Here is a 114,073-nt window from a genome sequence, read left to right as displayed (position 1 = left end):
CCCGGGACCGCGCCCGCGCCCTGCTGCCCGCCGCCCTCGCCGACGCGGGCGCCGAACAACTGGCCGAACTGGAGCGAGGGCTCCGACAGGAAATCGGTGGACTGGACGCCGCGAAGCGCGCCGAGCGGCGCAGCGCGGAGATCGACGCCGAACGGGCCGGACTGGAGCGACAGGCCCGGGCGGACGACGAACTGATCCAGGAGGCGAGGGGCTGGCTGGCCGACTGGGAGACGACCCGGCACGATCTGAGGGCCCGCGTCGAGGAGGCCCAGGAGGCGGCGACCCTCGCGGAACAGCTCGCGGGACGGCTGGAACCCGCCCGGGCCCGGTGGGAGGCGGCCCGGCGACGCGACGCGCTCGCCCTGGAGGTGTCGGCCGCCGCCGAGCGGCTCGCCCTGGTCCGTGAGCGTGCCGTCGGCGCCCATGAGTCGTGGCTGGAGCTGCGCGAACGGCGCCTGCGCGGCATCGCGGCGGAACTGGCCGCGGAACTGGTGGACGGCGAGCACTGCGCGGTGTGCGGCTCGACCGAGCACCCCGCCCCCGCCCGCGCGAGCGACGGTCATGTCGACCGGGCCGCCGAGGAACGGGCTCTGGACACCTACCGGCGGGCCGAGGAGGCGCGCACCCGGGCCGATGGGGAGCTGGGGATCCTGCGCGAGAAGCACTTGACGGCCCGGGCCGCGGCGCGGTCGGCCGTGCCACAGCCGAGGGGCGGCGCGGACACCGGCGAACGGGCGGGTGCGGGCCGTGTCGCCGGGGCCGCGGGCGCCGGGGCGACCACAGCAGCGGCCGGCGTGGGCGCAGGCACCACGCAACGGGCCACGCCGGCTCCCACGGACCGCGCCACCGAACCCGTCGCCGCGGATCCGCATGCCGTCGATCCCACTGTCGCCGAACTCGCCGCACTCGTCGAGGGGCTGACGCGCCGACACGCGGACGCGCGCCGCACGGCAGCCGGGACGCACGCGGCGCGCGAGGCACTGGCGGCCGCCGAGAGGGAACAGTCCGAGCGGCTGGAAGGACTGCGGTCGGCCGAGCGCCGGGTCGCGGCCCGCACCTCCCTGCGGGAGGGCCTGGACCGGGAAAAGGCGTCGCTGGAAGCCGAGTTGACGGCAGCCCGGGGCGAGCGCGCCAGTGTCGCCGAGCACGCGGAACTGCTGGAACGAAGGGCCGTGCTGCTCGCCGAGGCCGCCGCGGCGGTACGCGAGGAGGAGGCGGCAGCACAGCGTCGCAAGGAGGCCGACGGCCGCCTCGCCGACGCAGCGTTCCGGGCAGGGTTCGACACCCCGCAGGACGCCGCCGCGAGCCTGCTGACCGACGACGAACAGCGGGAACTCCAGCGCCTGACCGATGCCTGGCAGTCGGAGTCCGCCGCCGTCGCCGACCGGCTCGCCGAGACCGCGGCCCGTGCCGCGGCCGACGGACCGCCTGCCGCGGTGGACGCCGCGCAGACCGCGTACGACGCCGCCGAGCGGCTGCTGCGGGAGGCGTCGGCGGCGCTGTCCGCCGCACGGGAGCGCTGCGCCGAACTGGCCCGGCTGTCGCGCGGCGCCACGAACGAGGTGCGGGCTCTCGGCCCGCTGCGCGAGGAGTACGACCGGGTGGCACGGCTGGCCGCGCTCACCGCCGGCACCTCCGCGGACAACGAGCGCAAGATGCGACTGGAGTCCTACGTACTGGCCGCACGGCTCGAACAGGTCGCAGCCGCGGCCACCGCGCGGCTGGAACGCATGTCCTCGGGCCGCTACACGCTGGTCCACTCCGACGCCCGGACCGGAAGCCGCAGGTCCGGTCTCGGCCTGCACGTGGTCGACGCCTGGACCGGCCGTGAACGCGACACGGCGACGCTCTCGGGAGGCGAGACGTTCTTCGCCTCGCTGGCTCTCGCGCTCGGCCTCGCCGACGTCGTCACCGACGAGGCGGGCGGCGTACGGCTGGACACGCTCTTCATCGACGAGGGCTTCGGAAGCCTGGACGACCAGACCCTCGACGAGGTGCTCGACGTCCTGGACTCGCTGCGGGAGCGGGACCGCAGCGTCGGCATCGTCAGCCATGTCGCCGATCTGCGCCGCCGCATCCCCGCCCAGCTCGAGGTGGTCAAGGAGCGGACAGGGTCGGTCGTGCGGCAGAAGGGGGTCGGTGCCTGACCCGCCGGTGCGAGGCTTCGACCTGGTCGGCGCCGGCATGAAGAAGCTGGATTCCGGCCATGGGAAGGGCGAGGCGGCCAACGCCTCCCGGGAGAAGTTCCAGATCCTGCCGGCCGACTGGCTGCACGCGGCGCACGCGATGGAGAACGCGGCCGAGGCGCTGGAGACGTACACGCAGGCGATCGTGAGCGCGCAGGGCAAGGCCCGCGGTGGCCACCGGACCGAGCCCTGAGGAACGCCTGGGACGCGGCCAAGGGCGACCCGTCGGAGTACCTCGGCCGACTGGTACCGGAACTGCTCGGAACGAAGGGTGGCGGGGTCGTCAAGGGCGGCCTGCGCGTCGGCCTGGGCGCCGCCAAGCACCTGCCGGAGAGACCCGGGACGGGCGCGCGCGACGCGACGCCGACCCGCTCACCACGCCGGCCGCCTCCGACGACTGCGGCTGCTGACAGGCGGGGCCGGACGAGTGCCCCTCCCTCCCGCTGCTCCCGCCGAGGCGCCCCGAGGGGAGTGCCGGAGGCGGGTAGGGAGCGGAGGGAAGGAGGGGCGACAAACGGCTCAGAGCTTGGACAGCTCGTCGAGGAGGTCGTCGAGCCCGAGCGGCCCCTGCGAGAGCGCGGCCATGTGCCACGCCTTCGCGTCGAACGCGTCGCCGTGCGCCGCGCGGGCGTTCTCCCGGCCGAGCAGCCACGCACGTTCGCCCAGCTTGTAGCCGATGGCCTGCCCCGGCATCGAGAGGTAGCGGGTGAGTTCGCTCTCCACGAAGTCGGCCGGACGGCCGCTGTGGTTGCCGAAGAACTCCTGGGCCAGGTCGGGAGTCCACCGCTCACGGGGGTGGAACGGCGAGTCCGCGGGGATCTCCATCTCCGCGTGCATGCCGATGTCCACGATGACCCGGCAGGCGCGCATCATCTGCGCGTCCAGGTAGCCGAGGCGGCGTTCGGGGTCGGGCAGGAAGCCCAACTCGTCCATGAGCCGTTCCGCGTACAGCGCCCAGCCCTCGCAGTTGGCGCTGACCCCGCCGATCGACGCCTGGTAGCGGGAGAGGCTGTCGGCGACGTGCGTCCACTGGGCGATCTGCAGGTGGTGGCCGGGCACACCCTCGTGGTACCAGGTCGAGACCAGATCGTAGACCGGGAAGCGGGTCTCGCCCATGGTGGGGAGCCAGGTGCGGCCGGGGCGCGAGAAGTCCTCGGACGGGCCCGTGTAGTACGGAGCCGCGGCGCCGCCGGGCGGGGCGATGTGGGACTCCACCTTCCGCACCCGCTCGGCGAGTTCGAAATGAGTCCCGTCGAGCGCCTCGATGGCCTCGTCCATGAGGTCCTGGAGCCAGGTCCGGACCTCCTCGACGCCCTCGATGTGCTTGCCGTGGACGTCGAGGTGGGCCAGTGCCTCCCACGGCCCCGCGCCCGGCAGGATCTTCTCGGCCTCCGTCCTCATCTCGGCGAGCAGCCGGTGGTACTCGGACCAGCCGTACGCGTACGCCTCGTCGAGGTCCAGGTCCGTGCCGTTGAAGTAGCGCGACCAGCGCGCGTACCGCTCACGGCCCACGATGTCCGGCGAGCCCTCGACCGCGGGGGCGTACACCTCGCGCATCCAGTCCCGCAGCTGTGCGACCGACTTCGTCGCCCGCGCGGCGGCCTCGTCCAGTTCGGCGCGCAGGGACGGCGGGCCGGCGGCGGCGAACTCCTCGAAGAAGCCGTTCCCGCCGTCACCGGCCCACTCGTCGAGCTGGCCGATGAACGTCGCGGCGGCGCGAGGCCCGCCGTGCAGCCCGCGCTCCAGGCCGAGCGCCAGCGACTCGCGGTACCCCTCCAGCGCGGCGGGCACCGCCCGCAGCCGGTCCACGACCGCCGCCCAGTCCTCATCGGTCTCGGTCGGCGTCACCGTGAACACCTCACGGACGCTGTGCGCCGGCGAGTGGATGTTGGAGACCGTGCGCAGCCCCTCGTCGGCCTCGTGCACGGCGAGTTCGGCCGTGAGGCGCTCGCGGAGCAGACGGCCGCAGCGGCGCTCGGCGTCGGTGTCCGCGCCGGGCAGCCGTTCGGCCGCGTCGAGCCTCGCGAGCGTGGTGCGGGCGAGCTCCGCGCGGGCCTCCTGCCCGGCGGGGGAGAAATCGGGGAGGTGTCGCGAACTCGCCGCGACACCCAGGTACGTGCCGGAGATCGGGTCGAGTTCGATGTATGCGTCGACGTAGGCGTCGGCGACCTGGCGGGGCAGTGCGCTGCCGGCAGTTTCTGACATGCGGACATCCTCGTACGGTGAGGGCCTTCGCGTCATCAGCATTCGGACGCAGTGGCCTGTTCCGCGCGAACTCAGGGACTCGTTCCCCGCGCTCCGGCCGCCGGTGGCAGCAGCGGGCCGCACTCCCACTGCTGGAAGATCAGCCGGGTCTCGACCCGGGCCACCTCGCGCCGCGACGTGAACTCGTCCAGCACCAGACGCTGGAGATCCGCGGTGTCGGCGACCGCGACATGGACCAGGTAGTCGTCGGGCCCGGTGAGATGGAAGAGCGCGCGGGACTCCGGCAGCGCCCTGATCCGTTCGACGAACGGGCCGATCAGCTCCCTGCGGTGCGGGCGCACCTGTACGGAGAGCAGGGCCTCCAGCCCCCGGCCGATCCGCGCCGGGTCGAGGCGAAGTCGGTGGCCGAGAATGATCCCGGAACGACGCAACCTGGCCACCCGGTCCAGGCAGGTCGACGGGGCGACGCCGACCTCGGCGGCCAGTTCACGGTAGGTGGTCCGGGCATCGTTCTGCAGCAGCCGCAGAATGTGCAGGTCCACCGGGTCGAGAACGACGGATTCGGACATCTGCCGAACGTAGCACGGGACGTTCCCGGAGGGACCCGGGCGATGTTCAGAGTGATGTCATGGACACCGACTCCTTCATGGCGCCCCCGGCGACCCCCCGCTCCCGGGCGCTCGCCACCGAAGCCGTGCACGCGGGCCGTGACGATCTCGCGGCCCTCGGTCTGCACACTCCACCGATCGACCTGTCCACCACCTACCCCTCGTACGACTCCAGGGGCGAGGCCCGCCGGATCGACGCCTTCGCCGCGAACGGCGCCAGGCTCGACGGCCCGCCCGTCTACGCACGCCTGGACAATCCGACGACAGCCCGGTTCGAGGACGCGCTCGCCCGGCTCGAAGGAGCCCAGAGCGCCGTGTCGTTCGCCAGCGGAATGGCGGCGCTCACCGCCGTGCTGCTGGTCCGGGCGAGCATGGGGCTGCGTCACGTGGTCGCCGTCCGCCCGCTCTACGGCTGCAGCGACCACCTCCTCGGCGCCGGTCTGCTGGGCACCGAGGTGACCTGGACCGATCCGGCGGGCATCGCCGAGGCGATCCGGCCGGACACCGGTCTGGTCATGGTGGAGACGCCCGCCAACCCCACGCTCGCCGAGGTCGACATCCGGGCGATCGCGTACTCCTGCGGATCGGTGCCGCTGCTCGTCGACAACACCTTCGCCACTCCCGTGCTCCAGCGGCCGGTGGAGCACGGCGCCCGGATCGTGCTGCACAGCGCCACCAAGTACCTCGGAGGGCACGGCGACGTGATGGGCGGGGTCGTCGCCTGCGACGAGGAGTTCGCGGCGCGTCTGCGACAGGTGCGCTTCGCCACCGGCGGCGTGCTGCACCCGATGGCCGGATACCTGCTGCTGCGCGGCCTCGCCACGCTCCCGGTGCGGGTGCGGGCGGCCTCCGCGACCGCCTCGGAACTGTCGCGCAGGCTGGCGGGCGACCCGCGCGTGGCCAGGGTCCACTACCCGGCACTGGGCGGGGCGATGGTGTCGTTCGAGGTGCATGGCGATCCCCACCGGGTGATCTCGGCCGTACGGCTCATCACACCGGCGGTCAGCCTCGGCAGCGTCGACACCCTGATCCAGCACCCGGCGTCCATCAGCCACCGCATCGTGGAGGAGGGAGACCGGCAGGCGGCCGGCGTCGGGGACCGGCTTCTGCGCATGTCCGTCGGCCTGGAGGATGTCGAGGATCTGTGGGCCGACCTCTCCCGGGCGCTGGACTGCGACGGGTCGAACCCCGGTGAAGAGGAGCCGGTGTCCGAGTCGGACCGTGCGTCCGAGGCCGCCTCCGTCTCCGGAGCGGTCCAGGGCCCCGGAGCGGATCCGGCCTCGTAGGGAGGTGGGTCCGGCCTCGTCAGGGGGCGGACCGGCCTCATGGGGAAGGACGGGGGCGCGGGGACGGGTGTCCGCATGCCCCCGCCCGTCGAGTACGCGACGCGGGGTCCGTCGGTCGCTGAGCGTCGCGTCGGCCGTGAGTGACCTGTCGGCCGGTCAGCTGTCCGTCGGCCGGGACCGGCCCGCTCGTCGGTGACCGGCCTGCTCGTGCGGCGGCAGTGAACGGACCGGGGTCGCGTCCAGCCGGGCGGTGATGACCACCGTGCCCTCCTCGATCTGGTAGCCCAGCGGCAGGGCCAGCGCGCGCATGGCCGCGACCATGCCCGTGTGGGATGCCCGGGTGACCGCGTAGACGTTCTCGCAGCCCGCCTCGACGGCCAGCGCCACCAGTCGGCGAAGCAGCTCGGAACCGATCCCGCGCCGTTGCCACTCGTCCTCGACGAGCAGGGCGACCTCGGTCTCGTCGCCGTCCCAGAGGAGATGGCCCAGGGCGACCAGGCGTCCGGAGGCGGTCTGCGCGGCCAGGGAGCGACCGAAGCGTGGGCTCAGCAGATGGTCCAGGTAGCGGTCGGCGTCACGTACCGGGCCGTGATAGCGCAGGCGGAGCGTCCGGTCGGAGCAGCGGTCGTGCATGGCCCGGGCCGCCTCCAGGTCGCCCTGGTCCGCGCGGCGCACGGTGATCTCGTTTCCCTCGGGAAGCGCGAGCACATGTTCATCGGCGCGCGGTGCGATGGGGTCGAGCCGCCCGAACCGAAGCGGCCTTGGACCGATACGGCCAGGGGCGCGGTGCGCCGGAGCAGCACCCGCTGCTGACCGGGGCCGCGGGCGGGTGGCTCCTGTGGCCCCCGTTTCCTGGCCGGAGTCGGCCCGGGCGACTGCGCGGGAACCCCTCCGGTCCGGGGGAGCCCGCGCGCCCGGACCGGACCGGACCAGGTCCGGTCCGGGCGGTTCCCGGACACCCTCCGCGCCTGTGGGTCACACCGCGATGTTCGCGGCGGTCACGCCGGTCCTGCTTTCTGGTCCCAGGCGGTCTTCAGACGCACCGCCTGACGCACCAGCTGCGAGGAGCCGCCGCGGGCCGCCGTCTCGGCGAGCCCGGGTATCGGCTCGACCCGCACCGCGCCGCAGTGTTCCGCGCATTCGGCGGCCACGGCGAGCAGATCACTCAGCCCACGCGGAGCCTTCCGGCGGGCCAGCAGCCCGGGCAGGACCGCGGCCAGCACGGAGAGGGTCGTCCGGTACGCGCCGGTGGTGGCGGCGGTACGGGCGGATTCCGCGAACCGGTTCGGCTTCGCCGGCCCGAGTTCCAGGAGGACCGCCAGTTGCTCGCCCAGCAGCGCCGCGTCCAACCGGTGGCGCGCGGCGAGTATCAGCAGGGCGTCCACCGCCAGGAGGCGGTCTTCATGGTGGCGGCACGCCAGGCCGTACGCGACTGCCAGATGGACCGCCTCGCCCGCGGGCGCGTCGAGCTCGGCGAGCGCCGGCAGTGGCCGCATGGTGTCCCGTATCTCCTCGGCCATGCCGATCGAGATGTTGGGCAACATCCAGGCGGCCAGCGTCTCCGCGTCCTGCGGCAGGGACGAGGTCCAGCCCTCTGGCCGTTCGCCCCAGTGGTGGCACAGGTGATGCGTGGGAGTGTGCGGTTCTCCCAGCCAGTGGAAGGGGCGGGGGAGCTCCCGCTGGATGAACGGACGTTCCTCACTGGCCATGAGCACGCGGTGCGTCCAGGTGCCCGGCGTCGACACCAGGTCGCCGGCCGCGTGGGTCCGCCTCTTCAGGTCGAAGCGGTGCACACGGGCGAGCGGTTCGTCGGCGCGCAGCCACGCCGCGAGACGATCCCCCTCCGTCGTGCCGAGCGCCGCGGCTGCCGCCGCTGCCCCGTGGTGCGTCTCGCCGCGCGGCACGCGGAGCAGGGCCTGACCGAAATCGGCGTCACCGGGCTGCACGCCCAGCCGCTGGTACGCGCGCAGCCGGTCCACCAACACGGCCGGATCGAGGGAACCGGTGTGGGATGTGGGTACGGCCAGCAGGAACGGCACCTTGCCGTCCAGCACGGCATCGGCCGCCTCCCACAGGCGGGCCTTGCGGATCCCGTCAAGTGCCGCGTGGGCGCACCTCCAGTCGGGCTTCCGCGACGGACGGCCGGCTGCCACGGCCCGCGCCGACTCCCCACCGAGGAGCGTGGCCACGACGATCTCGATGCCCGAGTGCGAGATGAGCCACCGCCTGAGATGAGGGCTGGGCTCGCTGTCGATCCGCCACCGACCGGTCAGCGCTTCACGCAGCGCGTTGCCCAGTGCCGTCCGGTCGGTATGGGCGTGCCGTACCAGCCCGTCCAGTGTCCGCTCGAACGCCGACACGTCGAAGGGGGCACCGGAGCCGCCGAATCCGGACCGCAGATCACCCGTCAGGAGCGTCACCTCCTCGATGAGTTCGGGCAACGTGGCCGGGGCCGGCGCGACCGGACGTGGCGCGGGCGGGATCGGTAGCACTTCTTCGTACGGCTCCGCCGTCGGCCGCTCGCTCAGCAGGTCGCCGAACACCTCGCTCGCGGCTACCTGATGCACCGGGCTCAACTGCTCGGCCGACAATGCCAGTTCCTCCCGTGCCGCGTCACCGGCGGAGGGGAGATACCGCGTCACGAGTTTCAGCGCCCGTTCCTGAAGGCCGATGTCCTCGTGCCCGAAGACCTCCGCGACCACGGGCAGCAGCTCGTCGGCCGCCGACGGGTCGCGCCGCAGCGCCTTGCCGATCAGCACGAGCTGGGACCGGACCAGCTTCTTCTCGGTACGGAACAGCACCGAACCCGAGAACTCCGCCAGCGACCGCACCGGCAGCTCGCCGCGCTCGTGCATCCGGCCGAGCACCTCCTGCGCGTGACCGGCGACGGTGGAGATCCCGTCCGCCGCCATGGCGGCCCAGTCGGCGAGATGCCCGGCCTCCTCCCGCTCGGTCAGCTCCAGCCGCCGCACCAGCGCCAGGCACAAACGCTGTTCCGCGGGCTTGCCGCCCCGGAGCAGCCGCGCGATGCACATGTCCACGAGCGCCGTCCGCTCGATCAGGCCCTCCTCGACCAGAGCGGGCAGCGCCACCGGCCACTGGCACGGATTCATCGCCGTCTCCTCGATCCAGGTCATCTGCGGCGGCAGCTCCGGCAACTCGAAGACGCGCGGGAGGAGAACCGGCAGGTACGGATCCGCGCGCAGGATGTCGGTCAAGGGACGCGTCTTGCGCGTCTCCCAGGGCGCGGAGGAGACGTGCTCCGCCCAGCCGCGCACGAAGGCGTCCGTGGTGGGGACCGGACACCCTGCGAGCTTCACCAGGCCGACGATGAGTTCGTAAGTGGACTCCACCGCCGCGGGCCGTGCCGCGAGCCGATGGGCCACATCGGCGACCCAGGCGGGGTCACGATCCGCCAGCACCTCGATGACCCGCGTGACGCGGATGCGTCGCCACCCCATCAGATCCCGGCCGGCGAGCCAGGTGGCACAGGCCGCCGCCCCCGTGTGGCAGCCCGCCCCCGCCACGAACAGTGCGTCGCGTGACCTCTCCCGCTCGTTCCAGTGCCAGCCCCGTGCCTCCTTGCGTAGTTGCTTCAACTCCGCGAGGGCAGCCCGGAGCCCGGCCCGGTCCAGTCCGGCCAGCAGGCCCGGGACGTCCTTCACGTGCCCTTCCCGGACGGCGGTGAGCAGATCCTTCATCGCGCACCTCCGGCGACCGGCGCACCACGACGGACCATCCGCACGGCCAGGGCGTGCTTGCAGGGGCCCCGGCTGCCGCGATAGTCGATCCACCACTGGCAGGTACAGCCGAGCATTCCGTCCTTCTCCCTCACTTGGTAGCGACGCTCGCCCGATGACACGACCGCCACGTCCCCGTCGAGCACGACCGCTCCGGAACCGGCCAGCTCCCGGGCCGCGACCAGACGCGGGTTGTGCCGCTCGGCGCGGTCGGCGTCGTACGGCAGTTCGCGGTGGAAATAGGCCGCGTCCGCGAGGTCGTAACCGACCCGGCCCGCCGTCCCCAGTCGCGTGAGCGCGGCCCGGACCCGTTCCACCGTCAGGCCCGACTGCTCGGCCAGATCGGCAGGCTCGATACGTGGCTCCCAGGCCAGCAGCAGCGACACCAGTTCGGCGTCGGCCGCGGCGTCCTCCGTGGCCAGCGCCTCGAGAACCCCGCCCTCGCCGGAGAATCCGCGCGAGGCATCGGGCGACAGTGTCAGCGTGAGCCGCATGCCCGGCAGCACCGCCTCCCAGGCGCTCGCGGCCGCCGCCCCGTCGGCCACCGGCCCGTACACCCGCAGGGACGTCGCATGACGCAGCACCCGCTGAAACGCCATCAGTCGTTCGGGGCCCGGCAGGCACACCGCCCCCGCCACCGGGCGGGTCGTGGGCCTGAGCGTCTTCCCCGCCGGGATCACCCAGCGTGCACCGCGCGAGGCGTTACCCGACGTGCGCGGCAGCGACCGCAGGAACCGCACGGCCTCGGCGGCGGGCAACTCGGCCCGCACATCGAAACCGGCCGAGACCACCTGAGCCTCCGCGAAGCCGCGCAGCCACCGGTCGGGCAGCGGCACCTTCTTCTCCACGACCGGTCCGTCCAGCGTGGTGACGGCCAGTTCCTCCGGACCCACCCGCATGTGCAGCGGATCGTCGCCCGCTATCCGCGAAAGGGCTTCCCGCAACGGGTTGTTGACGTCCACGTTCGTCGTGCCGTGCCCCGTCTCCGCGCCGTCCAGTCCTTCCCGCAGCACGTCCAGGCGTGCGTACACGCCGCAACAGCCGGAGAACGACTCGAAACGCAACCGGTCGCCGTTGCCCGTCACCACGGGATCGAGCGAGGCCGGCAGCGTTCGCTGGTAGTAGCGCGCGGACGCCACGTCCGCCACGGCCAGCAGGCCGCGGGCGGCGATGCTCGGGGAGGTGAGGAATCCCGAGAAGAACCGGGGATGGGGTTCGGCACCCCGGGGGGTGAGTCCCCCTGACGTCTCCAGACCGAGCAGCCGCCCGGCCTCCGAGGACTCCACGGCGGACGGGCGTGCGTAGGCCAATGCCTGAACGGATCGGGTCATGGGAAAAACCGTAGGACCCACCACTGACAATCGGCCGCGGCCACCGCCCGGGGGCCGGTGGCCGCGGCCGTCTCACTGTCCGACGAGCCCCGGCCGCAGCACCTTGCTGAACAGCACGGAACCGCCCTGCGCGCGCAGTCGCACGGTCGACTCACCGTTGTGCCGTCGATGTCGACCTCGCCGAAGAACTGCGCGGACTCCATCGGCGACACGTTCGCGCGGTCCGGTGCCCGCACGAAGACCCGGTCGGGACCGAACGTCGCGTCGAGTGCTCTGGCCGGGTAGTGACCGGCCGCCAGAAAACCGCCACGAACTCCCACAACGGCGCGAAGTCCATGAACACGGCACGCTCGGGCACGTAGTGCCGGGCCGACGTGTAGCGCACGTCGGCCGTCAGCCGGACCGTGCCGGTGATCCGCCGGTGCTTGACGTCCCGGAGCAGTTCCGCGATCTGGAGTTCCCGGCCCAGCGGCTGATCGGGAGCACCCCTGGGCGACCGCATCGGAGTCGGGCGCCCCGTCGGGACCACCAGCACCAGAGGCACGTCGGCGGCGATCACCTTCCGCACCGCGCGGGAGCGCGACAGCTCGTGCTGGAGCCACGTGGACCGCTGGGTGAGGGCAAGTGCCGCCGCGTGGGCCACAGTTCGAGGGGCGGGCGGTCGGTACTGGACAGCGTGCCGCGCGTCGGCTGGGATGGACGGGTGACAGCCGACACCGCCACCGATGTGTTCGAAACCCACCGCCCCGTGCTCATCGCAGTGGCCTACCGCATGCTGGGGCGGATCGCCGACGCCGAGGACGTGGTGCAGGAGGCATGGCTGCGGTGGTCGTCCGCCTCCCGCGAGGACGTACGGGAACCGCGCGCCTACCTCGTCCGGATCACCACCCGTCTCGCCGTCGACCGGCTGCGTCAGGTGCGGTCGCAGCGCGAGGCGTACGTGGGGCCCTGGCTGCCGGAACCCCTCGTCACCGATTTCGGGCCGTCCGTACCCGATACGGCGGAGCGGGCGGTTCTCGCCGACTCGGTTTCGCTCGCCGTGCTCGTCGTCCTCGAATCCCTGTCGCCGCTGGAACGCGCCGTCTTCGTGCTGCGCGAGGCGTTCGGCTTCCCGTACACCGAGATCGCCACGGCCCTGGAACGGTCCGAGGCCGCCGTGCGTCAGCTCGCGGGACGTGCGCGGCGCCATGTGGAGGAGCGCAGGCCGCGCTACGACGTCGACCCGGCCCAGCGACGTGACCTCACGGAACGCTTCCTCGCGGCGGCTGCGGGCGGTGACATCGAGCGGCTGCTGGCGATGCTCGCCACCGATGTGCGGCTCGTCGGCGACAGCGGCGGAAAGGCCAAGGCGCCGCTGCGCGTCATCGAGGGCGCCGACAAGGTGGGCCGCTTCCTGTGCGCCACCGTCCACGGCCGGACCCAGGACTTCGACATACGGGCCGTGGAACTCAACGGTGGCCCCGGCCTGCTCGTGCTCTCGGGCGGAATGCCGGACTCCGCCGTCCAGATCGAGGTCAGGAACGGCCTGGTCCAGTGCGTGTACATCGTGCGCAACCCTGACAAACTCACCGGCGTGGTCGACCGGTGACCGGCTTTCCCGCGCCCTGACGCCCGTTCAGCGGGGCATGACGGCAGTCCGCCGTCGCGGGATCCTTGCTCCGAGCCGCACTCCCAGGCTCCCCGGCCCACACGGCCGCGGAGCCATTCTGCTTGCGGGCGGCTCGCGGCGCCCCGAACGTCCTGTGAACGCTCTGTGGCAGCGGTCATTTCGCTGTGCGACCGCGGGAGGATTGGTCTTGACCAAGGTGGTGTCCGGCCCTATGGTCTCACCGTTAAGACAGGAACCTTTAATAAATAGCGTCGCGAAAAAGCCGCTGGGCAATTGCGGAGGACAGGGTGGGGACCACGCAGCCGGAATCGGTGCAGGAGCCGAAGTACTGGCACCTCAAGACCGTGCTCAGTGAGGCACTCGATTCGGAGTTTGCGGTGGGAGAGATCCTGCCCAATGAGCGTGAGCTCGCTGCTCGGTTCGGAGTCGCCCGTGCCACGCTCCGGCAGGCACTGGAACAGCTCGAACTGGAAGGCAGACTGCAGCGTCGCCGAGGCGTCGGCACCACCGTCGCGCCGCCGCGCGTCGGGGTCGCGGTCTCCTCGGGGCGGCGCGAATGGTCGGGCGGCGGCGTCGGCGAGGCATGGCAGCCGGTGGGCTGCACGACCGCGGTCGCGCCGGCGTCGGTGGCGTCCGTGCTCGGAGTGGCCGGTGACGAGCCGGTCCACATCGTCCGCCGCATCCGCGTCGCCCAGGCGCAGACGATCGCGGCTGAGCTGCTCTACGTCCCGTCCTCGTCGGTGCCCGGACTTCCCGCGATCGACGCGTCGTCCGGCCCCGTGCGGGCCCGCGGCGTCCTGCGCGAACTGCACCGCCTCGGCCTCGACGGGCAGGACCGGTCGGTGGAACTCGGTTCGGCGCGCGCGGACGACGCGAAGGAACTCGACCGGCTCCCCGGCTCCCCCGTCCTCGTCGTCACCACCCGTTATCCGGGGGCGGGCGGTACCGCGGCACTCTCCGTCGCCACGTACCGCGCCGACACCTGCCGACTCACGTTCGGTGACTCGGGCGACCTGGAGATCAGCCACCACGGCCAGGAGCGGCAGGCGTCCTGAACCCGCCGTGAGCGGCAGGCGTCCCGGACGACATGGCTCGGGACGACTCGGACGGAACGCTCCCGAGCCCGTCCCACCCCGCCCCTCAAGTGCGTGAACGGACCGTCGAGACGTCTGCGGACCGGCCCGCGGGGGCCGTGAACGGTCCGTCGCGCTCAGCGGCGGGCCGTCACCGTTCCCTCCACCGCGAACACCTGCTCCTCGACGCGATCGAGCGCCAGCCGCAGGGCACCCATGGCCACCGCCGCCTCGCCCAGCGATGACAGCGTCACACGCGGCGGCCGGAGGCAGTAGCGGGCCAGCTCGCGGCGGAGCGGCTCCAGCACGCCGTCCAGTCCCGCGGCCCATCCGCCTACTACCACCAGTTCCGGGTCCAGGGCCAGCACCAGGGCCGCGACATCGTGCACCAGACGCTGGATGTACCGCTCGACCGCTGCCTGTGCCCGTGCGTCCCCACGCCGCGCCTCGGCGAACACGGCGGCGACAGCGGCCTCGTCCAACGGATCCAGGGGCGTGTCCGTCGTGGAGAGGAGCCGCTCAGGCGTGGCCTCGCGGCCCAGGAGGTGCAGGGCCCCGATCTCGCCCGCCGCACCACCGTAGCCGCGGTGCAGCCGCCCGCCGATCAGCGATCCGGCACCCGGGCTCAGGCCGGCCAGGACGAACACGATGTCGTCGGACTCGATCGCGGCCCCCTTCCAGTGCTCCGCGACCGCCGCCGCATTGGCGTCGTTCTCCACGAGCACGGGGCAGCGGAACGAGCGCCGTAGCCGCTCACCCAGCGCCAACCCCGTCCAGTCCGGCAGCGCCGTGCCCAGCCGCACCGTCCCGTCGGCCTCCACGATGCCCGGGCTGCCCACCCCGACGGCACGCAGACTGCTCCGCGCCACGCCCGTCCGCCGCAGGACATCGGCCACCACCACGCGGACCTTTTCGAGCCGGTCGTCTGCGCACGCCGTCGCCGGCACCTCACGTGAACCCGCCCCGATGACCCGGCCGTCCAGCTCGGCGAGCAGGGCGGAGACGCGGTGCGGACCGATCTCGATGCCGAGCAGATGACCGGCCTCGGCGCGGAATCTGAACCGCCGCGCCGGGCGCCCCTGCCGACGGGTCTCGCCCGCGTCGGGCATCGACTCGACGACCAGCCCGGCCTCCAGGAGCCCTTCCATGACGCCCTCGACCGTCGGCCTGGACAGGCCCGTGATCCGGGTCAGGTGCGTGAGCGTGGGCGAGTCTGCGCCCCGGAGGGCGTGCAACACCACTGCGGAATTGATCCGTCGCAACAGGGATGGATCACCACCGGTCAGCCGCCCCACGGTCTGTCCTCCCGCTCGTGCGCATGTCAGGCGGATGGTACTCGTTGCCCGGGTGCCGGGCGACCGAAGGCCCCGACGGGCATCCGGAGCCGGGTGGCTCAGCTCGGGGCGACGAACCCGGACTCGTACGCCGCGATTACCGCCTGGGTGCGGTCCCTCGCGCCCAACTTGGCGAGTACGGCGCTGACATGGGTCTTCACCGTCTCCACGCCCACCACGAGCTTGGCGGCGATCTCCGCGTTCGACAGCCCCCGGGCCATCAGCCGCAGGACCGCCGCCTCCCGCTCGGTGAGCGACGCCCGCTCCATGACCGCCCGCGCCTTGTTCGTGCCGTACTGCGCGGCGAGCTGCCGCACCGCCGCCGGGAACAGCAACGACTGGCCCTCCGCGACCAGACGCACCGCATGGACGATCTCGGTCGGCCGTGCCCGCTTGAGCAGAAAGCCGTCCGCCCCCGCGCGCAACGCCTCGTACACGTACTCGTCGTTCTCGAACGTGGTGACCACCAGGATCTTCGGCGGGTCCGGCACGGTGCGCAGCACCAGCCGTGTCGCCTCCATGCCGTCCATCAGGGGCATTCTGACGTCCATGGCCACCACGTCGGGTCGCAGCTGACGCAGCAGGGGGATCACGGCCGCGCCGTCGTCCGCCTCGCCCACCACTTCGATGTCGGGTTGCGCATCGAGGACCGCGCGCAGCCCCGTACGGACGAGGGGTTCGTCGTCGACCAGAAGAACGGTAACCGCCATCCGATCAGCCTAGGCCGTGGAACGGAAGGCTCGCGTACACCCTCCACTCGCCCTCGTGCGGACCCGTCCTGGCCTTTCCTCCCAGTAGCGCGGCCCTTTCGCGGATGCCTCGCAGCCCGCTCCCGCCACCCGCCGAACCCGTCGAATCACCCAAGGGGTTGGTCACGTTCAGCTCCAGCCGGCCGTTCGCGACGCTGATCCGCACCTGGACGGGAACGGCCCCGGAGTGACGGAGCACATTGGTGAGCGATTCCTGAAGGATGCGATAGCCCTCACGGGACACCGCCACGGGAACCTCCTCCAGCGGACCGGACACGTCCGCGTCGACCTTCGCCCCCGATCGGCGGGCGGAATCCAGAAGCCGGTCCGCCTCCACGAGCGTCGGTTGCCGTCCCGTCGGTGTCCCTGCTTCACGCAGCACCCGCAGGACCCGTTCCAGGTCGTCGAGCGCGTCCCTGCCGGTCTCCTCGATCGCGGTGAGTGCCCGCGCCGTGAACTCCGGATCGTTGGCCGCCCGGGCCGCACCCGCCTGTACGACGGCGACGGTCAACGCATGCCCGATGGAATCGTGCAGCTCCCGCGCGATGCGATTGCGCTCCAGCAGCTGTTCGGTGCGCTCCTCCAAGGCGGTGAGCCGCTGCACCGGTGACGGGCCGAGGAGGCCCCGGGCGGCCACAGTGATCAGCTCACCACTCGCCACGACCACGGCCAGCAGAACCAGGACGGGCAGGGGAGTGAGAAGGAGATGCCACCAGTGCGGCTGCAGCCCGGCTATCAGCGAACCCTGATTCACGTCGCCGCCGGTACCGCTGATGACAAGGTCCACGGTGGTCATCGGCAGCCAGAAAGTGATGACACCCACCACGAAGCCGAACACCAGCCGCAACTCCAGCCAGAGGACGGTGCGCCAGCGGTCCGCCCAGCCGGCCGCGGCCGTGGCCGAGATCGCCGCGTGAGGGTTGCCATGCTCCGCGGGCGTGAGCAGCAGCTGGGCCTGCACCCCTTCCGCCAGCCGCATACCCGGCAGCAACCCGACCGGTATGGCGAGGACCGCGAGCACCCACGGAGTATCCATGGAGACGAACATCCACACGCTGCAGATGGCCAGCGGGACGAGGAGGTGCAGCCACCGGGTGTAGGTGGCGGGGGTGGCCAGCGGCCGGATATGGCGGAGCATGCGGCCATCGTGCCAGTCCGCCCGGGCCGGGCGTCTCCCCCGAGAGAGGGAGAAGATCCCCTCCCGCGGGGGAGGCCGGTGCCCCTGCGGGACCGGCAAGCTGACGACATGACCAGCATCGATGTCCACGAACTCACCAAGGAATACGGCACGATCCGTGCCGTGGACCGGCTCACGTTCAGCGTGCGCCCGGGCCGGGTCACCGGCTTCCTCGGCCCCAACGGTGCCGGGAAGTCCACCACCATGCGACTCGTGCTCGGTCTGGACCGGCCCACCGCGGGTACGGCGACGGTCGGCGGGCAGTCCTACACCGCGCTCGACAATCCATTGCGGCGGATAGGAGTTCTGCTCGATGCCCAGGCCGCCCACGGCTCGCGCACCGCGCGGGATCATCTGCTCGCCCTCGCGGTGAGCAACGGCATAGCCGCCCGCAGAGTGGACGAGGTCCTGGACGAGGCGGGACTCGGCGCGGTCGGCGCCGCGCGCATCAAGACGTTCTCACTGGGCATGCGTCAGCGGCTGGGCATAGCGGCCGCCCTGCTCGGTGATCCGGAGATCGTGATGCTCGACGAGCCGTCGAACGGGCTCGACCCGGAAGGCATCATCTGGATTCGTGAGCTGATGAGGCGTCTCGCCCGGGAGGGACGTACGGTCCTGGTGTCCAGCCATCTGATGAACGAGACATCCTCTTTCGCTGATCATCTCGTGGTGCTCGGCCGCGGCCGACTCCTCGCGGACCTGCCGATGCGGGACTTCCTGGAGTCACGAAGCCGCCCCGTGGTGCGCGTGCGCACGACCGATCCCGCCCGGCTCCGGGAGGCACTGATCGGCAAGGGACACGAGTCCGTTCCGGGCGACGGCGGGTGCCTGAGCGTCGAAGGCGCACAGGCCGCCGAGATCGGTGCCGTGGCCGCCGCGCACGGCGTCACGATTCTCGAACTCGTCGACGAGCGCCCCACGCTGGAGCAGGCATACCTCGACCTCACGTCCGACGCCGTGGACTTCGCGTCCGCGCCGGCCCCGTCCACCAACCTTCAGGAGACCTGATCATGTCGACTGCGGCAGTGTTCCACTCCGAATGGATCAAGATCAGATCGGTGCGGTCCGTCTTCGGATCCCTCATAGCGGTGCTTCTCGTGACCCTCGTCGTCACCGTGCTCGTGTTCGCCACCGTCGGCCGGGCAGAGGCGGACAACGCGGATGCCGATCCGGTCTTCGGCGCCTTCTACGCCCTGAACTTCGGGCAGTTGGCGGCCATCGGCTTTGGCGCGACCGCGATCTCGTCCGAGTATGTCAACGGGGCCCTGCGGATCTCCCTGACCGCCGTGCCGCACCGCAACCTTTTCTACGCGGTGAAGGTGGCGCTCGTGGGTGGGCTCGCCCTGGTCGTCGGCCTCGCCACCAGCTTCAGTGCCTTCCTGGTGGGGCAGTTGTTCCTGGGGGAGTACGCGATCGATCTCGGGGAACCGGGAGCGTTGCGGGCCGCCTTCGGCGGCGGGATCTACCTGGCCCTGATGGCGTTGTTCGCCGCCGGCCTGGCGGTGCTGCTGCGCAGCGCCGTGGCCGTGCTCAGCCTGCTCATACCGTTCGTTCTCATCGTCTCCTTCGTGGTCGGCGACATCGCGGGTGGCGCCGCGCAGTACCTGCCCGACCGGGCAGGGCAGTTGGTGCTCCAGCAGAACCCCGAGGCCGGCCTCGGGCCGTGGGGCGGACTCGCCGTGACCGCAGCCTGGGCGGCGGCCGCGCTGCTGGCGGGCTGGTGGGCGATACGGCGCAGGGACGTGTAGTCCCGCCGCCGTATCGGTGGTCAGGTGCCGTGCCCCGTACACGCCCGCGCCCATGTCCACGTCCGTGCCGGACCCGGATACCTGCCACCGGCCGCTCGGAAGACGGAGGAGGGCGCGGAAAGGGCTGAGGGGTCTTCAAACGCCAGGGCCGCGGGTTCGAATGTCAGTGCTGGGCGGTTTACTGGCGACATGACCACCGCACATCACCTTCGCCTCATCGACGGGATGCGGACCCGGGCCTTTCCCGCGGAGCGCATCCGGTCAGGCTCGGGAGTCAGCGGGCCCGGCTATCACACGGCGTCCTTGCACGCGGACGTCGACCACTGGGACGACGACGAGGCGGCACGTCTCGAACACCGCGCGCAGTGCCTCGCGGAGCACGATGCGCTGCTGACCCTGCTCACGAGCCGTTGGGGCGAGCCGCAGGTGATCAGCCTGTGGAGTGCGCAGGAGCGGATGACGGCAGGCGAGGAGACCCCGGAGGCGTGGGCCGAGACGGTCGCGGGCTGCGAGTACCTCCAACTGTGGCGGATCGAGGACCGGTGGATCGCGCTGGGCCTTTACCTGGAGGAGGACGGGCCGGGCTGCGAGCTGAACGTCGTGGTCACGGAGATAGATCCGCCATGACGCGGGCGTGCCGGCACGCGCCGTGACCCGGGAACACGGCCACAGAGGTTTCACGGTCTGGGCCGGGGCGTGGAGAGACTGGCCGCTCCGCGCGGCCAGGGGCCTGCGGTGGCCGTGGGGCCGGGGGCGCGGCCGGTGAGTTCTCACGCTGTGGGGTTCTCGCGCGGCGGAGCTTCACGCGGAGGTGGGGCCGCCGTGCCCGACGGAGGCACGCAGGCGCCCGTACTCCTCCGCCAACGTCCGAGTCGTCCAGTGAGCGTTCAGACCGCTGGGTTGGGGAGGGCCCAGACCCGGGCGCCGCCGACCCTGTGGTCCTGCGGACCGATCCGGGCGGTCCGTCTGCCGAACGCGGTGCGGTACGCGGTGACCCCCACCATCGCCGGCCACTCCGGTCGGAGCCGTTCGACCTTGGCCGCAAGGATCCGTCCGCCCTCGCGGAACTCGTCGGCGGACAGTTCGTCCGCGCGTGCGGTGGCCCGGGCGACGACATTGGTGATGCCCAGGCCGTGCCGCAGCAGCTCGCTCTGCTCCGTCGGACTCAGCAGCCGGGGCGTGAAACCCGGCTGATGGAGCACGGGCCGGAAACGGTTGCCGGGATGGGCGAAGTGATGACCGGTCGCCCCCGTCGTCAGACTCGGGTTGATCCCGCAGAACAGCACACGCAGGCCGCCCGCGACCACATCGGGAACGGTGCGGTCGCGGGCGGCCCCGAGCTCCTCGGGTGTCATCGGCTGCGGCGGGCGCCGGTCAGAGGATGGAGCCCGGAGCGTACGCCGCGGCCTCGGGGTGCCGCTCGGTGATCTCCTCGATACGGGAGACCAGTGCGGTGACCTGGTCGCCCGCCGCGCCCGTGAAGGAAAGTTTGTCGGCCATCAGGGCGTCCAGCTGCGCGCGGTCCAGCGGGATGCGCTCGTCGGCGGCCAGCTTGTCGAGCAACTCGTTGCGCTCGGCGCCCTGTTCACGCATGGCCAGGGCCGAGGCGACCGCGTGCTCCTTGATCGCTTCGTGGGCGACCTCTCGGCCGACACCGGCACGGACCGCACCCATCAGGACCTTGGTGGTGGCGAGGAACGGCAGGTAACGGTCGAGCTCGCGGGCGACGACGGCCGGGAAGGCCCCGAACTCGTCGAGCACTGTCAGGAAGGTCTCCAGCAGCCCGTCCAAAGCGAAGAAGGCGTCGGGGAGGGCGACCCGGCGGACCACCGAGCAGGACACGTCGCCCTCGTTCCACTGGTCGCCCGCCAGTTCGCCGGTCATGGACGCGTAGCCACGCAGGATGACCATCAGGCCGTTGACGCGCTCGCAGGAGCGGGTGTTCATCTTGTGCGGCATCGCGGACGAGCCCACCTGGCCGGGCTTGAATCCCTCGGTCACCAGCTCGTGCCCGGCCATCAGGCGGATCGTCCTGGCGAGGGACGAAGGTGCCGCGGCCAACTGCACCAGCGCGGTCACGACGTCGTAGTCGAGCGAGCGGGGGTAGACCTGTCCGACGGAGGTGAAGGCGTGGGCGAAGCCGAGGTGCTCGGCGATGCGCCGCTCCAGGTCCGCGAGCTTCGCTGAGTCGCCGCCCAGAAGGTCGAGCATGTCCTGGGCCGTGCCCACGGGGCCCTTGATGCCTCGCAGCGGGTAGCGGCCCAACAGGTCCTCGAGCCGTCCGTAGGCCACCAGGAGCTCGTCCGCCGCGGTCGCGAACCGCTTGCCGAGCGTGGTCGCCTGCGCGGCGACATTGTGGGAGCGGCCGGCCAAGACCAGCTCGCGGTGCTCGGCCGCCAGCCTGCCCAGCCGGGCCAGGACCGCCACCGTGCGGTCGCGCATCAGTTCCAGGGAGAGCCGGATCTGGAGCTGCTCGACGTTCTCGGTGAGGTCCCGGGACGTCATGCCCTTGTGGACCTGTTCATGTCCGGCGAGGGCGTTGAACTCCTCGATGCGGGCCTTGACGTCGTGCCGGGTGACCTTCTCGCGCTCGGCGATCGAGGCCAGGTCGACCTGGTCGAGGACCCGTTCGTAATCGGCGAGGGCGGCGTCAGGCACCTCGATCCCGAGGTCCTTCTGCGCGCGCAGCACCGCCAGCCACAGCCGGCGCTCCAGCTTCACCTTCTGCTCGGGGGACCAGAGGACGGCCAGCTCCGTGGAGGCGTAGCGGCCGGCCAGGACATTGGGGATGCGAGGCTTCGCAGACACAGCAGTCACATGGCGAGATTCTACTGGCGGTTTGTGCAGGTCAGTGCCGTGGCCGGGTTTGTGGGTTGCTACGAGAGCGGGGTCACGTCCATCCTGCGCCACGTGGCCACCGGGCCGGGGTCGCCGTCCTGCCCGGGGGTGACCCAGAACGCCCGTCCCAGTTCGGCGCTGTACTGGGCACCCGTCCGCCCGTCCCCGGAGGAGCGGCCGGACAGACGGCGGCCGATCCACGGCAGCAGGTGCCGGCGGGCGAAGCGGAGGTCCGTGAGGCGTCGCGCCACCCACTTCGGGGGTACGCCGGCCGGGAGCGGCGCCCGCCAGTCGCTCTCCGGCGGCAGCCCGAGCGTCTGCCAGACCGCCTCCGCCACCCTGCGATGCCCGTCGGCCGTCAGATGCAGCCGGTCGACGTCCCACAGGCGGGGGTCGCCCAGGGCCGATGCCCCGTAGAGGTCGACGACGGACGCGCCGTGGCGGGCGGCCAGCTCGTCGACCAGGGAGAACAGTTCCTCCATGCGCGGACGGAAACGTTCCATCACCGGACCGTCGCGGCCAGGGCTGCGCATCAGCACGAGCTTCCCGCACGACGGAGCGAGGCGTTCGACGGCCTCTTCGAGCCGCCCACGGACCATGCCCATGTCGCATCTGGGCCGCAGCGCGTCGTTGAGCCCCCCGACGAGTGTCACGACATCCGCACGCAGGGCGGCGGCGGCCTCGACCTGCTCGTCGACGATCTGGCCGATCAGCTTGCCCCGTACCGCGAGGTTCGCGTAGCGGAATCCCGGTGTGCGGACCGCGAGCCGAGCGGCGAGAACATCGGCCCAGCCCCGGTACGTGCCGTCGGGCAGCAGGTCCGACATGCCCTCGGTGAACGAGTCGCCGACCGCGACCAGACTGGTGTACGAGGCATTCATCTCCATGGCGATGCGATCGTATCGCGGGGTGATCCGGCCCCTTCAGGACAGACTCGATCCGCCCGATCCGCCCGATCCGCCTGCCCCGCCCCGGAGCCTCGCCGGTCCGCGGCCGTCCGATCCGCCGCTCCGTCGACAGAGTCCCCGGCAGCCGGGGAAACGTGCCGCACGCTGCTGCACGGGGAGCGGTGGCACGGGCGGGCCCGTGCCACCGCCGGCGGACCGCGGTCGGACCTCCCGCGGCCCGGGGCGCGGGTCAGTGCGCCTGCGGCCGTCCCACCAGCTCACGCAGCACATCCTCCATCGTGACCATGCCCGCCAGGCGGCCGTGCTCGTCGAGCACCGCCGCCAGGTGCGTGCGGCTGCGCCGCAGCGCCGTGAGTACGTCGTCGAGCGGGGTCCCGGCGCGCACCCTGGCGATCGGCCGCATCGCCGTCACGGGGAACGGCAGGTCGCGCGGGGTGGCGTCCAGCGCGTCCTTCACATGGAGGTAGCCCAGGATGCGGCCCTCGCTGTCCATCACCGGGAAACGGGAGAATCCCGTTTTGTGCGAGAGCTGTTCCAACTGCTCCGGCGTCGTCCCGATCCTGGTGTACGTCACCCGGTCCACCGGCAGTGCCACCTCCCGCACCGGCCGGCGGCCCAGTTCGAGCGCGTGGCGCAGCCGCTCGGCCGAGCGGTCGTCGACCAGCCCGGCGTCCCCGGCGTCCTTCACCAGCCGGGCCAGTTCGTCGTCCGAGAACGTGGCGGCGACCTCGTTCCTCGCCTCCACCCGCAGGAGCTTCAGCAGCCCGTTGGCGAAGGCGTTGATGGCGAAGATCACCGGGCGCAGCGCCCTGGCGAGGGTCACCAGCGGTGGCCCGAGCAGCAGTGCGGCCCGGACGGGCTCGGCCAGCGCGATGTTCTTCGGCACCATTTCGCCGAGCAGCATGTGCAGATACGTCGCGACGGACAGCGCGATGACGAACGAGATCGGGTGGACCAGCCCGTCGGGCACCCCCACCACGTCGAAAACGGGCTCCAGCAGATGGGCGATGGCCGGTTCGGCGACGACACCGAGGACCAGCGTGCACAGCGTGATGCCCAGCTGTGCCGCCGCGAGCAGCGCCGACACGTGTTCCAGGCCCCATATGACACTCCGGGCCTGCCGGTTCCCGGCCTCGGCCTGCGGTTCCACCTGGCTGCGGCGCACGGAGATCAGCGCGAACTCCGCGCCGACGAAGAAGGCGTTGACGACCAGGGTCATCAGTCCGATGAAGAGCTGGACGGCAGTCATCGTGCGTCCTCCGTCCGTTCGTCTTCCTCGCCGGGCAGCGGCGCGTGCAGCAGGGCCCGCGCGGCCCGGCGGCCGGAGGCGTCGACGACATCGATCCGCCAGCCGGCGAGTTCGACGGAGTCGCCCGCGGCCGGGATGCGTCCGACCTCGGTGGCGACGAGTCCGGCGAGTGTCTCGAAGGGGCCGTCCGGCACTCGTAGCCCGATCCTCTGCAGCTGGTCGATGCGCGCGGCGCCGTCGGCCGACCACAGGGTCCGTCCGTCGGCGTCCTCGCCGGCCGGTGCCAGGTCGGGCGTCTCGTGCGGGTCGTGCTCGTCGCGCACCTCGCCGACGACCTCCTCGACGATGTCCTCCAGGGTCACGACGCCGGCCGTACCCCCGTACTCGTCGATGACGACCGCCATCGCCAGCTTGCCCGACAGCCGGTCGAGAAGCCGGTCCACCGTGAGGGTCTCCGGGACGAGCAGGGGATCGCGCAGCATGTGCGAGACACGCGTACGGGGCCGCAGCTCGGCCGGGACAGCCAGTACGTCCTTGATGTGCGCCACGCCGACGACGGTGTCCAGGTTGCCGCGGTAGACGGGGAACCGGGAGAGGCCGGTGGCGCGGGTGGCGTTCGCGACGTCCTCGGCGGTCGCCCGCACGTCCAGGGCGATGACCTGCACCCGAGGCGTCATGACGTTCTGTGCCGTGAGCTCCGCGAGGTTGAGGGTGCGGACGAACAACTCGGCGGTGTCCGCCTCCAGAGCGCCCTCCTTTGCGGAGTGCCGGGCCAGCGCCACCAGCTCCTGCGGGCCGCGGGCGGAGGCCAGTTCTTCGGCGGGCTCCAGACCGAAGCGGCGCACGATCCGGTTCGCCGTGTTGTTGAGGTGACTGATGAACGGCCGGAACACGGCGGTGAACGCCCGCTGCGGGGTCGCCACGGCCTTCGCCATCGCGAGCGGCGAGGAGATCGCCCAGTTCTTCGGGACGAGTTCGCCGACGACCATCAGGAACACCGTGGACATGGCGGTTCCCAGCACGAGCGCGACGGACGACGCCGCGGTCGGAGGCAGGCCCACGGCCTCCAACGGTCCGCGGATCAGTTTCGCGATGGACGGCTCGGAGAGCATGCCGACGACCAGGTTGGTGACCGTGATGCCGAGCTGGGCGCCGGACAACTGGAAGGTGAGGCCGCGCACCGCCTTCATCGCGCTCGCCGCGCCGCGTTCCCCTCGCTCGATGGCGCGTTCGAGCTGACCGCGCTCGACCGTCGTCAATGAGAACTCGGCCGCGACGAAGGCGCCGCACGCGAGGGAGAGCAGTACCGCGACGAGCAGCAGCAGCACTTCGGTCATGGGGTCACCTCCGTCCCATGGTCGGGCAGGGGCAGGAGGATCGCTCGATGTCGGGAATGTCGACTACTGGGAGGGTCGCCCATGGGCGGACACTCACACCTTTCGGAAAGAATGGTCAGGGGACCACCCCATCGTAAAGGATCAGCAAAATCGCTCTAGCTCGTGGCCATGCTGGTGTAGTCGCTGTCAGAGTTCCGCGCCGAGCATGTCCCGGAACGCCGTGCCGCTCGCGCCCCCGGCGCAGGCCCGGGGGCTGGGAGAGCCCCGCCCAGATGACCGTGCCGCCTCGGTGAGCGGCCTGGGAACCGCGGATGGATCCGGGGCCCTGGGCGCGGCGGTGAGATCCGGTGCGTGCGCGAACGTCTCTGCGACGGCGACAGAGGGGTGTCCTGCCTCGGTAGTGGTGTCGTGCCTCGACTGGAGCAGGAGTGCCGGCACGCGCGGCCGCCACGCGCAGGACCACGACAGCCGCCTGCGGGGCGACTGCCTGCCCGCGAGGCTGCGGGGGCGCTTGCTGTGAGAGACCGAACCGGCGCGTTCCGGATCCGACCGAGACCTGGCCACAGCACCCTTTGCAGCATCGTGAGGCCGATCGCGCGGTTCGGCCGCCCGGTCTTCCGGAGGGGGCCCTGCGGTTGGGGGCGCGGGCACGCGGATGGGCACCCGGTGTGACGGGCCGCTCGTGCGGGGGCGCCATGGTGCCCCTCTGTCGGTGCCGACATTCGCGCGCTAGCGTGTTTCCGTGCCCAGGACTCGGTTGAACGTGAGCGTGGACGAGGCCACCGCCGAGGCGGCGCGCCGACGGGAGGTGCAGAGGGGGATGAGCGTGAACCGTTACGTGGAGGAACTCGTGCAGCGGGATGCCGGCACGGTGGGGCATACATTCGTGGAGGCTGCGGGCGACTTCATGGAGCAGTACGGGGCGGTCTTCGCGGAGGAGTACGGTCCGGAGTGCGAAGGCACGCGTTGAACCTCCGGATCGACCTTGCCTGGCTGCTGATGGTGGCCGAGCACAAGACCCCCGGCGATCCGCAGGTCGTCGACTGGGGCGCGCTCGTGGCCGCGGTGGCCCGGCACGAGGCGGAGATCTTCGGCAGCCCCGTCTACAGCGACCCGCACTCCAGGGCGGCGGCCTTGTTGCAGTCGCTGATTCACGTCCCCGCGCTCGAACACTCCAACGCCATGTTCTCCTCGGCCGTCGCGTACGGCTACCTCGTCGCGTCCGGGCTGACGGTCGTCACCTCCCCGGAACGGGTGCGGGACCTCGCGCGACTGGTGAAGGAGGACAAGGCGGACGTCCGGGCCATCGCCGACGAGCTGCGGCAGTGGAGCCATTGACCGTCCCCGCCCCGGCCCGTCCCCGATGGTGCGCCCCGCACGACGGCGGGCGCCGGGCCGGGCGGCGGGGCGTCGCGCCGCGGTTCGGCCGGTCATCCGGCGGGTCGGGTCCCGCCCAGTTCCACCGCCAGCCAACTCCTGGCCGCCGCACGGAAGTCGACGGGCGCCAGCGCCCCCGCCCCGGCCGGTACCGCCCCCAGCAGCGGGGCGCCCGCCGCCACCGGCAGGTCCGCCACATTGCAGCGCGCCGCGAGGTCCGGTTCGGCGGGCATGCTGCCCACCACCACACCGAGGCACTCCAGCTCCCGGCTCCGCAGGGCCTCCGAGGTCAGCGCGGTGGCGTTGAGCGTGCCCAGTCCGGCCCGCGCCACCACCAGCACGGGAGCGGACAGCAGCCGGGCCGCGTCGGCGAGGGTCGAGCCCGCGTCGTCGAAGCGTACGAGCAGACCACCGGCGCCCTCGATCAGCACCATGTCGTGCTCGGTCGCCAGCTTCTCGGCGGCCTCGGCGATCTCGTACGGGCGCACCGGTGGCAGTCCGGCCCGCCGGGACGCCGTGGCGGGCGCCAACGGCTCGGGGAAACGCGCCAGTTCGACCGCCGTCACATGGCCGCCCGCCAGCCGTGCCACCTCTGCGGCGTCCCCCGGCTCGCCGGGCGCCAGACCCGTCTGGGCGGGCTTGAGCACCGCGACGCGCCGGTCCCGCCACGCCGCCGCCACGGCGGCGGTCACGACGGTCTTGCCGATCTCGGTGTCCGTGCCCGTCACCACCAGAACGCTCATCTCAGCCCTCCCGCGCGGCCGCGCACACGGCGCGGCAGATCCGCGCCACATCGTCGTCATCGGTCACATACGGCGGCATGGTGTAGACGAGATCGCGGAACGGCCGAAGCCACACCCCTTCCCGTACCGCCGCTCGGGTCGCGGCGACCATGTCCACCTCGTGGTCGAGCTGCACGACACCGATCGCTCCCAGCGTCCGCACCTCCCGCACCCCGGGCACGTCCGCCGCCGGAGCGAGACCGTCCCGCAGCCCGGCCGCGATCCGCTCGACGTCCCGCTCCCAGTCCGCGCCCAGCAGCAGATCCAGGGACGCGCACGCCACGGCCGAGGCCAGTGGATTGCCCATGAACGTCGGACCGTGCGCCAGCACCGGCACCTCGCCCCGTGAGATGCCCTGGGCGACCCGTGAGGTGCACAGCGTCGCCGCCATCGTCAGATAGCCGCCGGTCAACGCCTTGCCCACGCACATGACATCCGGTGAGATCCCTGTGTGTCCGGCCGCGAACAGCTTCCCCGTACGGCCGAACCCGGTGGCGATCTCGTCGAACACCAGCAGGACGTCGTGCGCGTCGCACGCTTCGCGCAGCACCTTCAGATAGGCGGGGGAGTGGAACCGCATCCCGCCCGCGCCCTGCACCACCGGCTCCACGATCACCGCCGCCAGCCGGTCCGCGTGCTCCGCGACCAGTGCCCGCAGATGGCGTACGTACTCCGGGTCCGGTTCCGCGTCGAAACCGGCCGGGGGCGCGTCCGCGAAGACCTGCCGGGGCAGCACGCCCGACCACAGCTCGTGCATGCCGCCCTCGGGGTCGCACACCGACATCGGCTGCCAGGTGTCCCCGTGGTATCCGCCGCGCCAGGTCAGCAGCCGCTGCTTGGCGGGCCGCCCCGCCGAGCGCCAGTACTGCAGACACATCTTCACCGCGACCTCGACCGACACCGAACCCGAGTCGGCGAGGAAGACGTGCCGCAGCGGTTCCGGGGTGATCTCGACCAGCCGGGCGGCCAGCCGCACGGCCGGCTCGTGGGTGAGCCCCCCGAACATCACATGGCTCATCCGCTTCAGCTGACCGCGTGCCGCCGCGTTGAGCACCGGGTGGTTGTAACCGTGTATCGCCGACCACCACGACGACATGCCGTCGACCAGTTCGCGGTGCCCGTGGGCCGGTTCGGCCAGCCTCAGGCGTACCCCGGACGCGGACTCCACGACCAGCGGCTCCTGACGTCCCGGCATCGGGCCGTACGGATGCCAGACGTGGGCCCGGTCGAGCGAGCGCAGTTCGGCGGGGGAGAGGGGCTCAGGCATTGGGGGCGAGATCCGTACCGGCGCCGCGACGCCGCACCGCCACCAGATCCGGGCGCGCGGCCGGGGCGTCACCACCACTGGCAACGGCTTCTGCGGGCGTGTCGCCACCACGGGCGGCGGCCTCCGCGGGTTCGTCGCCGCACGGCGCGCACCCGCCGTCGTGGCCGCCGCAGCCGCCGCCCGCCGGAGCGCGGTGCGCGGGAAGCGTCGTCGTGTCCGCGCCCTCCACCTCGAAACCGGCGTCCGCGATCATGTCCAGATCCGCCTGCCCGGCCTGCCCCTCGCTGGTGAGGTAGTCGCCCAGGAAGATCGAGTTGACCAGGTGCAGGGCCAGCGGCTGCAGCGAGCGCAGATGTACCTCGCGCCCGCCCGCGAGGCGTACCTCCACGTCAGGGCAGACGAACCGGACCATCGCCAGGATGCGCAGGCACCGCTGCGGCGTGAGGTTCCACTCCTTGGCCAGCGGGGTCCCCTCGAACGGGATCAGGAAGTTCACCGGTACCGAGTCCGGGTCCAGTCCGCGCAGTGAGAGGACCACGTCGACGAGGTCGGTGTCGCTCTCTCCCATCCCCGCGATCAGCCCGGAGCACGCCGACAGCCCCGCGGCCTGCGCCTGCCGCACGGTCTCCACCCGGTCCGCGTAGGTGTGCGTGGTGGTGATGGCCCCGTACGTCCCCTCGGACGTGTTGAGGTTGTGGTTGTACGCGTCGGCGCCCGCCGAACGCAGCCGCTCGGCCTGCCCGTCGGTGAGCAGACCGAGGCAGGCGCACACCTCGACGCCCTCGTGCCGCTCCTTGATCGCCTCGATGGTCTCCGACACCCGGTCGACGTCACGGTCCGTCGGACCACGGCCGCTCGCCACCAGGCACACCCGCTTGGCGCCCCCCGCCACCCCGGCCGCGGCGGCCTGCGACGCCTCGTCCGGCTTCAGCCACGTGTACGTGAGGATCCCGGCCTCGGAACCGAGCCGCTGCGAGCAGTACGAGCAGTCCTCGGGGCAGAGCCCGGACTTGAGATTGACCAGGTAGTTCAGCTTCACCCGCCGCCCGAACCACTGACGGCGCACCTTTCCGGCCGCGGCCACCACGTCGAGCAGGTCGTCGTCGGGGGTCGCCAGTACGGCGAGGGCTTCTTCGCGGGTCGGCAGCTCGCGCCGCAGCCCCTTGTCCACCAGCGTGTTCAGGAGGTCCATGGGATTGATCCTGGCCCATGACACACCCCGCCGCCAAGGAGGAACCGGACAACGCGCCCTGGGAAGGGTGTGTGTATTGCCACACCATGACCCACTGCTCCTGCGGTTAGGGTCTGTGAACTGCCTACAAAAGGGACCGCTCATGTCCTACGCCCCGTTCGACTGGATCGACGACGCGGCACGCCGCCGCGCGGACGCCGGACTCGTCCGTACGCTCCGCCCGCGGGCCGCTGGGACGGCGTTCCTGGATCTCGCGAGCAACGACTATCTGGGCCTGACCCGGCACCCCGAGGTCACCGGGGCGGCGGCCGAGGCCGCGCGCCGCTGGGGCGGCGGCGCGACCGGTTCACGGCTTGTCACCGGTTCCACCGACCTGCACACCGAGCTCGAACGCGAACTGGCCGAATTCTGCGGGTTCGAGGCGGCGCTGGTGCTGTCGTCGGGGTATGCGGCCAACCTCGCCGCCCTCACCGCTCTCACCAGCCGCGACTCGCTGATCGTCTCCGACGCGGGCAACCACGCCTCGATCGTCGACGGCTGCCGGTTGTCCCGGGCCGACACCGTCGTCGTCCCGCACGCCGACCCCGGCGCCGTGCGCAAGGCGCTGCGGGCGCACGGGGGCCGTGCGCTGGCGGTCACCGACTCGGTCTTCTCGGTCGACGGCGACGCCGCGCCGCTGCCGTCGCTCTGCGAGGTCTGCCGGGCGGAGGGGGCCGCACTGCTCGTCGACGACGCGCACGGCCTGGGGGTGCTGGGAGAGGGAGGCCGGGGCGCGCTCGCCGCCGCGGGCCTCGCGGGCGGCGAGGGAATCGTGGCCACGCTCACCCTCTCCAAGTCCCTCGGCAGCCAGGGCGGAGCGGTCCTCGGCCCCGCCCAAGTGATCGAACACCTCGTCAACACGGCCCGGACGTTCATCTTCGACACGGGCCTGGCGCCGGCCGCCGCGGGCGCCGCACTCGCCGCCCTGCGGCTGCTCGTCCGGGAGCCGGGACGCGCCGGGCGGGTCCGCGAGGTCGCCGCCGGGCTGTACGGGCGGCTGACGGCGGCCGGTCTGGCAGCCGTACGTCCGGACGCCGCCGTGGTCTCCGTACGGGCCCCGTCGGCGGACGCGGCGGTGCGCTGGGCGGCGGACTGCCGCGAGGCGGGGGTCGTGGTCGGGTGCTTCCGGCCGCCGTCGGTGCCCGACGGCGTCTCCCGGCTGCGGCTGACCGCGCGCGCCGACCTGACGGACGAGCAGGTCACCGCCGCGGTGGAGACCGTACGACGCACCGCACCCGTCGACTGACCCGGCCCCGGCCCCGGCCACGGCCCTGGAGCGGACCGTGGACGCCGAACGCTCCCCGTCGTCCGGCGCCCGCCGCCCCTCACGCCACGCCGTGGCACCGCCTTCCGGGGAGGCTCCGCCGCGTGCGCGGGCCCTTCTTCCTTCGTGTACCGAGTGGTCCGTGCCGAGGCGTACCCAGTGGTTTCGTCCGAGCGGACAGCGTGGCGCACATGTACGGTTTTCCGGGGCGGAGTTCACCGCATCGAGCGACAGATACATGCATATCTTGGCGGATCACCGTCACAAAGGGCGGGATGAGTGGCAATCTGGCGCGAAGCGCAACCAGGACCGAGCGCGTGTCGGTCCGGGTGGGAGAGGGGCGACTCGCCATGGCGGACCAGCGGGAAGCAAGCATCACTCTGCCGAGCGAGCGGGTCTCGGTCCCGGTGGCCCGTGGGCACGTGTCCCGGGTGCTCGCCGAATGGGGCCTGGCGGCGGACACCGATTTCGCCGACACCGTGCGGCTCGTCGTCTCGGAACTCGCGACCAACGCCGTGCAGCACACCTTCGGGCAGTCGCCCACCTTCACCATCGACCTCAGGCTGGAGCGGGAGGAACAGCTGTTCCTCGGGGTGACGGACAGTCATCCGCGCCGGCCCCGCCGATTGCCCGTTGCCGTCCAGCAGGACAACGGGCGGGGCATGATGATCATCCGCATGCTGGCCATGGAGCGTGGTGGCCGGCTCTCCGTCACGCCCACCCCGGACGGCGGCAAGACGGTATGGATCGAGCTCCCGTGGAGCGTCTCCTCGCCCGACTGACCTGCCTGCCCACCGGTCCTGCCCTGGCGCCCGGTCCTGTCGTGCCGGCTGCGCCGGGTCCGGGCCCTGCGGCGGATGCGCGGGGCCCTCCTCGTGGGCCGGAGCCGTTCGGCGTTTCCGGTCCACAAGGACGGCGGGTCAGCGGACTCGTCCGTAGGAGACGCTCTTCGACCAGATCTTCTCCAGCCGGACCACCGCACCGGTCCGCGGCGAGTGCCAGATCTTGTTGTGCCCGGCGTAGATCCCGACGTGGTAGACGTTTCGACCGTAGTGGAAGAAGACCAGGTCTCCGCGCTTGCGGTGCGAGGCCGAGATGTGGCGGGTCCTGTTGTACTGCTGCTGGGCGGTGCGGGGGAGCTTCTTGCCCGCCTTCTTGAACGAGTAGACCGTCAGCCCGGAGCAGTCGAAGCGGTGGGGGCCGGTGGCACCCCACCTGTACGGCGAGCCCTTCTTCGACGCCGCGACGTCGAGCGCCTTGAGCGACGGCGTGGCCGCCTGGGCCTTGGTGACGGCGCCCGGGGCGAGCATGGTGCCGCCGACGGCGGCCAGCGTCAGAACCGAGACCGTACCGGCCCGGGCGAGCAGAGACGGGACATGAACCTGCGCAGTCATGCGCAACCCTTCGTCAGCCGCCTGTGAAGGATGACCTGTCGGGTTCGGACTGGCGAAGTTGCCCGGCCGCGCTCGGCGGCTTCACCCCAAGGGTCGACCGATGTTCCGGCCGACCCGTTGTGCTCGGGTCCTCCACTCCTGCCGATCCACTCCTGTCGACCAGTCATCCGGGCGGCGGCAGGACTCGGCGTCCGCCCGGACCGCCCCGCCGCGGTGGCGGGGGCTTGTCGTCCCAGGGATCTTGACTCACCGACAGCCGGATTTCCGAGCTGACATGGTGATATGTGAGAGTCCTCACGACTAACCCGTTCGAGTTGAGGTGAGGCGTTCGAACGCCGCGCCGGGCGTGTGCGCCGGTCGCGCACCAGGGGCGGAAGGGCGGATTTCTCCCGCTGGTCATCAGTAAACAGCAAGTTGGGATTTTTCTGAGAGTGGCGTTTTCTACGCTGAACAGCGTAGGAAAATCGGATGGCTCACCGGGCGTGTCGCGTGGTGGGGTTGCCGGCGAGTCGGTGGACGTCACGAACGGGCGAGCGATCAATCGGGCGGGACGGTGGGCAGGGTGACCCGCTCCGACCGTCGTTCCCCGTCCAGGGCGCGCAGCGCCCGTGCCAGGGTCCCGGCGTGAATCCGCGCCTCGCCGCGTTCGTGCATCAGTGTCAGGGCGTCGCGCAGCGCCCTCGCTCGCGAGGCCAGCGCCTGTGCGGCGCGCAGTGCCCCGTAGGTGTCGCTGCCGCGGGCCGGGTTGATCCGGCCCAACTGGTCGAGGACGTCGAGGTAGCAGTCGATGAACTCGCCCTCCGCGCGTGTCAGTGCCGGCAGCGGAGGCGGATCGGACGGACGCATCGTCCCTCACCGCGAACCGTGCGACGGGAACGATGCCTTCCGGCTCTTCACGACGTGGTCCACCAGGCCGTAGTCGCGGGCGCCCGCCGCGTCGAGAACGAGGTCGCGCTCGATGTCCTCGGCGATCCGCCCGGCGTCGCGGCCCGTGTGACGGGCCATCAGTGCGACGAGCGTCTCGTGGACCCGTTCCAGTTCCCGCGCCTCGATCTCCAGATCGGAGGGCTGCCCGTGGACGGGCTCCGCGAGCGCGGGCTGGCGCATGACGACGCGCGCCCCCGGCAGTACGTGCCGCCGCCCCGGGGCGCCCGCGGCGAGCAGGACGGCGGCCCAGGCGTCGGCTCGGCCCAGGCAGTACGTCTCCACTTCGCACGTGAGGAATTCCATCGTGTCGTGAACGGCGGTCATGGCCGCGAACGAGCCTCCCGGGGAGTTGATGTAGAGGGAGACGGGCCGGTCAGGGGCGGCGTGTTCCAGATACATGAGCTGCGCGATCAGATCACCGGCCGCGGCGTCGTCGAGTTCGGTGCCGAGGAGGACGATCCGCTCGGCCAGCAGCTTGGAGTACGGATCGAGGGTGCGGGTCCCGTGGGCCGTGCGCTCGGTGAACTCGGGCAGCACGTGTCGAGCGGTGGGGCGGAGCAACATGGCGTTTCCTCTCCTTGCGGGAGGCGCGCGGCCTCGGACCAAGCGCGCGTCCGCATCGCGAAAAAATGTACAGGACGTACAGAAGGTTATGATGGGGAGCATGGCCTACGAGATTCCGGTGACGCAAGCCCGAGCTGAGCTCGCCGAACTGATCAACCGTGTCGTCTACGGCGGCGAGCGCGTGGTCGTGACGAGGCACGGCAAACCGCTCGTCGCCCTCGTCTCGGCCGCTGACCTGGAGCGACTGGAAAGCGGTGCGGAGGCTGCCGAGGAGCGGGTGATCAGCTCGGTCTCCTCGATCGGCTCCTCGATGTCCGCTCCCGGCGAACGCCGACGGTTCGGCATCGCGGCGGAGCACACGGGAACGGGACACACGGGACGCACGGGAGGCGAGGAGCGCACGGGGCGCGACGAGCCGGGGCGCTGAGCCGGACGCACCCGCCGACGACCCGCGCCACGCCGACGCCCTGCGCGCGGAGGTGACGGGTGGGGGGGCAGGGCGACGTACGCGCTGGGCCGGCGCGCGCTCCCAGCCGCTTCCCGGGGGAGGCTTGCCGGCCGAGGAGGCCGCACGTCCGGCAGCTCGTCACTGATCCGTGTGCGACCGCGACTCGACCTCCCCGGACCGCTCCCGCCGCATGCCCGCAACCCGCCGCGCCGATGCGGCATGTACCGCGCAGGGCCGCGTTCCGCGCAGGACCGCGTGCCGCGTGCCGCGGGACGCGGGAGGGCCGCGGAGCGCGGGAGGCTCCCGTGCGCGCTGAACACCGCTCAGCAGGACACGGACGCCCGGCTATCGATTTGGTAAAGAACTAGGTGTGCGACCTGTCCTCAGGAACCTCACAGACGACAGGATCCGCGAGAGGTCCTGAATGAATCACGCCGCCATCCGCGGCACTTCAGGTCTGGGGGAGGTTCCACTTGAGACGCACAGCAGCTCTCGGCTCGGCCGGTGCACTGGTGGCGGGCATGCTCGTATCGGGCGCGGTGACCGCGCCGACGGCCACCGCCGAGGGGCGTCACGACCGCGTGTCCGAGGCGCGCGGTGTCGAACTGGCCGCGGCCCGGGCGGCCCGGTCCGGCATCGACTGGAAGGACTGCCCGGCCGACTGGGGCCTGGCCAAGAAGATCGAGTGCGGCTGGGTGACCGTGCCGCTCGACTACGCCAGGCCGAATGGCAAGCAGATCCGCATAGCCGTCGACCGGCACATCAGCACCGGCACGGAGGCCGAACGGCAGGGCGCCCTGCTCTACAACCCGGGTGGCCCCGGCGGCTCGGGTCTGCGCTTCCCGACCCGGATCACCAGCGGGAATCGGCTCTGGGCGAACACGGCGAAGGCATACGACTTCGTGGGCTTCGACCCGCGGGGCGTCGGGCACTCCGCGCCGATCTCCTGCATCGACCCCCAGGAGTTCGTCAAGGCGCCCAAGGCCGACCCCGTACCCGACTCCGAGGCCGACAAGCTCGCCCAGCGCAAGCTCGCCGCCGAGTACGCGGACGGCTGCGCCGAACGCAGCGGCGACATGCTGCCGCACATGACCACGCCGAACACCGCACGTGACCTGGACGTCATCCGTGCCGCCCTCGGCGAGAAGAAGCTCAACTTCCTCGGCGTCTCCTACGGCACCTACCTGGGCGCCGTCTACGGCACCCTCTTCCCGGACCACGTCCGCCGCATGGTCGTCGACAGTGTCGTCGACCCGGCGAGGGACAACATCTGGTACCAGGCCAACCTCAACCAGGACATCGCCTTCCAGAAGCGCTGGGACGACTGGAAGGCATGGGTCGCCGAGAACGACTCCGTCTTCCGCATCGGCGACACCCCCGAGAAGGTCGAGCAGGCGTGGCTGACGCTGCGCGCCGCCGCCAAGAAGAACCCGATCGGCGGCGTCGTCGGACCCGCCGAACTCATCGGCTACTTCCAGAGCGCCCCCTACTACGACTCCTCCTGGGTGCCCGTCGCCCGGACCTGGAGCAACTACCTCAAGGGCGACACCCAGGGCCTCGTCGACGCCGCCGCCCCGAACATGTCGGACATCAAGGGGAACATCGCGTCGGAGAACGGCAACGCCGTGTACACGGCGGTCGAGTGCACGGACGCCAAGTGGCCCACGAACTGGCGGAAGTGGGACCGCGACAACACCCGGCTGCACGAGCAGTACCCGTTCATGACCTGGGCCAACGCCTGGATGAACCTGCCGTGCGCGACCTGGTCGGCCAAGCAGCAGCGTCCGCTGAACGTGAAGACCGGCAAGGGACTTCCGCCGGTGCTGATCGTGCAGTCCGAGCGCGACGCCGCCACCCCGTACGCGGGCGCCGTCGAACTGCACAAGCGCTTCAGGGGCTCCCGCCTCATCACCGAGCGGAACGCCGGTTCGCACGGTGTGACCGGCCTGGTCAACCCCTGCATCAACGAGCGGGTGGACGCCTACCTGCTCACGGGGAGGACCGACCGCGCCGACGTGACGTGCGACCCGCACGCCACGCCGAAGCCGTGATGATGCGAGCACGACCACGACGCGAGTGAGCGGCGGCCACGGGCGGCCGGTGGTTTCGACCACCGGCCGCCCGTGCCGTGGTGCGGCACCGCGTCTCATGCTCCGCGGTCGTACGACTCCAGCCAGGCGTCCTCCGCCGCGTAGTCGAACAACTGCCTTCCGTACGACCGCAACAGGACGGGGAACCCCTCCGTCCAGTCCCTGCCCTCCAATCGGCCGGCGAGCCATTCGACGGTCTCGGGAAGGGATTCCACGTACCCGGTCACCGGCCGGTACCCGAGCTCGCGCCCGGCGGCCGTCATGTCGTACACGACCGGATGGGCGATGGTCCACGGGGTGGCGCCGACCTCGTCCTTCCCGGGCGCGCCCGCCATGAGTACGGTCTCGGTCCGCCGGCCGAGCACCGCGTCGACGGCCTCGCCGATCTCCGCGACCGTCGGCGCCTGCGGATCCCCGGCGTTGAGCACCCGCGAACCGGGCCGTCGCGCGGACAGCCGGATCAGCTCGGCCAGGTTGGAGACATGGGCCGGGTGGAAGCGGGACGTGCCCCCGAAGGCGAGCACCCGCCGCGCCCGGCCGTCCAGGACCCGCTTCACGAAGTACAGCTCGCGGGGGGAACGGCAGTACGGCCCGTGGATCGCGCCCGCCCGCAGCAGCGTCACCGGCAGCGCCTCGCCCGCCGCCAGCAGATCCCTCTCCAGCCGCACCTTGCGCGTCGCGTACGTGGCGTCGCCCGGGGGCACGGTGCGCTGTGTCTCGGCGATCGGCACGGGGTAGCGCGGTGCCCCGTCGGGTTCGTCGGCCGTGTCGAAGCCGCGCCCCTGTTCGTCCGCGTACACCGCGCCGCTGGAGATGACCACCGCCGAACCGATCCGGTCCGCGAGACCGGTCAACTGCCGGGCGTGTTCCGCCCCGTAGGCCACGGCGTCGACCAGCACGTCGCAGCCGTCGCCCAGCGCCGCCGCGAGCGCCCCGTCCTCGTTCCGGTCGAGGGCCACCGCGCGCACCGCGCCGTCCCACCGCTCGTCCCTGCCACCGCCGCGCGAAGCGGCCGTCACCTCCCAGCCGTCCTCGACGAGCGCCCGCACGGCCGCCCGCCCGATCTGTCCCGTCGCTCCCAGTACCCATGCGCTTCCCCTGCTCATGAGGCGACGCTAGGCCGGAACCACCGCCCACGACAGCGCGTTCACCGAGCGCGGATTCGCTGTCGGCGTGGCGGTCCGGGGAACTCCCACGGTTCGTCGGACGGGCCTGCCACGTGCGTGCACCGGGGTGCCGCCCGAAGCGCCCGCCCTCCCGCTCGAAGCACACCGGGCCCACGGGGGACGCGGGTGCGACGCGCGAGGGCGGCGCGTCGCACTCACACCGGAGCCGGTCCACCGACCCGCAGCACCACCGGACCCATCAGCCCGCTCACGCGCCGGCCGGGGAAGACGACGTGGGTCGGGCTCGTCGCGTCCAGGCGCGGCGCCAGCGTGTTGAACACGAGGATGTCGAGGACGTCGTCCCCAGGGCCGGCGAGCCCCGTCAGATCGAACACGTACGGGGAGCACACCCGCACCCCGGCGAGGACGCCGCCGACCCGCACCTCCGCCGTCCCCCGGACCCGTCCGAGATCGAGCGACACCCGGCCCCCGCCGGTCCCGGCGGGCACGGTCACCACACGGCGGTACCGCACCCCGCCGCTGTACTCGGCGAGGCCCCGCGTCTCCCAGTCGCCGACGCGCATCCGCCCGGCACCGACCTCGCAACGCACCGGGCCGGCCAGCGCCGCACCCCCTTCCCACCCCGGTACCGTCCGGATGCGCAGGGCCGCCGTCCGGGGACCGGAAGGACCCGCGGCCGACAGGTCCACCGAGACGGTGCTAACGCCTCGCGCGCCGACGGCGACGGACACGGCGCATTCGGAACCGTCCACGAACACCCGCGTCGCGCCGCGCACCGGCGCGGACAGCCGTGTGGTCCCCGCAGGCAGCTCGCACCACAGCCACTCCACCGCCCCCCGGCTGCCGGGCACCGCGAACCGGACCGGCAGCACCGTCCCGTCGTCCGCGTCCGGATCCAGCCAGGCGGCGCCCGGCAGCGGATGCGGACGGCGGCGCAGATGCAGGGCCGCCGGATCGCCCACCGGCTCACGACGCACCGCGACCGGCACCCGTCTGGCCGCCGTCCCGGCCCACCAGCCGCCGCCGCTGTGCAGGGCGGTGACCGGGCCGCCGTTCCCGTCGTCGAACGCCGCGTCCACCAGGACCGCGCGATCGGCCCCGGGCGCCGGCTCCACGGTGATCTCGTTGTCACCGACGCGCAGGGCCCCCGCCACCTCGTGCCGCCGCACCCGCGGCACCGCGTGCGCGGCGTACGGGTCGAAGCCGCCCCGCCTGCCCACGACCTGTCCGTTGACGCGCACGACGCAGGGCACGCGAGAGGCCACCTGGACGACGGCCCGGGCGGGGACCGCGAGACGGACCTTCGTTCCCATCGGCCCCGGCGCGTGGATCCACTCCGGGCGCAGGAAGCGCCCCGGATCACGCACGAGCGCCACATGCGCACGCAGGTGCCGGGCCGACTTCAGGATCCTCCCGTACGTCACCACCCCCGGCGCCCCCGTCTCGGCCCGCCTCCCGCTCGTGACCGAGGCGGGCCGCCCCGGCGTCCAGCCCGCCTGACGAAGGACGCGGAAGTCTCCTGCCGGGGAGCCGGAACGGTCGCGGACACCGCCCGGTGACGCGAGCCGGACGGCCGCACACGGGGCGGGCGGCGCGCACGGGGCGGGCGGCGCGCAGGGGGCGGGCGGCGCGCAGGGGGGCGGACGTTCCGTTCGGGCGGGCCGCCCAACCCTGTCCGGTACTCCGTCCGGGCGCCCGGGCCTCGCCCGGACGGCGGCGGTCAGGGCCGGCGCGTCGTGGCCATCCCCAGCGTGATCAGCCCGAGCACCACCCAGCCGAACCAGAGCCAGCCGCTGCTCCCCAGCGCCACCGTGTACGCGGTGACCATCACCAGGGCGACCACGGTGATGACGCCCATGGACTTCGTGGACCCGGACATGTCCGCACCCTCCTCACCGGCCACACGGCCGTGGGTGCCATCGTCGCCCCGGAGTCGGGCCCGCCGCTACCGCCCGCGCGCCTGCAAGGAGGCGAGATAGGCGTTGTACGCCTGAAGCTCCTGGTCGCCGTTCCGCTCCTCCGCGCGGTCGGAACGCCTCGCCGCCCGCTGCTCGGAGCGGTACCACTGGAAGACCAGCGCGATCAGCACCAGCACCGAGGGGATCTCGCTGAACGCCCAGGCGATACCTCCCGCCGCGCTCTGGTCGCTCAGCGCGTCGATGCCGAGGGAGGCCGGCGGGTTCTTGTACGTGTCGATCATCGGCGTCGTGGCCATCATCAGCGCGATGCCGAAGAACGCGTGGAACGGCATCCCCGCGAAAAGCTCCAGCATCCGCATCACGTACCCGGGCCGGTGCGGACCCGGGTCCACGCCCATGATCGGCCAGAAGAACACCAGACCGACCGCGAGGAAGTGCACCATCATCGCGATGTGCCCGGTCTTCGACTCCATCAGGAAGTCGAAGAGCGGGGTGAAGTACAGCGCGTACAGGCTGGCGATGAACATCGGGATGGTGAAGACCGGATGCGTGATGACCCGCATGTACCGGCTGTGCAGCAGCATGAGCAGCAGCTCGCGCGGGCCGGTGCGGCCCCGGCCCGCGACCGGCAGCGCGCGCAGTGCCAGGGTCACCGGGGCACCCAGCAGCACCAGGATCGGCGACAGCATGCTGATCACCATGTGCTGCACCATGTGCACGCTGAACATGACCATGCCGTAGTCGTTGAGCTTGGTGCACATCACCAGGGCGACGCTCAGCACGCCGACGAAGAAGAAGACGGTCCGGCCCACCGGCCACGCGTCCCCGCGCCGGCGCAGCCGCAGCACGCCGTACCCGTACAGTCCGAGTGCGAGAAGGCAGCCGATGAGGAAGAACGCGTCGGGGGAGAACTGGAGCCCCCGTTCCAGCGTGAACGGCGGCAGGTCCATGTTCATGCCGTGCCCGCTGTGATCCATCTGTTCACTCCCGCTGGGGACGTCCCCGATACGCGCCGGTTGTCCCGACCAGAGTAGAACCGCCCCCGATCACGACTGCGACCGGGGGCGGTTGTACGGGGCGGGGAGTGGTCAGAGCACGCACTCGGCCTCGGTGTACCGCTCGGCCGGGACCGTCTTCAGCGTCTCGACGGCCCGCGCCAGCGGCACCATCGTGATGTCCGTGCCGCGCAGCGCCGTCATCATCCCGAACTCGCCGCGGTGTGCCGCCTCCACCGCGTGCCAGCCGAAACGGGTGGCGAGAACGCGGTCGTACGCCGTCGGGGTGCCGCCGCGCTGCACATGGCCGAGGATGACCGGGCGGGCCTCCTTGCCCAGACGCTGCTCCAGTTCGGTGGAGAGCTGCGTCGCCACGCCGGCGAACCGCTCGTGCCCGTAGATGTCCTTGGTGCCCTGCTCGAAGTGCATGGAGCCCTCGCGCGGCTTGGCGCCCTCCGCGACGACCACGATCGCGAACTTCTTGCCGGCCGAGAAGCGCTTGCCGACCACCTCGGTCAGCTCGGCGATGTCGAAGGGCCGCTCCGGCACGACGATGGCGTGCGCCCCGGCCGCCATGCCCGAGTGCAGGGCGATCCACCCCGTGTGCCGTCCCATGACCTCGACGATCAGCACCCGCTGGTGCGATTCCGCGGTGGTCTTGAGCCGGTCGAGTGCCTCGGTGGCGACACCGACGGCGGTGTCGAAGCCGAAGGTCACGTCGGTGGCGGCGATGTCGTTGTCGATGGTCTTGGGGACACCGACGATCGGCAGGCCCGCTTCGGAGAGCAGATGGGCCGCCTTGAGCGTGCCCTCGCCGCCGATCGGGATGATCACGTCGAGACCGAGGTCGGCGACGTGGTTCCTGGCCTGTTCGACGCCGCCGCGCAGATGGGCGGGCTGGACGCGGGAGGAGCCGAGGATCGTGCCGCCGCGGGCGAGGATGCCGCCGACCGAGTCGAGATCGAGCTTGCGGTAGTCGCACTCCAGGAGACCCTTCCACCCGTCGTGGAAGCCGATGACCTCGTCGCCGTGATCGACCACCGCGCGGTGCACGACGGAACGGATGACGGCGTTCAGGCCGGGGCAGTCGCCGCCGGAGGTGAGTACACCAATTCGCATTGCCCGGGAAACCTTTGCAACGTGGGCCGACGACCGGACCCCGTCGTCCGGTTGGATCCCCGCCACCCTACCGGCGTGGGGTGGCGGGGCCGAACCGGACGTCCGCCTGCTGGACGCCGCTCAGCTGAGCGAAGAGCGCCTCATCAGGCGGGCTGGGTCGCCGAGGCGATGCGCTCGGCACGCAGCGCCTCGTACCAGCGGTCGTCCGTCGGGGGCAGGGCGTTGACATCCAGCGCCAGCTTCAGCAGGAGGTCGGCGATCAGCGGGTTGCGCGCCATCACGGGCCCGTGCATGTACGTGCCGAAGACGGTGTCGTTGTAGGCGCCCTCGGTGCCGTCCCCGGTGCCGTTGCCCCGGCCGAGCTGCACCCGGGCGAACGGCCGCGCGGTCGGCCCGAGGTGGGTGACGCCCTGATGGTTCTCGAACCCGGTCAGCGGCGGCAGGCCGAGCCGCGGGTCGATGTCGGCGAGCACGTCGCCGACGCACCGGTCCCCCTCGCCGCGGGTGGAGACCACGTCGAGCAGCCCGAGGCCGGGCTCGCGCTCACCGAGGTCGTTGATGAACTCGTGGCCGAGGATCTGGTACCCGGCGCAGACCGAGAAGATGATCGCGCCGTTGGAGGCGGCCCGGTTCAGTCCGCCGTCGCGGCGCAGCCGCTCCGCGGCCAGGCGCTGCGGCCGGTCCTCGCCGCCCCCGACCAGGTAGATGTCGCCGGACGTCGGGATCGGCTGGTCGCTGCGGACGTCGACGCGATGCACGTCGAGACCGCGCTGCCGCGCCCGGCGCTCGACCACCAGCGCATTGCCCTGGTCGCCGTACGTGCTGAGGAGGTCCGGGTACACCCAGACGACACGCAGACCGTTGTTGCTCATGCTTCGTCCTCTCCGGAGGTGGCCGGGGCCGGGGTCAGTTGCCGACACGACGGCGCAGGTCCTGGAAGGCGGTGTAGTTGGCGATGACCTCGATACGGCCGGGCGGGGCCTGCTGCACGGCCTCGTCGAGGCTCTCGCAGACCCGGAAGTCGAGACCGGCCACCTCGAGGCGGACCGCGAGGTCCAGCTTGCGGTCGCCGAGCACGAAGATCGGGTGACCGGCGAGCTGGGTGTAGTCCACGTCCCACAGCCAGGAGGTGTCGGTGCCGTCCGCGCCGCGGGCGTTGACGGACAGGACCACCGGGGTCGGCGGCGGCTCGATCAGGGAGAACGTCTCCAGCCAGCCCGCCGGGTTCTTCGCCAGCAGCAGCCGCAGCTCGCGACCGAGGAACGTCACCACGTCGTAGCGTCCGGCGACGGCCTGCACCTGGTACATGCGCTCCAGCGCGACCTGCGGCGGCACGCCGAAGACCGCGGCCACGGCGGCCGACGTGGCCGCGTTGGCCTTGTTGGCGCGGCCGGGCAGCTGGAGGTGGATCGGCCAGGCCGAACCGTGCGGGTCCAGGACGTAGTCGCCGTGCAGGACCCAGCTGGGGGCGGGGCGGCGGAACCCGCACTCGCCGCAGAACCAGTCGTCGCCGGGGCGCTGCATCACGCCGCCGCACGACGGGCAGGACCAGGCGTCGTCCTTCCACGCCTGGCCGGCCGCCACCCACACCACGTTGGGGGACGAGGACGCCGCCCAGACGATCAGCGGGTCGTCCGCGTTGGCGACGATCACGGCCTTCGAGCCGGACAGGCCCTCGCGCCACTTCTCGGCGAGCATCCGGGTCTCCGCGGCGCGGTCCAGCTGGTCGCGGGAGAGGTTGAGCAGCGCGATCACCTTGGGCGTCGTGTCGCGCGCGACCCCGGCGAGGTACTTCTCGTCGACCTCTATCACGCCGTACTGCGCGTCCGAGCCGCCCGCCAGAGCCGAGGTGATGCCCGCCGGCATGTTCGCGCCGAGCGCGTTGGACACGACCGGGCCCGCGGCCCGCAGCGCCTCGGCGATCAGCCGGGTCGTCGTCGTCTTGCCGTTCGTCGCCGACACGAGGATCACGTCCAGGTGCTGCGCCAGCCGCCCCAGCAGGTCGGGGTCGAGCTTGAGTGCCACCCGGCCGCCGATCACCGATCCGCTGCCGCGCCCCGCGGCGCGCGACACCGCCGCCGCGGCCTTACCCGCCGTCACGGCCAGCTTGGCCCGCGGCGACAGCGGCTCCGTGTTGCCTGCCATCGTCCTAGATCCTCCTTGCATCGGTCCGCGCCCAGCCTATCGATGTCCGGCCCGGACGCCGCACCTCGGCACCGCCGGGACCGCCCGGGGCGGGCGGAACGTACGATGGCCGCCATGCGAAACCGCCCGATCCCCGGCAGTTCCGGACTGGTTCGCGCCATGAGCCTGCTCGGAGACCCGGTGCTGCACGGCGCATGCGGTCCCGTCACGGACTTCGGCCCGTCGCTCGCCCGCCTCGTCGAGGACATGTACGCCACCATGTACGCGGCCGGCGGCGTGGGGCTCGCGGCCAATCAGATCGGTGTCCCCTTGCGGGTGTTCGTCTACGACTGCCCCGACGACGAGGACGTCCGGCACCTCGGACACGTCGTCAACCCGCGGCTGGCCGAGGCGGACGGCGTCACCGTGCGCGGCCCGGAGGGCTGCCTCTCGCTGCCCGGCATCGAGGCCGGCACCCCGCGCTTCGACCGGGCCGTCGTCGAGGGCGTGACGGTTGGGGGCGAGCCGGTCCGGATCACCGGGACCGGCTTCTTCGCCCGCTGCCTCCAGCACGAGTGCGACCACCTCGAGGGCAGGGTCTACACGGACCGGCTCACCGGGATGCGTCGGTCCAGGGCGCTGCGCGCGGCCCGCCGGGCACCCTGGGCGCGGGGCGGCTGACCGCGCCTCCTCAAAAGCCCGGGCCCTCGGGCCGGTCGGCCACGGCGGCCAGCCTGCCCCAGAGCAGATCCGCCAGGCTCCGCACCAACTGTTCGCGGGAACAGGGCCGTTCTCCCAGCCACCAGTCTCCCGCGGCGTGCATCATGCCGACGATGCCATGTCCCCAGATGCGGGCCATCGCCTCGCCGTCCGGGCCCAGGTCCACCCGCTCGACGATCACCTCGGCCAGCTCCTCGCCGAGTCTGCGCAGCAGCGGGGCGGAGTGCCGTCCGACGTCGAAGCCCCGCTCCGACGAGGCCGCCGAGTCGTCGGAGGGGTGCATCAGGAAGCGGTAGACCTGCGGCCGGGCCTCGATCGCCGCGAGGTAGGTGTCGAGCGTCGACTCCACGCGCCGGCGGCGCTCGGCGGGCGCGTCGAGCGCGGCCCGCAGGGCGATCAGCAGCGCGTCGGTGTGGCGCTTGGCGAGGGCGCGGTAGAGGCCACCCTTGTCGCCGAAGTGACGGTAGAGGATGGGCTTGGTGATCCCGGCCTCCGCAGCGATGGCGTTCATCGAGGCGCCCGGTCCGTCCCTGAGCACGACGCGGTCGGCGGCCTCCAGCAGCTCGCGGCGGCGGTTCTCGGCCGCTGTCCGCTGCCGCTCGGCCCGTCGTGTGGTCTCCATGTCGCCCTCTCCCCACCCCTGCCGTTCCCATGGGTCCTGCCTGCGCAACGTAACACCCTGCTTCCTGGTGCGCGGATCGGCATCCGGCCGGTTGACACGGTCTACTTACCGGTAACAGACTTTCGTTACCGCAAGTAACCACTGATTTCAGGGCAGTATCCGGAGGAGAAACATGGCCGAGTTCACGCTTGAACTCAACGACGACCAGAAGCAGGTCCGTGACTGGCTTCACGGCTTCGCCGCGGACGTGATCCGCCCGGCGGCCTCGGAGTGGGACGAGCGTGAGGAAACACCCTGGCCGGTCATCCAGGAGGCGGCCAAGGTCGGCATCTACTCCCTCGACTTCTACGCCCAGCAGTTCTTCGACCCCACCGGGCTCGGCATCCCGATGGCGATGGAGGAACTGTTCTGGGGCGACGCGGGCATCGCCCTGTCGATCGTCGGTACCGGCCTGGCGGCCGTGGGCGTCCTCGCCAACGGCACCGAGGAGCAGATCGGCACCTGGATCCCGCAGATGTACGGCGACGCCGACGACGTCAAGGTCGCGGCGTTCTGCTCCTCCGAACCGGACGCCGGTTCCGACGTCGCTTCGATGCGCACCCGCGCGGTGTACGACCAGGCGAAGGACGAGTGGGTGCTGAACGGCGCCAAGACCTGGGCGACCAACGGCGGCATAGCCAACGTCCACGTCGTCGTCGCCGTGGTCGACCCCGGGCTCGGTTCCAAGGGGCACGCCTCCTTCATCGTGCCGCCCGGCACCCCCGGCCTCTCCCAGGGCCAGAAGTTCAAGAAACACGGCATCCGCGCCTCGCACACCGCCGAGGTCGTCCTGGAGGACGTGCGCGTCCCCGGCCACTGCCTGCTCGGCGGCAAGGACAAGCTCGACCAGCGGCTGGCCAGGGCCCGGGAACGCGCCGCCGCCGGCGGCGAGCGGGTGAAGAACGCGGCGATGGCCACCTTCGAGGCGTCCCGCCCCGCCGTCGGCGCCATGGCGGTCGGCACCGCCCGCGCCGCCTACGAGGTGGCGCTGGACTACGCGAGGACCCGCACCCAGTTCGGCCGGCCGATCATCGACAACCAGGGCGTCGCCTTCCAGCTCGCGGACATGCGCACGCAGATCGACGCGGCCCGGCTGCTGGTCTGGCGGGCGTCCTGGATGGCCGCAACCGGCAAGCCGTTCACCTCGGCCGAGGGCTCCATGTCCAAGCTCTACGCGAGCGAGACGGCCAAGAAGGTCACCGCACAGGCCGTGCAGATCCTCGGCGGCAACGGCTTCACCCGCGAGTACCCGGTGGAGCGGATGCACCGGGACGCGGCGATCTACACCATCTTCGAGGGCACGAGCGAGATCCAGCGCCTGGTGATCGCCCGCACCCTCTCGGGCATGCAGATCCGCTGACGCGGCCCGCGTCCCCTGCTCCCGCCGACGGGAGCAGGGGAGTCCGGTCAGGCGGGCAACTGGGCCTCGACGGCGGCGACGAGCTCCGCGGACTCCGGGTCCGTTCCCGGACGCAGCCGCGCGACGGGCTCGCCCGTCGGCGAGATGAGGAACTTCTCGAAATTCCACTGGACGTCGCCCGCCTCGCCGTCCGCGTCCGCCAGCGCCGTCAGCTCGGCGTAGAGCGGGTGGCGGCCCTCGCCGTTCACCTCGGTCTTCTCCAGCAACGGGAAGGTGACCCCGTACGTCGTCGAGCAGAAGGTCCGGATCTCCTCCGCGCTCCCCGGCTCCTGACCGGCGAACTGGTTGCACGGCACGCCGAGCACGGTGAAACCCCGGTCCGCGTACGTCTTCTGGAGCCGTTCCAGGCCCGCGTACTGCGGCGTGAGCCCGCACTGGGACGCGACGTTCACCAGCAGGACCGCACGGCCGCGGTATGCGGCGAGTGAGGTGGGCTCGCCGGAGAGGGTGCGCAGGGGGATGTCGTACAGCGTCATGAGGCGCTCCTTGTGAGGGTGGCTTCCAACAGCGATTGTCCTCCCCGCGAGTTGATCGACACGAACTCGAACGCCGGTTTGCCCGGGAGCGACCCGGCGCGCTCACCGGTGTTCGTCGTCCCAGGGGCGCTCAGCCGGCCGTCGAAGCTCCGGACCGGTGCCGCCGGCGCAGCCGCGCGCCGCCGCTCGACCCACGGTGCGTCGTCCCAGCGCGCCGCTCACCCGTGAACTCCTCCGTCGTGCGGCGCTGGAAGTCGCAGAGAAGACACGCGCCTGGGACGATCGTGCCGTGAACCCCGCAGAACCCCTCTTCGAACCAGGTGCCGAGCCCGCGCCCGAGGACGGCACGCCCCGCCGACGGGTGGTGCGCTGCCGCCTGTGCGGCCGTCCCCTCACGGGAACGGAGTCACGCCGCAGCGGCCTCGGCCCCTCCTGCGACGCCAAACTGCACCCCGCGCCGCCGGACATCCGCACCCGCCGCCACGAGGTCGAACAGGAGCCGCTGCCCGGTGTCTGACCCCCGCCCGGACGGCGCTCAGCCGTCCAGGGCCCGGAACAGCCCCTCCTGCACCACGGACACCAGCAGATTGCCCGAGCGGTCGTAGATCCGGCCGCGCGCCAGTCCCCGTCCGCCGGTCGCGATCGGCGACTCCTGGTCGTAGAGGAACCACTCGTCCGCCCGGAACGGCCGGTGGAACCACATCGCGTGGTCCAGCGACGCCATGTCGAAGCCGCGCGGTCCCCACAGCGGTTCCACCGGGATCCGGACGGCGTCGAGCAACGTCATGTCACTGGCGTACGTCAACGCGCAGGTGTGCACCAGCGGATCGTCGCCCAGCGGTCCGACCGCGCGCATCCACACCGCGCTGCGTGGATCGGCCCCTTTCACCTCGTCGCGCGTCCAGCGCAGCCGGTCTACGTACCGGATGTCGAACGGCTGGCGGCGGGCCATCCGCTCCAGCGCCTCCGGCAGCACCCCGAGGTGCGCGCGCACCTCCTCGGCGACCGTCGGCAGCTCCTCGGGGTCGGGGACCTCCCGGGCGGGCGGCAGCTGATGCTCGAAACCGGCCTCCTCCGGACGGTGGAACGACGCCGTCAGGCTGAAGATCGCCCGTCCCTGCTGAACGGCCGTGACCCTGCGAGTGGTGAACGACCGCCCGTCCCGGATGCGTTCCACCTGGTAGACGATCGGCACCCCCGGGCGCCCGGGGCGCAGGAAGTACGCGTGCAGCGAATGCACCGGCCGGTCCCCGTCCGTGGTCCGGCCGGCCGCGACCAGCGCCTGCCCGGCGACCTGGCCGCCGAACACCCGTTGCAGGGACTCCTGGGGGCTGCGCCCCCGGAAGATGTCGACCTCGATCCGTTCCAGGTCGAGCAGGTCGACCAGCCGCTCGGCGGGGTTCGTCATACGGTTCGTCTCCACTCTCGCAGCGGCGCGGCCCTCACGGCGTACGCCCTCACAACTGACCGACGGAGGTGACGCGCACGACGGCGCGGCCCTCCTCGTCGGAGGCGGCCAGATCGATCTCCGCGCTGATGCCCCAGTCGTGATCGCCGTTCGGGTCGGCGAACGTCTGCCGGACCTGCCACAGGCCGTGCGCGGGGTCCTCGTCGATCCTCAGCAGCTTCGGGCCGCGCGCGTCCGGACCGGTGCCCAGGTCGTCGTACTCGTCCCAGTAGGCGTCCATCGCCTCGCCCCACGCGTCCTCGTCCCAGCCCGACCCGGCGTCCAGCTCGCCCAGCTCGGCGACCTGGTCCAGCGCGGCCAGCTCGACCCGGCGGAACATCGCGTTGCGCACCAGCACCCGGAACGCGCGGGCGTTGGCCGTGACCGGCTTCACGTCGTCGGCCTTCTCCTGCGCCTCCTCGGCGGTCTCCAGCTCCGGGTTGGCGAGCTGCTCCCACTCGTCGAGCAGACTGGAGTCCACCTGCCGGACCATCTCGCCGAGCCAGGCGATCAGGTCCTGGAGGTCCTCGGACTTGAGGTCGTCCGGAATGGTGTGCTCCAGCGCCTTGTACGCGCTCGCGAGGTAACGCAGCACGATGCCCTCGGTGCGGGCCAGCTCGTAGTGGGAGGTGAACTCCGTGAATGTCATGGCGCGTTCGTACATGTCCCGGATCACGGACTTCGGCGACACCGGGTGGTCGCCGACCCAGGGGTGGCTGCGGCGGTACACGTCGTACGCGTGCCACAGCAGTTCGCTCAGCGGCTTCGGGTACGTGACCTCCTGGAGCAGCTCCATCCGCTCCTCGTACTCGACGCCGTCGGCCTTCATCTGCCCGACCGCCTCGCCCCGTGCCTTGTTCTGCTGCGCGGCGAGGATCTGGCGCGGGTCGTCGAGCGTCGACTCGACGACGGAGACCATGTCCAGGGCGTACGAGGGGGAGTCGGGGTCCAGCAGGTCGAACGCGGCGAGCGCGAAGGTGGACAGCGGCTGGTTGAGCGCGAAGTCCTGCTGGAGATCGACGGTGAGCCGGACGATCCTGCCCTCCGCGTCCGGCTCGTCGAGCCGCTCCACCACGCCGCCGTCCAGCAGCGAGCGGTAGATCGCGATGGCGCGGCGGATGTGGCGCAGCTGCGCCTTGCGCGGCTCGTGGTTGTCCTCCAGGAGGCGCCGGATCGCCTCGAAGGCGTTGCCGGGTCGCGCGATCACGGACAACAGCATCGTGTGCGTCACCCTGAAGCGGGAGGTGAGCGGCTCCGGATCGGACTGGATCAGCTTGTCGAAAGTGGTCTCCGACCAGGCGACGAAGCCCTCTGGCGCCTTCTTGCGGACCACCTTGCGCTTCTTCTTCGGATCGTCGCCCGCCTTCTTGACGGCCTTCTCGTTCTCGATGACGTGCTCGGGCGCCTGCGCGACGACGAAGCCCGCCGTGTCGAAACCGGCCCGCCCGGCACGGCCCGCGATCTGGTGGAACTCCCGGGCGCGCAGCGTGCGCACACGGGTGCCGTCGTATTTGGTGAGAGCCGTGAACAGCACCGTGCGGATGGGGACGTTGACGCCGACGCCGAGCGTGTCCGTACCGCAGATCACCTTGAGCAGACCGGCCTGGGCGAGCTTCTCCACCAGGCGCCGGTACTTCGGCAGCATGCCCGCGTGGTGCACCCCGATGCCGTGGCGCACGTAGCGCGAGAGGTTCCGGCCGAACTTGGTGGTGAAGCGGAAGTTGCCGATCAGATCGGCGATCTTCTCCTTCTCCTCCTTCGTGCACATGTTGATGCTCATCAGCGACTGCGCCCGCTCGACGGCCGCGGCCTGGGTGAAGTGCACGATGTAGACCGGCGACTGCCGGGTGTCCAGCAGCTCGGTGAGGGTCTCGGTGATCGGGGTCAGCCGGTACTCGTAACTGAGCGGGACCGGCCGGGTCGCCGAGCGGATCACGGAGGTGGGGCGACCGGTGCGGCGGGTCAGGTCCTCCTCGAACATCCTGACGTCGCCGAGCGTGGCCGACATCAGGACGAACTGGGCCTGCGGCAGCTCCAGCAGCGGGATCTGCCACGCCCAGCCGCGGTCCGGCTCGGCGTAGAAGTGGAACTCGTCCATCACGACCTGGCCGATGTCCGCGTACTTCCCGTCACGCAGCGCGATGGACGCCAGCACCTCGGCCGTGCAGCAGATCACCGGGGCGTCGGCGTTGACCGAGGCGTCGCCGGTGAGCATGCCCACGTTCTCCGTACCGAACAGCTTGCACAGGTCGAAGAACTTCTCCGAGACCAGTGCCTTGATCGGCGCGGTGTAGAAGGTGACTTTGTCCTGGGCCAGTGCCGTGAAGTGCGCACCCGCCGCGACCAGGCTCTTCCCGGAGCCGGTCGGGGTGGAGAGGATCACGTTCGCTCCGGAGACCACCTCGATCAGCGCCTCCTCCTGAGCGGGATAGAGGGTGATGCCCCGGGTCTCGGTCCATGACGAGAAAGCCTCTAAGAGGGCGTCGGGGTCGTCGGTCGGGGGCAGCTGATCGATAAGGGTCACGCACCCATCTTGCCTGCCTTCCGCCCGGATGAGGGAACCGGACGACCATATGAAGATCACGGACGATACGCTTTCCCACTCAACTCGGCTGCGCCGCGGCGGTCGTGGCGGCCACACGAAACTGGGGGCGGGAAGCACCATGATGGGACCGGCACACTCACTGTCCGGGGCGGCTGCCTGGCTGGGGGTGGGTGCGGCGGTCTCGGCGACGGACCACCCGATGCCGTGGCCGGTGCTCGTCGTCGGGGCGCTGATCACCGCCGGAGCGGCGCTCGCCCCGGACCTCGACCACAAGTCCGCGACGATCTCCCGCTCCTTCGGACCGGTCTCCCGGTGGCTCTGCGAGGTCGTCGACGCGCTCTCGCACGCCGTGTACAAGGCGACCCGGGGTTCCGGCGATCCGCGCAGGAACGGCGGCCATCGGACCCTGACCCACACGTGGCTGTGGGCGGTTCTGGTGGGTGCCGGAGCCTCCGTCGCGGCGATCACCGGTGGCCGGTGGGCGGTCCTCGGGATCCTCTTCGTCCATCTGGTGCTGGCCGTCGAAGGACTGTTGTGGCGGGCCGCCCGGGTCTCCAGCGACGTGCTGGTGTGGCTGCTCGGCGCCACCAGTGCCTGGATCCTGGCGGGTGTACTGGACCAGCCCGGGAACGGATCGGACTGGCTGTTCACCGCCCCCGGCCAGGAGTACCTGTGGCTCGGGCTGCCGATCGTGCTCGGCGCGCTCGTCCACGACATCGGCGACGCGCTGACCGTCTCGGGCTGCCCGATCCTGTGGCCGATACCGGTGGGCCGCAAGCGCTGGTACCCGGTCGGACCGCCGAAGGCCATGCGGTTCAGGGCCGGCAGCTGGGTGGAGCTGAAGGTGCTGATGCCGGTGTTCATGGTGCTCGGCGGACTGGGCGGGGCGGCCGCGCTGAACGTCATCTGACCGCCGCGACATCGTCCGGCTGCCGCGGCGGACGGTGCCCCGGCCGGCGCGAGACGACCGAGCCGGCCCGTTGCGCGAGAGGCCCGCGGCGGACTGTGCGGCCGGATCCCGAGGGGCCACGGACCCGGGGCCAGGAGGCGGCGCGGCCGGAGAGGTGGCGACCCGGCGGATCGGCCGCGCCGGGCCGCGAGGCCCCGGACCCTCAGCCGTGCCAGGTCCGCCACAGCGCCGCGTACGCGCCGTCCGCCGCCACCAGCGCGTCATGGCTGCCCAACTCGCTGATCCGGCCGTTCTCCACCACCGCGATCACGTCCGCGTCGTGCGCGGTGTGCAGCCGGTGGGCGATCGCCACGACCGTACGGCCCTCCAGCACCCGGGCCAGCGACCTCTCGAGATGCCGGGCGGCCCGCGGGTCCAGCAACGACGTGGCCTCGTCCAGCACCAGCGTGTGCGGATCGGCCAGGACCAGCCGGGCCAGAGCGATCTGCTGGGCCTGGGCCGGGGTCAGCGCCAGGCCGCCGGAGCCGACCTCGGTGTCCAGCCCCTCCTCCAGGGCCCTCGCCCAGCCGTCGGCGTCGACCGCCGCGAGCGACGCCCACAGCTCGGCGTCCTCGGCGCCCGTGCGCGCCAGCAGCAGGTTGTCCCGCAGCGACCCGACGAACACGTGGTGCTCCTGGTTGACCAGCGCCACATGCCTGCGCACGTCCTCCGCCGTCATCCGCGACAACTCCGCCCCGCCCAGCGTCACCTCACCCGTACGCGGCGAGTAGATCCCGGCCAGCAACCGCCCCAGGGTGGACTTGCCCGCCCCGGACGGACCGACCAGCGCGAGGCGCGTGCCCGGAGCCACGTCCAGGGACACCCGGTGCAGGACGTCCAGCCCGGCGCGGTAACCGAAGCGCACCTCGTCGGCCCGCACGTCCCGGCCGTCCGGTACGGTCCCGGCGTCGCCCGCGTCCGGCTCGATGTCCCGCACGCCGACCAGCCGCGCCAGCGACACCTGCGCCACCTGCAACTCGTCGTACCAGCGCAGGATCAGCCCGATCGGGTCGACCATCATCTGCGCCAGCAGAGCGCCCGTCGTCAGCTGTCCGACGGTGAGCACGCCCTCGATCACGAGCCAGCCGCCCAGCATCAGCACCGCACCGAGGATCAGCACGTAGGTGACGTTGACGACGGGGAACAGCACGGAGCGGAGGAAGAGCGTGTACCTTTCCCACGCGGTCCACTGCTGGACGCGCCTGTCCGACAGGGCCACCCGGCGCTTGCCCAGACGGTGGGCCTCCACGGTCCGCCCGGCGTCCACCGTCTCCGCGAGGACCGCCGCGACGGCCGCGTACCCGGCGGCCTCCGAACGGTACGCGGAAGGCGCCCGCCGGAAGTACCACCGGCAGCCCAGGATCAGCAGCGGCAGGGCGACCAGGACGCAGAGCGCCAGCGGAGGGGCCGTCACCGTGAGTGCGGCGATCAGCAGACCGGCCCACACCACGCCGATCGTCAGCTGCGGCACGGCCTCGCGCATCGCCTCGGCCAGCCGGTCGATGTCCGTGGTGATCCTGGAGAGGAGATCGCCCGTCCCGGCGCGTTCCAGCACACCCGGTGGCAGCCGCACCGACCGCACGAGGAAGTCCTCGCGCAGATCGGCCAGCATCTCCTCACCGAGCATCGCGCCGCGCAGCCGCATCAGCCGGGTGAACACCGTCTGCACGACCAACGCCAGCGCGAAGACCCCGACCACGCGCCCCAGACGCAGGTCCTCGACGCCCTCGGACAGGTCCTCGACCAGTCCGCCCAGCAGGTACGGGCCGACGACCGAGGCGATCACGGCGGCGGCGTTGAACGCGACGAGCAGCGCGAACGGCCCGCGATGGCGCCGCAGCAGCTCCCGTACATAGCTCCGCACCGTGGCGGGGGAGCCCACCGGCAGGGTCGTCGCCGACTCCGGCGCCGCCGGGTCGTACGCGGGTCTCGCGACGCCGATCATGTCCGCTCCTCGATTCCCTCGGTCGTCCTGTGCGGCCCCCGGGCGGCCCGGCCCGCGATCTCCTCGTCCGTCCCGCGCGTGACCACCGCCCGGTAGCGCGGCTCCGCGTCCAGCAGTTCGCGATGTGTTCCGGCCGCGACGATCGTGCCGCGGTGCACCAGCGCCACCCTGTCCGCCGGGTCGAGCAGCAGCGGCGAGGAGGTGAGCACCACGGTGGTGCGGCCCCGGCGTACCTCCCTGATACCGGCGGCGACCCGGGCCTCCGTGTGGGAGTCGACCGCCGAGGTCGGCTCGTCGAGGACCAGCACCTCCGGGTCCGTCACCAGGGAGCGCGCCAGGGCGAGGCGCTGGCGCTGCCCGCCCGAGAGCGAACGGCCGCGCTCGGTGACGCGCGCCGTCATCGGGTCGCCGTTCGAGGCGGTGGGCGCCTGCGCCAGCGCGTCCAGCACATCGCCGCACCGGGCGGCCGACAGAGCCTCCTCGGCGGACACCCGGCCGGACGACGGGACGTCCAGTAGTTCGCGCAGGGTGCCGGAGAGCAGCACCGGGTCCTTGTCCTGCACCAGTACGGCGCAGCGGGCCGAGTCCAACGGGAGTTCGTCCAGGGGCACGCCACCGAGGAGGACGGACGACGGCTCCGGGCCCGTCAGGGCACCGGCCGTCCCTCGCTCCGAGGCGCCCTCGTCCGGGCCGGCGCCGGTCGTGTCGTCCGGGCCCGTTCCCGTGCGCACGTCGGCGTGGCCGCCCAGCCGCTCGGCCAGGCGGCCCGCCTCGTCCGGATCGCCGCAGACCACCGCGGTGAGCAGTCCGGCCGGTGCCAGCAGCCCGGTGACCGGGTCGTACAGATCGCCGAAGGGTGCGTCGGCCGCCGGTGGGCCCGCGGCCGCGGACGGGTCCGCGCGGCGCAGGGACAGTACCCGTACCGCGCGCCGGGCGGACGGCCGGGAGAAGGAGTACGCCATCGCGATCTCCTCGACGCGGCGGAGCGGGAACAGCATCAGCGTCGCCGCGCTGTACACCGTGACCAGTTGGCCGACCTCGATCCGGCCGTCGCGGGCCAGTGCCGCCCCGTACCCGACCAGCGAGATCAGCAGCACACCCGGCAGCAGGACCTGGACCGCCGAGATCAGCGACCACATCCGCGCGCTGTGCACCGCCGCCCGGCGGACCTCCTGCGAGGCGCGGCGGTAGCGGCCGAGGAACAGCCCCTCGCCGCCGATCCCGCGCAGCACCCGCAGCCCGGCCACCGTGTCCGAGGCGAGCTCGGTCGCCCGTCCCGCCTTCTCGCGCTGGAGATCGGCACGACGGGTGGCCCGGGGGAGCAGCGGCAGCACGGCCAGGGCCAGCAGCGGCACGGCGAGCGTCACCAGGACGCCCAGCGAGGGCAGATAGACGACGAGCGCCGTGCAGATCAGCACGATCGCGGCGGCGGCCGCGACGAAGCGGGAGAGCGCCTCGACGAACCAGCCGATCTTCTCGACGTCACCGGTGGAGACGGCGACGACCTCGCCCGCGGCGACGCGGCGGGTCAGTGCCGAACCCAGCTCCGCGGTCTTGCGCGCCAGCAACTGCTGGACGCGTGCGGCGGCGGTGATCCAGTTGGTGACGGCGGTTCGGTGGAGCATGGTGTCGCCCAGGGCGATCAGTACGCCCAGGACGGCGAGCAGGCCGCCCGCCCACGCGAGCCGGGCGCCGGAACGGTCGACGGCCGCCTGCACGGCGAAACCGACCGCGGGCGAGATCCCGGCGAGCGCGCACTGGTGGAGCAGCCCCCACCCCATCGCCTTGAGCTGGCCGCGCAGTTGACGGCGCCCCAGCCAGAGCAGGAAGCGCGGGCCCGAGCGGACGTCTGGGACGCCGGGATCCGAGTACGGAAGATCGCGAATCTTCATGACGTCCCAGGGGTCGGTGTGCCGGAGCGTTCGGAGAATGCCGCAAACCGCCCCAGGTTCGCCCCGTCATGTCGGCCAAGGCAATCGATTTTCCGTCGGGAGCCGTGCCGGACTCGCCTAAGCCGCGCTGCCGACGCGGGAGAAGGGCGACGGGGTCCGGCCCGTGCGCGCCGGACCCCGTCGTCCGCCCGGGCCCGGGCGGGGGCGGCGGCAAGCCGGGTGGGCCCGGTCACGACCGGACCCACCCGGCGGGTGGGGACATCGAAGGGGCCGTCGCACGACCGGCCGCGAGGCGGCCGTCGGGCGACTCCCGTGGGTCAGCGCACGACCGCTCCCGGCCGCGTCGCCCGCTCCAGTTCCATCAGCACGGAGTAGTAGGAGCGGCCCGTGGCCCGGTCCATGCCGATCTCGCACATGCGGTTGGCGGAGAGGTACGCGTCGTACTCACGGGTGTTGACCTCCGCCGCCTCCTTGGCCGTGGCGGACGCCGTCAGCTCCTTGTGGAGCATCCCGCGGTCGCCCGCGAAGGCGCAGCATCCGGCGTCGTCCGGGATCACGACCTCGTGCGCGCACGCCTCCGCGACCGTGCGCAACTGCTCGACATCGCCCAGGTGCTGCATGGAACACGTCGGATGCAGCACCGCCGAGTCGACCTTCCGGAGCACCGTCAGCTCGGGAAGCAACTCGTCCGCCGCCCAGACCAGGGAGTCGACGATGGTCAGCTCCTGGTGCAACTCCCTGTTGTCGTCGGTGAGGTACGGCACCACCTCGTGGGCGATGCCCAGCGTGCAGGACGAGGCGTCGACGACCAGGGGCAGTCGGCCGCCCGCCGTCCAGCCCCAGGCCGCTTCCACGATGCGGTTGGCCATCACGGTGTTGCCCTCGTCGTACCCCTTCGAGTGCCAGATCGTCGCGCAGCAGGTGCCCGCGACGTCGTCCGGGATCCACACCGGCTTTCCGGCGCGGGCGGAGACGGCGACGACGGCCTGCGGCAGCGACGGGCCGCGATGGCCCTCCGGGCCCCCGAAGATGCGGTTCACACATGCCGGGTAGTAGACGGCCTTCGCCCCGACGCGGGAGGTGCGGGGGAGCTTCCGGGCGGCGGCGCCCGGGGTCTCGGGCAGCCACTCGGGCATCAGATCGGGGCGTACGGCCTTGCGCGCGAGCCCGGTGATGGTCTCCAGCGGTCCGTCGCCGATCCGGTCACCGATCCGGTCGGCCGCGGCGACCGCGAGCCGTGCCGCCGCCTCCACCGCCTTGAAGTTCTTGGCGGTGAGCGCCGCGATCCGCTCCTCGCGCGGCGAGTGCCGCTGGTGGCGGAAGTCCTTCATCATGGCGCCCGTGTCGATGCCGACCGGGCAGGCCAGCTTGCACGTCGAGTCGCCCGCGCAGGTGTCGACGGCGTCGTAGCCGTACGCGTCCAGCAGCCGCGACTCCACCGGTGAGCCACCCGTCTGCCGCATCATCTCCCGGCGCAGGACGATGCGTTGGCGCGGGGAGGTGGTCAGGTCGTGGCTGGGGCAGGTGGGTTCGCAGAAGCCGCACTCGATACAGGGATCCGCGACCGGCTCCACCTCGGGGATGGTCTTCAAGCCGCGCAGATGGGCCTTCGGGTCGCGGTCGAGCACGATGCGCGGGGCCAGCACCCCGTCCGGGTCGATGATCTGCTTCGTGCGCCACATCAGTTCGGTGGCCTTCGGGCCCCACTCCAGCTCCAGGAACGGGGCGATGTTGCGGCCGGTGGCGTGCTCCGCCTTCAGCGAGCCGTCGAAGCGTTCCACCGTCATCCGGCAGAAGTCGTCCATGAACGCGGCGTAGCGGTCGACGTCGGACGGCTTGGCCGCGTCGAAGGCGAGCAGGAAGTGGAGGTTGCCGTGCGCCGCGTGCCCGGCGACGGCGGCGTCGAAACCGTGCTCCGCCTGGAGCGCGAGCAGGGCCTCGCAGGCGTCGGCCAGCCGGGACGGCGGCACCGCGAAGTCCTCCGTGATCAGCGTCGTCCCCGAGGGGCGCGATCCGCCGACCGCGGTGACGAACGCCTTGCGGGCCTTCCAGTAACCCGAGACGACCTTGGCGTCGCGGGTGAACTCATTGGTCACCGAGGCCACGGGCGCGACCAGGTCGAGCCCCTCGACGACGCGCGCTGCGGCCCGCTCGTACGCCTCCTGTCCCGCTTCGTCCGGGGCCCGGAACTCCACCAGCAGCGCCGTGGTCTCCTTCGGCAGCCCGGCCCAGTCCGCGGGCACGCCCTGGACGCTCACGGACGCGCGCAGCGTGTTGCCGTCCATCAGCTCGACAGCGATCGCCCCCGCCTCGTTGAACCGTGGCACGGCTGCCGCCGCCGCGGTCAGGGAGGGGAAGAACAGCAGACCGGTGGAGACGCGTCGGTCGAGTGGGAGCGTATCGAAGACGACCTCGGAGATGAAGCCGAAGGTGCCCTCGGAGCCGACCATGAGTCCCCGCAGGATCTCGACGGGCGTCGACCCGTCCAGGAAGGCGTCGAGGCGGTAGCCGTTGGTGTTCTTGATCTCGTACTTGGCGCGGATGCGTGCGGTCAGCCCGGTGTCCGCCTCGATCTCCGCCTTCAGCGCCAGCAGTTTCTCGCAGAGCTCGGGCTCGGCCCGTGCCAGGTCCTCGTCCGCCGAGGGGGCGCCCGTGTCGACGACCGTGCCGCTCGGCAGCACGAACGTGAGGGAGGAGACGGTGCGGTACGAGTTGCGCGTCGTGCCCGCGGTCATGCCCGAGGCGTTGTTGGCGACGACTCCGCCGACCGTGCAGGCGATGGCACTGGCCGGGTCGGGGCCGAGCAGCCGGCCGTACCGGGCGAGCGTGGCATTGGCCCGCATGATCGTCGTCCCGGGCCGGACACGGGCGCGCGCGCCGCCGTCCAGCACCTCGATGCCCGCCCAGTGGTGGCGCACGTCGACCAGGATGTCCTCGCCCTGCGCCTGGCCGTTCAGGCTGGTGCCGGCCGCCCGGAAGACGACCTCGCGGCCGGTCTCGTGCGCGTACGACAGGATCGCCGAGACGTCGGCGATGTCCTGCGGGACCACGACGACCTGCGGGACGAACCGGTACGGGCTGGCGTCGGAGGCGTACTTCACCAGGTCCGAGACCTTCCACAGCACCTTCTCGGGCCCCAGCAGGCCGACCAGCGCGCTGCGCAGCGGCTCCGGCGTGCCCGAGGACCGCCGGTCGGGGACCCGGTCCGGGGACGGCGTGCGCACCGCACCGGGACGGAGTGCTTCGGGCTTCGGCTCCAGCAGCGGCATGTCGGGCTCTCCTCGGCGGTTCTGTGCTGTTCGTTCGGTACGTCCGGCCGGTGTGTGTCGGGCACCGACCGGGCGTACGCGCGTTCCCACAGGTTTAGCAGTGGCGCTTCGGCATGCCGTCGACCAGGGCGGACAACAGCCCGCCGAGCACCTCGCGCTGATGGGTGGTCAATGGGGCCAGGATCTCCTCCGCGGCGGCCCGGCGCGCGTCGCGCAGCGACCGGAGGGTGGTGAGGCCCTCCTCGGTGATCTCGATCCGGACCACCCGTCGGTTGTCCGGATCGGGCGCGCGGCGCACCCGGCCGCCGGCCTCCAGGCCGTCGACCAGGCTGGTCACGGCGCGCGGGACGACGTCCAGCCGCTGGGCCAGATCCGCCATCCGGGGCGGACCGTCGTAATGCGCCACGGTGCGCAGCAGCCGGAACTGCGCGGGCGTGATGCCGATCGGCTCCAGTTGGCGGCTCTGGATCCGCTGGAGCCTGCGGGTCACCCGCAACAACTGCTCGGCGAGCACGCCGTCTGCGTCGGAGGAATCCATGGAGGAACACTATCAGGACCTCGTTCATTGTGAGTGAAGGTAACAATGAGCTATGCTCTCGAAACGCCGGAACTCCCGGTTCTGAACCGGTTCTGAACCGGTCCTGAACCGGTCGCGGACCCGACCTCGACCCCGGGCCGGACCGGCCGGACCCCGGGTCCCCGGGCCGCCGCGCACCCCGCACCCGTCGAAGGAGCCCATGAAACCCGACGAGATCAACTGGACGCCCCCGCCCCGGGACGGCGACCGCCCGCCCGCCGAGGTGCGTCGCATCCTGCGCCTCTTCCGTCCCTACCGCGGTCGGCTCGCCCTGGTGGGGCTGCTCGTCGGCGCCTCGTCCCTGGTGTCGGTCGCCTCGCCCTTCCTGCTGCGCGAGATCCTGGACACGGCCATACCGGGCGGGCGTACGGGCCTGCTGTCGCTGCTTGCCCTCGGGATGATCCTGGCCGCCGTGATGAACGGCGTCTTCGGCGTCCTGCAGACGCTGATCTCCACCACGGTCGGCCAGCGCGTCATGCATGACCTGCGCACCGCGGTCTACGCCCGACTACAGCGGATGTCGCTCGCCTTCTTCACCCGGACGAGGACCGGCGAGGTGCAGTCCCGCATCGCCAACGACATCGGCGGCATGCAGGCGACCGTCACCTCCACCGCGACCTCACTGGTCTCCAACCTCACCGCGGTCGTCGCCACGGTCCTCGCCATGCTGGCGCTGGATTGGCGGCTCACCCTGGTCTCGCTCCTCCTGCTGCCGGTCTTCGTGTGGATCAGTCGCAAGGTCGGCCGCGAACGCAAGAAGATGACCACCCGCCGCCAGAAGCAGATGGCCGCCATGGCGGCGACGGTCACCGAGTCGCTCTCCGTCAGCGGCATCCTGCTCGGCCGGACGATGGGCCGGGCGGACTCCCTCACCGAGGGCTTCGCCGAGGAGTCGGAGAAGCTGGTCGAGCTCGAAGTGCGCTCCAGCATGGCCGGGCGGTGGCGGATGGCCACGATCGGCGTCGTCATGGCCGCCATGCCCGCGGTCATCTACTGGGCGGCGGGGCTGGCCCTGAAGTCGGGCGGTCCGGCCGTCTCCATCGGCACGCTCGTCGCGTTCGTCTCGCTCCAGCAGGCGCTGTTCCGGCCGGCGGTGAGCCTGCTCTCCACCGGAGTGCAGATGCAGACGTCCCTCGCGCTCTTCCAGCGGATCTTCGAATACCTCGACCTCGACGTGGAGATCACCGAGCCCGAGAACCCCGTCCGGCTGGAGAAGATCCGCGGCGAGGTCGGCTTCGAGCACGTCGACTTCAGTTACGACGAGAAGAACGGTCCGACCCTCAGCGGCATCGACGTGACCGTACCGGCGGGCGGCAGCCTGGCGATCGTGGGACCCACCGGGTCGGGCAAGTCCACCCTCAGCCATCTGGTGCCCCGGCTCTACGACGTCACCGGCGGCCGAGTCACGATCGACGGTGTCGACGTACGCGATCTCGACTTCGACACCCTGGCGCGGGCCGTGGGGGTGGTCTCCCAGGAGACGTATCTCTTCCACGCCTCGGTCGCCGACAACCTGCGCTTCGCCAAACCGGACGCGAGCGATGCCGAGGTCGAGGCGGCCGCCCGCGCGGCGCAGATCCACGACCACATCGCCGCACTGCCCGACGGCTACGACACCCTGGTCGGGGAGCGGGGCCACCGTTTCTCGGGCGGAGAGAAGCAACGCCTGGCCATCGCCCGTACGATCCTGCGCGATCCGCCGGTGCTGGTGCTCGACGAGGCGACGAGCGCCCTGGACACCCGTACGGAATTCGCCGTGCAGCAGGCGATCGACGCGCTGTCCGCGGGCCGTACCACCATCACCATCGCGCACCGGCTCTCCACCGTCCGCGGCGCGGACCAGATCGTCGTCCTCGACGGCGGTCGGACGGCCGAACGCGGCACCCACGACGAGCTGCTCCGACAGGACGGTCGCTATGCCGCGCTCGTCCGGCGGGACATTCGTCCAGCCCCGGTCACGACCTGATCGGGGCCGGGTGTGCGGCCCGGGGCGGCCCGCACACGCGGCGGCGCCGCCGCTCCCGTGGGACGGGGAGCGACGGCGCCGGGCGGAGCAATGGTCAGACCAGCCAACCCACGAAGTGGACGATGCCGGCGAGCAGGTTGGTGAGGATGTTCATGAGGTGTTTCTCCTTGTACATGAATGCATATGTGGGACAGCGCAGTCGCGGTCTGCAGCCCGTTGCTTGCGCCCTGTAATCATCAGTCGTCGCGGGGGTGCTGAGCAACAAAATGCGAAGCGATCACACGTTCCAGCGAACACCCGATCCCTTGTTCGTGTGTTCTGTGGGTTGAGCTGTCTGTCGTACCGGTCGATGGGGCGGTGCGGGGAAGGCGTGTCGCCGGAGCGGGCCGAGGCGTCGGGCCCCGTGTGGGCGACCGTCAGGCCGTGGCGGGCGCGAGCGCACCACGGCGCAGGGTCCGCGCCTCGGCACCCGTGGTCGTGCTCGTGTCCGTGCCCGGGACCGTGCTGGTGCTGGAGCCCGGTACCGCGCGGCCGGTGTCGGCTTCCGGTACCGCGAGGAGCCGCGTGATCTCGCGCACCGCGGCCCGCCCCGCCCGGTTGGCGCCGATGGTGCTGGCGGACGGCCCGTATCCGACGAGATGGACGCGCCCGTCCCTGACCGCCCGCGTGCCGTCGATCCCGATTCCGCCGCCGGGCTCGCGCAGCCTCAGCGGTGCGAGGTGATCGATGGCAGCCCGGAACCCGGTCGCCCAGAGGATGACGTCGGCGTCGACCGTCCGGCCGTCGTCCCAGGCGACCCCGGTCGGCGTGATCCGGTCGAACATCGGCAGCCGGTCCAGCACTCCCTCCGCGCGGGCCCGTCGCACGGCGTCGTTCAACGGGAGTCCGGTCACGCTCACCACGCTCTGCGGCGGCAGCCCGCGCCGCACCCGCTCCTCCACCATTGCCACGGCGGCCCGTCCCCGGCCCTCGTCGAACGGCCCGTCCCGGAAGACCGGCGGACGCCGCGTCACCCAGTGCGTCCCGGCCGCCACCTCGGCGATCTCCATGAGGTGCTGGGTGCCGGAGGCGCCGCCGCCGACCACCACCACCCGCTGACCGGCGAACGCGTCGGGCCCGGGGTAGTGCGCGGTGTGCAGCTGCCGCCCGCGGAAGCTCTCCTGCCCCGGGTAGCGGGGCCGGAACGGCCGGTCCCAGGTACCGGTCGCATTGATCAGGGCGCGGGTGGCGTACGTGCCCTCGGACGTCGCGACGAGCAGCCGGCCACCGTCGCCCTCGCGCACGGCGCTCACGTCCACCGGCCGGTGGACCCGCAGGTCGAAGGTGCGCTCGTAGGAGTCGAAGTACGCGCCGATCACCTCGGAGGAGGGCCGGTCGTCGTCGGCGCCGGTCAGCTCCATGCCGGGAAGCGCATGCACGCCGTGCACCTTGCCGTACGTCAGTGAGGGCCAGCGGAACTGCCAGGCGCCGCCGGGGCGCGGGGAGTGGTCCAGCACGACGAAGTCACGGTCGGGTTCCAGGCCCACGCGCCGCAGATGGTAGGCGCCGGACAGCCCCGCCTGTCCGGCGCCTATCACGACGACATCGACCATGTGCGCTGCGGCCGGCTCAGTGTTGTTCACGCTTCTACTAACCCTGTCGGGGGTGAGGATCTTCCTGCTCAGCCCCCGGGAAGCTCCGTGACAAAGGAGTACCCCAGCCGGAGTACCCCAGGCCCTGCCGCCCTTGCTGGAGCAGTGAACACCTTCGATCCCGAGCACCTGGTGCGTAGCGGCGGGCCCCTTGTGACCGACCAGCCGGCCGGGGCTCACGCGGACACGGGGCCGCCCGGCGGGCCGTGGCGGATGTCGTCGCCGGCGAGGAAGTCCTGGAGCTCGCGGTGGCGGAACTGGTAGGCGATCCCGGCGGTGCGCATCAGACCCGCGTCGCAGCACCAGTCGAGGAAGCGGCCGAGGCGCCAGGGCAGTGGCTGGTCGGACCACCAGCGGCGAGTGCAGAGCAGAAGAGCCACGTAGCGGACCCCAGCCGCTCCGAGGGCCGGGCCGGCCCCTGTCCTGAACAGCGGTCCGAACGCGCGCCAGGGCCTGAACAGCACGTCGAGCGCGCCCCGGTAGCCGCATCTGAACAGGCGGTTGTAGACCAGCGCGAGCACCCGCCCGCCACCGAGGCCGAACAGGGCCATGTAGATGAACACCGCACCGAACGCGAGGACGGGGCTCAGCGCGAACCAGTAGAAGGGGACGAACCCGAGCCCGACGACGAGGCCGGTCATGAGCCCGGTCACCAGGTCGTCCCGCACCATGCGGCGCGGCGACGTGAGCCCCTGCGGCCTGCGGATCTCGGGTGCGTCCGAGAGCACGCCCGCCAGTCCGGCCCCGACGGTCGCCCCTCCGACGAGTCCCACCACCGATCCGTACACGAGCCCGATCACCGGTCCGACGACGTTTCCGATGTCGAGCACGACGACGAGCCCTCCCCAGAAGAGCCCGCCCACGAGCCCGTTCACGAGCTGGCGTCGCCCGACACGCGTTCCGACCGTGATGCGTTCCAGCCGGGACGGGATCGGCCAGGGAGGGAGTCCCACGAGAAGGCTGCCCGCCACCATGAGCATCACGTTCGTCACGTACACGCTCCACGTGTCGAGCAGGCCCGCGGGCAGGTCGGCAACGGCCCACACCGCGAATGTCAGGAGGACGTGGACGGTGCGGGCGCGGCGGTGGCCGGTGAGCGGCCACAATTCGTGGAGCACGAGGTCGGTGCTCGACAGACGGCGTCCGGCCACCTCGCGGGCACCGGCGTTGCTGCGCAGGTGGCGGGCGAGGACCGTCAGCCAGACGCACACCTGCTGCCGCGTGTAGGGCGCGGCGGTGTCGTCCGTCGGGGAGGCACCGCGGATGTACAGATCCAGCAGGTGGTCCCGGATCTGCTCGGGGGTCTGCAGGCCACGTCGAAGAAGCTCCGCGGGGTCACGGACCCAGCCGTGCTCGGGGTCGCGCTCGTCGTAGACGGCGAGCGCCAGGGTCAGCCGCCAGGGCGTGGACAGGCCCAGGGCCAGCGGGCTGTCCGGGGCGGCGCGGAGTGCGTCCAGGACGGGTGCCCAGCGGTCCGGGTCGATGGCCCGGGCGGTGACGAACGCCTCGGCCGCGGCCAGGCTGACGCGGGCGATGTCGATACGGGAGGCGTCCTGCGCCCACAGACCCGCGCCTTCGAGAGCGGCGTACGGGGTGCTGCGGCAGGTGAGGACGAGCTGGCCCTTGACGGTGCCGTGGAGGTAGCTGTTCATGGCCTCCAGGGCAGCCGCGGCGCGGGAGCCGAGCCCGGGATCCTCCCTGGCGTCCATCTCGTCGAGGCCGTCGAGCACCGGAAGGACCATACGGGCTCGCACGAGGACGGCTGCCGCGGCGGGGCGCAGCCGGTGCACGCGGGCGAGCTGGTCGGCCAGCCAGTCGTCGAGCTTGGTCCGGCCGGGGTCGAAGGTGGACAACGACAGCCGTACGGGAACGGGGCCGCCCGGCGTCCGGTCGGTGAGCAGAAGCAGCATGAGGTGGAGGGCGAGCACCGTCTTACCGGCTCCGGGCGCGCCGGTGATGACGAGTCGGCCGGACCCAAGAGCGCGGTAGTAGGCGGCGACTTCCTCCAATGTGCCGTGGGGCGCCGCGTCCGCAGCCCGGTGGGCCCGGGAGGGCAGGTGGACGAACTCGATGTCGATGGTGCGGTCGCTGCCGCCGAGAAGTCTCTGGCGGGCTTCCTCCTCGCGTTTCCTGATGTCGACGGCGAGGCGGTCGGCGAGCCCGGCGGCGTCGGCGTCCTCCCGGGCCTGGGAGGACCTGGCCTGCTCCAGGCCCGCTACCGACAGCATCAGGCTGACCATCCCGACCGCCAACCCGCCCGGGTCCACGTCCCCGGTTCCCGCCCGGACGGCCATGGCGACCGACACCACCAGCGCCGACACCGTCAGCGCCGACCAGCCCCACCGCGTGGGGCGTACGGTGTCGGACATTCCCCTGGTCACCTGCGGCGTGAGCGGAAGCGGAAGGCCGCGGCCACGGCGAGGGTGCCCAGGACGGCGGACCCCGCGGCCAGTGGAATCAGACTCCTGGTGCCCCGGCTGCCGCTCTCGGCCATGGCGCCGGAGGGGTCGGCCGAGCCTTCCGGGGTCGTGTCCGTCCTCGCGTCGTCGCTCGGGTTCCGTGACCCGGCAGTGCCCGAGGTGGCCGTATCAGCCGTTCCGGACGGAGCCGGACCGGTCGTCGTTCCCGCCCCGGCGACATCGAACGACGCCACCTCGTTGTTCTGCCCGGGATCCAGCCTGCACGGCAGGTCGAGCTCGAGGGTCACGATGCCGCCGCTCGCGGTGACGTGCGCGGTCAGGTCGCCGACGGTGATTCTCGCCCCACCCGGTCGGGTAAAGGTGTGCGTCGGTGCGACACCGGTCGCCTTGACCTGGAACGGTCCGGACGCCGGAACGCTGGTCCTGGCCACCTGGAACGGCACGTTGAGGTCGGTCTCGCCGCCCGGCGCCGTCACACGCACCTTCGCGTCCACCGTGCCCGTGATGGTCTTGATGCCCGCCTTCCGCAACTCCTGCGCGTCAGCCGCGTCGACCGGCACCGCCGCACGGATGACGAACTTCGGTGTGGGCATGCCGACCGTCGCCGACTTCGGGACGTCCGAGTCGATCTTCACGGTGCCTCGCCGCTCGTCGACCATCGGAACCGAGCAGGTGTACCGCAGTGTGCGCGACACGGGCTCCGCGGCCGCGGGTACGACTCCGAAGACTCCCGCGCTCGTGCCCACGACCCCCGCGGTCACCACAAGTCCCCAGGCCCGACGGGCCACCGGACCTCTCGGAACGGAGCAAAATGCCGCTTGCCCACACGGGTTCTGGATCAGTTCGACGTTCGCCATCTTGTCCCTCGGTCACGTACTCGGGCCTGCGGCACGAAGCCCGCGGATTCCTCCCCCAAGGGCTGTCCCGTAATCCCTGGCGGGCGTGCGGCGTCAGCTACGGTGCCTCGCCGCGTCGTCGGAAACGCCCGAACACATCCACTGTTCGGGTGTCCCTCCGCCTTGCGCTGCACCGCATCCGATGCCGCACGCTGATTCACCAGGGATGACGGGAAAGCCCTCGGAACGGCCGCGGGGCGCCCCGTCTCGGTCGGCGAGGACCCGCCCCGCCCGAGCGCACAGTCGGGTCCCGCGACCAACCGTAGGACTGGATGGCGCGCCCGGAATTGTGCGTGCGCGTAGGAAAGTTGACACCACGCGCAACACAACGAGTTCCACCACACATGTGCGTATCGAGCGGCGCCCGACGCACCGCCCGGATCGCACGCCGTCCACTACACTGTTGCGGCACTACCGGGGCCTCATGCCATGAGCGTGAGAACCGACTCTGGTTGTACGCACTGTGAGAAGGTCGCGGTGAGAGGTGTTTCGATGGCCTTGGAAACCTACACGGTGACTTCATGCACGACCCGGGACGTGACGTCGCGTGAGCGCGCCGAATTCTGGGGCGAGCACGTGACGTCGTATCAAAACCGGATGGCCTACGGATACCCACGCACCGACGACTTCCGCGCGGGAACGATCCGCCAGCGCACCGCCACCTATCAGCTCGTCCAGTGGTGGTCGGACACGATCACGTACACCCGGACCACCAGCCACGTACGGCACAGCCCGGACGAGGACTACCGCTTGCTGCTGCCGGTCGCCGGAGAGCTGCTGCTGCGCCAGAACGACCAGGAGTTGCGACTGGTCCCGGACACCGGGTGCCTGCTCAGCTTCGGCGTGCCGTTCGAGGTCCTGCAGGCCGCCTCGATGCGGGCGTTCATCATGTCGATCCCCGCCCCGGAGGTGAACGGGCGGTTGAACCGGTCGTCGCCGCTCACCCTGGGCCTCGACCTCCGCTCGGGCCTGGGCCGGGTGGTGGGCGACATGCTGACCGGCCTGCACGAGGAGCGCGACGCCCTCACCAGCGGCCAGTTCGACGCGGTGTCGGAACGCCTGGTCGAGCTGTTGTGCATGCTCGCCGCGGGGGACGACCGCCCCACCCCGCCCGGCCACCTGACGGAGGTGGAGAGCGTGGTCCGCCGGTACGCCCGCGAGCACGCTGCCGACCCCCACCTGACCGGCGCCACCATGGCGCGAGCCCTGGGCTGGTCGCTGCGCCAGGTGCAGCTGGCTCTCCAACAAGCCGGGACGACCCCCCGCGCACTGATCCGCGAGGAGCGGCTGCGATTGGTACGGGACCGGCTGCGGGCGCCCGCGTACCGGCACATGACCATCACCGAGCTGGCATATGCGTCGGGATTCTCCTCCTCCAGCGCGCTCAGCACGGCATTCCGGCAGCGCTTCGGGGTGAGCCCGCGCGAAATGCGTCACGCGGGATTCCCGTCTGCCGTTGACACGCAACGGAGCTGACCGGAAATCCGTTGGACTTTCCGGTCCGACCGGCAACAGCGGCAGGCCACAAGACGCACGGTACGTCATGGTGCCCAACCGCTTTTCGGATATTGATCAGAAACTCAACGGGTTCTCGTTCAGGGTGGAGCGGACGTGTGGACCGTCGAAGTAGCCGGCCGACACGACCGCTCACCGGGTGGGCCGACCAGGGGCCGGCACCGGCCGGGGGATGGCGCGGGTGCGTCGGTGCCGCGGACCGCCGATGGTCACTCGGCCTTCCTGAACACCGCCGACATCCCGTCCCCGGTGTCATGGGCCAGCAGTCCCGGCGCGTCCGGCGAGAGCAGGCCGACCCGGGTGGCCAGTTCACGGCCGTGGACGTCGACGGCGGCCTCGACGAGGCCCGCGAGCGCCTCCAGGGCGGTGTGTGCGCGGGAGCGGGCCACGGCCGCGCAGCCGAGCGCGGCCAGCACGGCCGGCCACCACCAGCAGGCGAGGAGGGCGTAGCCGATGGCCCAGGCGGCGAGGCGGGCGGCGGCGCTGAACGAGTCGTGGGCCGACTGGACATGGCGTACGGCGGGTTCGGGGAGGATCAGCCACAGCCGGGGCCAGAGGGCGGCGAGGTCCGCTCCGTAGGCCGCCTCGACACGGTCGGCCGTCGCCTGCATGCGGTCGCCATACCAGGTGGGACGGGCCGGTTCGCGCAGTGACACACGGTCGCGGGCCTCGGTGAGGGACTGGATCCGTGCCAGTGTGCCGCTCGGGATTATCACCGCGTCGTGGGGCCCGGCGCCTGTTCGGTGGGCGTGGCCGACGGCCTCGTCGAGCCTCGCTTCCCTCTCCCTCCACCTACGGACGCGACGGACGGTGAGGGCGCGCGACAGAGGGTCCCGCCCGAAACGCAGCCAGTACCGCTCGATCCCGCCACCGAGGAACTGCGCGGCGAGTGAGGCCGCGGTCGCGACGAGCAGGAAGAGGGCGACCAGGAGCGCGGCGGTTCCCGCGCGGTCGAGGGCGGGGCGGGCGGCGAGGTCGTCCAGGACGGTGCGCAGCCGGTCGACGTCGTGCCAGTGGCGGTGACCCAGGGTGGCGCCGACGGCCGTGACGGCGAGGAAGAGCGCGCCGGGGAGCACCAGCAGGTTCAGCCAGCGTTCGGTGAGTTTGCCGCCCAGGGTGGCGAGGAGGGGGTTCATGGGAGCGGGATCACTGGGCGGAGCCCAGTCGGCCCTTGTGCATGCGAGTGCCGTTGACCGCGCAGTGCGGGGCGGGGAGCAGGTCGCGGGCCCGTTCGACGCGGGGGCATTGGGCCGGTCCGGGGCACACGGCGACCTTGATGTGGGGCGCGACGCCGGGGGCCGTCCAGCCCCGGGATTCGTTGACCAGCCCGCGGGCGTCCCCGGCCTGACGCAACGCCGTGTCCAGGGCGCGATAGCAGGTCGCGAGCTCGTCGGCGTCCGCACCGGACCGCAGCCGGTCCCGCGCGCGCTCCGCGGCCTCCCGGACCCCGGGCTGGCGCAGATTGTCCGGCGAGCCGAGCAGGACGCACAACGCCGCTGTCGCCCTGTGGTCGGCCTGAGGGAAGTCGGAAGACGCGGTCATGGTCCAAGTGTGCCGTAGATCGGGCAGAGTTGGGCGTGAGCGGATGCGACAACGAGAGCGGACAGCGGGGGAGCGGCGGGGTGAGGTACGACCGGAACTGGTTCCTGCAGGAGATCCGCGCGCGACTCGCGCGGGCCGGGACGGCGGACGGGGGAGTGGACGGGGACGTGGTGTTCGGCCCCGAGTCGGACGCGGAACTCCGGGGACTGCTGCGCACCGCCGACGCCAGGGCCGACATGGAGGCCCGGCACACGGCCGGCTGGCTGTGCGCCGCCCGCGCGATGGTCGGCCCGCCCGGGGATCGCGCCGTCGTCCACGGGTGCATGGCCGGAACACTGCTCTTCCCGGTCTGGGTCGCCGATCCGCGGCTGGTGCCGCCGGAACTGGCGGCGGGTTACGCGGCCACCGATCCCGCCATCCACCCCGACCCGGCGAACGCGGACGGACCCGCCGAGTGGGCGGCCCATTGCGCCGCGTCGGTGATCGCGGCGGAGGGACGTCAGCACGACCCGCCGACGGACGCCTCCGAAGACGTCCGTCGGCTCCACGAACTGGCTGCTGCGCTCGAGGCCATGACGCCCTCCCCCGAGATCCGGCTCGCCACCGCGGTCGGGCACGGCAGCCTCGCCGTCCTCGCGACGCCGGAGTACGACCCCCGGTACGCGGACCGGCGCGCTGCTCTGTCCCGGCTGCTGGATCGCGCCGGGACGACCTGGACGTTCGGGGACCTGTTCGGCGACGTGCCCGGAGACTTCGAGGCCGCGGATCCGGTCCGGCTCGTCCACCGCGTCCTCAGGAAGATCCCGGCCGACTCGCCCGAGCGACTCCTCGCCCTCGACGCTCTGAGCGGACGGCTCCTGGACCGCTACCTGCGCTCGTACGACCCGGAGGACCTGCACGAGGCGGTCGGCATCGCGCGTGACGTAGTGGCCCAATCACCCCCGGGCAGTCCCCGTCCGTCCCCCGGCCTCGGCGTCCTCAGGAGCGCGCTGTTGCTGCTGCGACAGCGCGAGGGTGCGACACCCGAGGAGTGCGACGAGTTGGTGGAGCTGTGCCGCCGGGCACTGCCCGGCGATCCGCAAGCCGCGCCGACGGGCTACGACCTGGGCATGGCCCTCGTGCTGAGGGCACAGCACACGGGCCGGGTCGAGGACCTGCACGAGGCGGTCGCCGTGCTGACCGAGGCGCTTCGGGCGACCACGCATCCCGGTCACGCAGACGTCTTGCGCAACGCCCTGAGCAACGCCCTGCGCGCCCGTTCCGTCGCGACCGGAGCTCAGGCCGATCTGGACGCGGCGATCGACCTCACTGCCCGGGCAACCGCTCCCTCGGAGGCGTCGGACGGCCCTCAACCACCGCTTCTCGCCCCCGCGATGGCCCTGTACACCCGCTACAGCCGTGACCCGGAGGCGAACAGGCAGGACCTGGCGGAAGCGCTGCGCCGACTGCGGCAGGCCGAGGCGCTCACGCCGCCGGGCCACCCGGACCGTCCCACAGCGCTCAACGATCTCGGACTCGTGCTCACCTCCGGCTATCAACGCTCCGGAGAGCCCGAGGAGTTGAACGAGGCGGTACGGGCCCTTCGGGAAGCGGTGGCGCTCACCCCCGAAGGCCACCAGATGCTCGGGCTGCGGCTGCTCAACCTCGGCGCGGCGCTGGGTCTGCGCCACCAGCTCACCGAGGACGGCGAGGACCTGCGGGAGGCCCAGGAGTGCCGGCGCCGGGCCGCCGCGCTGCCCGGCCTGGGCCGTGCGCACCAGGCGGCGTTGCTGAGCTCGACGGGGATCGGTCTGCTCACCGGCCTCGAACGCGCCGCCGACCCGGTCGGTCGGCTCGACGAGGCGGTGCCGCTGTTCAGAGAAGCGCTCGCCCTCACCCCGGAGGGTGACCCGCGGCTGCCGCGCCGACGTCACAACCTCGCCATCGCCCTGATGACGCGCTGCGCGCGCACGCCGCGGCTCGGCGACGCCCGCGAGGCGCGTGAGCTGACCGACGCGGTGGTCGCGGCGCTGCCCGCGAACTCGCCCGACCTGCCGGGTGCCCTGACGGTCGCGGCGGGGGCACGGCTCCTGAGCCCCCGCACCCTGCTGTCGTCGACGGCCCGCGACGAAGTGGCCGCGCTCTACCGCCGGGCGGCCGAGTCCACCCCGCCCGGTCACCCCCAGCGCACGTTGCGCCTGACGAACCTCGGCCACGTGCTGTGCGGCCTGGGGCCCGGCCGCCGTCGCCGCAGGGCCGATCTGGTCGAGGCGGCCGACGTGTTCCGGGCGGCGGCCCTGGAGCAGCAGTGCGCGCCCTCCATGCGCCTGGACGCGGCACGGGCCTGGGGCGAGGTCCGGGCGGAACTGGGTGACTGGGAAGGTGCCCTGGACGGCTATGCCGTGGCGGTCGACCTGTTGCATTCCGTGGCGCCACGCCATCTCGTCCGCGACGACCAGGAGTTCCTGCTGAGCAGGACCGTCGGGCTGGGTGCCGGCGCGGTGGCCTGCGCGGTGCGCTGTGGCCGGCCCGGCCTCGCGGTCGGCCTGCTCGAACAGGCCAGAGGTGTGATCCTCTCCCATGCCTTCGACGCCGACAGCGATCTGACGAGGCTGCGGGAGATTGCGCCGGACCTCGCCGACCGCTTCGAGGAGCTCCGGGAGGCCCTCGACACCGCGACCGACACCCGGGAGTTCCTCGAGGAAGGGCCGCCCGGTCCCGATGCCCGCGCCGATCTGCGGCAGCGGCTGGCGGCCGAGTGGCGGGACCTCACGGACCGGATCCGCGCCGAGCACCCCGATCTGGGCATGCTGCGCCCGGTGCGGGAGTGGGACGAGCGCGAACTGCGCGCGACCGCCGCGGCGGGCCCGGTCGTCCTGATCAACGTCTCGCCGTACGGCAGCCACGCCCTGGTCGTCACCGAGCACTCCATCGATGCCCTGCCCCTCCCCGGGCTCGACCAGCGGACGACGACGGCGCGCCGGCAGGTCTTCCAGGACGCGCTGGTCCGCATCGAGACGCCCGGAACCTCCCGCAAGCAGTCGCAGCGCGCCCAACGGGACGTCCGGGAGACCCTTGCCTGGCTGTGGCATGCGGCCACCGGCCCGGTCCTCGACCACGTCCCCGCGGCCACGCGCGTGTGGTGGTCGCCCGGCGGTCTGCTGGGCATGCTGCCCCTGCACGCGGCGGCCCCCGCCGACGCTCCCGGCGCCCTGGACCGGGTGGTCTCCTCGTACACACCGACGCTGCGGGCCCTGCACCACGCCCGTCGCCGCGCCGCCCGCCCGGCGGGCACCGGCACGCTCGTCGTCAGCGTCGCGCAGGCCACCGGCCAGGCCCCGCTCCCGGGCGCCCGCCGCGAGGCGGACCGACTGGCCCGCCTCCTGCCCGGCGCCGCGCTGCTGGCGGACGCGGACGCCACCCACTGCGCGGTCGTCTCCGCCCTGCACCACCGCGCCCACGCGCATTTCGCCTGCCACGCACTGGGTGACCTGGAGCGTCCCTCCGGCAGCAGGCTCGTCCTGCACGACCACGCCGAACATCCGCTGACCGTGCGCGACCTGGCCCGGCTGCGGCTGCCCTCGGTCCGGCTCGCCTACCTCTCCGCCTGCGACACCCTGCGCACCAGTCCCGAGCTCGCCGACGAGGCCGTGCACATCGTCAGCGCCTTCCAGATGGCGGGCTTCCCCCACGTGGTCGGCTCACTGTGGCACGTCGACGACGCGATCGGGGCCGAGGTCGCGCTGAGCGTCTACGAAGCCCTGGACACGGGCGACGGCACACTCGACGTCGCCCGCACGGCCGAGGCCCTGCACCGGGCCGTGCGCACCGTGCGCGACACGTACCCGCAGACCCCGAGCCTGTGGGCCTGCCAGGTGCACGCGGGTCCCTAGCGCCGCATCCGGCAGGGACCGACTTCGCAGCGGCGGTGTTCGGCCGGAGGCCGGGCCGCCCTGCGTCCGGTGCGTGCGATCGCGCGGCGGAGGGTCGCCCTCGTACGCGACAGCCCTTGGGTGGGCGATTCCGGCAACGCCGCGAGTGGGCGGGTGTCGAAGCCGAGACGCCACAGCTCGCTGCTCGTCACGGACGGTCACTGTGCCGGACGTGGTGGGGGCTGTCGACGCGTCTTCCGTTCGTGTGCGCCCGGCGGAGGGGGCGCCGACGCGTCTGGTGAAGGATGCGCCGAATCACACGTTCGGATCCGTTCGTTTTCCGGTCGAAGCGGGCGCCTCGGTGAATATTCACCGGCGATTTTGTCTGAGGTGTCCGATATCCGAGCATGGAGGCAATCCCCGGGTGATGACCACCGCAGAGGTGTGTGCCCGCACGCCTGCCGCCGCCGCGGCACGGGCCGGGGGCCGTGGCGCCGCCCCGCGGAAGCGGGCGACGGCATCCCAGAACCAGGAAAGGCACACCACCCCATGCGCGACACCGGAACCGTTCCACCATCGGCTCCGGCCCCGAAGGAGGGCCCCGCCCCCGTCCGGACGGGGCGCCTTTCGTCCCCGGGGGCTGTCCCGGCCCTCCCGGACTCGCCGAAGTCCTCGCAGTCACCGGAACGCGAGGAAGCAGGCAGCAGACACGCCAGGCGCTTCGGGCTTCCGGTGGCCACCGCGCTGGTCATGGGCAACATCATCGGCGGCGGGATCTTCCTGCTCCCCGCGTCCGTCGCCCCGTACGGCACGATCAGCCTCGTCGCCTTCGGAGTGCTCACGCTCGGCGCCATCGCGCTCGCGCTCGTCTTCGGGCGGCTCGCGCGGCGCGCCCCGCGCACCGGCGGGCCGTACGTCTACGTACGCGAGGCATTCGGCGACTTCGCGGGTTTCCTGGCCGCCTGGTCGTACTGGATCACCTCCTGGGTGAGCAACGCGGCGCTCGCCGTCACCGCCGTGGGTTACCTGGACGTGCTGCTGCCCCTGCACGGTTCGCCATGGCTGATGATGACCGGCGCACTCGTGGTGCAGTGGGTGCCCGCTCTCGCCAACCTCGCCGGGACCCGTTACGTGGGCGCGGTGCAGCTCGTCTCCACCGTGCTGAAGTTCGTGCCCCTGCTGCTGGTCGCCGTCGGCGGGATGTTCTTCTTCGACGCGGACAACCTCGGTCCCTTCCAGGCCACGGACGGCGGTGCCATCGGCGCGGTCTCCGCGTCCGCCGCGATCCTGCTCTTCAGCTATCTCGGCGTCGAATCGGCGGCGGTCAGCGCGGGGGAGGTGCGTGACCCGCGACGCAACGTGGGGCGAGCGACCGTCCTCGGCACGCTCGGCGCGGCGCTGGTGTACCTGCTGGGCACGCTCGCCGTCTTCGGCACCGTGGCGCACGACGAGCTGCTCACGTCGAAGGCACCCTTCACCGACGCCGTCGACGCCATGTTCGGCGGTACCTGGGGCGGCGCGGCGGTCGCCTGCGCGGCGCTCGTGTCGATGGTGGGCGCGCTCAACGGCTGGACGCTGCTCAGCGCCCAGACGGCGTACGCCGCCGCCCGCGACGGACTGTTCCCCGACCGCTTCGTGGTGAAGCGGAGAGGTGTGCCCACCTTCGGCGTGCTCGTCGCGGTCGTGCTCGCCTCGCTGCTGACCGTCTACAACTACATGGCCGGGACGGCCCGGGTGTTCGAGATCCTGGTGCTGGTCACGACCTTCACCGCGACCGTCCCGTATCTCCTGGCGACGGCGGCCCAGCTGTACTTTCTCGCCTCGGGGCGGCGTGACCGGGTCCGCCCGGCCCGCCTCGCCCGCGACGCCGCGCTCGCCCTGGCCGCCTTCGGTTTCTCCATGTGGCTCCTCGCGGGCTCCGGCTACGCCGCCGTCTATCAGGGTGTGCTGTTCCTCTTCGTGGGAGTGCTCGTCCACGCCTGGATGTCGGCCCGCAAGGCGCGTGCCTGACGTCTTCGCGCCCGATACGTCTTCGCGCCCGATACGTCTTCGCGCCTCTCACCCCCGTGGGTCCGGTACCACCGTGGGCCCGGCACCTGCGCGCGACACCTTCGCGTGCTCGACACCGGGGGTACCGGACGGCGCGCGTCGGAGGCGGTGCGCGTCCCGCCGGCGCCCGGCGCCCGGGCCCGTGTCCGGTTCGCGGTCAGCGGTCAGCGGTCAGCGGTCCGCGCACCGAAGTGGCGGGCGGGCGCTCGCGCAGGGCACCGTAGGCGAAGAAGTACGCCGGCAGGCGGTTCAGCCGCCGCGAGGTCGTGACGAGCCTGCTCAGCCGCCGGGCGCGCCGCGCGTCGCCGAACGCCGGGCGGCCCGAGAGGACCGGTTCGATGACGTTCCTGTGCGCGAAGCGCTGGAGGGCCTGCGTGGCGGCGGTCGTCGGCAGGCGGCGGCGCTGGACACGGCGTACGGTCCGCAGGCCGACCGTGCCCTCGCGCAGCGGCCCGACGAGATAACGGGCGGCGGCCACCGCGTCCTCGACGGCGAGGTTGATGCCGATGCCGAACACCGGTGACATCGCGTGCGCGGCGTCGCCGATGCACAGGAGTCCCGGGCGGTGCCAGCGCCGCAGGCGGTCGAGCCGTACATCGAGCAGTTTCACGTCGTCCCACGAGCCGAGTGTGTGCACACGGTCCGCGAGCCAGGGGACGCCGGCCGCGAACTCGTCCATGAACCGGTCGAGGCCGGCGGCGCGGCGCCGGGCGTCGGTCCCCTTCTGGATCAGCGTGGCGCACTGCCAGTAGTCCCCGCGGTCGATCATGGCGCTGAAGAACCGGTCGCCGACGCCTCCCACGAGCCCGTGCGGGTCGCCGTCGCGACGCGGCAGCCTGAACCACCAGGCGTCCATCGGGCAGGCGAAGCTCCGCAGCCCCAGCTCGGGCAAGGACCGGGCCAGTGAGAACCGGCCGTCGCAGGCCACGGTGAGGGTGGCGCGCAGCTCGCCGACGCGGCCGTCGGACGTGCGGTAGCGCACCCCGGTGACCCGCCCCGGATCTCGTGGCCTCGGCCGGCCGCGGGGCGCGCCGGTGCGCTCCCTCAGGAACGCGATCGCCTCGGTGTTCATCCGCAGGGAGAAGGACGGCTCCCGCCCGGCTTCGTCCACGAGGAGGTTCAGCAGATCCCACTGGGGCACCATCGCGATGTAGTTGTACGGGCCGCGCAACGCGCCGATGTCGCCGACGGTGACCAGCGAACGGTTCGGGCCGATGGGCACCTGGACCTTCGTCACCCGCCGCTGCGGCAGCCGGGAGAACCGCCCGGCCAGCCCCAGGTCCTCCAGCAGCCCCAGGGTGGACGGGTGCACGGTGTCGCCACGGAAGTCGCGCAGGAAGTCGCCGTGCTTCTCCAGGACCGTGACCGCCACCCCCGCCCGGGCCAGCAGCAGTCCGAGGACCATTCCGGCGGGGCCGCCGCCCACCACACAGCACGTGGTCCGTTCCATGGGCATCGCTCCCTCGGGTGCAGTCCCCGGGCCGGTGACGACAGGAGATGTATACCCGCGCTGCCGCCGATCGAGCACCCGGCGACGCGGTGGATCCGGTCCGGGGACGGAAGCCGCGCCGCGCTAATGGATGAAGCGCGGCAGCCACTTCGCCCGGTAGTCGGGATGGCCCGCGTGTTCCGCGGCCAGTTGCCGCACGGCGAAACCGAGACCGACCGCGCGACCGGACGAGAAGTCGTACGCGGGACGGTCGGTGTCCTTGTCGGCGACCTCCGCGTACTCGTTGAGGAGCACCCTGCTCGTCTCGATGCGACGGCGTGTGCGCGCCGGGTCCTGGAGGGCGATGTGCTGATCGAAACCGTGACCGCGCAGGCTGAACGTGATGGCGCCGGTCCGGTCGTGGACCTCCCCGGACGCCCCGGACGGGCAGCGCCAGCTGTCCCCGCCCGCCGCCTGCGCGATCTGCTCCTCCTCGGCAAGACGCGCCCGAACGAATTCGATCATGTCGGAGTTGTCTGTCATCGGGGTTCCGAACCCTTCACCGTCCTGGTCCCCTGCCGGAAACCGCACCTGCTGTCCGCCCGAGTACTGTGCTTCGACCGAGGCTGCCGAACGACGATACCGAGTCGGGGGGCCGGAGCAGCGCCCGTGACATGGTCGGCGCCGTCGGCGCCCGCCGGGGCGCCGGCCACCTCTCGCCCCGGCGACCCCACGCGCCGGCCCGCGCCCCGAGCGGGCGAACCGCCGCGAGCGGGAAACGACGCGAAGAGCCACCACAAGCGAGAAGTGAAGGGAACCCACCCATGACCGCCGTGCACGGCACGTCCGTGGACATCGCCACGCAGGACGGCGTCGCCGACGCCTGTCTGGTCCACCCGGACGACGGAAGACCGCATCCCGCGGTCCTCCTCTACATGGACGCCTTCGGGCTCCGCCCCCAGCTGAGGAGGATGGCCGACCGTCTCGCCGGTGCCGGGTACACCGTCCTGGTCCCCAATGTCTTCCACCGGCACGGCCGGGCCCCGGTGACCGAACTGCCCGACTTCATCGATCCGGCCGCGCGCCCGGAGATCTTCGAGCGCCTCGGTCCGATCATGCGGTCGCTCACCCCCGACCTGGCGATGCGCGACGCGGACGCCTACCTGACCTGGCTGTCGGACTGCCCCGCGGCCGCCGACGGACCGGTCGCCGTCACGGGGTACTGCATGGGCGCCGGCCTCGCGCTGCGTACCGCGGGAACGTACCCGGACCGGATCGCGGCCGCCGCGGGTTTCCACGGCGGGCGGCTGGCCACCGAATCCGCCGACAGCCCCCACCTGCTCGCCGACCGGATCACCGCGGAGCTGTACTTCGGCCACGCCGACCAGGACCCCGCGCTGCCGCCCGAACAGATCGCCCGTCTCGACGAGGCCCTGACCGCGGCGGGCGTGCGCCACCGGGGTGAGGTCTACGCCGGGGCACGGCACGGATTCACCCAGGCGGACACCGCCGCGTACGACCACGCCGCGGACGAACGCCACTGGACCGCGCTGCTGGACCTGCTGGACCGCACCGTCGGACCGGCCCGCACCTGAATCGCGGGCCGCGCGCCCGGGACATACGGTCGGCAAGTGGCACGGTGCCGTGCCCCGCCCCCTGGCCACGCGTCGACGGCCACGGGCGGGGCACCCGGGAACGCGGAACAGGACCGCCCGGGAACGCGGAACAGGACCCTCCGGTTCGAAGGGCGCGAAACGGGAGCAGGGGAGGAGCAGGGGACAGGAAGCGGGGGACAGGAACGAGAGGAGGCCGTGATGACGGCCGAGAACACCCGCACCGCCCTCGGACCCGACAGCGGCCTGGACGAGGTCTTCGAACTGGCCCAGCAACTGCGCGTGGACTCCGTCCGGGCCAGCACCTCCGCCGGTTCCGGGCATCCGACCTCCAGCCTGTCCGCCGCCGACCTGATGGCCGTCCTCATGACGCGCCATCTGCGCTACGACTGGCAGCACCCGCGCAACCCCGCCAACGACCACCTGATCTTCTCCAAGGGGCACGCCTCACCCCTCCTGTACGCGATGTTCCTCGCCGCCGGCGCGATCGGCGAGGAGGAGCTGATGACCACGTACCGTCGCGCCGGTGCCCGCCTCCAGGGCCACCCCACCCCGGTGCTGCCCTGGGTGGACGCGGCCACCGGTTCCCTGGGCCAGGGCATCGCGTACGGGGTCGGCATCGCGCTCGCCGGACGGGACCTGGAGCACGAGCCGTACCACGTGTGGGTGCTGTGCGGCGACAGCGAGATGACCGAGGGCTCGGTGTGGGAGGCCCTGGACAAGGCGGGCCGCCACCGTCTGGCCAACTTCGCCGCGATCATCGACGTCAACCGCCTCGGCCAGCGCGGTCCCACGGAGCTGGGCTGGGACACCGGCGCCTATGCCCGCCGCGCCGAGGCGTTCGGCTGTCGCGCCCTCGTCGTCGACGGCCACGACCTCGCGGCCGTCGACGAGGCCCTGACCACCGCGCGCGACGGGCAGGCCCCCACCGTCGTCGTGGCTCGCACCGTCAAGGGGCAGGGCGTCTTCGAGATCGCGGACGCCGAGGGCTGGCACGGCAAGGCCCTGCCCGGCGACCTCGCCGCACGCGCCGTCGCCGAACTCGGCGGCGTACGCCACCTCGGCGTGCGTGGTCTCCGGCCGCCCGAGGCCCCCGCGGTCGTCCGGCCCGCCCCCGTGCCGGTCGTGCTGCCGCAGTTCCGGGCCGGCGACACCGTCGCCACCCGCGTCGCCTTCGGCAAGGCGCTCGCGGCGATCGGCGCCCGGCCCGACATCGTGGCCCTGGACGCCGAGGTGGGCAATTCCACCCACGCGGAGGACTTCGGCAAGGAGCACCCCGAGCGGTACTTCCAGATCTACATCGCCGAACAGCAGATGATCGCCTCGGCGGTCGGCATGGCCGCACGAGGCTACCGCCCCTACGCCACCACCTTCGCCGCCTTCCTCACCCGGGCCCACGACTTCATCCGCATGGCGGCCGTCTCCGGGATCTCCATGAGCCTGTGCGGAACCCACTGCGGTGTCGAGATCGGTGCCGACGGGCCCTCCCAGATGGGCCTGGAGGATCTCGCCATGATGCGCGCGGTCCATGGCTCCACCGTGCTCTACCCCGCCGATGCCACGTCCACCGCCGCCCTGACCGCCGCCATGGCCTACCTGGACGGCATCTCCTACCTGCGGACCACCCGGGGCGCCTACCCCGTCCTCTACGCGCCCGACGAGACCTTCCCCGTCGGCGGTTCCAAGACCCTGCGTTCCGGCCACGACGACCGGGTCACGCTCGTCGGCGCGGGCGTCACCCTCCACGAGTGCCTCGCGGCGGCGGACGCGCTGGCCGCCGACGGCGTCCCCGCGCGCGTCGTCGACCTGTACTCCGTCAAGCCGGTCGACCTCGACACGCTCGCCCGCGCCGCCCGGGAGACCGGCGCGTTGGTCGTCGTGGAGGACCACCACCCCGAGGGAGGCATCGGCGAGGCCGTGCTGTCCGCCCTCGTCGCGCAACGCCTGACCCCGGTGGTCGCCCATCTCGCCGTACGCGACCTGCCCGGTTCCGGAACCAGTGCCGAACTCCTCGACGCGGCCGGCATCTCCCGCACCCACATCGCGTGGACCGCGCGGGAGCTCGCCGGGCGCTGAGCGGGGCGCGGTGTCGACGGAGACCGAAGTCCTCCGACGGCCGAGGGGCCGGCGGTGCCGAGGGGGACCGGGGTCCTTTGACTGTCGAGGGGCGCGCGGCGACGGGTGCCGCTCGGCGGCGTCGAGGCGACGCGCGTCACCGCCTCGTCCGCCACCACCAGGGTGCTCGTCCTGACCACGCTCGACCTGGACGAGTACGTGTACGAGCCGCTGCGGCCGGCGCCTCCGGGTTCCTGTTCAAGGACGCCTCGGCCACGGAACTCGCCCACGCCGTACGGGTGGTGGCGTCCGGCGAGGCCCCTCTCTCGCCGACCTCACCACACGCCTGATCGCCGAGCTCTCCCGGACGTCCGACAGCCCCCGCGGCCCGGCGCGCGCCGGGAGTCAGTCGCGCGGGTCGGCGCTCCGCCCGACGTGTTCCGCGCGCTGCTCCTTCTGCGCCTTCATCTCCTTGATGCGGACCGCTTCCTTCCGGACCTCCGCCTGGGTGGCGCGCTCCCGCTGGAGCCAGTCGGGGTTCTCCTTCTTCAGTTCCTCGATCTGCTCCGTGGTGAGCGCGTCCGTGATCCCGCCGCGGGCGAGGCCCGAGATGGAGACACCCAGCTTCGCCGCCACCACGGGGCGGGGGTGGGGGCCGTTGCGTCGCAGCTCGCGGAGCCACTCGGGCGGATCGGACTGCAGCGCGTTCAGTGCGGTGCGGGAGACGGCACCCTCCCGGAACTCGGCGGGGGTGGCCTCGAGGTACACGCCCAGCTTCTTCGCCGCGGTCGCGGGCTTCATCGTCTGGGCGCTCTTGTGCGACGTCATGGTGTCCAGGGTATCGAGCGTGCGCACCGCGTCCGACCAGGGCCGGTAGCCTTGCGGCGTGACCAGCTCCGAAGAAACCCCCGTGTTCCGGCTCGCCTATGTCCCGGGGGTGACGCCCGCCAAGTGGGTGCGGATCTGGAACGAGCGGCTGCCCGACGTCCCGCTGACCCTCGTCGCGGTGCCGGCCGCCGAGGCCGCCGGCATGCTGCGGGGCGGCGGCGCCGACGCGGGGCTGCTGCGGCTGCCGACCGACCGGACGGGGCTCAGCGCGATCCCGCTCTACACCGAGACGACGGTCGTCGTGGTGCCGAAGGACCATGTCGTCGCGGCGGCCGACGAGGTGTCCGCGGAGGACCTCGCCGACGACATCGTGCTGCACCCGCTCGACGACACCCTCGAATGGGAGCGCCCGCCGGGGCGTCCGGCGATCGAGCGCCCCGACACGACGGGGGACGCCGTCGAGCTGGTGGCGGCCGGAGTGGGGCTCCTCGTCGTCCCGCAGTCGCTCGCCCGCCTCCACCACCGCAAGGACCTCACCTACCGGACGGTGACCGACGCCCCCCAGTCGCGGGTCGCCCTGTCGTGGCCGGAGGACGAGACGACGGACCTGGTGGAGGACTTCATCGGGATCGTCCGCGGGCGGACCGTCAACAGCACGCGGGGCCGCCCCAGGACCCCGCCGCAGTCGAAGGGCGAGAGCCCCGGCACGGGCGGCGCGCGCCGCAAGCCCGCGGCCGGTGGAGCCGCGGGCAGGGCGACCGGCAAGTCGGTCGGCAAAACGGCCGGAAAGAGCCGCCGCGGCACCTCCGGCGGCGCCAAGGGCGGCAACAGGCGCGGAAAGCCCCGCCGCCGGTCCTAGTGCCGCATCAGGCAACGTTTGCCCCGTCGCACCGCCCGGCACGCACGCTCGCGGCGTTGGCCGAAAGCCCACGTAGCCCGCTACGAGGGCATTCGGCCGCCTTGCGATCGCACGCACCGGACGCCGCTCCTTCCGGGCAAACCTTGCCGGTCACGGCACTAGGTGCCCCTCCCGGCAACTCGTTTGCCCCGTCGCGACGCCCGGCAGGCACGCCCCCGGGCTCAGCGGCCGGTCCGTACCCTCGGTTCCGGGACGACGCGCACGACACCGTTGAGCAGATGGTCGATCAGATCGCGGGAGGGCCGGTCCGTGAGGTTGGTCAGCAGCCGGGCGAGGGTGTTCAGCAGGAACGGCGACCCCATCACGTACCGGTTGAGGACCGGCTGGAATCCCGACCGGCTGAAGACGAGGTCGGCGGCCGTGTTGCCGAGCCGGTAGTAGCGTCCCCAGCGACGGTTCATCTCGACGGGGTAGCCGCGCAGCACCCGCTCCCTCCCGGGGCCCGGCGGGAGGGCGAGCGCGAGTGCGGCGGTCTCGGCCGCGACCTCCCCCGCCTCCATGGCCTGCCCGATGCCCTCACCGTTCCAGGGGCTGATCATGCCCCCGCAATCGCCGACGAGGAGGAGGCCGCGCGTGTAGAGCGGATGACGGTTGAAGCCCAGCGGAAGGGCCGCGCTCCGCACGGGGCCCTCGGCGTTCTCCTCGCGCAGGCCCCACGCGTGCGGGGTGCGGTCCAGCCACCGCTCCAGAGCCGCGCGCAGATCGGCCGAGCCGCGCCTGCGGTGGGGCAGCGCGCCGAGACCGACGTTGACCCGGCCGTCGCCCATGGGGAAGATCCAGCCGTAGCCCGGCAGATGGTCGTCGCTGCCCGGGAAACGCAGATCGGCCCACAGTTCCAGGTACTCCTCCCGGGAGCGCTCCGGGCTGCGGTAGTAGCGGCGGGCTGCCGTCGCGATGTGCCTGCGCCCGTCCCGTTGCAGACCCATGGCGAGCGCGAGGCGGGCCGAGGCGCCGTCGGCGGCGACCACGACCGGCGCGCGGAACACCAGGGATTCCTTCGTCGCGGTCGTGGTGGCGGTGACACCCGTGACACGCCCGGCCCGGTCGGTCGACGGCCCGGTCACCTTCACCCCGGAGCGCAGCCGGGCCCCGGCGGTCACGGCGTGCCGGGCCAGGATGTCGTCGAAGTCGTGCCGGCTGCGGGTCAGTCCGAAGTCCGGGTAGCGCCCGAGCGACGGCCAGTCGATGAGCACCCGGTGGTGCCCGGCGACCCAGCGCATCCCGCGTGAGCGCGTCCATCCGGGAGCCTTGATGTCGACACCCATCCTGATGAGCTGGTGCACCGCGCGCGGGGTCAGGCCGTCCCCGCACACCTTCTCCCGGGGAAAGCGGGACTTCTCCAGGAGCAGGACGTCGACTCCCGCCCGGGCCAGATGAAAGGCCGCCGATGAGCCCGCGGGCCCCGCCCCGACCACGATGACCTGGGCCTCCTCGTCCGGACCACGAACGGGCCCCTCGTCCGACGGAGACCGGTCCGGTGTCGCTTCCCGCATGGGGACCCCTTCTTCCTGATTCCGCGTCGGTCGGTGCCGTGCCGGGGACGGCGGCGCTGGGCCCCATCATCGATCAGGGACGGCCGTCACGGAACCGGGCCCGCTGTCCGGCACCGGTCCAACGCGATGTCAACCGCCGTACGGGGGCGGGGAAGACGCGTACGCCGCGGACGCAGCTCGCTCGGCCACTCCAGGTGGCGCAGGATCGCCAGCACACGCCTGCTGCATCCGACGGCACGCGCCGGGCCGAGATTGTCGAAGACGGAGTCGAGGCGTTTCTTGACCGAACCGACCGAGAGGTGCAGGCGCCCGCGCCGCGCGGGCACGGGCTCAGTACGGCAGGGGACGGCCGGACGGGGTCCGCAGGTCGAGGGGGCGCGGCCGTGACGGTGGCTGCGGACGTCGGACGATCCTGATGCGGCCCACGGCCACCACCTCCACTCGGATTACCGGTCGTATGCCCGGCGAGCCGCTCCTTCATGCGGCCTCGCCCGGTTCGACCGGTGGGGAGGAGGGCGTTGCGCACAACGCGCGGCGCGGTTCCGGACGACGTGCGGGACGGCAGCGCCCTCCCGGCGCACCGGGGACAGCACGCGCACGTGCTCGCTGTCCTCCCGCGCCATGAGCCATGGACATGGCGCGGGAGGGGCGCCGCGCGTGGCTACGCGGAGTACCGGGTGACCGAGTACGCGGCCTTCGCACGAGGTACCGTGCGGAGGCCGCATTCACCTGACGGGGCGTCATGTCGCTTCGCCTGGGCCGGGGGTCGTGACGGCCCTCAGTCCTGTTCGTTGCCCCCGTCTTCCCCGCCGTCCTGGGCCGGTGGCGCCGGGCTCTCGGGCCCGGTGTTCGCGGTGGGACCGCTGTCCGGGGCGTCCGCCGGGCCGGAGTCCGGGGAGAACAGGCTCATTCCCAGGTACACGGCCGCGATGAAGGCGACCGTACCGGCAATGGCGCTGGCCACCCTGGGCCGACGCCTGATCGCCGCCCGGGTATTGCCGAACCGCAGGGCGGGCGCGGGCGGGGCCGCCTGGCGACGGCGGTGTCCCCCGGTCTGCGGCAGGCGGTACGTCGCCATGCCCGCGTCCGGCGCGCCGGCCGTCGCCGGGGCGGGGTCGAACCGGGGCGCGGGCGCCGAGGCGTACGGCACACCGCCCGGCGCCGCCGGGGGCGGTGTGCCGTACAACGGCATGGGCTCCGGACGGCCCCGCCACGCGTCGCCCTGGAACCAGTCGGCGACCTGCTGGGCGGTGGGCCGGTCCTCGGGCTGCTTGGCGAGCAGCCCCAGCAGGTAGGAGTCGAAGGCCGGGGACACGTCGACGCCCCGCTGCCTGAGCGGCACGGGCGCCGCGTCGACATGCTGGTAGAGCGTGGCGGTCGCCGTGTCCGAGCGGAACGGCGGCTCGCCCAGCAGCAGTTGGTAGATCACGCAGCCGAGGGAGTACATGTCGGACGCCGCTTCGGCGGTACGGCCCAGGGCCCGCTCCGGAGCGAGGTAGAGGCTGGTGCCGACGATCTGCCCCGTGGTGGTCAGCGCGGCCGACGGGTCGTCGACGAACTGGGCGATGCCGAAGTCACCGATCTTGACGGAGCCTTCGGCGTCCAGCATCAGGTTCCCGGGCTTGATGTCGCGGTGCACGATGCCCTGCCGGTGGGCCGCGGCCAGCCCCGCGGCCGCCTGGCCGGCGATCCGGGCGACCTGCTCGGCGCCGAGCCGCTTCTCGGCCGCGAGCAGACCGCCCAGGCTCCTGCCCTCCACGAGCTCCATCACGAGGAAGAAGCGGTTCTCCCAGGCCCCGAAGTCGAACACGGCCACCAGATGGGGGTGGCTCAGACGAGCCGCCGTCTGGGCCTCCAGACGGAACCGGGCGGTCGCGGACTCGTCCGCGTGATCGCCCAGCAGCAGCTTCACGGCCACCGCGCGGCCGAGCACTTCGTCTTCGGCACGCCATACCTCACCCATGCCGCCACGGCCGATGAGGGACGTCAAGCGGTACCGACCAGCTACCAGCACCTGTGCACCATTCTCGAATTGTGGGCCGCTCCGACTGCCACGGCGCGACCCGACCGTGATCGGGGCGAGGTGGGGGGCGCGCGGCATGATCAGGATATCGGGCCGCCGGACCGCGACGGCACGCCCCGCACCCCGCCCGTACGGTCCGCGCGGACCCATGCGGGTTCGTCGCGTTTCAGTGGATTTCGGCGCGTGGGTGGCTCATGAGCTGCCGGTGGCCGTTTTGCCCCCGCGGTGTCCTCCGCTCGAGCCCCGGGCGGGGGCGCCCGGCCGGGCTTCCGGGACGGGCCGGGGGGTCGATGATCGACCAGGTCCCCGGGGTCGGTGTCGCGGCCGGGGCGGTTCCGCGCTCTTCCGATACGGCGTCAGCGCACGCCGGGCACTGGTTCCGCGCTCTTCCGACATGGCGTCAGCGCACGCCGGGCGCCCGGCCCGTCGAAGCGGCCGGGCCCGCAGTGGCCGCGCGGCCCACCGACTCGACCAGCGGCAGCAGGCGGTGCGGCACCCGTTCGCGCAGGGCCACCTCGGTCCGCGTCCGCACCACGCCGGGCAGCCGGATCAGCCGCTGGATCACGTCTTCCAGATGCCCGTTGTCGCGGGCCACCACCCGGGCCAGCAGATCGCCGCCGCCCGTGGTCGAGAACGCCTCGACGATCTCCGGCACCGAGGCCAGTGCCTCACCGACCTCGTCCAGGTACCCCTGGGTGACCTCCAGATGGACGAATGCCAGCACCGGGTGGCCCAGCGCGGCAGGGGAGAGGACCGGCCCCGTACCGGTGATCACGCCGGTCCGCTCCAGCCGGTCGATACGGGCCTGGAGGGTGCCCCGGGCGACGGAGAGGATGCGCGCGTACTCACGGACACTGGTCCGCGGCTGCTCGATGAGCAGTCGCAGGATGCGGGTGTCGAGGGCGTCCACCGCCATGGTCCGTCGGCCTCCTCCTCTAGGACGATCCGGCCGCGACTGTACCAATGACCAGTCAACGCCCTTGCCGGACAGACCGGGAGGGTCCGGGCGGCCGACCCCCTCATACCCGTAGTCCTCCGGACCTACGGGAGAGCTTCACGCCCTGGCGGGACGCCGACTACGAGGCCGCGTCCCTAGCTTCGGTACCCGATGGCGCCCCGGCCGTCCGGTACGGAAGGAAACACCGTCATGCCGTCCCCTCCGCGCACCTCCCGCCTGCGCCGCGGCCTGCTCGCCGCACTGGTGGCCGCATCGGTCGCGGTGCCCGTCGCGGGAGCCGCCGGACCCGCGGCCGTACCGGCACCCGCCCCGGGCGCACAGGCCCCGCTGCGCACCGCCGCCCCCGAGGCACTCGCCGAGCGCTACGCCGCGACCCGCGCGGACATCCGGGCCGCCGAGCGCGCCGCCGCCGCCCACGGCGACCGCCGACGGGCCGCCGCGCTGCGCGCCATGGCGCAGCCCGGGCGCTGCTTCCTCACCTTCGACGGCCGCGACGGCGGCCGCAGTGCCGAGGTCTTCGGCGACCTGGCGCACGCGGAGCGGATCGCCGTACTGGTCCCCGGCGCGGGCATGGACTTCGACCACTACGGGCGGCTGCGCGACGGCGGCTCGGCCCTCCACCAGGAACTCGGCGAGGGGACGGCCGTCGTCGCCTGGCTCGGCTACCGCACCCCCGCCACGGTGAGTCCGGCAGCGCTCACCCCCGGCCGGGCCGCCCAAGCGGCGCCCGCGTTACGGGACTTCGTCGGCGAACTGCGCGGGCTGAGACCCGGGGCCAACACGACCCTCCTGTGCCACTCCTACGGCTCCGTCGTCTGCGCCAGGGCCGCGCACGGCCTGCCGGTCCGGGACATCGTCCTGTACGGAAGCCCCGGCACCGGCTACGCGACGGCCGCGGACCTGCGTACCCCAGCCACCGTCTGGGCGGGCCGCGGCGGCGACGACTGGATCGGCGAAGTGCCGCACCTGAGGCTCCGGCTCCCCTTCACGGACATCGGATTCGGCACCGACCCGGTCTCGCCCGCGTTCGGCGCCCGGATCTTCGAGGCGGGCGACGGCGGACACAGCGACTACCTGAGCCGCGGTTCCGTACCGCTGAAGAACATCGCAGGGATCGTGGCCGGCCCGGCCCCGGCCGCGGCGCCCGCGGGAGAGCGCCATGCGTGACCTCGTCCGGCGGATCGACTCCGCCACCCCTGCCGACCGTGACCGAGCCGTCGACGCCCTGCGCGCCCTCGCCATCCTCGGCGTGGTCCTCGGACACTGGCTGGTGACCGCGACGGTCGCCGACAGCGGCACCCTGCACGGCGCGAGCCCTTTGCGGTACATGCCCGAACTCGCCCCGCTGTCCTGGGTGTTCCAGACCCTCGCCGTCTTCTTCGCGGTCGGCGGGCTGGTCGGCGCGAGGAGCCTTGCCTCCGCCCGGGCCCGCGGCGAGAGCCACGGCCGATGGCTGGGCGGGCGGCTGACCCGGCTGCTGCGCCCGGTCGTCGTCGTCCTGCTCGTGTGGGCCGTCGCGGTGGGAACGATGCTCGCCCTGGGCGCCGACCAGGACACCGTGTTCGCGCTCTGTCGGCTCGTCTGGTCCCCGCTCTGGTTCGTGGCGGTCTTCGCGCTGCTGACGGCGGCGACTCCGCTGGTGACGCGACTGCACCCGCTCTGGCCGTTCGCCGTCGTCCTGATCAACGACCTCTACCGGTTCGGCCTGGACGCGCCCGGCACGTACGCCTGGGGCAACGTGGTGGCGGGCTGGCTGGTCCCGTACTGCCTGGGCGCTGCGTGGGCCCGGGGCGATCTGAGCGGGTGCAGGACCGGGTGGACCCTGCTCCTCGGCGGAGCCGCCGCGGCCGTCGCACTCGTGCTGTGGGCCGGCTACCCGCCGGCCATGGTCGGCGTGCCCGGCGAGGAGACATCCAACCTGAATCCGCCGACCCTGGCCGCGGTCCTCTTCGGTCTCGCCCAGTGCGGGGCGGCCCTGCTGCTCCTCGCGCCGTTGCGCAGGGCGATGCGCCGCCCGGCGGTCTGGGCGGCGGTGGCGGTGACGAACCTCTCCGCGATGACGATATTCCTGTGGCACCAGACGGCGATGATCGCGGTCACCGCCACCGGCCTGCTGCTGGACGAGCCCCTCCCCGGCCTGCACACCCCACCCGACACCCCCGGCTGGGTGCTGGCCCGCCTGGCCTGGCTGCCCGCGTTCGCCGTGGCCCTGCTGATCTGCCGGGCGGCGTTCCATGTCTACGAGACGGGCCGGCCTCGGGCGAGGAGCACCGTCGTCCGGGAAGTGCGTCCCGGCCGGCCGGTCGAGGAGAGCCCGGCAGCAGGCGGCGCGGACGCGGGAGCGGGGCCGGGGCGCGTGCATCGCGAGGCGGAGGATCGAGCCGATACGCCACCGGACCCACGCCCGACGGCGGATACGAAATGACGGCGATCCTTCCGGTACGGCCCGCCGACGGGCCCGCGGACCCCGGCCGCCCGGCCTGACCCGCACACCCCTCGACGGCCTGACCGCGCCCGCGGGGGACCGGTCCCGCAGCCTCGTTGCGTCCCGTGCCCGTCCGGCCGTTGGCCTACTCCTGGCACGGCCCAACGGTCGCTTCACTGAGCCAATGGCCCAGTGAAGCGACCTTCGGTTGAGCCAAGGTCTTCATGGTGCTGTGATGTACCCGTCGATGGCGCTGCGGACCTCCGCGGCGCCTTTTTCATGCCGGTGTGCGCAACCGGTGCACGAAACGGGAGCCACGTGCTGAAGAGGATGTTCGTTTCCCCGGACCCGGGCCGGCTGCGGCTGCGCGGCGCGCTCAGGGCCGTCCTCGGCGTCGGCCCGGCCGTCACCCTCTGCGGACTGGCGGGCCATTCGCTCGTCGCGGCGATCACGGGCGGACTCGCCGCGCTGCTCGCGCTGTTCACCGTGCTGGACACCACCGTCAGGGACCAGGCCCTCACCACCGCCCTGCTGCCCGTCGCGGGCTTCCCCGTGCTCGCGCTCGCCGCCGTGCTCCACGACCACCCGGTCGCACGGGGCGCGGCGTTCCTCGCCGTCATGGGGCTCGGGGTGTACGCGCGGCGGTGGGGGCCGCGCGGCCACTCGCTGGGCGTTTTCGCGTTCATGGCCTTCTTCACCGCGCAGTTCCTCCACACGCTGCCGGAGCAGCTCCCCGAGCTGTACACCGCCACCGCTCTCTCGCTGCTCGCCTCTTCGACCGTGCGCTTCGGGCTGTGGTGCTACGAGCGACGGCTGCCGGCCGTCCCCGCACCCGCCCCGGTGACCGGCTCGGGACTGGCGAGGGTGACCACACGGCAGGCGGTCCAGGCCGTCGCCGGCGGTGCGGTCGCGCTCGCGGCGGGCCTGCTCCTGTCCGAACAGCGCTGGTACTGGGCCGTCGGCGCCACCTGGTGGGTCTTCGTCAACACCGCCTCGCGCGGCGAGACCCTGGTACGCGGCTTCCGCCGGGTCCTCGGCACCCTGATCGGCGTCCCCGTCGGACTGGTCGTCGTCGTTCCGCTGCACGGGGCCCCCGTGCCGAGCGCCCTCCTCGTCGCGCTCGGCGTCTTCGGGATCTTCTACACCGCCGCGGTCTCGTACACCTGGATGATGCTGTCCGTGACGGTGCTGGCCGGGGCCCTCTACGGACTGCTCGGCGTGCTCGACCCCGCCCTGCTCCTGCTGCGGCTCACGGAGACCGCCGCCGGGGTGCTCGCAGCCGCGCTCGCGGTGCTCCTCGTGCTGCCGGTCACCACCCACGCCACGACGGACGCGTGGATCCAGCGGGCCCTGCGCTGCGTGCACGCCTGCACCGAGGAAGCCGCGGCGCGGCTGGCGGGCTCGGCGACCGCCGACCCCGCACCCCGCATCGCCGAACTGGAGGCGCTCCTCGGCCGGGTCCGCCTGTCACTGGCACCGCTGGTGCACCCGCTGAGCCCGCTGCGCACCCGCAAGGTCAGGGCCCGGCAGGTCCTCACGCTCCTGGAGGCGTGCGCCCGGGAAGTGCGCGCACTGGCCTCCGTCGCCGCCGACCCGGAGGCGTCCCACGACGCCCGCCTCGCCGCCGCCTGCTGGCGCGTCGAGGCGTCCGTCGAGGCGCTGACCGCCCGTGACCCGGCACGGCGGGCGGACGTGCCCGGCGTCCCGTCGCACGTCACCGCGGCCGAGCCCGCCCTCGCCCATCTGCACGGCCTGGAGCGGGCGCTGGCCGAACTCGCCGCGCCGCTGCGCAGTGCGCCGGGAGCACCACTGATCGGCGCGTGACACGGTACGGCCGGGACCTACCACTCGCCGAGGCCCTGGTCCAGACCTTGACCGGCCGACTGCTACCGTCGCCCCGGAGAGACCGCGGCGGCACCCACGGCCGCGGTCCGTCGGCGGAGAGGGGCAGTGCGGTGACAAGCGGTGCGACGGGCGGCGGCGCGGGGCGGCGGGCCTACATCGGATCGTTCACCTCGGCGGGCGGACGGGGAATCACCGCCGTCGCCGTGGACGCCGGAACCGGCGAACTGAGCGTCCTCGGCGCGACGGACGCCGTCCCCGACCCCTCGTACCTGGCCATCGGGGACGGGCCGGGGCCGGGCGGCGGAGTGCTCTACGCGGTCAGCGAGACCGAGCGGGGCGCGGCAGCAGCCCTCGACCTCACCGGTGACGTGCCGCGGCCGATCGGCGGACTGCGGTCCGTGGAGGGCGAGGGCCCGACCCATCTGGCCGTCGCGGCCGGTCATCTGCTCACCGCCAACTACGGCTCCGGCAGCGTGACCGCCCTGTCCCTGCGGCCGGACGGCTCCGTCGGACCCGTCGGCTCCGTGCTCCGCCACGAGGGCAGCGGTCCGGACTCGGCCCGCCAGCGGGCCCCGCACGCCCACCAGGTGCTGCCCGATCCCTCGGGCGCCTGGGTGCTCAGCGTGGACCTCGGAACCGACTCCGTACGGATCTGCGCCCTCGACACCGCGACCGGCGCGCTGCGCCTGCACGGCGAGACGGTCCTGCGGCCGGGCACGGGGCCGCGCCATCTCGCCTTCCACCCCGGCGGCGGCCACGCCTACGTCCTCAACGAACTCGAACCGACCGTCACCGTGTGCCGGTGGGACGCTGCCGCGGGCGTTTTGGAACCGGTCGCCGAGACGGCCGTGCTGCCCGAGGGGGAGGAGGGCGACGAGGACCTGGTGACCTACCCGTCCGAGGTGGTCGTCTCGCACGACGGCCGGTTCCTCTGGACCGCGAACAGGGGCCACGACAGCATCTCCGTCCTCGCCCTCGATCCGACCGGTGAGAAGGCGAACCCGGTCACGACCGTGGACTGCGGCGGGCACTGGCCGCGCGATCTCGTGCTCCACCCCACCGGGCGATGGCTGTACGCGGCCAACGAGCGGTCGGGGAACGTCAGTTGGTTCGCCGTCGACGCGGCGACCGGTATCCCGCGCCGTACCGGCTCGCTGGACGTCCCCGCCGCGTCGTGCGTGGTCTTCGCCTGACGGCCGCCGATACGTCCCGAGCACCACGACGGCCGGTCGGGCCCGAAGGAACCGGGCCCGACCGGCTGTCGGGAACGAACGGCGAGCCCGCCGGGCGGCGCGCCCGGCACCGGCTCAGCGGGCCGGGGCGCCCTGCGGCACGGCCGGCGCGATGCCGAGCGCGGCCATGTACATCGACAGCGCGAGCTTGCCGATCGCCGGGTAGGCGCCGAGCGGCTCGGCCGCCGCGCAGCCCGCCTCCTTGGCGGCGATGTCGAGCAGCCCCTCGGGCACCTCGGGGCCGACGAGGTAGGGGGCCAGCGCGAGCTGAGCCGATCCCGAGCCCGTCAGCTGTTCGGCCACCGACGCGACGGATCCCTCCACGTCGAGCGCCGCGGCCATCACCGGGACCGCCAGCCTGGCGGCGAGCAGCATTCCGGTGATCCCGGCCGCCTGCACGGCTTCCTCGCCGCCCACCGTGGCCAGCACGATGCCGTCGGCGGCCGTCGCCACGGTGAACAGCCGCGCGCGGTCGGCGCGGGCCAGGCCGGCCTCGGACAGACGGACGTGGAGCGCCTCGGCGAGCAGCGGGTGCGGGCCGAGCACGTCCGTCAGCTCCACCTGCGTGCCACTGTCCATCACGGCCTGCCGTATCTGCCTGATCAGCGCGCTGTCCGGCCCCGCGAGCAGCGGTACCACGACGGCCGACGGGCCCTCGGGGTCGGCGACCTCGCCACCCGCGGCCCGTGCCTGCTCGACGCGCGCGACGCGCTCGGCGGCGTTCTGGGCGAGGACGGACGAGAGCGTGGGGAACTCGGTGTCGTCGCCGTCGAGATAGCCGATCAGGGCGTTCAGACCGGGCAGCTCGGAACGGGCGATGCTGATCACTTCCTCGGCCAGGCCGCGCGTGGCCGAGGAAGGGGCACCGGGAACGGCGAGAACGAGCGCCGCGGCGCCGTCGGGTGCGACCACGGGCTCCGGGCGGCGGTGCCGTCCGGACTGGCGAGGTCGCGGCATTCGTACAGGCAGGCCGGAAGCGGGCCCAGTGGGGGTGCTCATGGCGCCGCATGCTACTGGCTTCCAGTGCCTCCCCGTTCGGGGAGGGCCCAGTCGGGCGCCATCTGTCCGCTTTTATCCGATGAGAGGCTTACCGGCTGAGCGTCACGTTCTGTCGGTGCCTGACGGGGGTCGATGCGCAGGCCCGTCGCCGCGTACGCACAAGAGCGTCGGATGGCGCGGCAGGCGCAGGTCCCCGTCGGCCGACGCCCGTGCGATGGACAGGGCGCCGGTCAGCGGATCACCCGAACCGGGGACGGCCCGGGCCTGTGGGACCTGCCGGGACAGTTCCTCGCGCAGCGGGACGAGCAGCGGATCGCCCATCCGGAACAGTCCGCCCGTCAGGGCCACTTCGCAGGGTTCGCCGGCGGTTCCCTTCTCCGGGCAGACCGCCGCGGCCGCCGCCGCGATGTGGCCGGCGGCCTCCCGCAGAATGCCCGCCGCCACAGGATCGTGAGCGGCGCAGGCGGCGACCTCGGGTGCGAACGAGGCCAGCACGGCCGGCCGGTCCGTGCGCGGATACAGCAGCCCCGGGAGTTCCGGCGCCGCCCCGAAGGCGGCCTCCAGCCGGGCCAGCAGCGCGGCGGACCCGCCGCGACGGCCGTCGTACGCGCGCATGGCGGCGTCGAGACCGGCCCGCCCGATCCAGGCGCCGCCGCCGCTGTCGCCCAGCAGGTGCCCCCAGCCGTCGGCGCGGTGCCAGTCCGTCAGGTCCGTGCCCAGCGCGATCAGGCCCGTGCCCGCCGCCACGACCGCTCCGGGACGCTGCCCCACCGCGCCGGCGTACGCGGTCACCGCGTCGGCGGCGAGGGCGAGCAGCCGTACCCCGAGCGCGCGTTCCAGGGCCCCGGGCAGTTCGGCGCGCAGCTGCCCGCCGAGCGTGGCCATCCCGGCGGCGCCGATCGCCACCGCGGCGATCCCGGAGCCGGGACGGGCTCCCTGTTGCTCCAGCAAGTGGCGTGCTGCGGGCAGCAGTTGCTCCAGAAGGTGGTCCGCGTCGATTCCCTCCGGGCCGGTCCGCACCGGTTCGCCGCAGACCGTGGTGCCCAGGGCCCGGGGCGCGTCCACGGTGCCCAGCGCCACCCTCAGCCCGGAGCCGCCGGAGTCCACGCCGAGCACGAAGGAGCCCGGCGCGGCCGCCCCCGTCGCCCCGGAGGGAGTCTCCGTGCCCGTTCCTGTCATCACGACCGCCCCCGCGGGGTGTGACGAGCATCGCCGCTCTTCGGCGGGTGCCTGTGTGACCTCATGGACCGGCTCCAGGGCGAGGAATGACGGGGAACGACGAGGGATGACGGCGGCAGCCTATCCCGGTCGTTCCGAGCCGCCCGAGGCGGAACCGGTTGTACGCCGGATCCCCGCGAGCCGGGCGGCGGGGCCGGGGGCCGCGAGGCGAGGAACCCGGAGCCGGAAGCCGGGAGGCGGGGGGCTGCCAACAAGGAGCAGGAGAGTGTCGGCTGCGCCGGTAGAGTGATCTCGTGGCACCACGACCCTTGCATGAAGTTGTCGAGCCCGGCTGGGCCGAGGCGCTGGCCCCCGTGGCCGGGCGCATCGCCGCGATGGGTGATTTCCTCCGGGCGGAGATCGCGGCCGGCCGCACCTATCTGCCGGCCGGTGCGAACGTCCTGCGCGCCTTCCAGCAGCCCTTCGACGAGGTACGCGTCCTGATCGTCGGTCAGGATCCCTATCCCACACCGGGGATGGCCATGGGGCTGAGCTTCTCGGTGGCCCCCGAAGTCCGTCAACTGCCCGGCAGCCTGGAGAACATCTTCCGGGAACTCCACACGGACCTGGGGCTGTCACGGCCGTCCAACGGTGATCTGACGCTCTGGACGCGTCAGGGCGTGCTGCTGTTGAACAGGGCGCTCACCACGGCGCCCCGCAAGCCCGGCGCACACCGCGGCAAGGGCTGGGAGGAAGTGACCGAGCAGGCCATCCGGGCCCTGGCCGCGCGCGGCAAGCCCCTGGTGTCCGTGCTGTGGGGGCGCGACGCCCGCAATCTGCGGCCGTTCCTCGGCGACTTCCCGGCGATCGAGTCCGCGCACCCCTCGCCCATGTCCGCGGATCGCGGCTTCTTCGGCTCGCGCCCCTTCAGCCGCACCAACGAGCTGCTGCTCCGCCAGGGCGCCCAGCCGGTGGACTGGCAACTGCCGTGACCGACACCCGCCGTCGGAACGGCCGACGGCGGGACTGCCGGTCGGCAAGTGGCGCGCGGTGCCGGTGAGCCCCGCGCCTCCTGCGGCCTGCCACGGGGCACTGCGGAGATCGTCCCCCGGCGGCGGTGGTCAGCGGCCGACCACCGCCGCCCGGATGCAGAGCACGTCCGGCAGATGAGAGGCGAGCCGCCGCCAGCTGTCCCCGTCGTCCGCGCTCGCGTACACCTCGCCGTTGCGGTTGCCGAAGTACACCCCGGCCGGGTCGGCGTCGTCGGTGCAGAGCGCGTCGCGCAGCACCGTGCCGTAGTGCGCCTCCTCGGGCAGCCCCGCCGACAGCGGCTCCCAGGTGCCGCCCGCGTCCCCGGTACGGAACACCCGGCAACGGTGCCCGGCCGGCACGCGATCGACGTCGGCGTTGATCGGGAAGACGTAGGCGGTGTCCGCACGATGCGGATGCGCCGCCATGGCGAAACCGAAGTCGGAGGGCAGGGAGTGGCCGATGTCCGTCCAGTTGTCCCCGGAGTCGTCGCTCCGGAACACGCCCCAGTGGTTCTGGAGGTAGAGCCGGTCGAGATCGACCGCGTCCCGGGCCACCTTGTGCACGCACTGCCCGAACACCGGATCCGGTCCGGGGAGGAAGGGCGCCGACACCCCCTTGTTGGACGGGGTCCAGCTCGCCCCGCCGTCCCTGGTGCGAAAGACGCCCGCCGCGGACACCGCGACCGTCACCGCCGCGGCGTCCCTCGGATCCGTCAGGACGGTGTGCAGCCCCTCGCCGCCCCCGCCCGGCACCCACGCGGAGCGCGTCGGATGCTCCCACAGAGGACGGATCAGCTCGAAGGACACCCCGCCGTCCCGGGAACGGAAGAGCGCGGCCGGCTCCGTCCCCGCGTACACGACGTCCGGTGCCTCGGGCCCCGCCGGCTGCAGCTGCCAGACCCGCTCCAGCGAGGTGCCGGTGAACTGCGGGAACTTCACGGCCGGTTGCTCCGGTTCGACCCAGGTGCGGCCCAGGTCGTCGGAATGGAAGACGGACGGACCCCAGTGCGCGCTGTCCCCGCCGACCAGCAGCCGGGGCGCCCGCCCACGCATGTCGATCGCGATCGAGGAGATCGCCTGGGCGTTGAAATGCGGACCCTCGAACTCCCACGCGCCACCGCGCCGGCGGCCGATGAAGAGTCCCTTGCGGGTGCCCACGGTGAGCAGTACGTCGGCCATGGCCGAACCTCCCGAAACGCCGTTGTGCCGGATACGTGCCAGTCTGCACCCCGCCACCGGCGGAGCACCGCAGGCGATTTTTCCGGCGATCCGCCCCTGTCGCTCCCCGGCCGGCGCGGATACGGCACGGAATGTGCGGAAAGCGCTTTCCGGATCGCGGGTCCGAAGCGTCGAAAGGAGTACGTGTGTCGACCTTCGAAGGGCCGCCCGTCGCCGTCGCCGTCTCCCACCTGCCGGTCTACGACAGTCCCGTGGGCGGGTTGAGCGGCGGGGCGCGCGCCGAACGGCCCTCCGCCCGTGGCCGCTTCGGCATGTGCGGCCGCCTGGACGTCTACAGCGGCTGACCGGTCGCCGCCTCCGGGACCTCGTCGGCGGTGTCGACGGCGGCGGGCCGGGTCAGGACCCGGGTCGTGCTGCCGTCGTCCTCCGTGATGTCCCGGACGTGCCGGAACCCGAGCCGGTCCAGCAGCACCAGGGACGCGGTGTTCTCGGCGGCCACGGTGGCGTGCACCTCGGTGAGCCCGAGGACGTCGTACCCGTACGAGATCAGCGCTCGTGCGATCTCGGTGCCGAAACCGCGCCCCCACGCGTCCGGCTCCAGGGCGTACACGAGCTCGTGACCGGACACCTCCTCGGTCGGTTTGATCTCCGCGTGTCCTATGAGGCGGCCGTCGTGCCGTACCGCCCACACATCGAACAGTTCCTGTGGGTACACCTTGCTGAAGACGCGCTGGAACATGGCGCGGTCCTCGGCCTCAGGGTTGGTTCCGTCGCCCATCCACCGGGAGACCCGGGTGTCCTGGAACAGCTTGACGAAGGTGTCCTCGTCGGCGGGGGAGTACGGCTCCAGAAGCAGCCGTTCGGTGTTCAGAGTGGGTGTTGCCATGATGGGGGACGGTATCCGGGCCCGGACCGGCCTACAAGGGAATTCCTGTACGGGGGTGGCCGGCAGGAGTCGCGCCGGACACGGGACGGGCGAGCAGATCGTGCGGAAGGAGCGCGGAGCGATGACGAGTCGTGTCGAGGACCGTGACGGGCGCGTCGCGACGCTGGAGGTGGCCCCTGCCGGGGCAGGGGTCGGGATCCGGGCCGCGGCGCCGTCGGGGGAGCTGTCCCTGGTCTGCACACCCGCCCGCGCCCGGGAACTGGCCGCGGCCCTCCTCCTCGCGGCGGACCGGACCGAGGCCACGTCCGCTTCGGAGCCCGTCACCGCCCGTGCGCGTGAGCTGGCCCGGGGCGACGTGCGAGACGGCGACCGGGCCATGACGGTGGAGGGCGTCCAGGTCGCCGGGGACACCGTCCACGTCACCTGGAAGTCGGACGCCGGACGCGTCTGGACCCAGGCGTACGACGCGGACGCCGCCGTCGTGCTCAGGCGGCGCGGCTGACCCGTCGCGGCCGGATCGGGACGGGCGGGGCGGCGGCCCGCTCCCGCCGGGCTGGAGGGCGGCGGGGTGTGCACGAGGCTCGCTCCCGGTCGGTACCCGGCGGGAATGGGCCGCGCGCCCGCCTCGTTTTCCGCGTGCTGCGCGAAAGCGGCGTCGTGCGGCAGTCCCGCCGCTGTACGGCCTGGATGAACGGGTTGCGCCGCGGCGGCCGGAAGCGCTGTTCTCCGGGCTTCTCGACAGCGTCCTCGACGCCGCGGACCGTCGGAGGCGGCGCGCCGGCAGCGCCGCTGACCTCGCGCGCCCGACCGGTCACCACTGTCGGGACGGAGCGTCCGGCGACGTCACGCGGCGGGCCTGGAACTCCCTCCCGTCACCGCCGCCCACTCCACCAGCAACCGCTGGTACCGCTCCTCACCCTCCGGGGACAAGCGGCCGCCCGAACGCTGCCACAGGTCACGAATCTCTTTGTTCACCACGGCGGCCGTACGCGTGGAATCGGAGGGGCAAGGAGAACGGGACATGCATACAGGCTAAGGCTCTGGTGTGAAAATCCGACCCATTGTGCGTCAGGGACATCCCTCACATGTCCCTCGGTCGGCGTCCGGCACCAGTCCGAGCGTCCGCAGCCCGTCCGGCCGCTCCTCCACCGGCAGATGGCGCACGAACCGCACATCACAGCCCAGCGTCGCCGCCCCACCGTCCGCGTGACGATCGTCACCGACCATCACCACATCCGCCGGTTCCTGCCCCAGAAGTGTGCAGGCCATGTGGAAGAGCCGTGCGTCCGGCTTCTGGACGCCGTGCTCGTACGACAACACGTAGGCGTCGATCAGGCGGTCCAGGCCGTGTGCCCGGAAGACCGGTCGCAGGTCCCAGCCGATGTTGCTGACCACGCCGACGCGGGTGCCGCTGTCGCGCAGCGCGCCGAGCACCTCCGCCGCGTCCGGGTAGGGCCGCCAGGCGGCGGGCGTCCGCTGCCGCTCGTACAGCGCGTCGTACAGCCCCTGGTCCGGCAGTGCCACCCGCCGGGCCAGGGCGGTGTACGCCCGCCGGTGGAGCTCCGCGCTCTCGTCGCGGGCGGCCCACAGCTCGGCGAGCTCGTCGGGAACCCGTTGGGGAGGCGGACCGCCCGGCAGCGCCCCGGCCGCCTCCAGCTCCCGCGCGCACCGTTCGAACTCGTCCTCGGCCATCGGTATCCCGCGCTGGGTGAGCGCGGCGCGCAGCCAGGACCGGACCGGCTCGATGCGGAAGAGGGTCCCGGAGAAGTCGAAGAGCACACCCTTGATTCGCATGAGGGCGATCCTTTCCGGTTCAGGAGCGCCGCGGCAAGGCCGCCCTTCCGCGACGCTCGTACCGGTCGAACCCGGCGACGCAGAACCCGACCAGGGCCGCCCCCAGCAACCAGCCGCCCAGCACATCGGTCAGCCAGTGCACCCCCAGATAGAGCCGGGTGACGCCGACCCCGGCCACGGAGACCACCGCCACGGCCACTGCCGCACGCCACACCGTCCGGCCCGGACCGTGGCGGCGCAGCAACCACAGCAGCAGAGCGCAGCTCACCATCGCGGTCATCGCGTGACCGGACGGAAACGCCGCGTAGTGGGCGGAATCCACCGGATCCGGCCACCGGGGACGCTGACGTCCGACCGCGGACTTCAGCCCCTGCTGCAGGGCGGTGGACAGCACGCTCGTCACGGCGACCCACCCGGCGAGCACGCGCGCGCCACGCCACCACAGCACCACCACGGCCACCGCGATCAGCACGCGCATGGTCCACGGATCCCACACCCAGTCGGTCAGGATCCGGTTCACATGGACGAGACCGGGTTCCGTGACCGCCTCCCGGTGCAGGTCCCGCGCGACCGAGAGATCCAGGGCCATCAGCGGGGGCAGGCGCACGACGACCAGGATCAGCAGAACCGTGGCGAGAAAGGCGCAGGCCACGGCCGCGCCGAACGGCGTGACGAGGCGGCGCGCGCGGGCTTGCGGAACAGGGGACGGGGACGGCATGAGGCGATCTTCGCGGAAAGCGCCCGTTCCGGCTATCGCAGCGCGCTGAGACCCGGAAGGAAGGCCACCAGGAGCGGAACCACCGGCACCAGGGCGGCCGCCGCGGTCAGTTGCAGCCTACGGCCGGCGGTGAGCCGTTCCACCGGGGTCAGCAGCCGGTTCACCCGCAGCGGCAGTTGGGCGTCGGACGTGGGGGACGGACCGAACACCCCACGGTCCTCGTTGAGTTCCACCAGAGCAAGAGCGATCGTCAGCCGCCCGAACCGCTTCGACGCCACGTCGTCCGCGGCCAGTTCGACCAGCCGGTGCATCTCGTCGCGGAACGCGGCGAACACCGGTACCTGCGGGAAGCCGGTGGCCAGCGCGTCGGAGCAATGCAGCAGCCAGTCGTGCCGGGCCTTCGCGTGCCCCTGCTCATGGGCCAGCACCGCATCCAACTGACGCCCCTTCAGGCGGCCGAGCGCTCCGGTGGTGATGACCAACTGCGGCGCCGCGCCCGGAAGCCACCAGGCACCGGGGCGCTCACCCTCCAGTACGACGAGCCGCCCGCTGCCGGGCTCCTCCCCGGGCAACAGCGGCGAACGCACCAGCAGTTCGGCCCTGCGCCGACGCCGGCGCACCTGGGCCCGGCGCACCTCGCGGGCCAGCATCGCCGCCGTCCACACCCCGCCAAGAGCCAGCAGTACGGCCATGGCCGCGGACCATCGGCCATGGCCGCCCAGCTCGTACGCCTCCACCACGGCCCGCGGCGCCGGCGCGAACACGTGCCCGCGCACCGCCTGCCAGGCCGCGGCCGCGCTGAACGTCATGGACAGCGCGAAGCACAACAGCACCGCGGCCACCACGCACTGCCACACCCACAGCGCGACCACCGGCTCCCGCTCCGGCCACCGGGCCCGCGCCATCAGGCGCGGGGTCACGACAGCGGCCAGTGCACCGAGCGACAGCAGTGCGAGGGAGACCAACATGGCGTCAGCCTATGAGTGTCGCGGTGTCCACGGGTACGCCCGCGCGCGGCAAGTGACGTACGCCACGGTTTACCCCACGCACCCCTCACACGGTGAGCAGCATCGCGAACATGGCGATGCCCATCGTCATCCGGCAGGCGAGGGCGAGTTCGGGCCGCGCCGCCCAGCCTCCCCCGCCGCCGGCCGGTCCGCCCCCCGCGTCGCCCGCCGTCGCGGCCACCGGTATCAACCGGGCCCCCGAGCGCAGTACGTAGGCCGCGTAATAGGCCAGCAACAGCCCGGTCAACAAGGGGACGCCCCCGGCCGTGGCGGCCATGCCGTGGCCCGTGTGTCCGCCGTGTCCAGCCGCGCCCCCGCCTCCCGGTGCCATGGTCAACGCCATGTAGACCATCGCCGACGACCCGACCAGATGGTGCAGATGGTGCCCGCTGCGCCGGGAGAACCACAACGCGCGCAGCGAGGCCGCGCCGAACAGCACCGCGTACACCGCCCACGCCCAGGCGGGCGGTGTGACGACGGCCGCCGGCACCGCCATGGCGGCCATGCCGAACCCCATCAGCGCCTCGGCGCGCGCCATTCTGCGCCTCTCACCGGTCTCGCCGCGCGTGCGCAGCAGGCAGTACGCGCCCGTCATCGCGCACAATGCCATCAGCAGCCAGCCGGACGTCACCGGTCCGTGCACGGCGCACCTCCCCCTGGACGCACGAGTCGGTTCCCTGGGTCGATGCCCGGGGGCGGATCGTCGTACGCGGCGCACTGGAGTACACGGGGAGCGCACGGCGGGGCACCTCCCGCCGCGCGCCCTGCCGCCCCGGTCCGGGCGGCCCCGTCTCTCCGTTCGGTCAGCCGGTCGTGAGGGACTTGAAGGCGCGCGCCTGTTCCGTGATGGCGCGCTCGGTGGGGAGCCTTTCCATGGAGGAGGCGCCGAAGAACCCGGCGATTCCCGTGGTGTGCTCCAGGATGTAGCGCGCGTCCTCGGGCTCGGCGATGGGCCCGCCGTGGCAGAGCACGATGATGTCGGGGTTGACGCGCTTGGCGGCGTCGTGCATCTCCTGCACGGCCGTGGCGGCCTGATCGAGCGTGAGCGCGGTGGCGGCGCCGATGGACCCCTTGGTGGTGAGACCGACATGGGGAACCAGGACGTCCGCGCCGGCCCGCGCCATCTCGGCGGCCTGCCCGGGGTCGAAGACGTAGGGCGCGGTGAGCAGGTCGCGCTCGTGGGCCTGGCGGATCATGTCGATCTCCAGGCCGAAGCCCATGCCGGTCTCCTCCAGGTTCTCGCGGAACTTCCCGTCGTACAGGCCGACCGTCGGGAAGTTCTGCACGCCGGTGAAGCCGACGGCCTTCAACTGGTCGAGGAAGTTGCCCATGATCCGGAACGGGTCGGTGCCGCACACCCCGGCGAGCACCGGCACGTCCCGCACCACGGGGAGGACCTCGCCCGCCATGTCCAGCACGATGGCGTTGGCGTCGCCGTAGGGCAGCAGGCCGGCCAGCGAGCCGCGGCCGGCCATCCGGTAGCGACCGGAGTTGTAGATGATCAGCAGGTCGACGCCGCCGGCCTCCGCGCACTTGGCGGACAGACCGGTGCCCGCGCCTGCGCCGATGACGGGCTTGCCGGCGCCGACCTGTGCGGTCAGGCGGGCCAGGGCTTGGTCGCGGTTCACGGAAGGACTCCTGTTCGGGTGGGTTCGGGTTGGCTTCGGCCGGATCGGGCCGGGTGGGTGAGGGGTGGTCACATGGTGCGGGCGCGCCGTGCGGGCTCGGGCGCCGGCATGGAGCGGACGCCCGTGTCGGCGCCCGTCCCGATTCAGGCGGGCGTGCTCGCGGCCGTGTCCGCCGGGGCGCAGATCAGATGGTGGAGACGCTCGGCGGCGGCCACGGCGAAGGCCGGGGCGTTCAGATGCGCGTCCACCTCGCGCAGTTCGACGGCACTGCCCGCCAGCGCCGTGCGCAGGGCCGAGAGGCCGGCCGCGTCGGCCTCCGGGTCGCGGAACGGGCCGCCGGGGGCGTCCACCGCGGAGACACCTCCCCGCGGCCACAGGACCGCTGTCGGGCCCTGCGCCGCTGCCAGCTTGTGCCCCATGAGGGTGCCGAGTTCCGCCATCTCGTCGGCGGTGGTGCGCATCAGGGTGACGGTGGGGTTGTGGACGAGGAGACGGCGTTCGGCGAAGCGCTCCGGAACCGTCTCGCGGGCGCCGAAGTTGACCATGTCCAGGGCGCCGGGGGCCACGACCTGGGGGAGACCCGACCGGCCAGCCGCCGTCAGCCGGTCCGGCCCGGCGCTGAGCACGCCGCCGACCAGTTCGTCCGCGAGCTCGGTGGTCGTCAGGTCCAGGACGCCCGCGAGGAACCCCCCGGCGGCGAGCTTCTCCAGGGCCCGTCCGCCCGCGCCCGTGGCATGGAAGACGAGTACCTCGTAACCCAGTTCGTCCAGGCGCCGCCGGGCGGCGTCGACCGCGGGCGTGGTCACGCCGAACATGCTGGCACCGATCAGCGGCCGTCCCTGCGGGTGCGGCCGGTTCACGCTCCGCTCGTGGTGGGCGGCCATCCCGGCCGCCGCCGCCACCGCGTTCCCCAGGATCAGGGACGACACCGAGTTGATGCCCGCGACATCGACCACGCTGTACATCATGGTGATGTCGCTGCTGCCCACGTACGGCGAGACGTCGCCGCTCGCCATGGTGGACACCAGCAGCTTCGGAACGCCGACGGGCAGCGCCTGCATGGCACGGGCGGCGATGAACGAACCGCCGCTGCCGGCGACCGCCAGGACCGCGTGCAGCCGCCCCTCCCGGTGCAGGTCACCGACGACCAGTTCGACGCCCTCGGCCATGGCGGCCACGGCCGCCCCGCGGTCCCCGGCGGCGCGCAGCGCGTCCAGGTCGTGCCCGGCCCGCCGCGCGACGGCGGCGGCGTCGACATCGCCCACGGGGCCGCCCTGCGGCGGCGGCAGCACACCCGCGTCGACGAGCACGACGTCGCATCCCGACTCGCGCAGCCGCGCCGACAGCCACGCGTACTCCGCTCCCTTGGTGTCCAGTGTTCCGACGAGCACGACGGTCGCCATGTTCCGCTCCTTCGCAACGGCGTTCTCCCGATCATGTGCCCGCGGACGGAGGGCGACCAAGACCACTTGAAGGCAATTGGCCTGTGCCGGGTGATGATGAACGCATGGACCGCATTCCTCCCACCCGTCTGTCGCGACTGCTGACCGGGTGGTCCAAGGGCGGCGCGGGCGCGTTGCCGCAGTTGCTCGCCGATGCGCTGCGGGAGCTGGCGCAGCGGGGAGACATTGCTCCCGGCACCCTGCTGCCCTCGCAGCGGGCCCTCGCGACGGCGCTCGGGGTCGGCCGTTCCACGGTGACGGCGGCGTACGGCCTGCTGGAGGCCGGCGGATGGCTGGAGAGCCGCCAGGGCAGCGGCTCCCGGCTGCGGGGTTCCGGAGGGGTGGGCGAACCGGCGACCGAAGGGCGGCTGGCCAGCTTCGGTGCGAGGGACGACGGCATCGACCTGTCCAGCGGCGCGCTGGACGGCCTGCCGACGGTGGCGGCGGCGGTCGGATCCCTGACCGCTCGCGACCTCACCGCCGCGCTGGCCGACGACGGGTACCTGCCCTACGGGCTGCCCGAACTGCGCGAGGCGCTCGCCGGGTACCACCGCTCGGCCGGTCTGCCGACCACGCCGGAGCAGATCCTCGTCACCGCCGGGTCCCAGCAGGCCGTCTGGTTGATCACCCAGGGACTGGTCGAGCCCGGGGACAGCGTGATCGTCGAGGATCCGACCTACCGAGGTGCCCTCGAAGCGCTGCGGGCACGCGGCGCCCGTCTGGTTCCGCTGGCGGCGGACGTGGCCCACGAGGACGCCGCCGCTCTGGCCCGGCTGGCCGGGCACGTCCGGCCACGGCTCGTCTATCTGCAGCCGTCCGTCCACAACCCCACCGGGCGCAGCATGGACGCACACACGCGCCGGGCCTGGGCGGCCGTTCTCGCCGAGCAGGGCCTGTACACCGTGGAGGACAACGCGTACGCCGAACTGGCCCTGGACCACGACGAGGCCCCGGCTTCCCTGGCCGCCCGGCTGCCGCCCGCCGGCGCCGCCACCATCGGCACCCTGTCCAAACTGTTCTGGGGCGGCCTGCGGCTGGGCTGGATCCGCGCCTCGACCACCGTCATCCGCCGCCTGGCCGACATCAAGAGGTCCGTCGACCTGTCGTGCCCGGTGGTCGAGCAGATGCTGGCTGTGCGTCTGCTCCAGCAGCTTCCCGAGGCCCGCGCCCGGCGCCGATCCCGGCTGCGGGAACGCCTGGAGGAGACCGAACGGCTCCTGCGCGCGCAAGGGACCGGATGGCGGTGGGAACGGCCCGCCGGAGGCTCGGCCCTCTGGGTGGAGATGCCCGGCGCCGACGCCGAGGCCACGGCGCAACTGGCCCGCCGCGCGGGTGTGCTGATCGTGCCGGGGCCCGCCTTCTCCGCCGTGGACGGATTCCGGCACCATCTGCGCCTCCCGTTCGCCGCCGACGACGGGGGTCTGGAAAGGGCCCTGCCCGTGCTGGCCGACTGCGCCGCACGCAGCCGTGCCCCGCGCTGAGGCCGCGCCTGGGGCCGAGGGCACCGCTGGCCCGTACGAGCCGGCGGTCCGTGCGGCGACCGCCGTCAGCCGCTCGACCGCAGTCACCGAACTCGCCCTTGGTAACCACGGTTGTCGAATGGCATACGCCCATCCCTGCCCTCAGGGCCGGCGGCGCAGTGGGTGGTCCGCCGGAACCTCCACCACGACGATCCGGTGCCCGTCCGGATCGCGGATCCACATCTCGACGAGCCCCCACGGCTCGCGCAGTGGCGGCCTCAGCACCTCGACCCCGCGGGCCGACAACTCCTCGTGCGCCGCGCGCGCGTCCGCGACCTGCAACCAGAGCGCGAGACTCGGTTCCGGCGGCCCGTCCGCACGCCCGGACACCTCCAGGAAGCCGCCGCCGAGGAAGTAGACCGTGCCCCGCTCGGGCCCGGCCCCGAACTCCCGGTACACGGGCAGTCCGAGCGACTCCCCGTAGAAGGCGCGTGATCGTTCGGGATCGGTGGGACGCAGCAGGATCCGGCTGCTCAGCACATGAACCATGCTCAGGACCCTATGGTCTGTCCGGTCATCCCCGGTGGACGTCCGGCGACAGCCGTGGTGCCTCGCCGCGTCGTCGGAACGCCCGCATGTGTCCCGGATTCGGAGACATGGATGCCCCTCCACATGGATGCCCCTCCGCCTTGCGACGCGCGACATCCGATGCCGCACACTGATCCATCACGGATCACGGGACGGCCCTGAGCGTGCGCGGCACCGCGTTACGCTGCTGCGGCACGTCCGCAGCCGAGGAACGGAGATTCGCCGTCATGGACATGGCCCCTGCTCAGGATGCGGGACGGCTGACGTTCCGCGACGCGGTCGACGCCGATGTGCCCACCCTCGTGGCGCTGGTCGAATCGGCGTACCGGGGCGACTCCAGCCGGGTCGGGTGGACCACCGAGGCGGACATCCTCAAGGGGCAGCGGACCGACCCCGACGGCGTCCGCCACGTCGTCGAGGCCCCCGGCAGCCGACTGCTCGTGGTGGAGCGCGACGGCGGGATCGTCGCCTGCTGCCAGCTCGAACGCCGGGGCGACGCGGCCTACTTCGGGATGTTCGCGGTCCGCCCCGATCTCCAGGGCGCCGGTCTCGGCAGGGTGGTCATCGCCGAGGCCGAACGCGCCGTCCGGGAGGACTGGGGGGCGACCGAGATGCACATGACCGTGATCTCGGTGCGGGAGGAGCTCATCGCCTGGTACGTACGGCGCGGTTATCGCCGTACGGGAAGGACGAGCCCGTTCCCGTACGGCGACGAACGCTTCGGCATCCCGCAGCGCGACGACCTCGCGTTCGAGCTCCTGATCAAGGACCTGGTCCGGTCGGAGCGCTGATCAGACGGCGGAGCGGACGGCGCAGCGGATCTCCGGGTGGTCCGTGGTGGCTCCGTCCAGCCGCAGGGCGCGCACCAGTCGCAGATGGTCCTCGGTGTTCACCACCCAGCCGATGACCTTCAGCCCTTCGGCGTGCGCCTGTTCGACCACCTCCAGGGTGAGGCGGCGGATGTTCAGCGCCAGCGTTGCCGCACCCACCTTCTTCGCCCGTTCCACCGCATCGTCCTGCCGACGGCTCGAGATGAGCACGGTCCGTACGCCCGGCACCAGTCGTGCGATCTCGGCGACCGCCCCGTCGTGGAACGATGAGACCTCGACCCGCTCGACGAGGCCGCGCCGCAGCATCACCTCCGCCAGCGCACGGGCCGCTGCCGTGTCCTTGATCTCCGCCTGGATCGGGGACCGCACGGCGTCGAGGACCTCCTCGAAGACCGGTACCCGCTCGCCCCGACCGGCGTCCAGTTCGCGCAGTTCGGCGAGGGTCTTCTCGGCGATCGGGCCGCTGCCGTCCGTCGTGCGGTCCACGTCGGCGTCGTGCATGACGGCCAGCGCGCCGTCCTTGCTCAGGTGGAGGTCCAGTTCGATCGCGTCCATCCCGACCCGTTCCGCGTGGACGAACGATCGCAGGGTGTTCTCCGGCTCGACACCCATCACTCCGCGATGACCGATGGTGAGAAAAGACAAGACGACTCGCTTCCGTAGACGGCGTTCCTCCGCGTGCGGCTCCTACCCGCAAGGTGACGGGACATCACGGCGGTCCTCCGGGGGCGGGACACGGGCCTCGCGGGGTACGGGCGCTCCCGGACGGTACGGAGGCGGATGGTGTCCGTCCCTGTCGTCCGGCGACGGTAGCCGGGGACCGTGTCACCCGTGTGTGCGCCCGGCGCATGCCTGACCGCTCGGGCGTACGTGGGCGAGGGAGGGCGGGGAACCGGGCGCCGGAGCGTCCGCTTCCGACGGAAGTGCTCCTTCCACGCTTTCGTGCAGGAAGAATCGCGGTGACAGTGCGAGCGCGCAGGATAATTTACTGAGATCCACTTGTCTGGAGGAACTGTGCATGGATACGGTTGCTTGACGCGAGGTTCTCCTGTGGAGGAAGTTTTATGACGGAAATTCTTGTGCACGACGTCGCCGCAGGAGGCATTGCCGCCGACCGGCCAGTGGTCGATCACCCTGCCTGGCCCCTCCTCAAGAACGCCGTGGAGGAGATCCGCCCCTGGCAGTCGAAGGACGGTTCCATCGACTTCGACGCGGAGGGCGCCCCGTCCCGCGCGACCGCCGCGGCGACGCTGGACCGCGTGATCTCCGCGGTCGAGGAGCTCTCCCCGATGCTCCCGCACGACGCCGCCTACCACCGTGCCCTCGTCGCGGACCTGCGCCGCTGGGCCGCGGACGGGTTCGGCGTGCCGGACTTCCTCGACTCGCTGCTCGCCTTCCAGCCCGCCGAGGGGCGTGCCGACGGCGTGCAGCACCTGGTCGTCTTCGCGATGTACACCCAGAACGGCAACCCGGACCGCAACCTCGAAGCCGTCGTGCTGCGGATGGTCTGGCCCGAGTGGCTGGCCGAGCTGGAGGCCACCCGCTACGACAACCCGCTCTTCTGCGGCATCACCTTCGAGGACTTCACCTCGGGCTACGACACCAACTCCGCGGTGCTCTTCCCGGAGACCGTCGCGGTGCGCGAGGCCCCCGAGCGGTTCAGCTGGGGCGGGATCTTCTGCGACCGCGAGGCCGCCCGGTTCCGCCGGGTCACCGAGGCCGCCGTCGGGATCCTCGGCGTCGAGCTGCCCGAAGACATCCGCGAGATGGTCGCGGACCAGCAGCGCTGCGAGCAGGCGTTCGTGCTCTGGGACATGATCCACGACCGCGCGCACAGCCACGGCGACCTGCCCTTCGACCCCTTCATGATCAAGCAGCGGCAGCCGTTCTGGATGTACGGGCTGGAGGAGCTGCGCTGCGACCTCACCGCCTTCAAGGAGGCCGTGCAGCTGGAGGCCGACGGTGTCCCGCAGGGCCGCGACGTGCAGTACGCCGTTCTGTTCGACCGGATGTTCCGCTTCCCCGTCACCGGTGAGCGCGTCCGCAACTACGACGGCCTCGGCGGACAGCTGCTCTTCGCCTACCTCCACAAGCATGACGTGATCCGCTGGACGGACAACACGCTGCGGATCGACTGGGAGCGCGCCCCGCAGATCACCAACCAGCTGTGCGCCGAGATCGAGAAGCTCTACCGCGACGGCATCGACCGTCCCAAGCTCGTGCACTGGTTCGCCGCGTACGAACTCGTCTCCGCCTACCTCGCCCCGCACCCGGGCTCCCGCTGGGCGAAGGGCCCCGACGCACTGGACCTGTCACTGCCGCCGCGTAAGCTCGTGGACGAGGTGCTTGCGGACGAGTTTCCCCTGAGCATGTTCTATGAGGCGCTCTCCAAGAAACTGAAGAACGTGATCGCCTCGACCAAGGGGATCACCGCCGCGGGTGCCGAGCGGGCAGCCGCGTGAGCGCCGGGGCTGAGGAGGCGGTGGCCATGAACGGAAACGGCACGGGCAACGGGAGCGGTGCCCTCGAAGGTGCTGTGGTCGCCGTCGCCGGGGCCGCCGGCCCGGCGGGCCGGGCCACGCTGCTTCGGCTCGCGGAGGCCGGCGCGACCGTCGTGGCCTCCGACGCCGACGCGGCGCGCCTGGCCGAAGCGGTCGACGCCGCGCGCTACGCCCACGGCGGAGCCACCGTCACCGGTGACACGGTCGATCTGCTGGACCTCGCCGCCACCCGCGACTGGGCGGACAAGACGGAGAAGGAGTTCGGCAGGATCGACGGCCTGGTCCACCTCGTCGGCGGGTGGCGCGGCAGCGCCGGCTTCGCCGAGACCGACCTCGCCGACTGGAACCTGCTGGAGAAGCTGCTGATCCGTACCGTCCAGCACACCTCGCTGGCCTTCCACGCGGGACTGCAGCGCAGCGACCGCGGGCGCTACCTGCTGATCAGCGCGGCCGGGGCGAGCAAGCCCACTGCGGGAAACGCGGCCTACGCCGCGTCGAAGGCGGCCGCCGAGGCGTGGACGCTCGCCCTCGCGGACGAGTTCCGCAAGGCGGGGGGCGAGGAGGGGCCCAGGTCCGCGGCTGCGATCCTGGTGGTCAAGGCACTGGTGCACGACGCGATGCGCGCCGAGCGCCCGAATGCGAAATTCGCGGGCTTCACCGACGTCAAGGATCTGGCCGATGCCATCGTCGGCGTCTGGGACCGGCCCGCCCCGGAAGTGAACGGAAAGCGCCTGTGGCTGACCCCACAACCGTAAGGACCGACGCGCGACGTCACCACGACCCGCGGGTACGCGGCTTCGCCAGTGACAACTACGCGGGCACGCATCCGGAGGTCCTCGCGGCCATCGCCCTCGCCAACGGCGGCCACCAGATCGCCTACGGCGAGGACGAGTACACCGGGCATCTCCAGCGCGTCATGCACAGCCACTTCGGTCCCACCGCCGAAGCCTTCCCGGTCTTCAACGGAACCGGCGCCAACGTCGTCTCCCTCCAGGCGATGACCGACCGCTGGGGCGCCGTCATCTGCGCCGAGTCCGCCCACATCAACGTCGACGAGGGCGGCGCCCCGGAGCGTGTGGGCGGCCTCAAGCTGCTCACCGTCCCCACCCCGGACGGCAAGCTCACGCCCGAGCTCATCGACCGGCAGGCGTACGGCTGGGACGACGAGCACCGTGCCATGCCGCAGGTCGTCTCGATCACCCAGAACACCGAACTCGGCACGGTCTACACGCCCGACGAGATCCGCGCCATCTGCGACCACGCCCACGGCCACGGCATGAAGGTCCACCTGGACGGGGCCCGGATAGCCAATGCCGCGGCGTCGCTGGACGTGCCGATGCGCACGTTCACCAACACCGTCGGCGTCGACGTCCTCTCGTTCGGCGGCACCAAGAACGGGGCTCTCTTCGGTGAGGCCGTGGTGGTGCTCAACCCGGACGCCGTGCGCGCCATGAAGCATCTGCGCAAGCTGTCGATGCAGCTCGCCTCCAAGATGCGTTTCGTCTCCGTGCAGTTGGAGGCGCTGCTTGCCGGGGACCTCTGGCTGCGCAATGCCCGGCACGCCAACGCCATGGCCCAGCGGCTCGCGGAGGGTGTGCGCGGGGTGGGCGGCGTGGAGATCCTCCACCCCGTCCAGGCCAACGCCGTCTTCGCCCGGCTGCCGCACGAGGTGAGCGAAAGGCTCCAGAAGCGCTTCCGCTTCTACTTCTGGGACGAGGCCGCCGGAGACGTGCGCTGGATGTGCGCCTTCGACACGACGGAGGAGGACGTTGACGCGTTCGTCCTCGCACTGAAGGAAGAGATGGCCAGGTGACGCCGTCCGGGAACGCGCCGCGGTCCGCAGACGGCGCGTGTGAGACCTGAATGGGTATGCGGTCGACCGGAAAGTCATTGACTTCCGGTCGACCGCATACCTGCTCCCGGCGGTCGTGCAGCTACCAGCGGCTCGCCGCCGACGACGGTTCTGCCGGTCCCGTGCACGGCCTCGTCGTGATCCGGCTCCCCGGCCGCGACCGCTGGGACCGCCGGAACCCCGGGGCGACAAGCCGGGGGTCGACGCACGATTTCGCTCGACGGAGAACGGCTGGCTCGGCCCGCCCGGCCCGGGTTCCACGAGACGGACTGTCCGACGCTCCACACGGCAACGCACGCGGGGGCGCTGAGCGGTCTCCGGTCCGCCGGGAACCGTGCGCAACCGTGGCGCACGCTCCCACGGAACTCCGGGATCCCGGACCCTCGCCAGTGCGGCGGCCGTCGCACCCCCGCGACGGAGCCGGCCCCGGGGCGCGGGCCGTCGTCGGCATCCCGGAGTGACGTTTCAGCCGGGACCGCGGACCGATCCGTGTCAGCCCCGGGCGCGCACCTCGGCCGGGGTCGGGGCGGTGCCCCCGAGGTGCGCGGGGACCCACCAGGTGTCGCTCGCGTCCTTCGGGCGCACGGGGTAGGCGCGCTGAGCCGCTTCGAGAAGTTCCTGCACCCTCTCCCGCAGCCGCCGGGTGATGGCTCCCGCGTACTGGTCGGCGGGCGCCTCCACCGCCTCGCCCACCCGGATCGTCACGGGCAGGTGGTCGCGCTTGAAGTTGCGCGGCCGCCCCTTGGTCCACAGCCGCTGCGTCCCCCACACCGCCGTCGGGATCAGGGGCACACCGGCCTCCTGGGCCAGCCGGGCGGCCCCCGACTTGAAGCTCTTGAGCGTGAACGACTCCGAGATGGTGGCCTCGGGGAAGACGCCGACGATCTCGCCGGCGCGCAGCGACGCGAGCGCGTGCGCATAGGCTTCCTCGCCCTGCTTGCGATCGACGGGAATGTGCTTCATCCCGCGCATCAGCGGTCCGGAGATCCTGTGCCGGAAGACCGACTCCTTCGCCATGAAGCGGACGAGGCGCTTCTGCGGCAGCGCGGCGAGACCGGTGAAGATGAAGTCCAGATAACTGATGTGATTGCTGACCAGCACAGCGCCACCGGTCTTCGGGATGTGTTCCGAACCCCGAGCGTCGATCTTCAGGTCCAGCGCCTTGAACAACGTGCGAGCGGCGCCGATGACCGGTCGATAGACGAGTTCTGCCATCTTGGGGGAGACCCTTCTTCAGCGCCTGAGGAGGGGTCTCCCGGCGGAAGTTACGCAGCCGTAGGTTTGCGGCATCGGGCCGATCGTGCCCCATGTGCGACGCGGTGGCCAGTCCTCGCGGGCGCGGGAGGCGAGATTCTCGTCACGTGCGGCCGTCCGGGAATGTTCCGGCGTCCTGCGGCGCTGACCTCCGCAAGGAGCGGCGACGGGAGGCCGAGGGTGGACGGGCGGACGCACGGGGGTGCGCTGAACGCGGCCCGACTCGGCGCGGAGCTGGGGCGAAGAGCGACGCTGGTGCAGTTCTCCACCGCGTTCTGCCAGCCCTGCCGGGCCACGCGGCGAGTCCTTGCCGAGGTGGCGCGGATGGTGGACGGTGTCGTCCATGTCGAGGTCGACGCGGAGGCGCATCTCGCTCTCGTGCGCGAGCTGGGGATCAGCAGGACCCCGACCGTGCTGGTGCTCGACGCGGGCGGCCGGATCGTCCGCCGGGCCGTCGGACAGCCGCGCACCGTCGACGTCGTCGCGGCGGTGGGCGGGGCCTGTGACGGGCCGTGACGCAGCTCCCGCATGGCGACGCGCCTGACCGCTCGACGGCGTACTGGCGTGGCTGGCGCGCCGTGCGGCGGCCCGGATCCCCGCGGGGGACCACCGGACCATGATCGCGGAGGCCGTGGTGGGAGACCTGGCCGGCGGCGGGCGCCCGCTCCTCCACCACCAGGGCCGGTTCAACGTGCTGCGGGACTGGGAAGCCCGGCCGGCCCGCGGGCGGAAACCCGGATGGCGCACGTGCGGAGACCCTGGCGGTGCACGGGAGGGGATCCCGGGGCGACGCACCGGCGCCGCACACCTGCGCCGCACGTCGGCCAGATCACATTCCAAGCGCTTGCTCATACGCGGCACACTGGCTGTACTGGCTAGTAATATTTCCTTCGGAGCGCGGGGCGCCTCGACCGGAAACCGCACCACCTGGCGCCTATGCTGCGTGCAACAGGGCAGCCCGGAAAAGACGATGCAGTAGGAGAGCCGTCGTGAGCTTGAGGATCGTTGTCTGTGTGAAGTATGTGCCGGATGCGACGGGTGACCGGCGTTTCGCGGATGATCTGACGGTGGACCGTGAGGATGTGGACGGTCTGTTGTCGGAGCTGGACGAGTACGCGGTGGAGCAGGCGTTGCGGATCGCGGACGGGG

95 protein-coding genes, 7 pseudogenes and 1 riboswitch (1 of these 103 cut by a window edge) are annotated in these 114,073 nt (G+C 72.3%); of the genes and pseudogenes, 42 read left to right on the top strand and 60 right to left on the bottom strand.

The genetic code is table 11. From position 1 onward, the window contains the following. Both ACGF2V_RS22350 and ACGF2V_RS22345 read left to right on the top strand, forming a co-directional pair. A protein-coding gene (locus tag ACGF2V_RS22350) for an SMC family ATPase (protein WP_362620061.1) crosses the window boundary here: on the top strand, window positions 1-2,147 show its 3' portion. It extends 1,042 nt beyond the left edge of the window; 2,147 of the gene's 3,189 nt are visible here — the last part of the coding sequence; its start codon lies off the left edge, out of view; it ends in the stop codon at window positions 2,145-2,147. Next, window positions 2,140-2,379, top strand: coding sequence for a putative T7SS-secreted protein (locus ACGF2V_RS22345; RefSeq protein WP_362620063.1), 240 nt, complete (start codon window positions 2,140-2,142; stop codon window positions 2,377-2,379). The genes ACGF2V_RS22350 and ACGF2V_RS22345 overlap by 8 nt, the downstream gene beginning before the upstream one ends. 326 nt (window positions 2,380-2,705) lie before the next feature. Here the strand turns inward: ACGF2V_RS22345 and ACGF2V_RS22340 are convergent, their stop codons facing one another. Next, window positions 2,706-4,391 (bottom strand): DUF885 domain-containing protein, encoded by a 1,686-nt coding sequence (locus ACGF2V_RS22340; protein ID WP_362707762.1) that lies wholly within the window; start codon window positions 4,389-4,391, stop codon window positions 2,706-2,708. A gap of 71 nt (window positions 4,392-4,462) precedes the next feature. After that, on the bottom strand, window positions 4,463-4,960 hold the full coding sequence (locus ACGF2V_RS22335; RefSeq protein ID WP_362620066.1) for an Lrp/AsnC family transcriptional regulator: 498 nt from the start codon (window positions 4,958-4,960) through the stop codon (window positions 4,463-4,465). 59 nt (window positions 4,961-5,019) lie between these two features. Here ACGF2V_RS22335 and ACGF2V_RS22330 point away from each other — a divergent pair, with 59 nt between their 5' ends. Next, window positions 5,020-6,285, top strand: a complete 1,266-nt coding sequence (locus ACGF2V_RS22330) for a PLP-dependent transferase (RefSeq protein WP_362620068.1) — start codon at window positions 5,020-5,022, stop codon at window positions 6,283-6,285. Window positions 6,286-6,441: 156 nt separating this feature from the next. Here the strand turns inward: ACGF2V_RS22330 and ACGF2V_RS22325 are convergent. From ACGF2V_RS22325 to ACGF2V_RS22310, 4 genes and pseudogenes are all read right to left on the bottom strand, one after another. Then, window positions 6,442-7,029: pseudogene (locus ACGF2V_RS22325) on the bottom strand (GNAT family N-acetyltransferase); the annotation flags it as partial. 254 nt (window positions 7,030-7,283) lie between these two features. Beyond that, complete coding sequence (locus ACGF2V_RS22320; protein WP_362707765.1) at window positions 7,284-9,986, bottom strand: DUF6493 family protein; 2,703 nt, start codon at window positions 9,984-9,986, stop codon at window positions 7,284-7,286. Then, window positions 9,983-11,356, bottom strand: a complete 1,374-nt coding sequence (locus ACGF2V_RS22315) for an SWIM zinc finger family protein (protein ID WP_362620072.1) — start codon at window positions 11,354-11,356, stop codon at window positions 9,983-9,985. The genes ACGF2V_RS22320 and ACGF2V_RS22315 overlap by 4 nt, the downstream gene beginning before the upstream one ends. A 72-nt stretch (window positions 11,357-11,428) precedes the next feature. Further along, window positions 11,429-11,957 (bottom strand): annotated as a pseudogene (locus tag ACGF2V_RS22310) (alkaline phosphatase D family protein); the annotation flags it as partial. A gap of 102 nt (window positions 11,958-12,059) precedes the next feature. Here ACGF2V_RS22310 and ACGF2V_RS22305 point away from each other — a divergent pair. Together ACGF2V_RS22305 and ACGF2V_RS22300 are read left to right on the top strand one after the other, a co-directional pair. Beyond that, window positions 12,060-12,944, top strand: coding sequence for an RNA polymerase sigma-70 factor (locus tag ACGF2V_RS22305; protein WP_362707767.1), 885 nt, complete (start codon window positions 12,060-12,062; stop codon window positions 12,942-12,944). A 308-nt stretch (window positions 12,945-13,252) separates the two neighbouring features. Then, window positions 13,253-14,020 carry a GntR family transcriptional regulator gene (locus ACGF2V_RS22300; RefSeq protein WP_362620076.1) on the top strand — a complete coding sequence of 256 codons (768 nt, stop codon included), beginning with the start codon at window positions 13,253-13,255 and terminating at the stop codon, window positions 14,018-14,020. Window positions 14,021-14,175: 155 nt separating this feature from the next. Here ACGF2V_RS22300 and ACGF2V_RS22295 read toward each other — a convergent pair whose 3' ends face one another. The 3 genes from ACGF2V_RS22295 to ACGF2V_RS22285 form a co-directional block, all read right to left on the bottom strand. Continuing rightward, entirely contained in the window at window positions 14,176-15,333 is a 1,158-nt protein-coding gene (locus tag ACGF2V_RS22295; RefSeq protein WP_362620080.1) for an ROK family protein, read from the bottom strand. A gap of 98 nt (window positions 15,334-15,431) precedes the next feature. Beyond that, entirely contained in the window at window positions 15,432-16,082 is a 651-nt protein-coding gene (locus tag ACGF2V_RS22290; RefSeq protein WP_362620082.1) for a response regulator transcription factor, read from the bottom strand. Window positions 16,083-16,086: 4 nt separating this feature from the next. Then, entirely contained in the window at window positions 16,087-17,259 is a 1,173-nt protein-coding gene (locus tag ACGF2V_RS22285) for a histidine kinase (RefSeq protein WP_362620084.1), read from the bottom strand. 108 nt (window positions 17,260-17,367) lie between these two features. On the opposite strand from ACGF2V_RS22285, the gene ACGF2V_RS22280 reads away from it, so the two are divergent. The 3 genes from ACGF2V_RS22280 (at window position 17,368) to ACGF2V_RS22270 (ending at window position 19,673) form a co-directional block, all read left to right on the top strand. Then, window positions 17,368-18,306, top strand: coding sequence for an ATP-binding cassette domain-containing protein (locus ACGF2V_RS22280; RefSeq protein ID WP_362707770.1), 939 nt, complete (start codon window positions 17,368-17,370; stop codon window positions 18,304-18,306). 2 nt (window positions 18,307-18,308) lie between these two features. After that, a complete protein-coding gene (locus ACGF2V_RS22275) occupies window positions 18,309-19,046 on the top strand; it encodes an ABC transporter permease (RefSeq protein ID WP_362707772.1) in 738 nt (245 codons plus the stop codon). Between the two features lie 189 nt (window positions 19,047-19,235). After that, window positions 19,236-19,673 (top strand): hypothetical protein, encoded by a 438-nt coding sequence (locus ACGF2V_RS22270; protein WP_362620090.1) that lies wholly within the window; start codon window positions 19,236-19,238, stop codon window positions 19,671-19,673. A gap of 174 nt (window positions 19,674-19,847) precedes the next feature. Here the strand turns inward: ACGF2V_RS22270 and mug are convergent. The 5 genes and pseudogenes from mug to ACGF2V_RS22245 form a co-directional block, all read right to left on the bottom strand. Beyond that, window positions 19,848-20,401, bottom strand: a pseudogene (gene mug, locus ACGF2V_RS22265) (G/U mismatch-specific DNA glycosylase). A 19-nt stretch (window positions 20,402-20,420) separates the two neighbouring features. After that, window positions 20,421-21,854 carry an adenylosuccinate lyase gene (purB, locus tag ACGF2V_RS22260; RefSeq protein WP_362620235.1) on the bottom strand — a complete coding sequence of 478 codons (1,434 nt, stop codon included), beginning with the start codon at window positions 21,852-21,854 and terminating at the stop codon, window positions 20,421-20,423. A gap of 68 nt (window positions 21,855-21,922) precedes the next feature. Beyond that, a complete protein-coding gene (locus tag ACGF2V_RS22255; protein ID WP_362707775.1) occupies window positions 21,923-22,771 on the bottom strand; it encodes an SGNH/GDSL hydrolase family protein in 849 nt (282 codons plus the stop codon). A 250-nt stretch (window positions 22,772-23,021) separates the two neighbouring features. Continuing rightward, window positions 23,022-24,041, bottom strand: a complete 1,020-nt coding sequence (locus ACGF2V_RS22250) for a hemolysin family protein (protein WP_362620095.1) — start codon at window positions 24,039-24,041, stop codon at window positions 23,022-23,024. Beyond that, window positions 24,038-25,378, bottom strand: coding sequence for a hemolysin family protein (locus ACGF2V_RS22245; RefSeq protein WP_362620097.1), 1,341 nt, complete (start codon window positions 25,376-25,378; stop codon window positions 24,038-24,040). Before ACGF2V_RS22245 ends, ACGF2V_RS22250 begins: the two co-directional genes overlap by 4 nt. Before the next feature lie 742 nt (window positions 25,379-26,120). Between ACGF2V_RS22245 and ACGF2V_RS22240 the strand changes: the two genes are divergently transcribed. Both ACGF2V_RS22240 and ACGF2V_RS22235 read left to right on the top strand, forming a co-directional pair. Next, entirely contained in the window at window positions 26,121-26,348 is a 228-nt protein-coding gene (locus ACGF2V_RS22240; protein ID WP_362620099.1) for an antitoxin, read from the top strand. Next, window positions 26,345-26,716, top strand: a complete 372-nt coding sequence (locus ACGF2V_RS22235) for a fic family toxin-antitoxin system, toxin component (RefSeq protein ID WP_362620236.1) — start codon at window positions 26,345-26,347, stop codon at window positions 26,714-26,716. Before ACGF2V_RS22240 ends, ACGF2V_RS22235 begins: the two co-directional genes overlap by 4 nt. A gap of 92 nt (window positions 26,717-26,808) precedes the next feature. Here ACGF2V_RS22235 and bioD read toward each other — a convergent pair whose 3' ends face one another. Genes bioD through bioB form a run of 3 tightly spaced genes read right to left on the bottom strand, consistent with a single transcriptional unit; the run spans window position 26,809 to window position 29,996 of the window. Continuing rightward, entirely contained in the window at window positions 26,809-27,498 is a 690-nt protein-coding gene (gene bioD, locus ACGF2V_RS22230; RefSeq protein WP_362707778.1) for a dethiobiotin synthase, read from the bottom strand. Window position 27,499: 1 nt separating this feature from the next. Next, on the bottom strand, window positions 27,500-28,804 hold the full coding sequence (locus tag ACGF2V_RS22225; RefSeq protein ID WP_362707781.1) for an adenosylmethionine--8-amino-7-oxononanoate transaminase: 1,305 nt from the start codon (window positions 28,802-28,804) through the stop codon (window positions 27,500-27,502). Then, complete coding sequence (bioB, locus tag ACGF2V_RS22220; RefSeq protein WP_362707783.1) at window positions 28,797-29,996, bottom strand: biotin synthase BioB; 1,200 nt, start codon at window positions 29,994-29,996, stop codon at window positions 28,797-28,799. The genes ACGF2V_RS22225 and bioB overlap by 8 nt, the downstream gene beginning before the upstream one ends. A gap of 142 nt (window positions 29,997-30,138) precedes the next feature. Here bioB and ACGF2V_RS22215 point away from each other — a divergent pair, with 142 nt between their 5' ends. Both ACGF2V_RS22215 and ACGF2V_RS22210 read left to right on the top strand, forming a co-directional pair. Next, window positions 30,139-31,281, top strand: a complete 1,143-nt coding sequence (locus ACGF2V_RS22215; protein WP_362707786.1) for an 8-amino-7-oxononanoate synthase — start codon at window positions 30,139-30,141, stop codon at window positions 31,279-31,281. A gap of 368 nt (window positions 31,282-31,649) precedes the next feature. Further along, window positions 31,650-32,081: an ATP-binding protein gene (locus ACGF2V_RS22210; RefSeq protein ID WP_362707882.1), complete on the top strand. Its 432-nt coding sequence runs from the start codon at window positions 31,650-31,652 to the stop codon at window positions 32,079-32,081. Window positions 32,082-32,219: 138 nt separating this feature from the next. Here ACGF2V_RS22210 and ACGF2V_RS22205 read toward each other — a convergent pair whose 3' ends face one another. From ACGF2V_RS22205 to ACGF2V_RS22195, 3 genes are all read right to left on the bottom strand, one after another. Beyond that, the gene (locus ACGF2V_RS22205) at window positions 32,220-32,693 is read right to left on the bottom strand and encodes a C40 family peptidase (RefSeq protein ID WP_362620109.1); all 474 of its coding nucleotides are present in this window, start codon (window positions 32,691-32,693) and stop codon (window positions 32,220-32,222) included. Window positions 32,694-32,696: 3 nt separating this feature from the next. Next, window positions 32,697-32,893, bottom strand: a riboswitch (cyclic di-AMP (ydaO/yuaA leader). Window positions 32,894-33,230: 337 nt separating this feature from the next. Then, complete coding sequence (locus ACGF2V_RS22200) at window positions 33,231-33,539, bottom strand: hypothetical protein (RefSeq protein WP_362620111.1); 309 nt, start codon at window positions 33,537-33,539, stop codon at window positions 33,231-33,233. Window positions 33,540-33,545: 6 nt separating this feature from the next. Continuing rightward, window positions 33,546-34,181, bottom strand: a complete 636-nt coding sequence (locus ACGF2V_RS22195) for an ATP-dependent Clp protease proteolytic subunit (protein WP_362620240.1) — start codon at window positions 34,179-34,181, stop codon at window positions 33,546-33,548. Between the two features lie 103 nt (window positions 34,182-34,284). Between ACGF2V_RS22195 and ACGF2V_RS22190 the strand changes: the two genes are divergently transcribed. Together ACGF2V_RS22190 and ACGF2V_RS22185 are read left to right on the top strand one after the other, a co-directional pair. Then, window positions 34,285-34,611 (top strand): type II toxin-antitoxin system Phd/YefM family antitoxin, encoded by a 327-nt coding sequence (locus ACGF2V_RS22190; protein ID WP_362620113.1) that lies wholly within the window; start codon window positions 34,285-34,287, stop codon window positions 34,609-34,611. 494 nt (window positions 34,612-35,105) lie between these two features. Next, the gene (locus tag ACGF2V_RS22185) at window positions 35,106-36,683 is read left to right on the top strand and encodes an alpha/beta hydrolase (RefSeq protein WP_362707789.1); all 1,578 of its coding nucleotides are present in this window, start codon (window positions 35,106-35,108) and stop codon (window positions 36,681-36,683) included. Between the two features lie 95 nt (window positions 36,684-36,778). Here ACGF2V_RS22185 and ACGF2V_RS22180 read toward each other — a convergent pair whose 3' ends face one another. The 7 genes from ACGF2V_RS22180 to ACGF2V_RS22150 all read right to left on the bottom strand — a co-directional run bounded on the left by ACGF2V_RS22180 (window position 36,779) and on the right by ACGF2V_RS22150 (window position 44,027). Beyond that, complete coding sequence (locus ACGF2V_RS22180; RefSeq protein ID WP_362707792.1) at window positions 36,779-37,828, bottom strand: NAD-dependent epimerase/dehydratase family protein; 1,050 nt, start codon at window positions 37,826-37,828, stop codon at window positions 36,779-36,781. A gap of 215 nt (window positions 37,829-38,043) precedes the next feature. Then, a complete protein-coding gene (locus ACGF2V_RS22175) occupies window positions 38,044-39,276 on the bottom strand; it encodes a hypothetical protein (protein WP_362707795.1) in 1,233 nt (410 codons plus the stop codon). 293 nt (window positions 39,277-39,569) lie between these two features. Next, window positions 39,570-39,728: a hypothetical protein gene (locus ACGF2V_RS22170; protein WP_362620120.1), complete on the bottom strand. Its 159-nt coding sequence runs from the start codon at window positions 39,726-39,728 to the stop codon at window positions 39,570-39,572. Window positions 39,729-39,794: 66 nt separating this feature from the next. Continuing rightward, window positions 39,795-40,745 carry a cytochrome c oxidase assembly protein gene (locus ACGF2V_RS22165; RefSeq protein WP_362620122.1) on the bottom strand — a complete coding sequence of 317 codons (951 nt, stop codon included), beginning with the start codon at window positions 40,743-40,745 and terminating at the stop codon, window positions 39,795-39,797. A gap of 111 nt (window positions 40,746-40,856) precedes the next feature. Continuing rightward, the gene (locus ACGF2V_RS22160; RefSeq protein WP_362707797.1) at window positions 40,857-41,882 is read right to left on the bottom strand and encodes a 6-phosphofructokinase; all 1,026 of its coding nucleotides are present in this window, start codon (window positions 41,880-41,882) and stop codon (window positions 40,857-40,859) included. A gap of 143 nt (window positions 41,883-42,025) precedes the next feature. Next, the gene (locus ACGF2V_RS22155) at window positions 42,026-42,754 is read right to left on the bottom strand and encodes a glutamine amidotransferase (RefSeq protein WP_362620125.1); all 729 of its coding nucleotides are present in this window, start codon (window positions 42,752-42,754) and stop codon (window positions 42,026-42,028) included. Between the two features lie 34 nt (window positions 42,755-42,788). Next, window positions 42,789-44,027 carry a MurT ligase domain-containing protein gene (locus tag ACGF2V_RS22150; RefSeq protein ID WP_351516510.1) on the bottom strand — a complete coding sequence of 413 codons (1,239 nt, stop codon included), beginning with the start codon at window positions 44,025-44,027 and terminating at the stop codon, window positions 42,789-42,791. 105 nt (window positions 44,028-44,132) lie between these two features. Between ACGF2V_RS22150 and def the strand changes: the two genes are divergently transcribed. Next, window positions 44,133-44,687: a peptide deformylase gene (gene def / locus ACGF2V_RS22145; protein ID WP_362707801.1), complete on the top strand. Its 555-nt coding sequence runs from the start codon at window positions 44,133-44,135 to the stop codon at window positions 44,685-44,687. A gap of 10 nt (window positions 44,688-44,697) precedes the next feature. On the opposite strand, the gene ACGF2V_RS22140 is transcribed toward def, so the two are convergent. Beyond that, a complete protein-coding gene (locus ACGF2V_RS22140; protein WP_362707804.1) occupies window positions 44,698-45,348 on the bottom strand; it encodes a TetR family transcriptional regulator in 651 nt (216 codons plus the stop codon). Between the two features lie 172 nt (window positions 45,349-45,520). Here ACGF2V_RS22140 and ACGF2V_RS22135 point away from each other — a divergent pair, with 172 nt between their 5' ends. Next, window positions 45,521-46,747, top strand: coding sequence for an acyl-CoA dehydrogenase family protein (locus ACGF2V_RS22135; protein ID WP_362620130.1), 1,227 nt, complete (start codon window positions 45,521-45,523; stop codon window positions 46,745-46,747). 47 nt (window positions 46,748-46,794) lie between these two features. Here the strand turns inward: ACGF2V_RS22135 and ACGF2V_RS22130 are convergent, their stop codons facing one another. After that, window positions 46,795-47,283 (bottom strand): glutathione peroxidase, encoded by a 489-nt coding sequence (locus ACGF2V_RS22130; protein ID WP_362620132.1) that lies wholly within the window; start codon window positions 47,281-47,283, stop codon window positions 46,795-46,797. Between the two features lie 289 nt (window positions 47,284-47,572). On the opposite strand from ACGF2V_RS22130, the gene ACGF2V_RS22125 reads away from it, so the two are divergent. Then, window positions 47,573-47,800 carry a DUF6011 domain-containing protein gene (locus tag ACGF2V_RS22125; RefSeq protein WP_362707807.1) on the top strand — a complete coding sequence of 76 codons (228 nt, stop codon included), beginning with the start codon at window positions 47,573-47,575 and terminating at the stop codon, window positions 47,798-47,800. Between the two features lie 18 nt (window positions 47,801-47,818). On the opposite strand, the gene ACGF2V_RS22120 is transcribed toward ACGF2V_RS22125, so the two are convergent. Further along, window positions 47,819-48,691, bottom strand: a complete 873-nt coding sequence (locus tag ACGF2V_RS22120; RefSeq protein ID WP_362620135.1) for an acyl-CoA thioesterase II — start codon at window positions 48,689-48,691, stop codon at window positions 47,819-47,821. A gap of 49 nt (window positions 48,692-48,740) precedes the next feature. Further along, a complete protein-coding gene (locus ACGF2V_RS22115) occupies window positions 48,741-51,254 on the bottom strand; it encodes a DEAD/DEAH box helicase (RefSeq protein ID WP_392912919.1) in 2,514 nt (837 codons plus the stop codon). A 139-nt stretch (window positions 51,255-51,393) separates the two neighbouring features. Between ACGF2V_RS22115 and ACGF2V_RS22110 the strand changes: the two genes are divergently transcribed. Next, window positions 51,394-52,185, top strand: coding sequence for a metal-dependent hydrolase (locus ACGF2V_RS22110; protein WP_362620138.1), 792 nt, complete (start codon window positions 51,394-51,396; stop codon window positions 52,183-52,185). Window positions 52,186-52,387: 202 nt separating this feature from the next. Here ACGF2V_RS22110 and ACGF2V_RS22105 read toward each other — a convergent pair whose 3' ends face one another. The 4 genes from ACGF2V_RS22105 to ACGF2V_RS22090 form a co-directional block, all read right to left on the bottom strand. After that, complete coding sequence (locus ACGF2V_RS22105; protein ID WP_362620140.1) at window positions 52,388-54,169, bottom strand: ABC transporter ATP-binding protein; 1,782 nt, start codon at window positions 54,167-54,169, stop codon at window positions 52,388-52,390. After that, window positions 54,166-56,061 carry an ABC transporter ATP-binding protein gene (locus ACGF2V_RS22100; protein WP_362707809.1) on the bottom strand — a complete coding sequence of 632 codons (1,896 nt, stop codon included), beginning with the start codon at window positions 56,059-56,061 and terminating at the stop codon, window positions 54,166-54,168. Before ACGF2V_RS22100 ends, ACGF2V_RS22105 begins: the two co-directional genes overlap by 4 nt. Window positions 56,062-56,378: 317 nt before the next feature. Further along, window positions 56,379-59,330, bottom strand: a complete 2,952-nt coding sequence (locus tag ACGF2V_RS22095; RefSeq protein WP_362707812.1) for an FAD-binding and (Fe-S)-binding domain-containing protein — start codon at window positions 59,328-59,330, stop codon at window positions 56,379-56,381. Window positions 59,331-59,424: 94 nt separating this feature from the next. Then, complete coding sequence (locus ACGF2V_RS22090) at window positions 59,425-59,868, bottom strand: MarR family transcriptional regulator (RefSeq protein WP_362707814.1); 444 nt, start codon at window positions 59,866-59,868, stop codon at window positions 59,425-59,427. Window positions 59,869-60,067: 199 nt separating this feature from the next. On the opposite strand from ACGF2V_RS22090, the gene ACGF2V_RS22085 reads away from it, so the two are divergent. Next, entirely contained in the window at window positions 60,068-61,873 is a 1,806-nt protein-coding gene (locus tag ACGF2V_RS22085) for an ABC transporter ATP-binding protein (RefSeq protein ID WP_362620146.1), read from the top strand. A gap of 416 nt (window positions 61,874-62,289) precedes the next feature. On the opposite strand, the gene ACGF2V_RS22080 is transcribed toward ACGF2V_RS22085, so the two are convergent. The 3 genes from ACGF2V_RS22080 to ACGF2V_RS22070 all read right to left on the bottom strand — a co-directional run bounded on the left by ACGF2V_RS22080 (window position 62,290) and on the right by ACGF2V_RS22070 (window position 66,619). Continuing rightward, on the bottom strand, window positions 62,290-63,465 hold the full coding sequence (locus ACGF2V_RS22080; protein ID WP_362707884.1) for an NAD(P)-binding domain-containing protein: 1,176 nt from the start codon (window positions 63,463-63,465) through the stop codon (window positions 62,290-62,292). Window positions 63,466-63,680: 215 nt separating this feature from the next. Further along, window positions 63,681-65,873, bottom strand: coding sequence for an NACHT domain-containing protein (locus ACGF2V_RS22075; RefSeq protein ID WP_362707816.1), 2,193 nt, complete (start codon window positions 65,871-65,873; stop codon window positions 63,681-63,683). Window positions 65,874-65,881: 8 nt separating this feature from the next. Continuing rightward, window positions 65,882-66,619 carry a DUF6801 domain-containing protein gene (locus ACGF2V_RS22070; RefSeq protein WP_362620151.1) on the bottom strand — a complete coding sequence of 246 codons (738 nt, stop codon included), beginning with the start codon at window positions 66,617-66,619 and terminating at the stop codon, window positions 65,882-65,884. Window positions 66,620-67,357: 738 nt separating this feature from the next. Here ACGF2V_RS22070 and ACGF2V_RS22065 point away from each other — a divergent pair. Then, the gene (locus ACGF2V_RS22065) at window positions 67,358-68,296 is read left to right on the top strand and encodes a helix-turn-helix domain-containing protein (protein WP_362707818.1); all 939 of its coding nucleotides are present in this window, start codon (window positions 67,358-67,360) and stop codon (window positions 68,294-68,296) included. A 248-nt stretch (window positions 68,297-68,544) separates the two neighbouring features. Here ACGF2V_RS22065 and ACGF2V_RS22060 read toward each other — a convergent pair whose 3' ends face one another. Continuing rightward, window positions 68,545-69,471, bottom strand: a complete 927-nt coding sequence (locus tag ACGF2V_RS22060; RefSeq protein ID WP_362707820.1) for a hypothetical protein — start codon at window positions 69,469-69,471, stop codon at window positions 68,545-68,547. Between the two features lie 10 nt (window positions 69,472-69,481). Continuing rightward, window positions 69,482-69,877 carry a hypothetical protein gene (locus ACGF2V_RS22055; RefSeq protein WP_362620156.1) on the bottom strand — a complete coding sequence of 132 codons (396 nt, stop codon included), beginning with the start codon at window positions 69,875-69,877 and terminating at the stop codon, window positions 69,482-69,484. 80 nt (window positions 69,878-69,957) lie between these two features. Here ACGF2V_RS22055 and ACGF2V_RS22050 point away from each other — a divergent pair, with 80 nt between their 5' ends. Together ACGF2V_RS22050 and ACGF2V_RS22045 are read left to right on the top strand one after the other, a co-directional pair. Then, window positions 69,958-73,749 (top strand): CHAT domain-containing protein, encoded by a 3,792-nt coding sequence (locus ACGF2V_RS22050; protein ID WP_362707823.1) that lies wholly within the window; start codon window positions 69,958-69,960, stop codon window positions 73,747-73,749. Window positions 73,750-74,277: 528 nt separating this feature from the next. Then, entirely contained in the window at window positions 74,278-75,738 is a 1,461-nt protein-coding gene (locus tag ACGF2V_RS22045; RefSeq protein ID WP_362707825.1) for an amino acid permease, read from the top strand. A 196-nt stretch (window positions 75,739-75,934) separates the two neighbouring features. Here the strand turns inward: ACGF2V_RS22045 and ACGF2V_RS22040 are convergent, their stop codons facing one another. Further along, the gene (locus ACGF2V_RS22040) at window positions 75,935-77,227 is read right to left on the bottom strand and encodes an FAD-dependent oxidoreductase (RefSeq protein ID WP_362707828.1); all 1,293 of its coding nucleotides are present in this window, start codon (window positions 77,225-77,227) and stop codon (window positions 75,935-75,937) included. A 123-nt stretch (window positions 77,228-77,350) separates the two neighbouring features. Continuing rightward, window positions 77,351-77,749, bottom strand: coding sequence for a DUF6221 family protein (locus ACGF2V_RS22035; protein WP_362620164.1), 399 nt, complete (start codon window positions 77,747-77,749; stop codon window positions 77,351-77,353). 281 nt (window positions 77,750-78,030) lie between these two features. Between ACGF2V_RS22035 and ACGF2V_RS22030 the strand changes: the two genes are divergently transcribed. From ACGF2V_RS22030 to ACGF2V_RS22020, 3 genes and pseudogenes are all read left to right on the top strand, one after another. Beyond that, entirely contained in the window at window positions 78,031-78,801 is a 771-nt protein-coding gene (locus ACGF2V_RS22030) for a dienelactone hydrolase family protein (RefSeq protein ID WP_362620165.1), read from the top strand. Window positions 78,802-79,020: 219 nt separating this feature from the next. Continuing rightward, window positions 79,021-80,895 (top strand): transketolase, encoded by a 1,875-nt coding sequence (locus ACGF2V_RS22025; protein WP_362707830.1) that lies wholly within the window; start codon window positions 79,021-79,023, stop codon window positions 80,893-80,895. Window positions 80,896-80,997: 102 nt separating this feature from the next. Continuing rightward, window positions 80,998-81,271: pseudogene (locus ACGF2V_RS22020) on the top strand (DNA-binding response regulator); the annotation flags it as partial. Between the two features lie 8 nt (window positions 81,272-81,279). On the opposite strand, the gene ACGF2V_RS22015 reads toward ACGF2V_RS22020, so the two are convergent. Then, a complete protein-coding gene (locus tag ACGF2V_RS22015; RefSeq protein ID WP_362707832.1) occupies window positions 81,280-81,702 on the bottom strand; it encodes a DUF5997 family protein in 423 nt (140 codons plus the stop codon). 58 nt (window positions 81,703-81,760) lie between these two features. Between ACGF2V_RS22015 and ACGF2V_RS22010 the strand changes: the two genes are divergently transcribed. Next, entirely contained in the window at window positions 81,761-82,561 is an 801-nt protein-coding gene (locus tag ACGF2V_RS22010) for a LysR substrate-binding domain-containing protein (protein WP_362620171.1), read from the top strand. Between the two features lie 221 nt (window positions 82,562-82,782). Here ACGF2V_RS22010 and ACGF2V_RS22005 read toward each other — a convergent pair whose 3' ends face one another. The 3 genes from ACGF2V_RS22005 to ACGF2V_RS21995 all read right to left on the bottom strand — a co-directional run bounded on the left by ACGF2V_RS22005 (window position 82,783) and on the right by ACGF2V_RS21995 (window position 87,053). Further along, on the bottom strand, window positions 82,783-84,114 hold the full coding sequence (locus ACGF2V_RS22005) for a geranylgeranyl reductase family protein (RefSeq protein ID WP_362707834.1): 1,332 nt from the start codon (window positions 84,112-84,114) through the stop codon (window positions 82,783-82,785). A 778-nt stretch (window positions 84,115-84,892) separates the two neighbouring features. Continuing rightward, window positions 84,893-86,077 carry a protein kinase gene (locus tag ACGF2V_RS22000; RefSeq protein WP_362707887.1) on the bottom strand — a complete coding sequence of 395 codons (1,185 nt, stop codon included), beginning with the start codon at window positions 86,075-86,077 and terminating at the stop codon, window positions 84,893-84,895. A 460-nt stretch (window positions 86,078-86,537) separates the two neighbouring features. Next, on the bottom strand, window positions 86,538-87,053 hold the full coding sequence (locus tag ACGF2V_RS21995) for an Lrp/AsnC family transcriptional regulator (protein WP_362620175.1): 516 nt from the start codon (window positions 87,051-87,053) through the stop codon (window positions 86,538-86,540). Between the two features lie 231 nt (window positions 87,054-87,284). On the opposite strand from ACGF2V_RS21995, the gene ACGF2V_RS21990 reads away from it, so the two are divergent. From ACGF2V_RS21990 to ACGF2V_RS21975, 4 genes are all read left to right on the top strand, one after another. Beyond that, on the top strand, window positions 87,285-88,262 hold the full coding sequence (locus ACGF2V_RS21990) for an alpha/beta hydrolase (RefSeq protein WP_362707837.1): 978 nt from the start codon (window positions 87,285-87,287) through the stop codon (window positions 88,260-88,262). Then, complete coding sequence (locus ACGF2V_RS21985; RefSeq protein WP_362707840.1) at window positions 88,255-89,520, top strand: acyltransferase; 1,266 nt, start codon at window positions 88,255-88,257, stop codon at window positions 89,518-89,520. The genes ACGF2V_RS21990 and ACGF2V_RS21985 overlap by 8 nt, the downstream gene beginning before the upstream one ends. Before the next feature lie 318 nt (window positions 89,521-89,838). After that, a complete protein-coding gene (locus ACGF2V_RS21980; protein WP_362707843.1) occupies window positions 89,839-91,344 on the top strand; it encodes an FUSC family protein in 1,506 nt (501 codons plus the stop codon). A 131-nt stretch (window positions 91,345-91,475) separates the two neighbouring features. Beyond that, on the top strand, window positions 91,476-92,558 hold the full coding sequence (locus ACGF2V_RS21975; protein WP_362707845.1) for a lactonase family protein: 1,083 nt from the start codon (window positions 91,476-91,478) through the stop codon (window positions 92,556-92,558). Between the two features lie 114 nt (window positions 92,559-92,672). Here ACGF2V_RS21975 and ACGF2V_RS21970 read toward each other — a convergent pair whose 3' ends face one another. Together ACGF2V_RS21970 and ACGF2V_RS21965 are read right to left on the bottom strand one after the other, a co-directional pair. Then, window positions 92,673-93,596 (bottom strand): hypothetical protein, encoded by a 924-nt coding sequence (locus tag ACGF2V_RS21970; RefSeq protein ID WP_362620185.1) that lies wholly within the window; start codon window positions 93,594-93,596, stop codon window positions 92,673-92,675. Between the two features lie 102 nt (window positions 93,597-93,698). Beyond that, on the bottom strand, window positions 93,699-94,775 hold the full coding sequence (locus ACGF2V_RS21965; RefSeq protein ID WP_362707847.1) for a BadF/BadG/BcrA/BcrD ATPase family protein: 1,077 nt from the start codon (window positions 94,773-94,775) through the stop codon (window positions 93,699-93,701). A gap of 293 nt (window positions 94,776-95,068) precedes the next feature. Between ACGF2V_RS21965 and ACGF2V_RS21960 the strand changes: the two genes are divergently transcribed. Then, window positions 95,069-95,746, top strand: coding sequence for a uracil-DNA glycosylase (locus ACGF2V_RS21960; RefSeq protein ID WP_362707849.1), 678 nt, complete (start codon window positions 95,069-95,071; stop codon window positions 95,744-95,746). Between the two features lie 129 nt (window positions 95,747-95,875). Here ACGF2V_RS21960 and ACGF2V_RS21955 read toward each other — a convergent pair whose 3' ends face one another. Then, window positions 95,876-96,964, bottom strand: coding sequence for an exo-alpha-sialidase (locus ACGF2V_RS21955; RefSeq protein ID WP_362707852.1), 1,089 nt, complete (start codon window positions 96,962-96,964; stop codon window positions 95,876-95,878). A gap of 185 nt (window positions 96,965-97,149) precedes the next feature. Between ACGF2V_RS21955 and ACGF2V_RS21950 the strand changes: the two genes are divergently transcribed. After that, window positions 97,150-97,308 (top strand): hypothetical protein, encoded by a 159-nt coding sequence (locus ACGF2V_RS21950; protein ID WP_362707855.1) that lies wholly within the window; start codon window positions 97,150-97,152, stop codon window positions 97,306-97,308. Here ACGF2V_RS21950 and ACGF2V_RS21945 read toward each other — a convergent pair. Next, window positions 97,296-97,850: a GNAT family N-acetyltransferase gene (locus ACGF2V_RS21945; RefSeq protein WP_362620196.1), complete on the bottom strand. Its 555-nt coding sequence runs from the start codon at window positions 97,848-97,850 to the stop codon at window positions 97,296-97,298. The two genes, ACGF2V_RS21950 and ACGF2V_RS21945, sit on opposite strands and share 13 nt — an antisense overlap. A gap of 121 nt (window positions 97,851-97,971) precedes the next feature. Between ACGF2V_RS21945 and ACGF2V_RS21940 the strand changes: the two genes are divergently transcribed. Continuing rightward, a complete protein-coding gene (locus ACGF2V_RS21940; protein ID WP_362620198.1) occupies window positions 97,972-98,352 on the top strand; it encodes a hypothetical protein in 381 nt (126 codons plus the stop codon). A gap of 128 nt (window positions 98,353-98,480) precedes the next feature. After that, a pseudogene (locus ACGF2V_RS21935) lies at window positions 98,481-98,638 on the top strand (transcriptional regulator); the annotation flags it as partial. A 55-nt stretch (window positions 98,639-98,693) separates the two neighbouring features. Here the strand turns inward: ACGF2V_RS21935 and ACGF2V_RS21930 are convergent. From ACGF2V_RS21930 to ACGF2V_RS21900, 7 genes are all read right to left on the bottom strand, one after another. Beyond that, on the bottom strand, window positions 98,694-98,873 hold the full coding sequence (locus ACGF2V_RS21930) for a hypothetical protein (protein ID WP_362707857.1): 180 nt from the start codon (window positions 98,871-98,873) through the stop codon (window positions 98,694-98,696). A 45-nt stretch (window positions 98,874-98,918) separates the two neighbouring features. Then, window positions 98,919-99,644 carry an HAD-IA family hydrolase gene (locus ACGF2V_RS21925; RefSeq protein ID WP_362707859.1) on the bottom strand — a complete coding sequence of 242 codons (726 nt, stop codon included), beginning with the start codon at window positions 99,642-99,644 and terminating at the stop codon, window positions 98,919-98,921. 19 nt (window positions 99,645-99,663) lie between these two features. Beyond that, window positions 99,664-100,362, bottom strand: a complete 699-nt coding sequence (locus tag ACGF2V_RS21920) for a phosphatase PAP2 family protein (RefSeq protein WP_362707862.1) — start codon at window positions 100,360-100,362, stop codon at window positions 99,664-99,666. A 32-nt stretch (window positions 100,363-100,394) separates the two neighbouring features. Further along, window positions 100,395-101,330 (bottom strand): M56 family metallopeptidase, encoded by a 936-nt coding sequence (locus ACGF2V_RS21915; RefSeq protein WP_362707864.1) that lies wholly within the window; start codon window positions 101,328-101,330, stop codon window positions 100,395-100,397. A gap of 85 nt (window positions 101,331-101,415) precedes the next feature. Beyond that, window positions 101,416-102,012, bottom strand: a complete 597-nt coding sequence (locus ACGF2V_RS21910; RefSeq protein WP_362707866.1) for a DUF5134 domain-containing protein — start codon at window positions 102,010-102,012, stop codon at window positions 101,416-101,418. A gap of 160 nt (window positions 102,013-102,172) precedes the next feature. Next, the gene (locus ACGF2V_RS21905) at window positions 102,173-102,997 is read right to left on the bottom strand and encodes a phosphoenolpyruvate hydrolase family protein (RefSeq protein ID WP_362620210.1); all 825 of its coding nucleotides are present in this window, start codon (window positions 102,995-102,997) and stop codon (window positions 102,173-102,175) included. A gap of 143 nt (window positions 102,998-103,140) precedes the next feature. After that, window positions 103,141-104,400 (bottom strand): Tm-1-like ATP-binding domain-containing protein, encoded by a 1,260-nt coding sequence (locus tag ACGF2V_RS21900; protein WP_362620212.1) that lies wholly within the window; start codon window positions 104,398-104,400, stop codon window positions 103,141-103,143. Between the two features lie 104 nt (window positions 104,401-104,504). Between ACGF2V_RS21900 and ACGF2V_RS21895 the strand changes: the two genes are divergently transcribed. Beyond that, window positions 104,505-105,920, top strand: a complete 1,416-nt coding sequence (locus ACGF2V_RS21895; protein ID WP_362707868.1) for a PLP-dependent aminotransferase family protein — start codon at window positions 104,505-104,507, stop codon at window positions 105,918-105,920. Window positions 105,921-106,061: 141 nt separating this feature from the next. Here the strand turns inward: ACGF2V_RS21895 and ACGF2V_RS21890 are convergent, their stop codons facing one another. Further along, the gene (locus tag ACGF2V_RS21890) at window positions 106,062-106,448 is read right to left on the bottom strand and encodes a VOC family protein (protein ID WP_362620215.1); all 387 of its coding nucleotides are present in this window, start codon (window positions 106,446-106,448) and stop codon (window positions 106,062-106,064) included. A 266-nt stretch (window positions 106,449-106,714) separates the two neighbouring features. Between ACGF2V_RS21890 and ACGF2V_RS21885 the strand changes: the two genes are divergently transcribed. After that, window positions 106,715-107,278, top strand: a complete 564-nt coding sequence (locus ACGF2V_RS21885; protein WP_362707871.1) for a GNAT family N-acetyltransferase — start codon at window positions 106,715-106,717, stop codon at window positions 107,276-107,278. On the opposite strand, the gene ACGF2V_RS21880 is transcribed toward ACGF2V_RS21885, so the two are convergent. Further along, window positions 107,279-107,962 (bottom strand): glycerophosphodiester phosphodiesterase family protein, encoded by a 684-nt coding sequence (locus tag ACGF2V_RS21880; RefSeq protein WP_362707874.1) that lies wholly within the window; start codon window positions 107,960-107,962, stop codon window positions 107,279-107,281. 419 nt (window positions 107,963-108,381) lie between these two features. On the opposite strand from ACGF2V_RS21880, the gene ACGF2V_RS21875 reads away from it, so the two are divergent. From ACGF2V_RS21875 to ACGF2V_RS21865, 3 genes are read left to right on the top strand one after another with little or no spacing between them, the layout of a single operon-like run. Then, complete coding sequence (locus ACGF2V_RS21875) at window positions 108,382-109,779, top strand: DUF6421 family protein (protein ID WP_362620220.1); 1,398 nt, start codon at window positions 108,382-108,384, stop codon at window positions 109,777-109,779. Window positions 109,780-109,805: 26 nt separating this feature from the next. Next, the gene (locus ACGF2V_RS21870; protein ID WP_362620222.1) at window positions 109,806-110,573 is read left to right on the top strand and encodes an SDR family NAD(P)-dependent oxidoreductase; all 768 of its coding nucleotides are present in this window, start codon (window positions 109,806-109,808) and stop codon (window positions 110,571-110,573) included. Next, entirely contained in the window at window positions 110,552-111,631 is a 1,080-nt protein-coding gene (locus ACGF2V_RS21865) for a low specificity L-threonine aldolase (RefSeq protein ID WP_362620224.1), read from the top strand. The genes ACGF2V_RS21870 and ACGF2V_RS21865 overlap by 22 nt, the downstream gene beginning before the upstream one ends. Before the next feature lie 531 nt (window positions 111,632-112,162). Here the strand turns inward: ACGF2V_RS21865 and ACGF2V_RS21860 are convergent. Next, window positions 112,163-112,885 carry a lysophospholipid acyltransferase family protein gene (locus ACGF2V_RS21860; RefSeq protein ID WP_362620226.1) on the bottom strand — a complete coding sequence of 241 codons (723 nt, stop codon included), beginning with the start codon at window positions 112,883-112,885 and terminating at the stop codon, window positions 112,163-112,165. A 219-nt stretch (window positions 112,886-113,104) separates the two neighbouring features. Here ACGF2V_RS21860 and ACGF2V_RS21855 point away from each other — a divergent pair, with 219 nt between their 5' ends. The 3 genes and pseudogenes from ACGF2V_RS21855 to ACGF2V_RS21845 all read left to right on the top strand — a co-directional run. Next, complete coding sequence (locus tag ACGF2V_RS21855) at window positions 113,105-113,440, top strand: thioredoxin family protein (protein ID WP_362707876.1); 336 nt, start codon at window positions 113,105-113,107, stop codon at window positions 113,438-113,440. 31 nt (window positions 113,441-113,471) lie between these two features. Continuing rightward, window positions 113,472-113,627 (top strand): annotated as a pseudogene (locus ACGF2V_RS21850) (flavin reductase family protein); the annotation flags it as partial. Window positions 113,628-113,913: 286 nt separating this feature from the next. Next, window positions 113,914-114,073: pseudogene (locus ACGF2V_RS21845) on the top strand (electron transfer flavoprotein subunit beta); the annotation flags it as partial.

The sequence above is a fragment of the Streptomyces sp. NPDC047982 genome (assembly GCF_043204165.1).
Taxonomy (GTDB): Bacteria; Actinomycetota; Actinomycetes; order Streptomycetales; family Streptomycetaceae; genus Streptomyces.
The sequence above is the reverse complement of the archived record's forward strand: the minus strand, read 5'-3'. Positions and strand labels throughout refer to the sequence as shown.

Bases quoted from the DNA above. Each gene is read 5' to 3' on its own strand.
- ACGF2V_RS21970 (WP_362620185.1), bottom strand. From the start codon at position 93,596: ATGAGCACCCCCACTGGGCCCGCTTCCGGCCTGCCTGTACGAATGCCG.
- ACGF2V_RS21940 (WP_362620198.1), top strand. From the start codon at position 97,972: ATGACGAGTCGTGTCGAGGACCGTGACGGGCGCGTCGCGACGCTGGAG.
- ACGF2V_RS22290 (WP_362620082.1), bottom strand. From the start codon at position 16,082: ATGGCGGTTACCGTTCTTCTGGTCGACGACGAACCCCTCGTCCGTACG.
- bioD (WP_362707778.1), bottom strand. From the start codon at position 27,498: ATGAGCGTTCTGGTGGTGACGGGCACGGACACCGAGATCGGCAAGACC.
- ACGF2V_RS22160 (WP_362707797.1), bottom strand. From the start codon at position 41,882: ATGCGAATTGGTGTACTCACCTCCGGCGGCGACTGCCCCGGCCTGAAC.
- ACGF2V_RS22245 (WP_362620097.1), bottom strand. From the start codon at position 25,378: ATGACCGAAGTGCTGCTGCTGCTCGTCGCGGTACTGCTCTCCCTCGCG.
- ACGF2V_RS22140 (WP_362707804.1), bottom strand. From the start codon at position 45,348: ATGGAGACCACACGACGGGCCGAGCGGCAGCGGACAGCGGCCGAGAAC.
- ACGF2V_RS22110 (WP_362620138.1), top strand. From the start codon at position 51,394: ATGATGGGACCGGCACACTCACTGTCCGGGGCGGCTGCCTGGCTGGGG.
- ACGF2V_RS21885 (WP_362707871.1), top strand. From the start codon at position 106,715: ATGGACATGGCCCCTGCTCAGGATGCGGGACGGCTGACGTTCCGCGAC.
- ACGF2V_RS22250 (WP_362620095.1), bottom strand. From the start codon at position 24,041: ATGACTGCCGTCCAGCTCTTCATCGGACTGATGACCCTGGTCGTCAAC.
- ACGF2V_RS22100 (WP_362707809.1), bottom strand. From the start codon at position 56,061: ATGAAGATTCGCGATCTTCCGTACTCGGATCCCGGCGTCCCAGACGTC.
- bioB (WP_362707783.1), bottom strand. From the start codon at position 29,996: ATGGACCTCCTGAACACGCTGGTGGACAAGGGGCTGCGGCGCGAGCTG.
- ACGF2V_RS21945 (WP_362620196.1), bottom strand. From the start codon at position 97,850: ATGGCAACACCCACTCTGAACACCGAACGGCTGCTTCTGGAGCCGTAC.
- ACGF2V_RS22170 (WP_362620120.1), bottom strand. From the start codon at position 39,728: ATGTCCGGGTCCACGAAGTCCATGGGCGTCATCACCGTGGTCGCCCTG.
- ACGF2V_RS21920 (WP_362707862.1), bottom strand. From the start codon at position 100,362: ATGCCGTCCCCGTCCCCTGTTCCGCAAGCCCGCGCGCGCCGCCTCGTC.
- ACGF2V_RS21900 (WP_362620212.1), bottom strand. From the start codon at position 104,400: ATGGCGACCGTCGTGCTCGTCGGAACACTGGACACCAAGGGAGCGGAG.
- ACGF2V_RS22015 (WP_362707832.1), bottom strand. From the start codon at position 81,702: ATGACGTCGCACAAGAGCGCCCAGACGATGAAGCCCGCGACCGCGGCG.
- ACGF2V_RS22085 (WP_362620146.1), top strand. From the start codon at position 60,068: ATGAAACCCGACGAGATCAACTGGACGCCCCCGCCCCGGGACGGCGAC.
- ACGF2V_RS21995 (WP_362620175.1), bottom strand. From the start codon at position 87,053: ATGGCGGTGGACGCCCTCGACACCCGCATCCTGCGACTGCTCATCGAG.
- ACGF2V_RS22330 (WP_362620068.1), top strand. From the start codon at position 5,020: ATGGACACCGACTCCTTCATGGCGCCCCCGGCGACCCCCCGCTCCCGG.
- ACGF2V_RS22315 (WP_362620072.1), bottom strand. From the start codon at position 11,356: ATGACCCGATCCGTTCAGGCATTGGCCTACGCACGCCCGTCCGCCGTG.
- ACGF2V_RS21875 (WP_362620220.1), top strand. From the start codon at position 108,382: ATGACGGAAATTCTTGTGCACGACGTCGCCGCAGGAGGCATTGCCGCC.
- ACGF2V_RS21915 (WP_362707864.1), bottom strand. From the start codon at position 101,330: ATGTTGGTCTCCCTCGCACTGCTGTCGCTCGGTGCACTGGCCGCTGTC.
- ACGF2V_RS22025 (WP_362707830.1), top strand. From the start codon at position 79,021: ATGACGGCCGAGAACACCCGCACCGCCCTCGGACCCGACAGCGGCCTG.
- ACGF2V_RS22210 (WP_362707882.1), top strand. From the start codon at position 31,650: ATGGCGGACCAGCGGGAAGCAAGCATCACTCTGCCGAGCGAGCGGGTC.
- ACGF2V_RS22040 (WP_362707828.1), bottom strand. From the start codon at position 77,227: ATGGAACGGACCACGTGCTGTGTGGTGGGCGGCGGCCCCGCCGGAATG.
- ACGF2V_RS21925 (WP_362707859.1), bottom strand. From the start codon at position 99,644: ATGCGAATCAAGGGTGTGCTCTTCGACTTCTCCGGGACCCTCTTCCGC.
- ACGF2V_RS22105 (WP_362620140.1), bottom strand. From the start codon at position 54,169: ATGATCGGCGTCGCGAGACCCGCGTACGACCCGGCGGCGCCGGAGTCG.
- ACGF2V_RS22030 (WP_362620165.1), top strand. From the start codon at position 78,031: ATGACCGCCGTGCACGGCACGTCCGTGGACATCGCCACGCAGGACGGC.
- ACGF2V_RS22060 (WP_362707820.1), bottom strand. From the start codon at position 69,471: ATGAACCCCCTCCTCGCCACCCTGGGCGGCAAACTCACCGAACGCTGG.
- ACGF2V_RS21870 (WP_362620222.1), top strand. From the start codon at position 109,806: ATGAACGGAAACGGCACGGGCAACGGGAGCGGTGCCCTCGAAGGTGCT.
- ACGF2V_RS22225 (WP_362707781.1), bottom strand. From the start codon at position 28,804: ATGCCTGAGCCCCTCTCCCCCGCCGAACTGCGCTCGCTCGACCGGGCC.
- ACGF2V_RS22255 (WP_362707775.1), bottom strand. From the start codon at position 22,771: ATGGAGATGAATGCCTCGTACACCAGTCTGGTCGCGGTCGGCGACTCG.
- ACGF2V_RS22135 (WP_362620130.1), top strand. From the start codon at position 45,521: ATGGCCGAGTTCACGCTTGAACTCAACGACGACCAGAAGCAGGTCCGT.
- ACGF2V_RS21985 (WP_362707840.1), top strand. From the start codon at position 88,255: ATGCGTGACCTCGTCCGGCGGATCGACTCCGCCACCCCTGCCGACCGT.
- ACGF2V_RS22190 (WP_362620113.1), top strand. From the start codon at position 34,285: ATGGCCTACGAGATTCCGGTGACGCAAGCCCGAGCTGAGCTCGCCGAA.
- ACGF2V_RS22155 (WP_362620125.1), bottom strand. From the start codon at position 42,754: ATGAGCAACAACGGTCTGCGTGTCGTCTGGGTGTACCCGGACCTCCTC.
- ACGF2V_RS22130 (WP_362620132.1), bottom strand. From the start codon at position 47,283: ATGACGCTGTACGACATCCCCCTGCGCACCCTCTCCGGCGAGCCCACC.
- ACGF2V_RS22320 (WP_362707765.1), bottom strand. From the start codon at position 9,986: ATGAAGGATCTGCTCACCGCCGTCCGGGAAGGGCACGTGAAGGACGTC.
- ACGF2V_RS22280 (WP_362707770.1), top strand. From the start codon at position 17,368: ATGACCAGCATCGATGTCCACGAACTCACCAAGGAATACGGCACGATC.
- ACGF2V_RS21895 (WP_362707868.1), top strand. From the start codon at position 104,505: ATGGACCGCATTCCTCCCACCCGTCTGTCGCGACTGCTGACCGGGTGG.
- ACGF2V_RS22180 (WP_362707792.1), bottom strand. From the start codon at position 37,828: ATGAGCAGGGGAAGCGCATGGGTACTGGGAGCGACGGGACAGATCGGG.
- ACGF2V_RS21860 (WP_362620226.1), bottom strand. From the start codon at position 112,885: ATGGCAGAACTCGTCTATCGACCGGTCATCGGCGCCGCTCGCACGTTG.
- def (WP_362707801.1), top strand. From the start codon at position 44,133: ATGGCCGCCATGCGAAACCGCCCGATCCCCGGCAGTTCCGGACTGGTT.
- ACGF2V_RS22335 (WP_362620066.1), bottom strand. From the start codon at position 4,960: ATGTCCGAATCCGTCGTTCTCGACCCGGTGGACCTGCACATTCTGCGG.
- ACGF2V_RS22005 (WP_362707834.1), bottom strand. From the start codon at position 84,114: ATGCGGGAAGCGACACCGGACCGGTCTCCGTCGGACGAGGGGCCCGTT.
- ACGF2V_RS22095 (WP_362707812.1), bottom strand. From the start codon at position 59,330: ATGCCGCTGCTGGAGCCGAAGCCCGAAGCACTCCGTCCCGGTGCGGTG.
- ACGF2V_RS22150 (WP_351516510.1), bottom strand. From the start codon at position 44,027: ATGGCAGGCAACACGGAGCCGCTGTCGCCGCGGGCCAAGCTGGCCGTG.
- ACGF2V_RS22075 (WP_362707816.1), bottom strand. From the start codon at position 65,873: ATGTCCGACACCGTACGCCCCACGCGGTGGGGCTGGTCGGCGCTGACG.
- ACGF2V_RS21990 (WP_362707837.1), top strand. From the start codon at position 87,285: ATGCCGTCCCCTCCGCGCACCTCCCGCCTGCGCCGCGGCCTGCTCGCC.
- ACGF2V_RS22035 (WP_362620164.1), bottom strand. From the start codon at position 77,749: ATGACAGACAACTCCGACATGATCGAATTCGTTCGGGCGCGTCTTGCC.
- ACGF2V_RS22270 (WP_362620090.1), top strand. From the start codon at position 19,236: ATGACCACCGCACATCACCTTCGCCTCATCGACGGGATGCGGACCCGG.
- ACGF2V_RS22215 (WP_362707786.1), top strand. From the start codon at position 30,139: ATGTCCTACGCCCCGTTCGACTGGATCGACGACGCGGCACGCCGCCGC.
- ACGF2V_RS21955 (WP_362707852.1), bottom strand. From the start codon at position 96,964: ATGGCCGACGTACTGCTCACCGTGGGCACCCGCAAGGGACTCTTCATC.
- ACGF2V_RS22205 (WP_362620109.1), bottom strand. From the start codon at position 32,693: ATGACTGCGCAGGTTCATGTCCCGTCTCTGCTCGCCCGGGCCGGTACG.
- ACGF2V_RS22275 (WP_362707772.1), top strand. From the start codon at position 18,309: ATGTCGACTGCGGCAGTGTTCCACTCCGAATGGATCAAGATCAGATCG.
- ACGF2V_RS21965 (WP_362707847.1), bottom strand. From the start codon at position 94,775: ATGACAGGAACGGGCACGGAGACTCCCTCCGGGGCGACGGGGGCGGCC.
- ACGF2V_RS22340 (WP_362707762.1), bottom strand. From the start codon at position 4,391: ATGTCAGAAACTGCCGGCAGCGCACTGCCCCGCCAGGTCGCCGACGCC.
- ACGF2V_RS22000 (WP_362707887.1), bottom strand. From the start codon at position 86,077: ATGGGTGAGGTATGGCGTGCCGAAGACGAAGTGCTCGGCCGCGCGGTG.
- ACGF2V_RS22200 (WP_362620111.1), bottom strand. From the start codon at position 33,539: ATGCGTCCGTCCGATCCGCCTCCGCTGCCGGCACTGACACGCGCGGAG.
- ACGF2V_RS21930 (WP_362707857.1), bottom strand. From the start codon at position 98,873: ATGTCCCGTTCTCCTTGCCCCTCCGATTCCACGCGTACGGCCGCCGTG.
- ACGF2V_RS22285 (WP_362620084.1), bottom strand. From the start codon at position 17,259: ATGCTCCGCCATATCCGGCCGCTGGCCACCCCCGCCACCTACACCCGG.
- ACGF2V_RS22045 (WP_362707825.1), top strand. From the start codon at position 74,278: ATGCGCGACACCGGAACCGTTCCACCATCGGCTCCGGCCCCGAAGGAG.
- ACGF2V_RS22090 (WP_362707814.1), bottom strand. From the start codon at position 59,868: ATGGATTCCTCCGACGCAGACGGCGTGCTCGCCGAGCAGTTGTTGCGG.
- ACGF2V_RS22055 (WP_362620156.1), bottom strand. From the start codon at position 69,877: ATGACCGCGTCTTCCGACTTCCCTCAGGCCGACCACAGGGCGACAGCG.
- ACGF2V_RS22120 (WP_362620135.1), bottom strand. From the start codon at position 48,691: ATGACGAACCCCGCCGAGCGGCTGGTCGACCTGCTCGACCTGGAACGG.
- ACGF2V_RS21890 (WP_362620215.1), bottom strand. From the start codon at position 106,448: ATGGTTCATGTGCTGAGCAGCCGGATCCTGCTGCGTCCCACCGATCCC.
- ACGF2V_RS22165 (WP_362620122.1), bottom strand. From the start codon at position 40,745: ATGGATCACAGCGGGCACGGCATGAACATGGACCTGCCGCCGTTCACG.
- ACGF2V_RS22080 (WP_362707884.1), bottom strand. From the start codon at position 63,465: ATGGTCGATGTCGTCGTGATAGGCGCCGGACAGGCGGGGCTGTCCGGC.